Source organism: Klebsiella sp. SYXHC3, from assembly GCF_057196925.1.
Genome location: NZ_JBXUNG010000001.1, coordinates 626,554 through 741,896 on the forward strand (window position 1 = coordinate 626,554; position 115,343 = coordinate 741,896).

108 protein-coding genes and 2 pseudogenes (1 of these 110 running past the window's edge) are annotated in these 115,343 nt (G+C 53.8%); 36 read left to right on the forward strand and 74 right to left on the reverse strand.

The annotated features are described in order from the left end of the window. The 3 genes in view from paaC to paaA are tightly spaced (at most 11 nt apart) and all read right to left on the reverse strand, a layout consistent with a single transcriptional unit that may run on beyond the window. A protein-coding gene (gene paaC / locus AC2CGP_RS03040; RefSeq protein ID WP_015366335.1) for a 1,2-phenylacetyl-CoA epoxidase subunit PaaC crosses the window boundary here: on the reverse strand, positions 1–269 show its beginning. The gene continues 487 nt to the left of window position 1, outside the view; only the first 269 of its 756 coding nucleotides appear in the window; it begins with the start codon at positions 267–269; its stop codon lies beyond the left edge, outside the window. A gap of 7 nt (positions 270–276) precedes the next feature. Beyond that, complete coding sequence (gene paaB / locus AC2CGP_RS03045; RefSeq protein ID WP_015366334.1) at positions 277–564, reverse strand: 1,2-phenylacetyl-CoA epoxidase subunit PaaB; 288 nt, start codon at positions 562–564, stop codon at positions 277–279. Positions 565–575: 11 nt separating this feature from the next. After that, the gene (gene paaA, locus AC2CGP_RS03050; RefSeq protein WP_015366333.1) at positions 576–1,505 is read right to left on the reverse strand and encodes a 1,2-phenylacetyl-CoA epoxidase subunit PaaA; all 930 of its coding nucleotides are present in this window, start codon (positions 1,503–1,505) and stop codon (positions 576–578) included. Between the two features lie 286 nt (positions 1,506–1,791). Here paaA and paaZ point away from each other — a divergent pair, with 286 nt between their 5' ends. Both paaZ and tynA read left to right on the forward strand, forming a co-directional pair. Further along, a complete protein-coding gene (gene paaZ / locus AC2CGP_RS03055; protein WP_015366332.1) occupies positions 1,792–3,837 on the forward strand; it encodes a phenylacetic acid degradation bifunctional protein PaaZ in 2,046 nt (681 codons plus the stop codon). Between the two features lie 180 nt (positions 3,838–4,017). Beyond that, positions 4,018–6,285, forward strand: a complete 2,268-nt coding sequence (gene tynA / locus AC2CGP_RS03060) for a primary-amine oxidase (RefSeq protein ID WP_015366331.1) — start codon at positions 4,018–4,020, stop codon at positions 6,283–6,285. 2 nt (positions 6,286–6,287) lie between these two features. Here tynA and AC2CGP_RS03065 read toward each other — a convergent pair whose 3' ends face one another. Together AC2CGP_RS03065 and AC2CGP_RS03070 are read right to left on the reverse strand one after the other, a co-directional pair. After that, complete coding sequence (locus AC2CGP_RS03065; RefSeq protein ID WP_042894594.1) at positions 6,288–7,238, reverse strand: zinc-dependent alcohol dehydrogenase family protein; 951 nt, start codon at positions 7,236–7,238, stop codon at positions 6,288–6,290. Positions 7,239–7,788: 550 nt separating this feature from the next. Beyond that, positions 7,789–9,288: an aldehyde dehydrogenase family protein gene (locus AC2CGP_RS03070; protein ID WP_015366329.1), complete on the reverse strand. Its 1,500-nt coding sequence runs from the start codon at positions 9,286–9,288 to the stop codon at positions 7,789–7,791. 235 nt (positions 9,289–9,523) lie between these two features. Between AC2CGP_RS03070 and feaR the strand changes: the two genes are divergently transcribed. Next, positions 9,524–10,432 carry a transcriptional regulator FeaR gene (feaR, locus tag AC2CGP_RS03075; RefSeq protein WP_015366328.1) on the forward strand — a complete coding sequence of 303 codons (909 nt, stop codon included), beginning with the start codon at positions 9,524–9,526 and terminating at the stop codon, positions 10,430–10,432. Here the strand turns inward: feaR and AC2CGP_RS03080 are convergent, their stop codons facing one another. From AC2CGP_RS03080 to AC2CGP_RS03090, 3 genes are read right to left on the reverse strand one after another with little or no spacing between them, the layout of a single operon-like run. Then, complete coding sequence (locus AC2CGP_RS03080; RefSeq protein WP_015366327.1) at positions 10,433–10,756, reverse strand: YdbL family probable chaperone protein; 324 nt, start codon at positions 10,754–10,756, stop codon at positions 10,433–10,435. Positions 10,757–10,763: 7 nt separating this feature from the next. Then, entirely contained in the window at positions 10,764–10,949 is a 186-nt protein-coding gene (locus tag AC2CGP_RS03085) for a YnbE family lipoprotein (RefSeq protein WP_032714641.1), read from the reverse strand. Continuing rightward, positions 10,946–13,579, reverse strand: a complete 2,634-nt coding sequence (locus AC2CGP_RS03090) for a YdbH family protein (protein ID WP_213759321.1) — start codon at positions 13,577–13,579, stop codon at positions 10,946–10,948. Before AC2CGP_RS03090 ends, AC2CGP_RS03085 begins: the two co-directional genes overlap by 4 nt. A gap of 186 nt (positions 13,580–13,765) precedes the next feature. Between AC2CGP_RS03090 and AC2CGP_RS03095 the strand changes: the two genes are divergently transcribed. The 3 genes from AC2CGP_RS03095 (at position 13,766) to hslJ (ending at position 15,950) form a co-directional block, all read left to right on the forward strand. After that, a complete protein-coding gene (locus AC2CGP_RS03095) occupies positions 13,766–14,266 on the forward strand; it encodes a DedA family protein (RefSeq protein ID WP_213759322.1) in 501 nt (166 codons plus the stop codon). Positions 14,267–14,412: 146 nt separating this feature from the next. Then, positions 14,413–15,402 carry a 2-hydroxyacid dehydrogenase gene (locus AC2CGP_RS03100; RefSeq protein WP_015705620.1) on the forward strand — a complete coding sequence of 330 codons (990 nt, stop codon included), beginning with the start codon at positions 14,413–14,415 and terminating at the stop codon, positions 15,400–15,402. A 125-nt stretch (positions 15,403–15,527) separates the two neighbouring features. Next, entirely contained in the window at positions 15,528–15,950 is a 423-nt protein-coding gene (gene hslJ, locus AC2CGP_RS03105; RefSeq protein WP_015366322.1) for a heat shock protein HslJ, read from the forward strand. A gap of 16 nt (positions 15,951–15,966) precedes the next feature. Here hslJ and AC2CGP_RS03110 read toward each other — a convergent pair whose 3' ends face one another. Further along, entirely contained in the window at positions 15,967–16,233 is a 267-nt protein-coding gene (locus AC2CGP_RS03110; RefSeq protein ID WP_015705621.1) for a putative hemolysin, read from the reverse strand. A 655-nt stretch (positions 16,234–16,888) separates the two neighbouring features. Between AC2CGP_RS03110 and nifJ the strand changes: the two genes are divergently transcribed. The 7 genes and pseudogenes from nifJ (at position 16,889) to ttcA (ending at position 24,711) form a co-directional block, all read left to right on the forward strand. Then, a complete protein-coding gene (gene nifJ, locus AC2CGP_RS03115) occupies positions 16,889–20,416 on the forward strand; it encodes a pyruvate:ferredoxin (flavodoxin) oxidoreductase (protein ID WP_049051509.1) in 3,528 nt (1,175 codons plus the stop codon). Between the two features lie 361 nt (positions 20,417–20,777). Continuing rightward, positions 20,778–21,920, forward strand: coding sequence for a porin OmpC (ompC, locus tag AC2CGP_RS03120; protein WP_213759323.1), 1,143 nt, complete (start codon positions 20,778–20,780; stop codon positions 21,918–21,920). 144 nt (positions 21,921–22,064) lie between these two features. Further along, positions 22,065–22,499, forward strand: coding sequence for a universal stress protein UspF (uspF, locus tag AC2CGP_RS03125; RefSeq protein WP_015366316.1), 435 nt, complete (start codon positions 22,065–22,067; stop codon positions 22,497–22,499). 236 nt (positions 22,500–22,735) lie between these two features. Continuing rightward, positions 22,736–23,032 carry a type II toxin-antitoxin system RelE/ParE family toxin gene (locus AC2CGP_RS03130; RefSeq protein ID WP_042894575.1) on the forward strand — a complete coding sequence of 99 codons (297 nt, stop codon included), beginning with the start codon at positions 22,736–22,738 and terminating at the stop codon, positions 23,030–23,032. A 56-nt stretch (positions 23,033–23,088) separates the two neighbouring features. Beyond that, on the forward strand, positions 23,089–23,424 hold the full coding sequence (locus AC2CGP_RS03135) for a HigA family addiction module antitoxin (protein WP_032711784.1): 336 nt from the start codon (positions 23,089–23,091) through the stop codon (positions 23,422–23,424). A gap of 34 nt (positions 23,425–23,458) precedes the next feature. Then, positions 23,459–23,728 (forward strand): annotated as a pseudogene (locus AC2CGP_RS03140) (tyrosine-type recombinase/integrase); the annotation flags it as partial. Positions 23,729–23,775: 47 nt separating this feature from the next. Continuing rightward, positions 23,776–24,711 (forward strand): tRNA 2-thiocytidine(32) synthetase TtcA, encoded by a 936-nt coding sequence (gene ttcA, locus AC2CGP_RS03145; RefSeq protein ID WP_032711785.1) that lies wholly within the window; start codon positions 23,776–23,778, stop codon positions 24,709–24,711. A gap of 47 nt (positions 24,712–24,758) precedes the next feature. Here ttcA and dbpA read toward each other — a convergent pair whose 3' ends face one another. The 7 genes from dbpA to AC2CGP_RS03180 all read right to left on the reverse strand — a co-directional run bounded on the left by dbpA (position 24,759) and on the right by AC2CGP_RS03180 (position 32,407). Further along, positions 24,759–26,132, reverse strand: a complete 1,374-nt coding sequence (gene dbpA, locus AC2CGP_RS03150; protein WP_213759324.1) for an ATP-dependent RNA helicase DbpA — start codon at positions 26,130–26,132, stop codon at positions 24,759–24,761. 14 nt (positions 26,133–26,146) lie between these two features. Continuing rightward, on the reverse strand, positions 26,147–26,329 hold the full coding sequence (gene ynaL / locus AC2CGP_RS03155) for a proline-rich small protein YnaL (RefSeq protein ID WP_071596126.1): 183 nt from the start codon (positions 26,327–26,329) through the stop codon (positions 26,147–26,149). A 287-nt stretch (positions 26,330–26,616) separates the two neighbouring features. Further along, positions 26,617–27,600: a zinc transporter ZntB gene (gene zntB / locus AC2CGP_RS03160; RefSeq protein WP_015366313.1), complete on the reverse strand. Its 984-nt coding sequence runs from the start codon at positions 27,598–27,600 to the stop codon at positions 26,617–26,619. 553 nt (positions 27,601–28,153) lie between these two features. Beyond that, on the reverse strand, positions 28,154–29,071 hold the full coding sequence (locus AC2CGP_RS03165; RefSeq protein ID WP_484502249.1) for an ROK family protein: 918 nt from the start codon (positions 29,069–29,071) through the stop codon (positions 28,154–28,156). After that, positions 29,068–29,928 (reverse strand): ABC transporter permease, encoded by an 861-nt coding sequence (locus AC2CGP_RS03170; RefSeq protein ID WP_015366311.1) that lies wholly within the window; start codon positions 29,926–29,928, stop codon positions 29,068–29,070. The genes AC2CGP_RS03165 and AC2CGP_RS03170 overlap by 4 nt, the downstream gene beginning before the upstream one ends. 1 nt (position 29,929) lies before the next feature. Continuing rightward, positions 29,930–30,850, reverse strand: coding sequence for an ABC transporter permease (locus tag AC2CGP_RS03175; protein WP_015366310.1), 921 nt, complete (start codon positions 30,848–30,850; stop codon positions 29,930–29,932). A 24-nt stretch (positions 30,851–30,874) separates the two neighbouring features. Beyond that, positions 30,875–32,407 (reverse strand): ABC transporter substrate-binding protein, encoded by a 1,533-nt coding sequence (locus AC2CGP_RS03180; RefSeq protein WP_020078627.1) that lies wholly within the window; start codon positions 32,405–32,407, stop codon positions 30,875–30,877. 232 nt (positions 32,408–32,639) lie between these two features. Here AC2CGP_RS03180 and AC2CGP_RS03185 point away from each other — a divergent pair, with 232 nt between their 5' ends. The 7 genes from AC2CGP_RS03185 to AC2CGP_RS03215 all read left to right on the forward strand — a co-directional run bounded on the left by AC2CGP_RS03185 (position 32,640) and on the right by AC2CGP_RS03215 (position 40,225). Beyond that, the gene (locus AC2CGP_RS03185) at positions 32,640–33,773 is read left to right on the forward strand and encodes an ROK family transcriptional regulator (protein ID WP_045366288.1); all 1,134 of its coding nucleotides are present in this window, start codon (positions 32,640–32,642) and stop codon (positions 33,771–33,773) included. Positions 33,774–33,786: 13 nt separating this feature from the next. Continuing rightward, the gene (locus tag AC2CGP_RS03190) at positions 33,787–35,238 is read left to right on the forward strand and encodes a M81 family metallopeptidase (protein WP_320886480.1); all 1,452 of its coding nucleotides are present in this window, start codon (positions 33,787–33,789) and stop codon (positions 35,236–35,238) included. A gap of 3 nt (positions 35,239–35,241) precedes the next feature. Continuing rightward, positions 35,242–37,059, forward strand: a complete 1,818-nt coding sequence (locus AC2CGP_RS03195; protein WP_411302995.1) for an ABC transporter ATP-binding protein — start codon at positions 35,242–35,244, stop codon at positions 37,057–37,059. Positions 37,060–37,246: 187 nt separating this feature from the next. Further along, on the forward strand, positions 37,247–37,993 hold the full coding sequence (locus tag AC2CGP_RS03200) for a DeoR/GlpR family DNA-binding transcription regulator (protein ID WP_047076377.1): 747 nt from the start codon (positions 37,247–37,249) through the stop codon (positions 37,991–37,993). A 13-nt stretch (positions 37,994–38,006) separates the two neighbouring features. Next, a complete protein-coding gene (locus AC2CGP_RS03205) occupies positions 38,007–39,089 on the forward strand; it encodes an oxidoreductase (protein WP_411302994.1) in 1,083 nt (360 codons plus the stop codon). A 203-nt stretch (positions 39,090–39,292) separates the two neighbouring features. Next, positions 39,293–39,487: a hypothetical protein gene (locus tag AC2CGP_RS03210; protein WP_015366303.1), complete on the forward strand. Its 195-nt coding sequence runs from the start codon at positions 39,293–39,295 to the stop codon at positions 39,485–39,487. A 171-nt stretch (positions 39,488–39,658) separates the two neighbouring features. Next, positions 39,659–40,225, forward strand: coding sequence for a DJ-1/PfpI family protein (locus AC2CGP_RS03215; RefSeq protein WP_015366302.1), 567 nt, complete (start codon positions 39,659–39,661; stop codon positions 40,223–40,225). A 65-nt stretch (positions 40,226–40,290) separates the two neighbouring features. Here the strand turns inward: AC2CGP_RS03215 and AC2CGP_RS03220 are convergent, their stop codons facing one another. From AC2CGP_RS03220 to AC2CGP_RS03255, 8 genes are all read right to left on the reverse strand, one after another. Then, on the reverse strand, positions 40,291–41,631 hold the full coding sequence (locus tag AC2CGP_RS03220; protein WP_020078624.1) for a VasL domain-containing protein: 1,341 nt from the start codon (positions 41,629–41,631) through the stop codon (positions 40,291–40,293). Between the two features lie 20 nt (positions 41,632–41,651). Further along, positions 41,652–42,095: a type VI secretion system baseplate subunit TssE gene (tssE, locus tag AC2CGP_RS03225; RefSeq protein WP_020078623.1), complete on the reverse strand. Its 444-nt coding sequence runs from the start codon at positions 42,093–42,095 to the stop codon at positions 41,652–41,654. A gap of 14 nt (positions 42,096–42,109) precedes the next feature. Further along, a complete protein-coding gene (tssA, locus tag AC2CGP_RS03230; protein ID WP_020078622.1) occupies positions 42,110–43,696 on the reverse strand; it encodes a type VI secretion system protein TssA in 1,587 nt (528 codons plus the stop codon). Next, entirely contained in the window at positions 43,696–46,365 is a 2,670-nt protein-coding gene (gene tssH / locus AC2CGP_RS03235; protein ID WP_484502250.1) for a type VI secretion system ATPase TssH, read from the reverse strand. Before tssH ends, tssA begins: the two co-directional genes overlap by 1 nt. A 166-nt stretch (positions 46,366–46,531) precedes the next feature. Next, entirely contained in the window at positions 46,532–47,023 is a 492-nt protein-coding gene (hcp, locus tag AC2CGP_RS03240; protein ID WP_015366299.1) for a type VI secretion system effector Hcp, read from the reverse strand. A 119-nt stretch (positions 47,024–47,142) separates the two neighbouring features. Next, a complete protein-coding gene (gene tssC / locus AC2CGP_RS03245) occupies positions 47,143–48,678 on the reverse strand; it encodes a type VI secretion system contractile sheath large subunit (protein ID WP_015705647.1) in 1,536 nt (511 codons plus the stop codon). Between the two features lie 42 nt (positions 48,679–48,720). Continuing rightward, positions 48,721–49,212 (reverse strand): type VI secretion system contractile sheath small subunit, encoded by a 492-nt coding sequence (tssB, locus tag AC2CGP_RS03250; protein WP_015366297.1) that lies wholly within the window; start codon positions 49,210–49,212, stop codon positions 48,721–48,723. A 400-nt stretch (positions 49,213–49,612) separates the two neighbouring features. Then, a complete protein-coding gene (locus AC2CGP_RS03255; RefSeq protein ID WP_126027334.1) occupies positions 49,613–50,995 on the reverse strand; it encodes a carbohydrate porin in 1,383 nt (460 codons plus the stop codon). Between the two features lie 598 nt (positions 50,996–51,593). Here AC2CGP_RS03255 and AC2CGP_RS03260 point away from each other — a divergent pair. Beyond that, on the forward strand, positions 51,594–53,033 hold the full coding sequence (locus AC2CGP_RS03260) for an MFS transporter (protein WP_162184287.1): 1,440 nt from the start codon (positions 51,594–51,596) through the stop codon (positions 53,031–53,033). Positions 53,034–53,076: 43 nt separating this feature from the next. Next, positions 53,077–54,756, forward strand: a complete 1,680-nt coding sequence (locus AC2CGP_RS03265; protein WP_042892635.1) for a glycoside hydrolase family 43 protein — start codon at positions 53,077–53,079, stop codon at positions 54,754–54,756. Positions 54,757–54,881: 125 nt separating this feature from the next. Here AC2CGP_RS03265 and AC2CGP_RS03270 read toward each other — a convergent pair whose 3' ends face one another. The 8 genes from AC2CGP_RS03270 to AC2CGP_RS03305 all read right to left on the reverse strand — a co-directional run bounded on the left by AC2CGP_RS03270 (position 54,882) and on the right by AC2CGP_RS03305 (position 61,127). Next, entirely contained in the window at positions 54,882–55,748 is an 867-nt protein-coding gene (locus AC2CGP_RS03270; protein WP_042892637.1) for an aldo/keto reductase, read from the reverse strand. Between the two features lie 429 nt (positions 55,749–56,177). After that, positions 56,178–57,284, reverse strand: a complete 1,107-nt coding sequence (locus tag AC2CGP_RS03275; protein ID WP_015366291.1) for a PTS fructose transporter subunit IIC — start codon at positions 57,282–57,284, stop codon at positions 56,178–56,180. A 43-nt stretch (positions 57,285–57,327) separates the two neighbouring features. Continuing rightward, entirely contained in the window at positions 57,328–57,639 is a 312-nt protein-coding gene (locus tag AC2CGP_RS03280) for a PTS fructose transporter subunit IIB (protein WP_001028229.1), read from the reverse strand. 45 nt (positions 57,640–57,684) lie between these two features. Continuing rightward, positions 57,685–58,149, reverse strand: coding sequence for a PTS sugar transporter subunit IIA (locus tag AC2CGP_RS03285; RefSeq protein WP_042892642.1), 465 nt, complete (start codon positions 58,147–58,149; stop codon positions 57,685–57,687). Between the two features lie 267 nt (positions 58,150–58,416). Continuing rightward, entirely contained in the window at positions 58,417–59,094 is a 678-nt protein-coding gene (gene alsE / locus AC2CGP_RS03290; protein WP_015366289.1) for a D-allulose 6-phosphate 3-epimerase, read from the reverse strand. Positions 59,095–59,115: 21 nt separating this feature from the next. Next, the gene (gene ulaA / locus AC2CGP_RS03295) at positions 59,116–60,378 is read right to left on the reverse strand and encodes a PTS ascorbate transporter subunit IIC (protein ID WP_042892645.1); all 1,263 of its coding nucleotides are present in this window, start codon (positions 60,376–60,378) and stop codon (positions 59,116–59,118) included. A gap of 31 nt (positions 60,379–60,409) precedes the next feature. Further along, positions 60,410–60,676 carry a PTS sugar transporter subunit IIB gene (locus AC2CGP_RS03300; protein ID WP_015366287.1) on the reverse strand — a complete coding sequence of 89 codons (267 nt, stop codon included), beginning with the start codon at positions 60,674–60,676 and terminating at the stop codon, positions 60,410–60,412. Positions 60,677–60,686: 10 nt separating this feature from the next. Further along, positions 60,687–61,127: a PTS sugar transporter subunit IIA gene (locus AC2CGP_RS03305; RefSeq protein WP_213760169.1), complete on the reverse strand. Its 441-nt coding sequence runs from the start codon at positions 61,125–61,127 to the stop codon at positions 60,687–60,689. 222 nt (positions 61,128–61,349) lie between these two features. On the opposite strand from AC2CGP_RS03305, the gene AC2CGP_RS03310 reads away from it, so the two are divergent. Beyond that, entirely contained in the window at positions 61,350–62,402 is a 1,053-nt protein-coding gene (locus AC2CGP_RS03310) for a LacI family DNA-binding transcriptional regulator (RefSeq protein ID WP_015366285.1), read from the forward strand. 179 nt (positions 62,403–62,581) lie between these two features. On the opposite strand, the gene AC2CGP_RS03315 is transcribed toward AC2CGP_RS03310, so the two are convergent. Further along, positions 62,582–64,198 (reverse strand): peptide ABC transporter substrate-binding protein, encoded by a 1,617-nt coding sequence (locus tag AC2CGP_RS03315; RefSeq protein ID WP_213760172.1) that lies wholly within the window; start codon positions 64,196–64,198, stop codon positions 62,582–62,584. Between the two features lie 187 nt (positions 64,199–64,385). Between AC2CGP_RS03315 and mpaA the strand changes: the two genes are divergently transcribed. Then, positions 64,386–65,099, forward strand: coding sequence for a murein tripeptide amidase MpaA (gene mpaA, locus AC2CGP_RS03320; protein ID WP_015366282.1), 714 nt, complete (start codon positions 64,386–64,388; stop codon positions 65,097–65,099). On the opposite strand, the gene ycjG is transcribed toward mpaA, so the two are convergent. Then, positions 65,090–66,055, reverse strand: a complete 966-nt coding sequence (ycjG, locus tag AC2CGP_RS03325; protein WP_213760175.1) for an L-Ala-D/L-Glu epimerase — start codon at positions 66,053–66,055, stop codon at positions 65,090–65,092. The genes mpaA and ycjG overlap by 10 nt on opposite strands. Before the next feature lie 102 nt (positions 66,056–66,157). On the opposite strand from ycjG, the gene tpx reads away from it, so the two are divergent. Beyond that, positions 66,158–66,664 (forward strand): thiol peroxidase, encoded by a 507-nt coding sequence (gene tpx, locus AC2CGP_RS03330; RefSeq protein ID WP_015366280.1) that lies wholly within the window; start codon positions 66,158–66,160, stop codon positions 66,662–66,664. Between the two features lie 28 nt (positions 66,665–66,692). Here tpx and AC2CGP_RS03335 read toward each other — a convergent pair whose 3' ends face one another. The 8 genes from AC2CGP_RS03335 to pspA form a co-directional block, all read right to left on the reverse strand. Further along, positions 66,693–67,730 (reverse strand): AbrB family transcriptional regulator, encoded by a 1,038-nt coding sequence (locus tag AC2CGP_RS03335; protein ID WP_080638317.1) that lies wholly within the window; start codon positions 67,728–67,730, stop codon positions 66,693–66,695. 133 nt (positions 67,731–67,863) lie between these two features. Then, positions 67,864–69,405 carry a transcriptional regulator TyrR gene (gene tyrR, locus AC2CGP_RS03340; protein ID WP_015366278.1) on the reverse strand — a complete coding sequence of 514 codons (1,542 nt, stop codon included), beginning with the start codon at positions 69,403–69,405 and terminating at the stop codon, positions 67,864–67,866. A 905-nt stretch (positions 69,406–70,310) separates the two neighbouring features. Then, positions 70,311–71,372 (reverse strand): YcjF family protein, encoded by a 1,062-nt coding sequence (locus AC2CGP_RS03345; RefSeq protein ID WP_213760178.1) that lies wholly within the window; start codon positions 71,370–71,372, stop codon positions 70,311–70,313. Next, positions 71,369–72,766, reverse strand: coding sequence for a YcjX family GTP-binding protein (locus AC2CGP_RS03350; protein WP_042892658.1), 1,398 nt, complete (start codon positions 72,764–72,766; stop codon positions 71,369–71,371). Before AC2CGP_RS03350 ends, AC2CGP_RS03345 begins: the two co-directional genes overlap by 4 nt. A gap of 105 nt (positions 72,767–72,871) precedes the next feature. Continuing rightward, on the reverse strand, positions 72,872–73,090 hold the full coding sequence (gene pspD / locus AC2CGP_RS03355; protein ID WP_015366275.1) for a phage shock protein PspD: 219 nt from the start codon (positions 73,088–73,090) through the stop codon (positions 72,872–72,874). Positions 73,091–73,120: 30 nt separating this feature from the next. Next, positions 73,121–73,480: an envelope stress response membrane protein PspC gene (pspC, locus tag AC2CGP_RS03360; protein ID WP_015366274.1), complete on the reverse strand. Its 360-nt coding sequence runs from the start codon at positions 73,478–73,480 to the stop codon at positions 73,121–73,123. Continuing rightward, positions 73,480–73,704, reverse strand: a complete 225-nt coding sequence (pspB, locus tag AC2CGP_RS03365) for an envelope stress response membrane protein PspB (RefSeq protein WP_015366273.1) — start codon at positions 73,702–73,704, stop codon at positions 73,480–73,482. The genes pspC and pspB overlap by 1 nt, the downstream gene beginning before the upstream one ends. Positions 73,705–73,759: 55 nt before the next feature. Further along, on the reverse strand, positions 73,760–74,428 hold the full coding sequence (gene pspA, locus AC2CGP_RS03370) for a phage shock protein PspA (protein WP_015366272.1): 669 nt from the start codon (positions 74,426–74,428) through the stop codon (positions 73,760–73,762). 152 nt (positions 74,429–74,580) lie between these two features. On the opposite strand from pspA, the gene pspF reads away from it, so the two are divergent. Further along, positions 74,581–75,567 carry a phage shock protein operon transcriptional activator gene (gene pspF, locus AC2CGP_RS03375; protein WP_161799847.1) on the forward strand — a complete coding sequence of 329 codons (987 nt, stop codon included), beginning with the start codon at positions 74,581–74,583 and terminating at the stop codon, positions 75,565–75,567. On the opposite strand, the gene AC2CGP_RS03380 is transcribed toward pspF, so the two are convergent. Both AC2CGP_RS03380 and AC2CGP_RS03385 read right to left on the reverse strand, forming a co-directional pair. After that, entirely contained in the window at positions 75,558–76,949 is a 1,392-nt protein-coding gene (locus tag AC2CGP_RS03380; protein ID WP_020078603.1) for an MFS transporter, read from the reverse strand. The two genes, pspF and AC2CGP_RS03380, sit on opposite strands and share 10 nt — an antisense overlap. A 25-nt stretch (positions 76,950–76,974) precedes the next feature. After that, positions 76,975–78,144, reverse strand: a complete 1,170-nt coding sequence (locus tag AC2CGP_RS03385; RefSeq protein WP_015366269.1) for a M20 aminoacylase family protein — start codon at positions 78,142–78,144, stop codon at positions 76,975–76,977. A gap of 171 nt (positions 78,145–78,315) precedes the next feature. Here AC2CGP_RS03385 and AC2CGP_RS03390 point away from each other — a divergent pair, with 171 nt between their 5' ends. The 5 genes from AC2CGP_RS03390 (at position 78,316) to AC2CGP_RS03410 (ending at position 84,747) form a co-directional block, all read left to right on the forward strand. Continuing rightward, positions 78,316–80,613, forward strand: a complete 2,298-nt coding sequence (locus AC2CGP_RS03390; protein WP_213760180.1) for a helix-turn-helix domain-containing protein — start codon at positions 78,316–78,318, stop codon at positions 80,611–80,613. A 124-nt stretch (positions 80,614–80,737) separates the two neighbouring features. Then, complete coding sequence (locus tag AC2CGP_RS03395) at positions 80,738–81,022, forward strand: hypothetical protein (RefSeq protein ID WP_045360392.1); 285 nt, start codon at positions 80,738–80,740, stop codon at positions 81,020–81,022. 237 nt (positions 81,023–81,259) lie between these two features. Further along, positions 81,260–82,906 (forward strand): ABC transporter substrate-binding protein SapA, encoded by a 1,647-nt coding sequence (sapA, locus tag AC2CGP_RS03400; RefSeq protein WP_171824487.1) that lies wholly within the window; start codon positions 81,260–81,262, stop codon positions 82,904–82,906. Beyond that, a complete protein-coding gene (sapB, locus tag AC2CGP_RS03405; RefSeq protein ID WP_020078599.1) occupies positions 82,903–83,868 on the forward strand; it encodes a putrescine export ABC transporter permease SapB in 966 nt (321 codons plus the stop codon). The genes sapA and sapB overlap by 4 nt, the downstream gene beginning before the upstream one ends. Positions 83,869–84,069: 201 nt before the next feature. Further along, positions 84,070–84,747 carry an SOS response-associated peptidase gene (locus AC2CGP_RS03410; RefSeq protein WP_484502251.1) on the forward strand — a complete coding sequence of 226 codons (678 nt, stop codon included), beginning with the start codon at positions 84,070–84,072 and terminating at the stop codon, positions 84,745–84,747. 74 nt (positions 84,748–84,821) lie between these two features. Here AC2CGP_RS03410 and arsH read toward each other — a convergent pair whose 3' ends face one another. Further along, on the reverse strand, positions 84,822–85,520 hold the full coding sequence (arsH, locus tag AC2CGP_RS03415) for an arsenical resistance protein ArsH (RefSeq protein WP_396264623.1): 699 nt from the start codon (positions 85,518–85,520) through the stop codon (positions 84,822–84,824). Positions 85,521–85,605: 85 nt separating this feature from the next. On the opposite strand from arsH, the gene AC2CGP_RS03420 reads away from it, so the two are divergent. The 4 genes from AC2CGP_RS03420 (at position 85,606) to AC2CGP_RS03435 (ending at position 88,670) form a co-directional block, all read left to right on the forward strand. Then, entirely contained in the window at positions 85,606–85,926 is a 321-nt protein-coding gene (locus AC2CGP_RS03420; protein ID WP_213760186.1) for a transcriptional regulator, read from the forward strand. Positions 85,927–85,970: 44 nt separating this feature from the next. Further along, positions 85,971–87,260 carry an arsenic transporter gene (locus tag AC2CGP_RS03425; protein WP_213760188.1) on the forward strand — a complete coding sequence of 430 codons (1,290 nt, stop codon included), beginning with the start codon at positions 85,971–85,973 and terminating at the stop codon, positions 87,258–87,260. Between the two features lie 12 nt (positions 87,261–87,272). Further along, positions 87,273–87,698 (forward strand): glutaredoxin-dependent arsenate reductase, encoded by a 426-nt coding sequence (gene arsC, locus AC2CGP_RS03430; protein WP_048974140.1) that lies wholly within the window; start codon positions 87,273–87,275, stop codon positions 87,696–87,698. A gap of 228 nt (positions 87,699–87,926) precedes the next feature. Further along, entirely contained in the window at positions 87,927–88,670 is a 744-nt protein-coding gene (locus AC2CGP_RS03435) for an LEM-3-like GIY-YIG domain-containing protein (protein WP_165060113.1), read from the forward strand. A gap of 166 nt (positions 88,671–88,836) precedes the next feature. Here the strand turns inward: AC2CGP_RS03435 and AC2CGP_RS03440 are convergent, their stop codons facing one another. The 3 genes and pseudogenes from AC2CGP_RS03440 to AC2CGP_RS03450 form a co-directional block, all read right to left on the reverse strand. After that, entirely contained in the window at positions 88,837–89,547 is a 711-nt protein-coding gene (locus AC2CGP_RS03440) for an alpha/beta fold hydrolase (protein ID WP_396264622.1), read from the reverse strand. Between the two features lie 161 nt (positions 89,548–89,708). After that, a pseudogene (locus tag AC2CGP_RS03445) lies at positions 89,709–90,974 on the reverse strand (Y-family DNA polymerase). After that, positions 90,974–91,264: a hypothetical protein gene (locus AC2CGP_RS03450; RefSeq protein ID WP_109139503.1), complete on the reverse strand. Its 291-nt coding sequence runs from the start codon at positions 91,262–91,264 to the stop codon at positions 90,974–90,976. The pseudogene AC2CGP_RS03445 and the gene AC2CGP_RS03450 overlap by 1 nt, the downstream one beginning before the upstream one ends. Positions 91,265–91,628: 364 nt before the next feature. Between AC2CGP_RS03450 and AC2CGP_RS03455 the strand changes: the two genes are divergently transcribed. After that, positions 91,629–92,561 (forward strand): alginate lyase family protein, encoded by a 933-nt coding sequence (locus AC2CGP_RS03455; protein WP_227537393.1) that lies wholly within the window; start codon positions 91,629–91,631, stop codon positions 92,559–92,561. Between the two features lie 45 nt (positions 92,562–92,606). On the opposite strand, the gene AC2CGP_RS03460 is transcribed toward AC2CGP_RS03455, so the two are convergent. The 26 genes from AC2CGP_RS03460 to AC2CGP_RS03585 form a co-directional block, all read right to left on the reverse strand. Next, positions 92,607–93,365 carry a LamG domain-containing protein gene (locus tag AC2CGP_RS03460; RefSeq protein ID WP_221694580.1) on the reverse strand — a complete coding sequence of 253 codons (759 nt, stop codon included), beginning with the start codon at positions 93,363–93,365 and terminating at the stop codon, positions 92,607–92,609. A gap of 5 nt (positions 93,366–93,370) precedes the next feature. Beyond that, positions 93,371–95,395 carry a hypothetical protein gene (locus AC2CGP_RS03465; RefSeq protein ID WP_484502252.1) on the reverse strand — a complete coding sequence of 675 codons (2,025 nt, stop codon included), beginning with the start codon at positions 95,393–95,395 and terminating at the stop codon, positions 93,371–93,373. Positions 95,396–95,472: 77 nt separating this feature from the next. Continuing rightward, the gene (locus AC2CGP_RS03470; protein ID WP_484502253.1) at positions 95,473–98,508 is read right to left on the reverse strand and encodes a host specificity factor TipJ family phage tail protein; all 3,036 of its coding nucleotides are present in this window, start codon (positions 98,506–98,508) and stop codon (positions 95,473–95,475) included. After that, positions 98,505–98,885 carry a nitrite transporter gene (locus tag AC2CGP_RS03475; RefSeq protein WP_484502254.1) on the reverse strand — a complete coding sequence of 127 codons (381 nt, stop codon included), beginning with the start codon at positions 98,883–98,885 and terminating at the stop codon, positions 98,505–98,507. Before AC2CGP_RS03475 ends, AC2CGP_RS03470 begins: the two co-directional genes overlap by 4 nt. A 9-nt stretch (positions 98,886–98,894) precedes the next feature. Beyond that, positions 98,895–99,377 carry a DUF1833 family protein gene (locus tag AC2CGP_RS03480; RefSeq protein WP_484502255.1) on the reverse strand — a complete coding sequence of 161 codons (483 nt, stop codon included), beginning with the start codon at positions 99,375–99,377 and terminating at the stop codon, positions 98,895–98,897. Continuing rightward, a complete protein-coding gene (locus AC2CGP_RS03485; RefSeq protein WP_484502256.1) occupies positions 99,364–99,837 on the reverse strand; it encodes a hypothetical protein in 474 nt (157 codons plus the stop codon). The genes AC2CGP_RS03480 and AC2CGP_RS03485 overlap by 14 nt, the downstream gene beginning before the upstream one ends. A gap of 1 nt (position 99,838) precedes the next feature. Then, positions 99,839–102,541, reverse strand: coding sequence for a phage tail length tape measure family protein (locus AC2CGP_RS03490; protein WP_484502257.1), 2,703 nt, complete (start codon positions 102,539–102,541; stop codon positions 99,839–99,841). 119 nt (positions 102,542–102,660) lie between these two features. Continuing rightward, positions 102,661–102,993, reverse strand: a complete 333-nt coding sequence (locus AC2CGP_RS03495) for a lipoprotein (protein WP_032712205.1) — start codon at positions 102,991–102,993, stop codon at positions 102,661–102,663. A gap of 66 nt (positions 102,994–103,059) precedes the next feature. Further along, positions 103,060–103,326: a hypothetical protein gene (locus AC2CGP_RS03500; RefSeq protein ID WP_484502258.1), complete on the reverse strand. Its 267-nt coding sequence runs from the start codon at positions 103,324–103,326 to the stop codon at positions 103,060–103,062. A 68-nt stretch (positions 103,327–103,394) separates the two neighbouring features. Further along, positions 103,395–103,877 carry a hypothetical protein gene (locus tag AC2CGP_RS03505; protein ID WP_484502259.1) on the reverse strand — a complete coding sequence of 161 codons (483 nt, stop codon included), beginning with the start codon at positions 103,875–103,877 and terminating at the stop codon, positions 103,395–103,397. Between the two features lie 54 nt (positions 103,878–103,931). Then, entirely contained in the window at positions 103,932–105,104 is a 1,173-nt protein-coding gene (locus AC2CGP_RS03510; RefSeq protein WP_484502260.1) for a phage tail tube protein, read from the reverse strand. 23 nt (positions 105,105–105,127) lie between these two features. Then, positions 105,128–105,520 carry a phage tail terminator-like protein gene (locus AC2CGP_RS03515; protein WP_484502261.1) on the reverse strand — a complete coding sequence of 131 codons (393 nt, stop codon included), beginning with the start codon at positions 105,518–105,520 and terminating at the stop codon, positions 105,128–105,130. Beyond that, entirely contained in the window at positions 105,517–106,068 is a 552-nt protein-coding gene (locus tag AC2CGP_RS03520; protein ID WP_484502262.1) for a hypothetical protein, read from the reverse strand. The genes AC2CGP_RS03515 and AC2CGP_RS03520 overlap by 4 nt, the downstream gene beginning before the upstream one ends. A gap of 1 nt (position 106,069) precedes the next feature. After that, positions 106,070–106,453, reverse strand: a complete 384-nt coding sequence (locus AC2CGP_RS03525) for a hypothetical protein (protein WP_042896406.1) — start codon at positions 106,451–106,453, stop codon at positions 106,070–106,072. Beyond that, positions 106,440–106,673, reverse strand: a complete 234-nt coding sequence (locus AC2CGP_RS03530) for a hypothetical protein (RefSeq protein WP_484502263.1) — start codon at positions 106,671–106,673, stop codon at positions 106,440–106,442. Before AC2CGP_RS03530 ends, AC2CGP_RS03525 begins: the two co-directional genes overlap by 14 nt. A 9-nt stretch (positions 106,674–106,682) precedes the next feature. Continuing rightward, positions 106,683–106,937 (reverse strand): hypothetical protein, encoded by a 255-nt coding sequence (locus tag AC2CGP_RS03535; RefSeq protein ID WP_484502264.1) that lies wholly within the window; start codon positions 106,935–106,937, stop codon positions 106,683–106,685. Between the two features lies 1 nt (position 106,938). Beyond that, positions 106,939–107,334 carry a hypothetical protein gene (locus AC2CGP_RS03540; RefSeq protein WP_047052256.1) on the reverse strand — a complete coding sequence of 132 codons (396 nt, stop codon included), beginning with the start codon at positions 107,332–107,334 and terminating at the stop codon, positions 106,939–106,941. 40 nt (positions 107,335–107,374) lie between these two features. Further along, positions 107,375–107,647 (reverse strand): Ig-like domain-containing protein, encoded by a 273-nt coding sequence (locus AC2CGP_RS03545; RefSeq protein WP_151391665.1) that lies wholly within the window; start codon positions 107,645–107,647, stop codon positions 107,375–107,377. A gap of 8 nt (positions 107,648–107,655) precedes the next feature. Continuing rightward, positions 107,656–108,609: a major capsid protein gene (locus AC2CGP_RS03550; RefSeq protein WP_484502265.1), complete on the reverse strand. Its 954-nt coding sequence runs from the start codon at positions 108,607–108,609 to the stop codon at positions 107,656–107,658. A 10-nt stretch (positions 108,610–108,619) separates the two neighbouring features. Further along, positions 108,620–109,405, reverse strand: a complete 786-nt coding sequence (locus AC2CGP_RS03555; protein ID WP_484502266.1) for a hypothetical protein — start codon at positions 109,403–109,405, stop codon at positions 108,620–108,622. A gap of 84 nt (positions 109,406–109,489) precedes the next feature. After that, positions 109,490–110,602: a phage minor head protein gene (locus AC2CGP_RS03560; RefSeq protein ID WP_484502267.1), complete on the reverse strand. Its 1,113-nt coding sequence runs from the start codon at positions 110,600–110,602 to the stop codon at positions 109,490–109,492. Next, entirely contained in the window at positions 110,586–111,986 is a 1,401-nt protein-coding gene (locus AC2CGP_RS03565) for a DUF4055 domain-containing protein (RefSeq protein ID WP_142689031.1), read from the reverse strand. Before AC2CGP_RS03565 ends, AC2CGP_RS03560 begins: the two co-directional genes overlap by 17 nt. Continuing rightward, the gene (locus AC2CGP_RS03570) at positions 111,986–113,293 is read right to left on the reverse strand and encodes a terminase large subunit domain-containing protein (protein WP_484502268.1); all 1,308 of its coding nucleotides are present in this window, start codon (positions 113,291–113,293) and stop codon (positions 111,986–111,988) included. The genes AC2CGP_RS03565 and AC2CGP_RS03570 overlap by 1 nt, the downstream gene beginning before the upstream one ends. Continuing rightward, positions 113,271–114,263, reverse strand: a complete 993-nt coding sequence (locus AC2CGP_RS03575) for a terminase small subunit (protein ID WP_213759765.1) — start codon at positions 114,261–114,263, stop codon at positions 113,271–113,273. The genes AC2CGP_RS03570 and AC2CGP_RS03575 overlap by 23 nt, the downstream gene beginning before the upstream one ends. A 68-nt stretch (positions 114,264–114,331) precedes the next feature. Next, positions 114,332–114,577, reverse strand: coding sequence for a DUF2560 family protein (locus AC2CGP_RS03580; protein ID WP_213759800.1), 246 nt, complete (start codon positions 114,575–114,577; stop codon positions 114,332–114,334). A 152-nt stretch (positions 114,578–114,729) separates the two neighbouring features. Beyond that, a complete protein-coding gene (locus AC2CGP_RS03585; protein ID WP_126003066.1) occupies positions 114,730–114,912 on the reverse strand; it encodes a hypothetical protein in 183 nt (60 codons plus the stop codon). Positions 114,913–115,343: the final 431 nt, after the last annotated feature.

Genomic DNA, 115,343 nt, shown 5'->3' on the forward strand with positions numbered 1-115,343 from the left:
TTTGGCTGCTCCACCAGCAGCAGGTTGCTGAACTGGCGCTCATCGCGGCCAAAGGCCAGCGTATCTTCGTCGCCGCAGCCGTTAAGCTCGGCGGCATAGCTTAAAAAATTGCGCGCCTGGCCGAGCAGGTCGAGGCCGATGTTGGCCAGCGCAAGATCGATCTCGAGCTCGGGAGCATGGCCGCACCAGGCGCCTAAACGCTGGGCCAGAACCAGACCATTGTCGCCAAGACGCAGGGCGTAGGTGGCTACGGGGTTAGGATTATTCATCACCGCCTCACATATGTTCCATGCCGTCCGGCACGGTATAGAAAGTCGGATGACGGTAGACTTTGCTTTCCGCCGGGTCGAAGAATTCGCCGCGATCATCCGGCTGCGAAGCAACGATTTCGCTGGCCTTCACCACCCAAATTGAGCAGCCTTCGCTGCGGCGGGTGTAGGCATCGCGGGCATTCTCCAACGCCATTTGATCATCGGCAGCGTGCAGACTGCCGACGTGACGATGGGATAACCCCTGTTTGCTGCGAACGAACACTTCATATAACGGCCAGTAAACTTTGCTCATGTTGTCTCTCCTCATGCCGCGCTGCGGGCCTGCTGTTTTTGCGCATGGGCCAGCGCGGCTTCGCGCACCCATTCGCCCTCTTCCCAGGCCTTACGCTTGGCGGCCAGCCGCTCGTGATTGCAAATGCCACGGCCGCTAATCACCTCGTTAAATTCCTGCCAGTCGATTTCGCCGAAGCGGTAGTGGCCGCTGGCTTCATCAAACTGCAAATCCGGGTCCGGTACGGTCATACCGAGGATCTCTACCTGCGGCACGGTGTTATCGACGAAGCGCTGACGTAGCTCGTCGTTGGAGTGCAGTTTGATTTTCCACGCCATGCTGCGGGCGCTGTTCGGCGAGTTGTCATCGTTGGGGCCAAACATCATCAGCGCCGGCCACCAGAAGCGGTTAATAGCGTCCTGCAGCATCTGCCGCTGCGCGTCATTGCCCTGCGCCAGCGCCATGCAGGCTTCAAATCCCTGGCGCTGGTGAAAACTCTCTTCTTTGCAAATTTTGACCATCGCCCGGGCATAGGGGCCGTAAGAGGTCCGGCACAGCGCCACCTGGTTGACGATGGCCGCGCCATCGACCAGCCAGCCGATCACGCCGATATCGGCCCAGCTCAGGGTCGGGTAGTTAAAAATGGAGGAGTACTTCATCTGCCCGTCGAGCATTTTCTGATACAGGTCTTCCCGGGCGCAGCCCAGCGTTTCCGCGGCGCTATAGAGATACAGCCCGTGTCCGGCCTCATCCTGTACCTTAGCCAACAGAATCGCTTTACGGCGCAGCGTCGGCGCGCGGGTGATCCAGTTGCCTTCCGGCAGCATGCCGACAATTTCCGAGTGCGCGTGCTGACCTATCTGACGAATCAAGGTCTTACGGTAGGCATCCGGCATCCAGTCCCGCGGTTCGATGGCCGTTTCCTGCGCGATGCGCTGGTCAAAGCGTTGTTCTTCTGTCACGTCATCACCTTTATGATTCCGATATTCACAACAAAAACATTTATGTGAATCACTTTGTTTATTGAAGGTTACATATTAGTTAAATAAAACCACAAATTTTGTTTGTTCTTTTTGTGATGATAACCGCAAAACCTTTTGTAAATAGCATTCATAACAGTAACATAAGTAAAAACCCCAATTAACCACCGATCACAATGTTAATAAAATATTAAATATAGACTTGCATTTTATGATTCATAAAAGAACTATTTATAGTAATCATGCGTAACACATTTGGAGATTTGCGATGCAGCAGTTAGCCAGTTACTTATCCGGCGCCTGGCAGACCGGCCGGGGCCGCGCCCGTACTATCCATCACGCCATCACCGGCGCGGCGCTTTGGGAGGTGACCAGTGAAGGCCTGGATATGGCGCAGGCGCGTCGTTTCGCGATTGAACGCGGTGGCAAAGCCCTGCAGGCGATGACCTTTATTGAACGCAGCGCGATGCTGAAAGCGGTAGCAAAACGGTTGCTGGAGCAGAAAGACGAGTTCTACGCCATCTCCGCGCAAACCGGCGCCACTCGCGCCGACAGTTGGGTGGATATTGAAGGCGGTATCGGTACTTTGTTCACTTATGCCGGGCTCGGTAGCCGCGAACTGCCGGACGATATTCTGTGGCCGGAAGACGAGCTGATCCCGCTCTCCAAACAGGGCGGTTTTGCCGCGCGTCATGTGCTGACATCAAAATCAGGCGTCGCCGTCCATATCAACGCCTTCAACTTCCCCTGCTGGGGAATGCTGGAAAAACTGGCGCCGACCTGGCTTGCCGGCATGCCGGCGATCATTAAACCGGCAACCGCTACCGCCCAGCTCACCCAGGCAATGGTGAAAGCGATTGTCGACAGCGGCCTGGTGCCGGAAGGCGCCATCAGCCTGATTTGCGGCGGCGCGAGCGATCTTCTCGACCATCTCGATAGCCAGGATGTGGTGACCTTTACCGGCTCAGCCGCCACCGGCCAGCAGCTACGGACGCACCCTAACCTGGTGGCCAAATCTATTCCCTTTACCATGGAAGCAGATTCGCTCAACTGCTGCGTATTAGGTGAAGACGTCACGCCGGAGCAACCGGAATTCGCGCTGTTTATTCGGGAAGTGGTCCGCGAGATGACGGCGAAAGCCGGGCAAAAATGTACCGCTATCCGCAGAATCATCGTGCCACTGGCTCAGATTAATGCGGTTAGCGATGCACTGATCTCCCGCCTGCATAAAGTAACCGTCGGTGACCCTGCGCAGGAGGGCATTAAGATGGGGGCCCTGGTTAATCGCGAACAGCGTCAGGATGTGCAGGATAACGTCAATAAACTGATTGCCGCCGGCTGTGAAGCGCTGCTCGGCGGACAGGCAGATCTTAATGCTGATGGCGCGTTCTTCCCGCCGACCCTGCTGTACTGCCCGCAGCCGGATGAAACGCCAGAGGTTCACGCCATTGAAGCCTTTGGCCCGGTAGCGACGCTGATGCCGTATCGCGACGGCCAGCATGCGCTCACGCTGGCACGCGCCGGCGGCGGTAGCCTGGCTGGTACGCTGGTCACCGCCAGCGGCGAGCTGGCGCGCGAGTTTATCCTTGGCGCCGCGCGCGCGCATGGCCGTATTCAGATACTGAATGAAGCATCCTCCGTAGAATCAACCGGCCACGGTTCGCCGCTGCCCCAGCTGGTACACGGCGGCCCCGGCCGTGCTGGCGGCGGAGAAGAGCTCGGCGGACTGCGTTCGGTGAAACACTATATGCAGCGTACCGCGATTCAGGGCAGCCCAACGATGCTGGCGACCATAAGCCAGCAGTGGGTGCGCGGCGCTCAGGTGCATGAAGACCGCATTCACCCGTTCCGTAAATACTTCGAAGAGATCCAGCCTGGCGATAGCTTATTAACCCCGCGCCGAACCCTGACCGAAGCGGATATCGTTAATTTCGCCTGCCTGAGCGGCGATCATTTCTACGCGCACATGGACAAAATCGCCGCCGCTGAGTCGATTTTCGGCGAGCGGGTGGTCCACGGTTATTTCCTGATCTCCGCTGCGGCCGGGCTGTTCGTCGATGCCGGCGTCGGGCCGGTTATCGCCAACTACGGCATGGAAAACCTGCGCTTTATTGAGCCGGTCAAACCGGGAGACACCATTCAGGTTCGCCTGACCTGTAAGCGGAAAACGGTCAAACGTCAGCGCAGCGCCGATGAGAAAGCCACCGGCGTGGTGGAATGGGCTGTCGAGATTTTCAACCAGCACCAGCAGGCGGTGGCGCTGTATTCCATTCTAACCCTGGTGGCGCGCCAGCAGGGAGACTTCCCGGCGTAGTCAACACGCACCACCCACGCGCTTAATGCCTCTACGGAGGCATTTTTTACGTCCGTCTGGCAAAACTGACAAACAAGCTGGCAAAAGCAGACAAACGTTCCCGGGCGGCAGACTGCTAGGGTAAGCGTAACAAAGCCGACATTCGCAGCGGCAACAACACAACAATAAGATGAGGTCACAATGGCAAACGGCTTGATGTTTTCCCCTCGTAAAACCGCGCTGGCGCTGGCTGTCGCGGTGGTTTGCGCCTGGCAATCACCGGTCTTCGCTCACGGTAGCGAAGCGCACATGGTGCCGTTGGATAAAACGCTGCAGGCGTTCGGCGCCGATGTGCAGTGGGATGACTACGCGCAAATGTTCACCCTGATAAAAGACGGCGCTTACGTCAAAGTAAAACCCGGCGCCAAAACGGCGATCGTCAACGGTAAACCCCTTGATCTACAGGTGCCGGTGGTAATGAAGGAAGGTAAAGCCTGGGTCTCCGATACCTTTATCAACGATGTATTCCAGTCCGGTCTCGATCAGACCTTCCAGGTAGAAAAACGCCCTCACCCGTTAAATTCGCTCTCGGCGGCGGAAATCGGTGAAGCAGTGACCATTGTCAAAGCCGCGCCGGAGTTCCAGCCGAATACCCGCTTTACTGAGATTTCCTTACACGAGCCGGATAAAGCGGCGGTATGGGCCTTTGCCCTGCAGGGAACGCCCGTTGATTCCCCCCGCACCGCCGATGTGGTGATGCTTGATGGCAAACATGTCATTGAAGCCGTCGTCGATCTGCAAAACAAAAAAATCCTCTCATGGACGCCGATTAAAGGCGCCCATGGGATGGTACTGCTTGATGACTTCGTCAGCGTGCAGAACATTATCAATGCCAGCAGCGAGTTCGCTGAGGTGCTGAAAAAGCACGGTATTACCGATCCCAGTAAGGTGGTCACCACCCCGCTCACCGTCGGCTACTTTGATGGCAAAGATGGCCTGCAGCAGGATGCGCGTCTGCTGAAAGTCGTCAGTTATCTGGATACCGGCGACGGCAACTACTGGGCGCACCCGATTGAAAACCTGGTGGCGGTGGTCGACCTTGAAGCGAAGACAATCATCAAAATCGAAGAAGGCCCGGTGATCCCGGTACCGATGGAGCCACGTCCGTATGATGGTCGCGACCGCAACGCCCCGGCGGTGAAACCGCTGGAGATAACCGAACCGGAAGGCAAAAACTACACGATCACCGGCGATACCATTCACTGGCGGAACTGGGATTTTCATCTGCGCCTGAACTCGCGCGTCGGGCCCATTCTCTCGACGGTGACTTACAACGACAACGGCACAAAACGCCAGGTAATGTATGAAGGTTCACTCGGCGGGATGATCGTCCCCTACGGCGACCCTGACGTCGGCTGGTATTTCAAAGCCTATCTGGACTCCGGCGATTACGGCATGGGCACCCTAACATCGCCGATTGTTCGCGGTAAAGATGCGCCGTCAAATGCGGTACTGCTGGACGAAACTATCGCCGATTACACCGGCAAACCGACCACTATTCCAGGTGCGGTCGCCATATTCGAACGCTATGCCGGGCCTGAGTATAAGCACCTGGAAATGGGCAAACCCAACGTCAGCACCGAACGCCGGGAACTGGTGATACGCTGGATCAGTACCGTCGGGAACTATGATTATATCTTTGACTGGGTGTTCCACGACAATGGCACCATCGGTATCGATGCCGGCGCCACCGGCATTGAAGCGGTGAAAGGCGTGCTGGCGAAGACCATGCATGATCCCAGCGCCAAAGAGGATACCCGCTACGGAACGCTGATCGACCATAATATTGTCGGCACCACTCACCAGCACATCTATAACTTCCGCCTCGACCTCGATGTGGACGGCGAGAACAACACCCTGGTGGCGATGGATCCTGAAGTGAAGCCAAACACCGCCGGCGGCCCGCGCACCAGCACCATGCAGGTGAATCAGTACACAATCGATAGCGAGCAGAAAGCAGCGCAGAAATTCGACCCTGGCACTATCCGTCTACTGAGCAACACCAGCAAAGAGAACCGCATGGGTAACCCGGTCTCTTATCAGATTATCCCTTATGCCGGCGGCACGCATCCGGCGGCGACCGGCGCCAAGTTCGCCCCGGACGAGTGGATATATCATCGTCTGAGCTTTATGGATAAACAGCTGTGGGTGACGCGTTACCACCCGACAGAGCGTTATCCGGAAGGGAAATACCCTAACCGTTCCGCCCAGGATACCGGCTTAGGGCAGTACGCGAAGGATGATGAGTCGCTGACTAACCACGACGACGTCGTGTGGATCACCACCGGCACCACCCACGTCGCGCGCGCCGAAGAGTGGCCAATTATGCCGACCGAGTGGGCGCATGCGCTGCTCAAACCGTGGAACTTCTTTGACGAAACCCCAACGCTTGGCGAGAAGAAAAAGTAATCTTAGCCCGCGGTGAAATCGAGCAGGATTTTACCGCCTCTTCCCGGCTGGCCTGCGGCGGCAATCGCCTCACGCCAGTCGCACAGCTTTATCACCTGCGCGGCGGGCTGCGCCGTGGTCGGCAGCTGTCGCCAGATCCCGGCAAACGCCGCCTGCCACGCATCAACGCTGAGTGTCGGTAAGGCCTCCCGCAGATGAAATTTGCGTACCGCTGCGCAGCCTCGCGTCTGGGTGAGCGGTTTACCGGATAATAACCCGTAAGAGACCAGCGTTGACGTCTGCGGCAGTACCGCCAGCAGAAAATTCGCCAGCTCACCGCCCACCGCATCAAACACCAGATCGCTGTACTGGCTTACTTGTTCAACCAGCGCTCTATCGCCTTCAAGTAGCGGGTAGACGCCATATTGCTGTAAGCGCGCGATGTGCTGCGGCGAACGAATAATACCGCTGACCGAACGCGCGCCCATGGCTAGCGCCCACTGTCCCAGCAGGCTGGCGCAGGACGATGAAGCGGCGGTCAAAAGCACCTGTTTCCCCGCTACCGGCCAGCGCGTGAGCATCAGCATCGCGGTCAGCGGATTGATATAGCCGCGCGCGGCCAGGATGTCATCAATATCTTCAGCGACCGGCACCAGCCAGCGCGGGTCAATATCGAGATAACGCTGCCAGGTTCCGGCGCCGCGTAGCGGCAGAACCCGTTGTCCCAGAAGTGGGCGACCGTTTGTCGAGTCTTCAACTACCACCCCAACACCTTCATAGCCCGCCACCGATGGCAGCGTCGTACGATGGCGGTAAGCGCCGGTAATGGGAATCAGATCGGAAGGGTTGACCGGCGCATAGCGCATTTGTACCCGAACAAGTCCGGGCGCCAGCGGCGGCAACGGCAGGTGATACAGCGCGAGCACCGTTTCCGGCGCGCCGTACTGCTGATAGCAAAGCGCATCATTCCACATAGCGGGGCAACATCAGAAAAAAGAGCGCCGATCATAGCAAATCAGCGCTCAGGGGGAAGAGGTATGTCGAACCACCGCGAGTTTCCCGGAGGCGGCGCGTTGCGCCTTCTCCGGGCTACCAAATCCCACAGCGCTGTAGATACTGTTATCGATTTGCAACTGTTTTGGTCCGGGAAAAACAGTTATTTTTTATTATTTCAGAGCACATTGCGCTCCCGAAATGTCTTCTGCGTTATGTCTATCATGGCGCAGGGAGCGCACAGAGGGCGGCCAGTCGCCGCCGCCCTCTGTACTCCCGGGCTCTGGCCGCCAAAATCGCCACTTCGTGGTTCCTTCGACTTATCCCTGAAGGCTTCGGGTCGGGCCGAGGCAGCGTCCTTGCAAAACACGGCCCTCAGCCCGCATCCATGCGGGCTGCCCCGGCCTTCCGGGAACGTCTCAGCGATTTTGAGGCCACCAACACCGGCAGTTTCAGTCCGCATGGTGAATAAATTAAAGGCAGGCCGCACGAACCGTAGGTCGGATAAGCGTAGCGCCATCCGACAAAAAATCAGTAGCGCACGCACACCGATTTGGTTTCGCACCAGTCGTCCAGCCAGTCCGGACCAAAATCGCGCCCGGTACCGGACTGCTTCATTCCGCCGAACGGCAGGTTGGCATCAATCAGCGTATGGCTGTTAACCCATACCGTACCGGCCTGCAGGCGATCGGTATAGTTCAGCGCCTGGGTCAGGTCACGGGTCCAGACGCTGGCGGTAAGACCGAAATCACTGTCGTTGGCTAAACGTAGCGCCTCTTCGCCATCGGCGACGCGCACCAGGTTTACCACCGGGCCGAACACCTCTTCGCGATTCAGGCGCAGTCCGGCATCCGGATTAATCACCAGCGTCGGCGCAATATAAAAACCGTTGCCATTTGGCCCAACGTTACCGCTAATCAGCTCGGCGTTTTGTTGACGCGCTTCATCCAGATAAGCGGCCACTTTGGCGCAGTGCGCCTGCGACACCACCGGGTTAATCTGCGTCGTTTCAACCATTCCCGGCCCCACCTGCAGCGATTTCACCGCCTGCTCAAAGCCAGCGACCAGGTTATCAAACAGCGGCGCTTCTATATAGATCCGCGAACTGGCGGCGCATACCTGCCCCTGATTGAGGAAACTTCCGGTCATCAACCCTTCAATCACCCACTGCGGATCGGCATCTTTCAGCACGATGGCCGGGTTTTTGCCGCCGAGTTCAAGGGTTACGCGGGTCAGACGGTCAGCTGCCGCGCGGGCAATATGCTTGCCGGTGGCGGTCGAACCGGTAAAACTCACTTTCGCCACCTGCGGATGGGTGGTTAAGGCGGCGCCGCACTCGCCGCCGCTGCCGGTGACGACGTTAAAGACGCCATCCGGGATCCCGGCTTCCGTTGCCAGCTCCGCTACCCGTAGCAACGTTAACGGCGTCGTCTCGGAGGGTTTAATCACAATTGAACAGCCGGAAGCCAGCGCCGGCATCACTTTCCACATGCCGATCATCAGCGGGAAGTTCCACGGAACAATCCCCGCCACTACCCCAACCGGCTCTTTACGGGTCCACGCCTGATAGCGCGCTCCTTCCGGGAACGGAATGGAAACGTCCAGCGTACGGCCGCTGATTTTGGTGGTCAGCCCGGCGGTGTAGCGCATCCAGTTGAGGGTGCAACCGACTTCAAACGCGCGCGAAATATTGATCGACTTCCCCTGTTCAAGGGTTTCGAGCTGCGCCAGCTCTTCACCATGCTGTTCCACCAGATCGGCGAAACGCAGCAGAATCCGCTCGCGGTCGGCCGGCGTGCGCCCGGCCCAGCTACGGGCGACAAAAGCGCGCCAGGCGGACATCACCGCGCGGTCAACGTCGGCGGCATTAGCATCTGCCGTAGTGGCAATCGCCTGGCCGGTGGCCGGGTCCCAGACGGTTAAGCGTTTTTCACTCTGCGCCGCCTGCTGGTTGCCATCAATATATAAGCCATGCTGTCTGTCGAGAAACTGCTGTACGCTGGCGAGCAGCGCGACCTGTGATGTGGACATGCGACTTCCTTATTGTTCGCGGATAGTGAACACAGTCTAGGACGGGTCAGCCATTTGCGCTTTTTTCTCTGTGACAATCGTTGTTGCCGCTGTGACAGGTCCCGCAATTAAGCGCCCAGAAAGGCGGTGAAATGTGCCGCAGGTAATAGTTCTTTCATATACTCTACGCTGCGCTCTTGCCACTCACGGCATAAATGCAACAATGCAGAAACATTATTATTACAAGGTGCAGACGATGGCGACGGTAGAAAGCGGGCAGGACTATCAGCGTTGGTTAGCGAAGATTAATCAGGTATGCGGCCATTTTGCTGCCCGTCCGCTGGGCGACGAATTCCATGGCGAGATTGATGCAAGCTATACCGGTAGTCTCAAAGTCAGTACCGTCACCGCCCGCGGCGTCAATCTTTACCGCACCCGTAACGAAATCAAACGCGACAACGACGCCTGGTTCTATACCGTTTTTCAGCTCGAAGGCCAGGCGGCTATCGAGCAGGACGAGCGCCAGGTGGCGCTCGAAGCCGGCGATATCACGCTCATTGATGCCTCGCGTCCCTGTTCTATCTTCTGGCAACACACGTCAAAACAGGCTTCGCTGCTGCTGCCCCGCCAGCTCGTGGAAAGCCAGTTGCACGGCGGCGACATCAGCATCGCCACCCGGCTGAATAAAACGCTGCCGATGGTCCAGCTCAGCCAGCGGTTGCTGCAAGAAAGTTTACGCAGCCCGGCGCTCTCAGAAAGCGAAGGCGAAGCGGCGCTGGAGGCTATCATCTGCCTGTTACGCCCAATGCTGCTGCAACAGGACGCGCCGCCGACGCGCCGCGACAAGCAATTTCAAAAGATCATGGCGTTGATAGATGAGTCGATACAGTCGGAACAGCTGCGTCCGGAGTGGCTGGCCGGGGAAACCGGCATGTCGGTACGCAGCCTGTACCGCCTGTTTGCCGATAAGGGTCTGGTGGTCGCGCAGTATATTAAAAACCGGCGTCTTGACCTGTGCGCCCGGGCGTTACAAAACGCGCACGACGAAGAGAAACTGGCGGGAATTGGCTACAGTTGGGGCTTTAGCGACCATAGCCATTTTTCAACGGCGTTTAAGCAGCGCTTCGGCGTGTCGCCTGGCGAATACCGCAAGCGCTATCGTTAACTATTTGCGCAACCATTTACCGTTAATCCCCTGCACATATTCTCCCGGCTGCGCGCGGGCGACCAGTTTCTGTCCGGCCATTTTCGCCACCTCATCCACCGGCAGATTATTGTCGTCCGCCAGTTGCTGGTAGCTTTCGCTGCGCGCGGCATTAATCTGTTTAACTAACGCCAACGTCTGCGCATCCTGTTTCAGCGGCGCCAGATAGCCGTTCAGCGTCTCCCCCACTCGACCCTGCGCCCGCGCCTCATTCAAGGTCAGCGCCAGCGCCGGGCTACTCAACAGCATTAACGCCAGGGTGGCAGTCAGCAGTCGTTTTCTCATTATCGCCTCAGAACAGATCGCTACGTGACTTCAGCAAATTTTCGACATCCTTATCCACCTTAATATGAATCTCATGCTCAATTTTGACATTCATATTGATGGTGATCGGCTCCTTGGACGCGGCGATTTCAATACGCGGCGTACAGCCTGCCATCAGCAGGGTCGCCAGCGCCGCGGCGAACAGTTTTATCATTTTGGTTCCTTACATGTATCCGTACAGCGCGGGGCGGGCAGTTTTGCATTCTGCTCAAGCCATGCCTGCAAATTATCGCCGAAGCGCAAGCTGCGCCACAGATCGAAAATATTCTCTTCATGGGTATAGTTTAAATGCACGGTGCTGCTTTTTCCGTCCACCCGGCTGGTGCCGCTAATCGCCGCGCTCATCGTCAGCTTGCCGAGATTATCAAGGTTGATGCGCGTCCATGATTTCGAGACTTCCATGTAGCGTAGCCAGTTAATTGCCGCGCCGGCGGAGACGTTATCGGCCACCAACGCATCGGCGGTGTCTTTATCCAGCCGCAGGGTCATCGGGCCGGGGTTGCTAAACCAGCCGTCTTTAATGATCCATTTATCGTTGTTCAGCCATAACGGTAACGCGCCGTTAAACGCGCCAGAGACCGCAAATTGTTTTACTTTGATGGCGCTTATCAACTCACTGCTGGAGATATTCTGCAGACGCAGCAGCGCCGGTTGATGCTGCGGCATCCTTAGCTGCTGCATGGACAGCTTGCCGCCAAGGATATCAACATTAACGTTGCTCAATTCCAGCGGTTCCTGTTCGCTCCAGGGCCATGTTCCCTGGAGATCGGCACTCAGGTTTTTGGCGGTGAACTGGTTGACGATTTCGCCAATACGCAGTGAAACCGGACGGCGGGTACCGAGCTGCCAGCTCCCGCCGCTGAAGCGGAATGGCAGAACAAAGTCGACGCCGTTGATCTGGTTGTCCGGCATCCAGGCGCTACCGCCTTTTAAGACGCCGTGGCCCCCGGCCTCAAAGCCCTGCCCGGCTGCCGCGGAGAACGCCACCTGCGCATACATATCACCTTCACGCAGGGTCATTTTCCAGTCCGGCGGGATGAGCGGCTGGAATACGCTTAGCGCCTGTTTCGGCCACCATGCCTGGCCACGCAAGCGTTCGCCGTCCCAACGGCCGGTCAGACGAATCGGGCCGATTTTCTCCGCGTGCAATGAGCCGTTAAACAGGAACCAGGTCGGATCGCGGCCATCAATATTGAATTTGAGCGTTGACGGCGGCAGAACGCTGCCGCCGCTGAAGGTGGTTTTACCGGCATCCAGCGACAACGTGCCGCTGAATTTTGGATGCTGTTCATTGCGCAGCCAGTGAATGGGTTTATCGAGGGTCAGGCGCGGCGTGCTGACCAGCATGGTGCCGTACTGTAGCTTATCGAACCCGGTCGACAGGCTGTTAAGAATAATGGCGCTATCCCGCCACTCACCGGCGCCTTTCACATCCCAGCGCGCCTGCATCGGCGAAAAGTGACCATCGCCCCAATAACGCCACGACCAGCGACCGCGGTCGGGCATAAAATTGTCGGCCTGCCCATCCAGATGCAGGGTAAAATCGCCCATTTCCTGTTCATGGGCGCGCAGTATCGCCTGCAGGCGGCCATCCACCCCCTGCTGGGTCACTTTCACCCCCGCCAACGGCAGACGGATCTCATCGATGTTCAGCGAGTCAATCACCCGCCCGCGTGAACGCAGCAGCGCGCCGGGATGGAAAGCCAGCTCTGGCGTCATCAGCGGGCCGCTGAGTTTTGCGGGCAGCACGGCATAAAAAATCATATCGTCGAGCTTGGCTTCGCCGGTCAAGCTGAGCGGCATGTCGCTGTGGTCCATGCTTAGCTTACCTGGGCCAATATTCAGCACGGCGTTGCCTTTACCCGCTTCGCCGTGCGTTAACACGTTGAGCCGGCCGCTGATTTCCATCTCCTCGGTGCCTTTCTGCCAGTCACCAAACGAAAGCGCCACCCGCCCGCTAAGCGGATAGCCGGCATACACCGTGTTCCAGCGCCCGTCGCTGATGGTGATACGTTCAGGGGTGATCTCCCACGGCAGGTCGAGCATCGGCTCGACCTCACCGCGCGGCGTGACCAGCAGCTGGCCGCGGTTTTTCTGCCATTCCAGTTCCGCATCCACCAGACCCGGCGTTTGCGGGAATTCGAAGGTGCTGACCAGATGGCCATCGACCGGTAGACCATCCGGCACCAGCGGCATTTCGAATTCACCGACCAGCTTAACCGGCGCCTGATCTTCCACCAGCCGCGCGCTGAAATTGCTGACCGTTAAGGTCTGGCCGCGCAGTTTCGCCTGTAACGTGACCTCTTTGCCTGAATAACCGATATCCTGCTGCCCAGGCGTCAACGACATCACCAGTTTCCCCTGCCATTTTTCCCACGGCGACAGGCGCAGATTGTCGATAGTTAACCAACTATAAGGCAGCATCGATTGCCACTCGGCGAGAGTTCGCGGCGCGCCGGAGAGCGGCTCGCTGGCGGGGAGCTTAGCCAGGCAGGCGCTATTGATATCCAGTTCACTCAGGTGTAGCCGCCAGCGGCTGGGACGGGTAAGGCGCGCGTTGCTGACACGAGCAATTTCACAATCGCCCACCAGGTAGCGTAAATCGGGGATAATCAACGAGGAGCGCGTCAGGCGCGGACTTTCGCCAAGCGAGATACGCGTGCCGACCGGCAGCCAGATACCCGCCAGCGTCGGAACCCAATGCGTTAATGTGGCCAGCAGGGCCAACGGCAGCAAAATTAGAGCTAATAACAGCGCAAGAGCGGCTTTATATTTACCCTTCATGGGCAGTCAAATCCTGATTCTAAGTAAAAGCCGATAGGCGCCTATTGTGGCACGTTCGACCCGCGAGTGAAAGTTAACGTCCTGATTAAGGATAGTCGCACTCATTTCTGCTGAATAACTATTTAGACTTCGTTTAAATTGTGCCTGCGACACTTGGAAAAACAGGTAATAAGGAGCCGTTATTCCGTGGAGCTCATTATCTCGCTGATCGAACGCGCCCAGAGCCATTATTCATTGGTATTACTGATTGTTTTTCTGCTGACCTTCAGTAAATCCTGCGCCCTCATCTCTTTTGTGATCCCCGGTACCTCGGGTTTGCTGGTGCTCGGAGCCCTTGCCTCAACCAGCATCGGTCATTTCCTGTTAATGTGGCTAAGCGCCAGCCTGGGCGCAATCGGCGGATTCTGGCTCTCATGGCAAATTGGCCGGCGCTATCAGCATCATCTGCAACGCCTACGCTGGCTCAGCGCCGAACGCGTGCTGCGTAGCCAGCTATTCCTGCGCCGTCACGGCGGTTGGGCGGTGTTCTTCGGCCGTTTTCTGTCGCCGCTGCGCGCAACGTTACCGCTGGTCACCGGCGCCAGCGGTACACCGCTATGGCGTTTCCAGGTTGCCAACATTGCTTCGGGTTTACTCTGGCCATTGATCCTGCTGGCGCCGGGGGCATTCAGCCTCAGTTTTTGGTGAAACGTATTGTCTTTTAAAGAGATTTCTTAAGACTGAGATATGCTCTAGAATTAATATCATAACCTGATAATTAAACTAATTTTTAATATTTGTAAGATTATTTTAATTATGCTACCGTGACGGTATTATCACTAGAGGAAAGCCTTATGAAAATCGCTGTTTATAGTACCAAGCAGTACGATAAAAAGTATCTGCAGCATGTTAACGACGCATACGGCTTTGAACTGGAATTTTTCGACTTCCTGCTGACCGAAAAGACCGCGAAAACGGCCAACGGCTGTGAAGCGGTATGTATCTTCGTTAACGACGACGGCAGCCGCCCGGTGCTGGAAGAGCTAAAAGCCCACGGCGTGAAATACATCGCACTGCGCTGCGCCGGCTTTAACAACGTCGATCTTGAGGCGGCTAAAGAGCTGGGCCTGCGCGTCGTGCGCGTCCCGGCCTACTCGCCGGAAGCCGTTGCTGAACACGCCATCGGTATGATGATGTCGTTGAACCGTCGCATTCACCGCGCCTATCAGCGTACCCGCGATGCCAACTTCTCGCTGGAAGGGCTGACCGGCTTCACCATGTACGGCAAAACCGCAGGGGTGATCGGCACCGGTAAAATCGGCGTCGCGACGCTGCGGATCCTCAAAGGTTTCGGTATGCGCCTGCTGGCGTTTGATCCCTACCCGAGCGCGGCGGCGCTGGATCTCGGCGTTGAATATGTCGACCTGCCGACGCTGTACGCGCAGTCCGACGTCATCTCCCTGCACTGCCCGCTTACCAACGAAAACTATCACCTGCTCAACCAGGCGGCATTCGATCAGATGAAAGACGGCGTGATGGTCATTAATACCAGCCGCGGCGCGCTAATAGATTCACAAGCGGCTATCGACGCGCTGAAGCATCAGAAAATCGGCGCACTGGGAATGGACGTGTATGAAAATGAACGCGATCTGTTCTTTGAAGATAAATCGAATGATGTCATCCAGGATGACGTGTTCCGCCGGCTCTCCGCCTGCCACAACGTCCTGTTTACCGGGCACCAGGCATTCCTGACGGCTGAGGCGCTGATCGGTATTTCCGAGACAACGCTTGGCAATCTGCAGCAGGTAGCTAAGGGCGAAACCTGCCCGAACGCGCTGGTCTAAGCTTCTTTCCCCTTTTGTGCTCCCCGCTAACGGGGGGCACATTCAGACAATCCCCACAGATCCTGCCTGCATTACAGTTACACTGTTTTTCGTTTTATTGATATGACAAATGTTTTGGAGTACGAATGAATAAGTTTGCTGCACTGCTGGCGGCGGGCATGCTGCTATCAGGCTGCGTATACAACAGCAAAGTTTCTACCAACGCCGAACAACTACAACATCACCGTTTTGTGCTGACCAGCGTTAACGGCCAGGCGCTACCGGCAAGCCAGACGCCGCCGCCGGAAATTAGCTTCGGCGAAAAAATGTATGTGTCAGGCACGATGTGCAATGGCTTCAGCGGCGAGGGCAAGCTGTCAGACGGCGAGCTAAAAGTTGAACAGCTGGCGATGACGCGTAAGCTGTGCGCGGATCCACAACGGAACGCGCTGGATAATACCCTCAGCAAAATGCTGCGCGATGGCGCGCAGGTCGATCTGACGGAGAATCAGCTCACGCTGGCGACCGCCGACCAATCGCTGGTATATAAACTCGCCGATTTAATGTAACCACACGCCTTGCGTATTAGTAGTTTCCGCAGCTTCCGCCCGCTAAGGCCTGCTCACTGCAGCGTTTACCGTTCGGTAGCGCGCACATGCCAATAGCGGTGCCATCAAGCTGGCGGGCAACCGATAATGAACCGCCAACCATCGCGCAATTCGCCTGGCCGCTGTCGCTCATCGCCGCGCGCATGCCGGGCGGTACGTGTGCCGCAGTGGCTTGTTGCACCGGCTCGTTACTACAAGCCGACAGTAATAACGCCGCACACCCCACTAAAAACGCAGCTCGCATCCTCTCCCCCTTCAGAAACATCTTAGAATAAACAAACTCAAGAATAATAGGCAGCCCAGCGCCTGCCGTCGAGAGGCGAAATACGTATTTATGCGCCTCATTAACATTTTCTAGCAAATTTTCCGCTTAAAGCTTGATCTCGTCAGGCAAAGCGCCGCAGCAGCGCGGCTTTCATTCCACCGCTAAATATTTTCCCGACGAAAAAATCACGCTTGCAGCGATCGGGTTTCATAGTTTGCGAATGGTGATTGCGGTGCCGGGTGCCTCCCGGTGAATTAGCCAGTTCGAACTAATTCGCGTGCTAATTTTCGCCAACAGGAGACTGAACTGAACGCTCCGCCGCAGAGGGGAATTCACCGCAGCAAATAAATAGCACGCGATTGCCGGTTGGCTAAAAGCTATTAAATTTAAAAATAGATTTTGCTTTGTTTAAGCGGTGCAGCGTAGGTATCCGTCAACACCTTCTTCGACCCTTTACCAGCCACATTTTTGTTTTTCCGCCAAAAAATTGATCCAAACATAGATTAAGGACATTCCCAAGGACACAAATGCGAAAATGGCCGCGGCGGGCGTTTGCTAAAATGAAAGCATAATTACAGGACTCGTCGCCGTTTCACGGGTCCCTTCTTTTTGCGCAATGTAAGGGTGTCTTCTTATGATTACGATTGACGGTAATGGCGCGGTCGCTTCAGTCGCGTTTCGCACGAGTGAAGTTATCGCCATCTACCCGATTACGCCCAGTTCAACGATGGCGGAGCAGGCTGACGCCTGGTCTGGCGATGGGCTGAAAAACGTCTGGGGCGACGTCCCCCGCGTGGTCGAAATGCAGTCGGAAGCTGGGGCTATCGGCGCCGTGCACGGCGCGCTGCAGACCGGCGCCCTTTCCACTTCCTTTACATCATCGCAGGGCCTGCTGCTGATGATCCCAACGCTATACAAGCTGGCCGGCCAGTTGATGCCCTTTGTCCTGCACGTCGCCGCCCGTACCGTCGCCACTCACGCACTATCAATTTTCGGCGATCATTCCGACGTGATGGCCGTGCGCCAGACCGGCTGCGCGATGCTGTGCGCCAGCAGCGTCCAGGAAGCGCAAGACTTCGCGCTGATCTCCCATATCGCCACGCTGCAAAGCCGGGTGCCGTTTATCCATTTCTTTGATGGTTTCCGCACCTCGCACGAAATCAACAAAATCGCGCCGCTGGCGGATGACACCATTCGTTCCCTGCTGCCGCAGGATAAAATCGCCGAGCATCGCCAACGCGCCCTTAACCCGGAGCATCCGGTCATTCGCGGCACCTCCGCCAACCCGGACACTTATTTCCAGTCCCGTGAAGCGACCAACCCGTGGTACGACGCCGTATACGAGCACGTTGAGACGGCGATGAATGATTTCGCCGCCGCAACCGGTCGCCAGTACAAACCGTTCGAATTTTACGGTCACCCGCAGGCGGAACGGGTTATTGTCATCATGGGGTCCGCTATCGGCACCTGTGAAGAGGTCGTTGATGAACTGCTGAGCCGTGGGGAAAAAGTCGGCGTGCTGAAAGTTCGCCTCTATCGCCCGTTCTCCGCCACGCATCTGCTGCAGGCATTACCGGAGAGCGCCCGCGCGGTTGCCGTACTGGATCGCACCAAAGAACCCGGCGCGCTTGCCGAACCGTTGTATCTCGACGTGATGACCGCGCTGGCGGAAGCCTTCAACCGCGGCGAGCGCGAAACGCTACCGCGTACTATCGGCGGCCGTTATGGTCTCTCGTCCAAAGAGTTTGGCCCGGAATGCGTGCTGGCTATCTTTAATGAGTTACAGGCCGCACAGCCAAAACCCCGCTTTACCGTTGGCATTTATGATGATGTGACGAACCTTTCGCTGCCGCTGGCGGAAAATACGCTACCGGCGGAAGCGAAGCTGGAAGCGCTGTTTTACGGCCTCGGTAGCGACGGTAGCGTCTCGGCGACCAAGAACAATATCAAGATTATTGGCAACTCCACGCCGTGGTTCTCACAGGGCTATTTTGTCTATGATTCGAAGAAGGCCGGCGGTCTGACCGTCTCGCACCTGCGCGTCAGCGAAAAACCGATTCGCTCGTCGTATCTGATCTCGCAGGCCGATTTCGTCGGCTGCCACCAACTGCAGTTTATCGATAAATATCAGATGGTAGAGCGGTTGAAGCCCGGCGGCATTTTCCTGCTCAATACCCCCTATAGTGCTGATGAGGTATGGTCCCGTCTGCCCCAGGAAGTACAGGCCGCGCTGAATCAAAAGCAGGCGCGCTTTTATGTCGTTAACGCGGCGAAAATCGCCCGTGAGTGCAGCCTTGGCGCGCGCATCAACACCGTTATGCAGATGGCCTTTTTCCATTTAACCCAAATCCTGCCGGGCGACAGCGCGCTGGCCGAACTACAGGGTGCGATTGCCAAAAGCTACAGCAGCAAAGGCCAGGAGCTGGTGGAACGCAACTGGCAGGCGCTGGCGCTGGCCCGTGAATCGCTGGCGGAAGTGCCGCTGCAGCCGGTTAACGCCAGCAGCCCCAACCGTCCGCCAGTGGTCTCCGATGCCGCGCCGGACTTTGTCAAAACCGTCACCGCGGCGATGCTTGCCGGCCTTGGCGATGCGCTGCCGGTCTCCGCGCTGCCGCCAGATGGCACCTGGCCCATGGGCACCACCCGTTGGGAGAAACGCAACATTGCCGAAGAGATCCCGATCTGGAAGGAAGAGCTGTGTACCCAGTGCAACCACTGCGTCGCAGCCTGTCCGCATTCGGCGATCCGCGCCAAAGTGGTCGCTCCACAAGAGATGGAAAACGCACCAGCCAGCCTGCACTCGCTGGATGTGAAATCCCGCGATATGCGCGGGCAGAAATACGTTCTGCAGGTCGCGCCGGAAGATTGCACCGGCTGCAACCTTTGCGTCGAAGTGTGCCCGGCGAAAGATCGCCAGAATCCGGACATCAAGGCCATCAATATGATGTCGCGCCTTGAGCACGTTGAAGAAGAGAAAGTCAATTACGACTACTTCCTCAACCTGCCGGAAATCGATCGCACCAAACTTGAGCGCATTGATATTCGCACCTCGCAGCTAATTAGCCCGCTGTTTGAATACTCTGGCGCCTGCTCGGGCTGTGGCGAAACGCCGTATATCAAACTGTTGACCCAGCTGTATGGCGATCGGATGTTGATTGCCAACGCCACCGGTTGTTCGTCCATTTACGGCGGCAACCTCCCCTCAACGCCTTATACCACTGACGCTAACGGACGTGGTCCGGCGTGGGCCAACTCGTTGTTTGAAGATAACGCCGAATTCGGCCTGGGCTTCCGCTTAACCGTCGACCAACACCGCCAGCGCGTGATGCGGTTGTTGAGCGAATTTGCCGATAAACTTCCAGCCGAATTGAACGCCGCGCTGCATACGGAAGCGTCGCCGGAAGCTCGCCGCCAACAGGTCGCCGAGCTGCGTCAGGCGCTGACGGGGGTCGAAGGGGCCGAAGAGCTGCTCACCGATGCGGATGCGTTAGTCGAGAAATCAGTCTGGCTTATCGGCGGTGATGGCTGGGCCTATGATATTGGCTTTGGCGGTCTTGACCATGTGCTGAGCCTGACCGAAAACGTCAATATCCTGGTGCTCGATACGCAATGTTACTCCAATACCGGTGGTCAGGCATCAAAGGCGACGCCACTCGGCGCAGTCACCAAGTTTGGCGAACATGGCAAACGTAAGGCGCGCAAAGATCTCGGTGTGAGCATGATGATGTACGGTCATGTCTATGTGGCGCAGATTTCGCTCGGCGCACAGCTTAACCAGACGGTGAAGGCGATTCAGGAGGCGGAAGCCTATCCGGGCCCATCGTTGATTATTGCCTATAGCCCATGCGAGGAGCACGGCTATGACCTGGCGTTGAGCCACGACCAGATGCGCCAGTTGACGGCAACCGGCTTCTGGCCACTGTACCGCTTCGACCCGCGTCGCGCCGATGAAGGCAAGCTGCCGCTGGCGCTGGACTCGCGCCCGCCGTCGGATGCGCTGGCGGAAACGCTGCTCAACGAGCAACGCTTCCGTCGTCTGAACGCCCAGCAGCCTGAAGTCGCCGAGCAGTTGTGGAAGGACGCGGCCGCCGACCTGCAAAAACGCTATGATTTCCTGGCGCAGCTGGCAGGTAAAGCGGAGAAACCGGCAACCGAAAGTTAACCCGGCTGACGGATATCTGGCGCAATAAAAAAAGCCCGAATAGTAAAACTATTCGGGCTTGTCATTTTCCGACGAATTAATCATTCGATATGAATGAGACGGCAACAATATAAATTTTAAATGACAATAAAGGCATATAACCCAGGCAGAATACGATATTCAAACGATGATGTATAATTTTTATTTTATATGCATCCTCACAATATATTCATGCGGAAAATTATCATTACTGTATATTTATTTGCTTTAGAATTTACTTATATTGTAACAATTGATACTTATCATATCAGAATGCGCTCCTTTAGCATGGCCGTACTTCCACCCAGGAAGTTAAAACAAAAATAGTTAAAGGAATATCCAAATGAAAAGAAAAGCACTGGCATTGGTTATCCCGGCATTATTGGCTGCCGGCGCTGCTCACGCGGCAGAAATTTATAATAAAGATGGCAACAAATTAGATCTCTACGGCAAGGTAGACGGTTTACATTATTTCTCCAGCGACTCCAGTAAAGACGGCGATCAGACCTACCTGCGCTTCGGCTTTAAAGGTGAAACGCAAATTAACGATATGCTCACCGGCTACGGTCAGTGGGAATACAACGTTCAGGCTAACAATACTGAAAGCTCTGGCGATCAGGCATGGACCCGTCTGGCGTTCGCCGGGATCAAAGCAGGCGACTACGGTTCATTCGACTATGGCCGTAACTACGGCGTCCTGTACGACGTCGAAGCCTGGACCGATATGCTGCCGGAGTTCGGCGGCGACTCTTACACCTACGCTGACAACTTTATGACCGGCCGCGCCAACGGCGTTGCAACCTATCGTAACAGCGATTTCTTCGGCCTGGTTAACGGCCTGAACTTCGCCCTGCAGTATCAGGGTAAAAACGAAAACCAAGCCAGCCATGAATATAACCCTTCCGCCAGCCAGGAAGGAACCGCCAATGGCGACGGCCGCGATGTTAAAAACTCCAACGGTGATGGCTTCGGTATCTCCTCTACCTATGATTTAGGTATGGGCGTCAGCGTAGGCGCGGCCTACAGCTCTTCTGACCGTACCAACGAGCAGACCCATCAGTCTACCGCGGGCGGTGATAAAGCCGATGCCTGGACCGCAGGTGTTAAATACGATGCGAACAACATCTACCTGGCGACCATGTATTCTGAAACCCGTAACATGACGCCGTACGGCAATCAGAATGGCACCATCGCCAACAAAACCCAGAACTTTGAAGTTACTGCACAGTATCAGTTCGATTTCGGTCTGCGTCCGGCAATTTCCTACCTGCAGTCCAAAGGTAAAGATCTGGTCTACGGCGGCCAGTACTCCGATAAAGATCTGGTTAAATATATGGATGTCGGCGCGACCTATTACTTCAACCGTAATATGTCCACCTACGTTGATTACAAAATCAACCTGCTCGACGGCAATGACGACTTCTATAAAGACAACGGTATTTCTACCGACAATATCGTAGCGCTGGGTCTGGTATATCAGTTCTAATGCTTGCGCCCGCCGCTCGCGGCGGGCATTTCACTTCAACCGCCAATAAAATGCCGGTTCCCGTAGCAATTTGTGATTCACGCTGTAGTAGAACCTCAATCCTGATGGCATACTGTTTTGGTGGTTATTAAAACAGGAGGTTTTATGAGTAGAATGATTCTGGTACCCATCGATATTTCTGATAAAGAATTTACGCAACGTGTGATCCGCCACGTTGAATCCGAAGCTCGCGTCGATGACGCGCAGGTGCATTTCCTGACCGTTATCCCTTCGCTACCCTACTACGCCTCCCTGGGCATGGCCTATACCGCTGAACTGCCGGCTATGGATGAACTACGCGCTGAATCGGAAGCGCAACTGCGCGAATTAGCCAAAGGCTTCGCCATTCCGGAAGACAGAATGCATTTCCACGTTGCCGAGGGCTCGCCAAAAGATAAGATTCTGGCGCTGGCTAAATCGTTGCCCGCCGACCTGGTCATTATCGCCTCGCATCGCCCGGACATTACTACCTATCTGCTCGGCTCTAACGCCGCGGCGGTGGTGCGCCATGCCGAGTGCTCGGTGCTGGTCGTCAGGTAATCCCAAGCCCGCCGCCCGGCGGGCTTTACGCACTCGACCTTCTCAAGGGACATATTCCGTATGTCGGAGGTGCATGGTTTTTTTGCAAGAATACCTACAACCCCACCAGCAAACGCTCCCTCACAATAAGAGATCTACTTTTCAACCTGTAATCTGAACAAGATTTTAATGCACTTGCGCACTGTGCATGAGTGCAGTAAAATGACCACATAAAGGATCAGGGAGGTTTAAATGGAATGCAGAATCACATAGGTAGCTTTCGTGATGTATGGTTGGAAGAGTTTTTTTTGCACTCGGCACCACATAAAAAAATTCCTCCAGACATACATACCACGCTAGCTCGCAAACTCGATATCATCAATGCCGCCGTTACCTATCTGGATTTACGCTCGCCACCTGGTAATAGATATGAAGAGCTAAACGGCAAATTGGAAGGTTATTCGTCAATTAGAATTAACCAGCAGTACCGCTTAATATTTAAGTGGGTGGATGGAAAAGCGGAAGACCTTTACCTGGATCCTCACAAGTACTAAATAAGGGTGCCAGTTGCAGCTGGCGCCTTTTGAAACTCAAAACCTCAAGGAATACTATGAAACAGGCAACCAGAAAACCAACTACCGTAGGTGACATCCTGCAGTTTGAATACCTGGAGCCGCTAGATTTAAAAATCAACGAACTTGCGGAAATGATACATGTGCATCGTAATAGTGTAAGTGCATTAGTTAACAACAACCGCAAACTAACTACTGACATGGCATTTCGCCTGTCTAAAGCCTTCAATACCACCGTTGATTTCTGGCTTAACCTTCAGGCTGCTGTAGATTTGTGGGAGGTGGAGAATGACACCCGCGCGCAGGAAGAGTTTAGCCGCATTGTTCCTGCCTCGAAATTTATCGCCAGCAAAGCTGATAAGAAAGTCGCCTGATTCCCCGCGAGCCCGCTTAACTGCGGGCTTTTCAAATGGCGAGCAAAAACCGTACTACTCACACAGCCGCAGAGGAAGCCGTTGGGAGGCAGCAGTAAAACGCGCTGGCATTCGGCGCAAGAATCCGTACCATACGCGGCATACTTTCGCTTGCTGGCTGCTGTCGGCTGGCGTAAACCCGTCTTTTATAGCCATTCAGATGGGGCATGAAAACGCACAGATGGTGTACGAAGTTTACAGTACATGGATTGAAGAGATGAACGGCGACCAGCTTTCAATGCTGAATTCCCGGCTTGGGCTTTAAATCATATTGTCCCCTATATGCCCCTTTAGTTTCAGAGAACGTTAATAATGCAAGATAATCAGCAAGTTACAAAGAAAGAAAAATACAACATCGACAAACTGCAGAAACGACTGCGTCGCAATGTCGGTGAGGCGATCGCCGACTTCAACATGATTGAAGATGGCGACCGTATTATGGTCTGTCTTTCCGGCGGTAAAGACAGCTATACCATGCTGGAAATTCTGCGCAGCCTGCAAAAAAGCGCACCTATTTCTTTCTCGCTGGTGGCCGTTAACCTCGATCAGAAACAGCCGGGCTTCCCGGAGCACATTCTGCCAGCGTATCTGGAACAGCTGGGCGTTGAGTATAAGATTGTCGAAGAGAACACTTACGGCATCGTTAAAGAGAAAATCCCGGAAGGCAAAACCACTTGCTCACTGTGTTCTCGTCTGCGTCGCGGCATTCTCTACCGTACGGCGACCGAACTGGGCGCGACCAAAATCGCGCTCGGTCATCACCGCGACGATATCCTGCAGACGCTGTTCCTCAACATGTTCTACGGCGGCAAAATGAAAGGTATGCCGCCGAAGCTGATGAGCGATGACGGCAAACATATCGTTATCCGCCCGCTAGCCTACTGCCGCGAAAAAGATATCGAACGCTTCTCGCAGGCCAAAGGCTTCCCGATTATTCCTTGTAACCTGTGCGGCTCCCAGCCTAACCTGCAGCGTCAGGTGATCGCCGATATGCTGCGCGATTGGGATAAACGCTATCCTGGCCGTATCGAAACCATGTTTAGCGCAATGCAGAACGTGGTGCCGTCGCACCTGAGCGACGTCAATCTGTTTGATTTTAAATCCATCACACACGGTTCTGCGGTGGTTGACGGCGGCGATCTGGCCTTTGACCGCGAAGAGATCCCGCTGCAGCCTGCGGGCTGGCAGCCGGAAGAAGAAGACGCTCAGTTAGATGAACTGCGTCTGAATGTGGTTGAAGTAAAATAACAGGCAACACGTCTCCGGCAAGCGCCGGAGACCGTCACTTGCCACCCTTACTTCAGCAAACGTACGCGGCAGGACTTGCCTTTGATCTTGCCGTTTAGCAGCTGCTTATACGCCTTCTGCGCCACGCCCTGACGGATAGCGACATAAACATGCGCGGGATGAACATTGATCTTACCGATATCCGCGCCATCAAACCCCATATCGCCAGTTAACGCCCCCAGCACATCGCCCGGACGCATTTTCGCCTTTTTGCCGCCATCAATACACAGGGTCGCCATTTCCGCCTGCAGCGGCGCAATATGATTACCCGCCGGCGCGTTAACCCAGTTGAGTTTGATCTGCAGCATTTCGGCAAGAATGTTAGCGCGCTGCGCCTCTTCCGGCGCGCAGAAACTAATCGCCAGGCCGCTTTCGCCTGCACGCGCGGTACGCCCGATACGGTGAACGTGAACTTCAGGATCCCACGCCAGTTCAAAGTTAACCACCAGCTCCAGCGATTTGATATCCAGGCCGCGCGCCGCGACATCGGTCGCCACCAGTACGCGCGCACTACCGTTGGCAAAACGCACCAACGTCTGATCGCGGTCACGCTGCTCCAGGTCGCCATGCAGCGACAGCGCGCTCTGACCGGCAGCGTTCAATGCATCGCATACCGCCTGACAATCGCGTTTAGTATTACAAAATACCACGCAGGAAGCCGGCTGATGCTGGCTGAGCAATTTTTGCAGCAGCTTGATTTTACCGCTTTGCGAAACGTCGAAGAACTGCTGTTCAATAGACGGCAGCGCATCAACGCTATCGATTTCAATCGTCTGCGGATCCCGCTGCACCCGGCCGCTAATTGCGGCGATAGCTTCCGGCCAGGTCGCGGAGAACAGTAAGGTCTGGCGCGAAGCTGGCGCATAACGAATCACTTCATCGATAGCATCGCTGAAGCCCATATCGAGCATACGATCGGCTTCATCCATAACCAGCGTCTGCAACGCGTCCAGCGATACGGTCCCCTTCTGCAGGTGGTCAAGCAGGCGGCCAGGCGTCGCGACGATAATATGCGGCGCATGCTGCAAAGAATCGCGCTGCGCGCCGAACGGTTGCCCGCCGCAGAGCGTTAAAATTTTAATGTTAGGCAGAAAACGCGCCAGACGACGCAGCTCGCCGGCAACCTGATCCGCCAGTTCGCGGGTCGGGCACAGCACCAGTGATTGGGTCTGGAACAGACCGGCGTCAACGTGCTGTAGCAATCCCAGACCAAAGGCCGCCGTTTTACCGCTGCCGGTTTTCGCCTGTACGCGCACATCCTTTCCGCCCAGGATCGCAGGCAATGCGGCAGCCTGCACCGGCGTCATTGCGTGATATCCCAGTTCGTTAAGGTTGTTCAGTTGAGCTTCGGGCAAAAGGTTCAGTGTTGAAAAAGCGGTCACAATGTTTTCTCGCATTAAAGGGCGGACAATCTGCAGGCGCGTATCCTCGCAGATCTCCGCTCTTGATGCGACAATTTAATCGGGTCATCGTCCGGCGGTGGGTCGGGAAGCGGGTGCGGGCGAGGCCGCGGATCGGGCACCGGCACCGGGTCATTGGGCTCAGGGCCGATGGGTATCGACTGTAAGGACAGCGCCATGTTACGCATATTTTATCCCCTCTCTTTACAGGACTATTCTTTAAGCGTAGAAGTTAGCTGGCAGAGGGCAAAAAAAAAGCCGACTCAATGAAGTCGGCGTCGTACGAATCAATTGTGCTATGCAGTAATTCAAAAAAGGAAGTAAGACAATATGGAGCGCAACGCCCATCGCTTGACGTTGCATTCACCTGCGAGAGAGATATTGCCCTGAATGGGTAGATGGTTTATTGATTTCGCTCAAATATTGCCGGAGTTTCAGCGGCAAAATCACCTGAAAAGACAATTTCTTACAACCATTTACTACGATGTAACCACCAGGTAACACCACCGATTAGAACAACTAACATTACGCAAAATATCGAAAAGCCAAGATGCCAGCTGTTGCCAGGAATACCGCCAAGGTTGACGCCAAACAGACCGGTCAGGAAAGTGCTGGGCAAAAAAACCATCGCCATCAATGACATCGTGTAAGTCCGCCGCGACAGCGACTCCTGCATGATCTGCGCGATTTCATCGCTCATGATTGCCGTGCGGGCAATGCAGCTGTCAATCTCGTCAAGACCGCGGCCAAGACGGTCGGCAATATCCTGCATCCGCCGACGGTGATCGTCACTCATCCACGGCAGACGCTCACTGGCAAGACGGGCGTAGACATCGCGCTGCGGAGCCATATAGCGGCGCATGACGATAAGCTGCTTTCGCAGTAGCGCCAGAAAACCGCGCGGCGGCACCTGCTGATCAAGGAGGTCATCTTCAAGGTCGATAATCCGGTCGTGCAGCTGTTCAATAAACTCGCTGGCGTGATCGGTCAACGCATCACAAATTTCCACCAGCCAGCTGCCGCAATCCGTCGGCCCGTTGCCTTCCTGCAGATCCCCCAGCACATCATCCAGCGCCAGCACCTTACGCTGACGGGTGGAAACGATTAGCCGCTCGTCCATATACAGTCGCATCGCCACCAGTTGATCGGGGCGTTCATCGGTGCTGCCGTTGATACAACGCAAGGTAATCAGCGCGCCATCGCCGATACGCGTCACCCGCGGGCGCGTGCTTTCACCGGCCAGCGCGTCGCGAACATTATTCGGTAACAACGGCGTGGCGGCTAACCAGTCGGCGCTGTCGGTATGGGTATAATTGAGATGTAGCCAGCAGGGACTGCTCTTATCGATAATATCGTCATCAGCCAGCGGCTTTACGCCGCCCTGCCCGTCGAGCACCCATGCAAAGATGGCGTCCGGCACTTTCAGCTCCGAGCCCTTAATCGCGTCCACTGAACCTCCATTAATGCATGTCTGTAAAAAGCGTGAATAATCCATAAGGTACGCTATTCGGCTGCATTTCGCCTCCCGCAATCGTCGCAATCGCCTAACAAGTAGACAGCGCACCGTTTTTAATGACGCTAATGGCACTACAGCACAAAAGTTGTTCAGGCCGCCAGAAAGGGAGAACCCGCCATTGGCGGGTTCTTATTCGTTCGTATCAGTCGTCGGCTAATCCACTGTATTAACCTTTGCCGTCGTCTGGGCGGGCACAGGACAGGATTAGTAGCAAGCGTTCATTTTTTCTCTTCCGCATAGCGGCGGGCGTTATCGTGTAAATTAGTGCACATGGTTATTACTCCATTTTTATAAGCAGACTAAGAGCCTATCCCATTAGGGCTATTTTACTTGCCATTTTGAACCAGGGCAGTGCTCGAAATCCTCACGTACTACGTGTACGCTCCGGTTTCTGCGCGCTGTCCGTGTTCAAACTGGCTGTGCCAATTACGCCTACTGGGATAGGCTCTAATCCTAGAAGCTTCCGTCAAATTCGCCACATTTCTGGCTAAAATTTTTCCCAGCCCAGCACCGATGCTCCCAATAATCCCCCTTCGCGACTAAATTGCCCGGCGACCAGTAGTGGCTCAGCGCTCTTCAGCAGAATCTTTGCCCGCAATGCTGTATCAAGGCGCGCCAGCAGCGTCGTTTCGCCCGCCAGCCCGCCGCCAGCGACGATTTTATGCGGCCCGAGGATATTTACCGCATGAGCCAACGGTTCGCTCACCAGCTCAAGCCATACTTCAAGGGTCAACGCCGCTGTCTCTTCTCCGGCCATACCCTGCTTCACGATCTCGACACTGCTTAACGCCTGACCGCTGAGCAGTTGATGCAGCCGCTGCATCCCTTTTGCACCGCCGAGCGTATCGAGGCAGCCCTGCTGTCCGCAGCCGCAGGCCAGCCGCGGCAACTCAATTCCCCGCAGCTGAGTGCGCGTAATGGGTCCGTGCCCCCACTCGGCGCCGATCCCCTGATTGCCGTAGAGAATGTTGCCGTTGATGGCAATCCCCCCGCCGATCCCGCTGCCGAGGATCACGCCCAACACCACCGGCAGATCTTTTGCCGCGCCGAAACGCGCCTCAGCTAAGGTAAAACAGTCAGCATCATTAGCCATCGCCACCGGGCGCCCGAGCTCAGCCTGCAGCGAACGGGTAATATCAATACCGGCGAACGGCGGAATGTTGCTCGACAGAATACGATCGTTGGCAACATCCACCACTCCGGCGCAGGAGAGCGCCAGTGGACTCTGTTCGCTAATCGCATCGCCATATTGCGCGATAATCTCCTGCACAGCGTAGACGAAGGCGGGCCAGGAGCTTAGCGGCATCGCCCGCTGGCGCGGCATAACAAGTTGCCCAGGCGCCGGAGAAACCGCGCTTTTAATAAAGGAGCCGCCAATATCCAGACACAGCACGCTGTTACTCATAGGCGCGAATCCATTAAATCACGCAGGCCATCGCCCAGAAGGTTGAAGCCTAATACCGAAAAGACAATAGCCAGCCCCGGCCACAGCGAAATCCCCAGGCTGATACCCAGAAAGTTACGCCCATCGCTCATCATTGTCCCCCACTCCGGCATCGGCGGTTGCACGCCCATGCCGAGGAAGGAGAGCGAAGCCGCGGCGAGGATCACCGAGCCGCCGGTCAATGTCGCCTGCACGGTAATCGGCCCCAGGGTATTTCGCAGGATGTAGTGGATTATCTGTCGGCGATAGCCAATTCCCAGTGCCCGTGCCGCTTCCATGTACTCCATATTCTTGATGCCCAACGTCAGGTTACGGCTGAGGCGCGCGTAAACCGGCACCGAGAAGATAGCGATCGCCAGCAGCATATTCATCAACCCTGCGCCGAGGACGCTGACCAGCAGGATAGCCAGCACGATACCGGGAAAAGCGAAAATGACATCCATCACCCACATAATCAGGTGGTCGACACTTTTACCGCACAGGGCGGCGATAATGCCCAGAGGCAGCCCCATCAGTAGCGACAGCGCCACGCTGACCACCACTTCAATCAGCGAGATCCTGGCGCCGTAAATGGTGCGGGAAAAGATATCGCGGCCATAGTCATCGGTGCCCAGCCAGTGGTCGGCCGACGGCGCGGAGAGAATATTCAGCAGGTCCTGCGCATAGGGATCGTAGTGGCTTAACCACGGCGCGAAGAGGGCACATACCACGATTAAGGCGACGATGATGCCGCCGAGGGTCAGAGAGGGATGCTCCATCCCCCAGCGCAGGCCGCTGAGCACACCGCTGCGCGATTTGGCGAGTGAAATTTCCGACATATCAGTCAAACCTTATTTTCGGGTTGATTCTGGCGATAATCATCTCGCCAACCAGGTTCATCACCACCACGCTTGCCACCGTAATCATCGTCACTCCCTGAATAACGGGATAATCGCGATAGCGTACCGAATCCACCAGATAGCGGCCTATCCCAGGCCAGTTAAACACCGACTCGGTCACCACCGCGCCGCCGATCAGGCTGCCGAAGTTCAGTGCGATAATCGTCACGATGGGGATCAGCGCATTGCGCAGCGCATGCTTGAAATAGACCTGAAACGGCGCCAGCCCTTTGGCCCTCGCGGTGCGGATGTAATCCTCGCCTAACACATCAACCATACTGGAGCGGGTCATCCGCGACATCACCGCCATCGGGAAAATCCCCAGGCAAACCGACGGCAGGATATAGCTTTTCCAGCCTTCGGCGCCCAGTAGCGGTAGCCAGCCCAGCTTCACCGAAAAGGTATCCATGGCGATCAGCGCCAGCCAGAAATTGGCTATCGACGCGCCGGCAATCGCCACCAGCATCAGCACATGGTCGGCAACATGATTGCGGTAAATCGCCGCACACATCCCCATGGGAATACCGAGGATCACCGCCATCATCCACGCCAGCAGCGCCAGGCCTAAAGTATAAGGAACCCGTTCGCTCATTTCGGCGGAGACCGGCTGACCGGACTTCAGCGAAGTGCCAAAATCCCCCTTCAGCATTCCGCTAACGAAATGGCCATACTGCACCGCCAGCGGATCGTCCAGACCGAGGCGCGTATGCATACGGCTGACATCATCCTGGGTGGCCTGCGGCCCGGCCATCAGGCGGGCCGGGTCACCGGGGAGCATTCTGATCGCCAGAAAGACAATCAGCGATGCCCCCAGTAGGATCAGCGGCAAAGAAAGCAGTTTTTTAATCACATAAGCTTTCATAACAACTCCACCCTGACCTCGACGTTATGGCTTTTGCGCTTCGGTAACGATAATTTCGCCGCCCGGCTCCATCCGCACGCCTTTAATGGTGGCGCGGGTGGCGTACAGATCGTCCTGGAAGTAGAGCATCACATGCGGTGCGTCGTGCATAATGGCCTTTTGCGCCGCCACATATTCAGCGATACGCGCGTTGTCATCCATGGTAGTCGCCGCTTTGTCTAACAGCTCATCCACCTGAGGGTTGCGGTAGAAGCCAAGGTTAGCCCCGGCCGGCGCGGCGCTCTGTGAGTAGTACAGCGGGCGCAGCTGCAAATCAGACCCATTAAGGCCGGACGACCAGGAGGCCAGCACCGCATCGGTACGGTTGGCCAACTTTTCCGCCGCCGGCGCAAACGCCGCTTTGCTCCAGACGCCGCTCTCCATCTGCTGGATATTGAGCTTCACGCCGACTTTGCCCCACATCGCCTGCAGGATTTGCGCGGTACGCGCATCCGGTCCCTGCACGGCGATGTTCATCTCAAAGCCCTGCGGGTAACCGGCCTCTTTTAATAACGCTTTCGCTTTATCGAGATCCCACGGATAGTCGTTGAGGGTTTTATCATATCCTTCGTTCACCGGCGCCAGCGGCGAGTTGGCGGCAGAAGCAAAGCCAAACATCACCGCCTTCAGCAGCGCTTCTTTGTCGGTCGCCAGGTTCAGGGCCTGACGCACGCGGACATCGTTCAGCGGTTTTTGCTCAACGTTGAGCGCCACCCAGAATACCGACGCCCCCTGCCCCTGCTCCAGCTTCACCTGCGGGTTGCTTTTCAACTGCCGACCAAACTGTGGCGGTACCGGGTTAATCACATCGACCTGGCCGGAAAGCAGCGCCATGTTCATCACCGACGGCTCCGCGCTCCAGGTCCACTTAATCTCATCCGGGCCGTGATTCTCGCCCCAGTATTTCGGGTTTTTCTTCTCCAGCACATATTCACCGGTTTTATACTCCTGCAGCATGTACGGGCCGGTACCGTCCGCTTTACGGCCAATGGTGCCGGCTTTCGCCGCCGCCGGGCTCACCATCTTCGCCGAGCCGCCGGTCAACAGATTGAGGAAAGAGGGATAGACCTTTTTCAGCGTAATCTCGACGTTGTTATCATCGATCTTCTTCACGGAAGCGATAACGTTGCGCATCCGCGAACTGGCTGCCAGGCCGCCTTTTGGGTCGATATGTCGTTCGATATTGGCGACCACCGCATCGGCATTAAACGGCGAGCCATCATGAAAAGTGACGTTCTTACGCAGGGTAAACGTCCAGACTTTACCGTCATCGCTCACCTTCCAGGCGGTGGCCAACGCGGGCGCTATCTTGAAATCCGGCGATAAGTCTACCAGTCCTTCATACATTGGTTTTAATACAGTATCGGTAAAGGTCGCGGTTTGATCGCCCGGGTCCATGCTACGCGGAGGTTCGTTTTGCATCACGTTCAGCGTCGCCGCCTGCAGCGCCGTCGCCCCACCAGCCGCCAGTAAGCCTGCCAGAATGGCAAGTCGATATTTATTCATAATTGCCTTCATCCGTTAACCCCTACCTGTCTGTTATGTCGCCAGTTGTGACTTTTATGTTGCGATTAGGTTTTCTTTTTACCTAAAACAGAGTCCCATAAATGTGATATTAGCCATGAATAACGCTTAATTAGGTAATAAATTTAACTTATATGTGATGGTTTAGTTATTTTTGAAAATAAAGTGGTTGCTAAAGCGCCAGCCCGCGATTATGTTCAGAAAAAAGCGTTATGGCTGAGTAACTATGCTGAACAAACTCCACCAACAATTGATTCATTTGGTCAGTAGCGAGGAAGGCGCCAGCCGCGCTGACCTCGCCCGCCTGACGGGTATGAGTAAAGCGGCCATTGGCGCGCTGGTGAAAGAGATGCTGGCTGATGGTCTGCTACAGGAGAGCGATATGGCCGCTTCCGGCGGCCAGGGACGCCCTTCGGTCACCCTCTCGCTGGCGCCGGACGCCGCTTACGCCATCGGCATCTCGCTGATCGATAACCAGCTTGTGTTGGTGCTGATGAATGCCAGCGGCGAGAAAATCGCCGAGAGCCTGCTCACGCCACAGCTTGAAATCCCCGAAGTAATCCAGCAACTGGCGGGTGAAATCCGCAGTTTATTAAACGATACGCTCATCGAGCGCCAACGGCTGGTCGGCATCGGTTTTGCCCTGTCTGCCTTTGTGGACGCCGCGCAAGCGGTCTGCGTACAGTCGGCGCTGCTGGGCTGGCATCAGGTGCCGCTAGCTGAATTGTTAAGCCACGCGACCGGCGGGATCCCGGTATTTATTGAAAACGACACCCGGGCACTGGCGAACTGGGAGAAAACGTTTGGTCATCTGCGCAAGCTGGAGAGCGCAGTGGTGATTTCCCACGGCAGCGGCATCGGCAGCGCGGCGGTCATCTATGACCGAATCTGGCGCGGCGCCCACGGCGGCGCAGGCGAAATAGCCCATTGCACCATTGTGCCTGCAGGCACGCCTTGTCGCTGCGGGAAACGTGGCTGTCTCGACACCATTGCGTCTCTCACCGCTATCTTTGAACAGGCGCGCATGGCCGGTATCAACACCGACCAACTGGATGAACTGGAGGCCATGGCGCGCAAGGGCCACACAGCCGCCATCCAGATCTTGCATCGGGCCGGTGACGCCTTAGGGTTGGCTATTTCACATCAGATCCAGACCCACGATCCGGCGGCGATCATGCTTGCCCATCAGCCGGAAAGCTTTAACGGTTTACTGAATACCGTGATGCAACAAGCTATAGAAACCAACCTGCTGCCGGGGATGGCGGGAAACACACCGCTTATCTATCGCCCGCTGACGCAGGACAGTTGGGCGCTCGCCGCGGCGAGCGTCGCGCTGACTCACGTTCTTTTCCCAGCCTAATTTCGAGGTCCCTATGCGCATTGCCGTTGGCGGAATACATATTGAATGCAGCACGTTTAACCCAGTACTGACTCATGAAGCGGAGTTTCGCACCGTCAAGGGCGATGCCCTGCTGGAGGCGCCCCACTTTCAGTTTTTACGTGATTATCCGGCGACGTTTCTGCCGACGCTGCACACCAGGGCGATTCCCGGCGGCCCGGTGGCGCGAGAGACCTATGAACAGTTCAAAGCCGAATTCTTAAGCCGTCTACAGGCGCAACTGCCGATCGACGGCCTGTACCTGGCGATGCACGGCGCAATGTTCGTTGAAGGTATGGAAGATGCCGAAGGAGACTGGATCGCCGCCGCCCGCGCCTGCGTTGGCGATGACTGCCCGATTGCCGTCAGCTACGATCTACACGGTAACGTGACCCAGCGCATCATCGACGCCATCGACATCTACTCAACCTATCGCACCGCGCCGCATATCGATATCGAAGAGACCATGCGCCGTTCGGTCAGTATGCTGGTGAATAGTCTGCAAAGCGGCGTGCGCCCGGGCATAGTGTGGGCCCCCATCCCGGTATTACTCCCTGGCGAGCGAACCAGTACAGAAGATGAACCGGCGAAAAGCCTCTACGCCATGCTGCCGCACAGCGACCAGATAGACGGCGTACTCGATAGCTCATTAATGGTCGGCTACGTGTGGGCCGATGAACCGCGCGCCACCGCCGCGGCCATTTTTACCGGCACCGATCGCGCGGTACTGGAGCAACAGGCCGCAAAACTGGCTCAGGCCTATTGGGACGCGCGGGAAGATTTTGTTTTCGGCTGCCGGACGGGCAGCGTCGCCGAATGCGTCGCTCAGGCTATCGCCAGCGCCACGGGCCCGGTGATCCTGGCGGATTCTGGCGATAATCCAACCGGCGGCGGCGTCGGCGATCGCAGCGATGTGCTCGCCGAGCTGCTACGCCAACAGGCGCAAAATACTCTGGTTGCCGGCATTACCGACGCGCCGGCGACGCGTGCGGCCTTTGAAGCCGGTATTGGCGCTGAACTACAGCTAACACTCGGCGCTAACCTCGATCCGGCGGGCGTCAGCGCGAGCGCGCGTTTTACCGTGACAGGTTTGCTGGCGGCAGGCCCGCAGCGCCCGGCCAATCAGGCGATTTTGCAGACCGGCGGTATTACCGTGGTGGTGGCTGACCGTCGTCGTCCGTATCACGACATTGCTGACTTTAGCGCGCTGGGGTTAGACCCGCGGCTGGTGAAAATTCTGGTGGTCAAATCCGGCTATTTATCGCCGGAACTGGCGCCGCTGGCCAATCCGAACCTGATGGCGCTCTCGGAAGGGGTGGTCGATCAGGATATTGAACGGGTGGCCCGCCGGCGAATGCTGACCCCGACCTGGCCGTTTACGCGTGACCTCGAATTCACCCCACAGGTGCGGGTTTCCGCCCGCGCGCCCTTTGCCAGGGAGTCCTGAGTCATGAACCGGGAAACGCCTGCGCCAGTGCTGGCCGTCAACAATCTGAGCATCTCATTCCGCCACGGCGATAGCTGGCAGAAAGTGGTGCGTAATATCAGTTTTAGCCTTTATCCAGGTAAGACGCTGGCGATTGTCGGCGAATCGGGCTCAGGCAAAAGCGTGACGGCGATGGCCATCATGCGCCTGCTTTCTGCCCGCCATAGCCGTACCGAGGGACAGGTGTTGCTCGGCGGCCAATCCCTGCTCGAGCTTCCTGAAGAGGAGATGCGTCGTGTACGCGGCGCCGAGGTAGCGATGATTTTTCAGGAGCCGATGACCAGTCTTAATCCGGCATTTACCATCGGCAATCAGATAGCGGAAGTTTTTATCCGCCATCAGAGGTTATCGGCGCGCCAGGCGAAGCAGGAGGCCATCGCCCTGCTGGAAAAAGTCCGCATTCCGCATGCCGCACAGCGTTTCGATGAATATCCGCATCAGTTTTCCGGCGGTATGCGCCAGCGCGCGATGATCGCGATGGCGCTGGCCCTGAAGCCTAAACTGCTGATCGCCGATGAACCTACTACCGCGCTGGACGTCACTATCCAGGGGCAAATCCTCGATCTGATTAAAACTCTGCAGGCAGAAAACAATACCGCAGTGCTGTTTATTACTCATGATATGGGCGTGGTCGCAGAAACCGCCGACGATACGCTGGTGATGTTCCGCGGCGACGCCATCGAATGCGAGCGCACGCCGACGCTATTCGCCGCACCTCAACAGCCCTATACCCGCGCGCTGCTGGCCTCGGTACCTGCGGCAGGTGAAATGGATGTAAGCTCGACCCCCTGTAAATTTCCATCGGTGAACCTGCAAACCGGAGAAATTCATCGTTATCCGCCAGAAGCGGATCTCAGTCTGACCAGCAACGAACCTGTGCTGTCGGTCAAAAACCTGGTCACCCGTTTTCCCGTCAAAAAAGGCTTTTTTAATCAGTTAGCCGGGCATATACACGCCGTAGAAAACGTCAGCTTTGATTTATGGCCCGGCGAAACGCTATCGCTGGTGGGCGAATCAGGCTGCGGTAAATCGACCACCGGTCGCAGTCTTATCCGCCTGGTCCAGGCACAATCCGGTCATGTTCGTCTCCATGGTTATGACGTCCTGCAAGCCGGGCGCCAGCAGCAAAAGCGGATGCGTCAGGATATCCAGATGATATTTCAGGATCCGTTCGCCAGTCTGAATCCGCGGCTGAAAATCCAGGAAACGCTGATTGAACCGCTGCTGGAAAATGGCCTTGCCACCCGCCAGCAGGCGCTGGCGCGCGCCCATGAATTAATTGAAAAAGTGGGGCTCAACGTCGCGGTACTTAACCGCTATCCGCATGAATTTTCCGGTGGTCAGCGCCAGCGCATCTGCATTGCCCGCGCGCTGGCGATGAACCCCAAGGTGATTATCGCCGACGAGTCGGTGTCGGCGCTGGATGTGTCGGTCAAGGCGCAGGTGGTCAACCTGATTATCGAACTGCAACGAACGATGAAAATCGCCTTTCTGTTCATCTCGCATGATATGGCGGTGATTGAACGCATCAGCCACCGGGTGGCGGTGATGTATCTCGGTGAAATCGTCGAAATTGGCCCGCGGCAGGCCATTTTCGCCAATCCGCAGCACCCGTATACGCAAAAGCTGATTGCGGCGATCCCAAAGACCGATCCGTCTCGTCGCCATCTGTTGCGTGAAGCCAATAACGATGAACTGCCGTCGCCGTTTCGCGATAAAGACTGGCAGCCGCCGACCCGTTGCTACGAACAAGTCGGTAATCAGCACTGGGTAATGCGCTGAGCGGATTACCTTGAATAGACCGGTTTAACGCTCTACAGGCTGCGCTGAGCCGGTCCCCCTTCCCAAAAAGCGATGCTCCATCTCCCCTTTTAACTGGTAACGCATTTTTTGCTGTTTTTTGCGATTCACATTCTCACATCATGCTGTATTATGCAGGTTGTTGCAGTATTTTGCAGGAACAGCAATTATGCATAAAACCGCCCGACAACAGTTTTTGCTCGAACTACTGAGCGAAAACGGTCAAATTAGCATCAGCGAACTGGTTGAACGATTGCAGGTCTCGCCCGATACCGTTCGCCGCGATCTAAGTGACCTGGAAAAACGCGGACTGGTGCAGAAAAACCATGGCGGCGCTATCGCCCTCGATCTTCCGGCCATGAATCGCCAGGGGCGCAATGCGTTGCTGCCCGAGACTAAGCAACGCCTTGGCGCGCTGGTCGCGCGTGAAGTCCCACCGGGTGCAACGCTATTTTTAGACGCCGGCAGCACGGTACTCGCCGTCGCCGCGCATCTAAAAGGACCGCTGACGGTCATCACCCCTTCGCTGGATATTGCCCAACTATTTAGCGAACGGCCCGATATCGAGTTGGTTTTACTTGGCGGGAAATGGGATATGCGGCAGCGGCTGTTTGCCGGTAGCGCCACGCTGGCGCTGCTCTCTCGTTACCGCGCGGATATCGTCATTCTCGGCGCCTGCGCGATCCATGCGCGGCAAGGGCTTAGCGCCAGCCAGGAAGCGGATGCGGAAGTGAAACGCGCCATGCTGGCAGCCAGCGTCGAGCACTGGCTGGTGGCTGATCATCTGAAACTTAATCGCTGCGAGCCTTACCTGGTCGCCGAGCTGAAGCACATCGATCGTCTATTCCTCGACAAGCCGTGGCACGCGCTTGGCGAAGACAATTCAATGCAGGTCAGCATTGCTGACGCTGAATAACGTGGAGAAAGTCATGCATAAAGTTATCAACGGCGCAGGTAAGCACATTAATATTGCGCTGATCGGCTACGGATTTGTCGGCAAAACGTTTCACGCGCCGCTCATTAATTCGGTCGAAGGGTTAAAGCTTGCCATCGTCGCCTCCCGCGACGAAGCTAAAGTGAAGCAGGATCTGCCGGATGTCGCGGTCATCGCTTCGCCGGAAGAGGCCATTCAGCATCCGGACGTCGATCTGGTGGTACTCGCTTCGCCAAACGCCACCCACGCCCCGCTGGCTCGCCTGGCGCTCAATGCCGGTAAGCACGTAGTGGTAGATAAACCTTTTACTCTCGATATGCAGGAAGCGCGCGAGCTGATCGCGCTGGCGGAAGAAAAGCAACGGTTGCTTTCTGTCTTCCATAACCGCCGTTGGGATAGCGATTATCTCGGCATTAAGCAGGCCATCGAGCAGAGGCTGATCGGCAAGGTTAAGCATTTCGAGTCGCATATCGACCGCTTCCGCCCGCAGGTTCGCGTCCGCTGGCGCGAACAGAACGTACCGGGTAGTGGCCTGTGGTTTGATATTGGCCCGCACCTGATCGACCAGACGCTGCAACTTTTCGGCCTGCCGCAAACTGTACAGGGTAATATTGCCACCCTGCGCCAGGGCGCAGAGATTAACGACTGGGCACATGTGGTACTGAACTATCCACAGCACAAAGTGATTTTGCACTGTAGCATGCTGGTGGCCGGCGGCGTCTCGCGTTTCACGGTCCACGGAGATAGCGGCAGCGTCGTGAAACTGAAAGCAGACCAGCAGGAGAGCCAGCTGCTGGCAGGCGTCATCCCAGGGAGTGAAAGCTGGGGCCAGGATGACGACAGCATGACGTTGTTCGACGCCAGCCTGCAGGCGCACACGCTCGCCACGCCGAAAGGCGATCAGCGCCAGTACTATATTCAGGTTCGCGATGCCCTGCTGGGCAAAATCGCCAACCCGGTGCCTCCGCTACAGGCGCTGGCAGTGATGGCGGTGCTGGAAGCTGCCGTTGCCTCGTCAGAAAGCGGCAGCGTGCAGAAGCTGGCGTTAACCGCCAACGAACTGGCCGGGCTTCAGTAAGCTCTCCCTGGCGGCTGTCGTATTCTTCAGCCGCTACATATTCTCTTCTGCTGAAAACCCTCCCAAGGAAAATCTCTCTCGATCGCCAATTGGCTGCTGGAAATTTGCCACATTTGGGAGCAGGATATAATCAAATACCTGATTATTGTGGTACGCCCTTAGCTTCTGCGGACGCAGCCCGACACACTGGACAGGAGAATGTCATGTATTACACGTTAGGAGAAAAGACCCTCCACTTTTATCGCTATCAGTGCCGTTACTACGTCGCCCACTGGGACGGCGGCCACGTGATGACCGAGCAGTTCAAGCCGTTTATCGCCGGGATCAGCGAAAAGACCGGCCTGGAAGCGAAGCGTGTAGAAGCGGTTGCTCGCGACTACTTCACTAACGTGGATTAACTCTGACCGCTTTTTGTTGCCGTGGCCGTTAGCTGCGGCAACGCATTCCCCTCGGGTTAAATCCCGGCAGCCAAATGTCATCAATAACCATTTTTGAGCGCCCTCACGGTTCGCTTTCTCTCTTGTGGCAGTCTATATCTTATTCATCTTTATCGTGGGAGGAACAAGAATATGGGCAAGAAAATTTTAATGCTGGTGGGTGATTACGCTGAAGATTACGAGACCATGGTACCGTTTCAGGCATTACAGATGATCGGCCATCAGGTTGATGCCGTCTGTCCGGATAAGAGCAAAGGCGACTATATTATGACGGCGATTCATGATTTTGACGGTGCTCAGACCTACAGCGAAAAACCCGGTCACCGCTTCGTACTGAACGCCGATTTTGCCAGTGCCAGAGAACAGGACTACGACGCCCTGCTGATCCCCGGCGGCCGCGCGCCAGAATATCTGCGCCTGAATGAGCAGGTGATTAAACTGGTCCAGGCTTTCGACGCCGCGCATAAACCGATTGCTGCCGTTTGCCATGGCCCGCAGCTTCTGGCCGCCGCGGGTATTCTTAAAGGCCGTACCTGTAGCGCTTACCCGGCTTGCGCTCCCGAAGTGCGACTCAGCGGCGGGCATTATGCGGATATTGGCATCGACCAGGCGCACGTTGACGGCAATCTGGTCACCGCCCCCGCCTGGCCCGCCCATCCGCAATGGCTTGCTAAATTTGCCGAGGTGCTGCAGCGGTAAACGCCTTTTCCGGGGCTGGAGTCGCTACGCTACGATATGCCCCAGCCCTTACGCCTTGCGCGAAGCTATTCCGCCATTTTACTTTTCAGTAGCGCATAAGAGACTATCAGCTGCTGCAGGTGTTGTTCCGCCTGTTGTTGCTGCGCGGCGCGGCTGATTTGTCCTTCTGTCATCGCTGACAGTTGGCGTAACTGTTCTTCAGCCGGGACGGTTCGATTAAAAGACTGAGTAATGGCGAACACCGCGGATTTCAGTTCACTAACCGTCATGTATTTGCCCTTCTGTTCATCAAGGGCATCCAGACGCTGAGTTAATTGCTGCAGTTGCTGCATTCCCTGATACCACCCGGTGAGATTTTCCGCCGGCAGCGCGGCGGCTATGATCTGCTGCCGCCACTGCGAGGACAATGTTTTCGCCTGCTCCGGCCATAGCACTTGTGCCTGTTGTACCAGTTGCTCGCTATAGTCGATGGCCCAATTCGGCTTGAGTTGGGCCAGATCTGACAGCTGCTGCCGGGTCTGCTTTATCCCACCGTCTGCCGGCGGTGCGTGCTGAGAAAAGGAGCGTAACTGATCTGGCGAAAGTACCGTCGGCAATGGCGCCAGACTGAGAGCGAATTGCCGCTGTTCCGGCTCTGGTTTAGCCATCGCCTGCCACCCCCATCCCGCCGCAGCGGCCAGCGCCAGCATCGTCAGCATACCGGCCACAAAAGGTCGCCATCGTTTTTCAGAATTCTGACGCTCATTGCCGGCTTGCTCGTGTGGTAGCGTTTCCGGCGGCGCAATATAAACCCACTTCGTTCGCTCAACCCGCTCATCCAAATGGGTGGAAGCATTCTCCATCGCGACTACGTGCGGTAGGGTATCAACGCTAGTTACACCATCGCTATTCTCCAGCCGTACCGCCGCGTTATGCATTAAATTGAGCAACGCATCAAACTGACTGGCATGCTTTAATTCCAGACGCTGTAGCGCAGCATCCAGCGCTTTCAGATGCGCTTCCACCTCATAAATCAAACTAAGATCGGCATAGGTCAGCGTTAGCGTACGTAGCGCTTGCTGTAGCCGTTTACCCAAACCGCAGAGGATTTCCATGCGCGCGTGTACCGGCTGTGGCCAAAGGCTCCCCCACTGACGGGTAATCAGCATTTCCAGGATAGCCAGGCCTTCATTCAGCCCGGATAAACCGGTTAACTGCGTACGGGCAAGCGTATACCAGGCCGCAGTCTGCAGCTCTACGCCGTTACGGTCAAACAGCGACAGACAAAGCCGTTCTGCGTACAGCCAGTCAACGTCGGGGCGCGCCGGGTGGCTGAGTTTATGCATTTCTTCACGCAGCTTTGCGTAGTCTGCCAGCGTGCGCGGATCGCCGCCGGTAGTCAGGTGACGCTTAGGATAAGTTGTCATAGGAGTAACCAGAGTGAGGGCTAAATAGCGGTGCGGGCATTCAGATACTGTTGCTGTTTCAGATGGCGAAGGAGAACCCTGCCTTCAGGCATAAATTCCGTGCCATAGCGTACCAGACCAATTTCCTTCAGTTCCGCGTCGATGGCATAACGCAGTTCGCCCGGCTGTGTCTGTTCGAGCATCTCCACACGGAGGCTCTTCAGCCGCGGTTCGTATTTGAGCAGTACCGCGGACAGCGTGGTCATTAACTGGTGCGCGCTACCCGGCATCCCCTGGAGAATTTTTGTCATATCCGGCAGACCGTAATCCGGAAGATGCGCCAGCGTGCCAGCCCGGCAGTTGAGGATACGCTGCATATTATCAAGCACCGATAAAATGACCTGATTTTCTTCACCGATCTGATGCAGATCGAGACCGCCGGAGAAATTACCAAACAGGGTGTCGTAAAGTGAGGGGCGCGGCATTGTTTTTCTCCTGACTAATCGCACAGCACCACCGCCCGCGCAGGCTCAATGGCAATAAGCCCCGCGAGCAGTTGTTCCATTTCCGCTTGCAGGCGTTTTTTTTCTGCTTCGCTACGTCCGGCCTTCATGCGTAATAGTTTTAATCGCCGCGCTTTAACCTCGAACAGCAAATCCGGCTCCCATTGCGAGAGCGTAACGCAGGCGGCGTTCCTGTCCAGCTCCCCCAGCAGGTGCAGCGCAAGCTCATTTTTACCGTTTTGTTCTGCAATACGCGCCATCAGCAAGCGCAGCAGCCAACAATGGCGGGGAGTGTTAGCATCAGGACGATTTTGCAGCCACGTAAGCGCTGCTTCGGTCCCCTCACGGTCGGCCAGGGCGAGCGCCTCTGGCTCCAGTTGCAGGATATCGTTCTCACCGGACGCCGTGGTGGCAGGCTCGTCCTGCCAGTTGCCAGGTTCATCCATGACCTGTAGTTGTATCCAGTTAAGCGTCACTTCATCAGCGAATGGCGTACCATCGTTAAAGGCCAGTGTTTCCAACCCTCTTAGCCGTGAAAGCAGCCCTTTCAGATCGTCCTGAATAATGGCCGCCTCGGCTTCCTGCCCGGATTTCATCAACGCCTGATGCAGATACCATTGCACGTCCAGCCACAGATGATTTGACCCGCGCGCCAACAGGCTGTCCGCCTCCTCCAGCAGCTCCCGCCAGCTCTGCTGCAGATAGAGCCGCTTGAGCTGCGCCCGCTGTTCTGGTTTAGGTGGTTCAATGCGGGTCTTACCCTCGACCGTCAACAACGGTAGCTGGTGCAGGGTGTCGTGACGAAGATTTTTTATCAGTCGGTGAGCGGCGAGCCAACCATCTGATTGGTTTCTCAGGTACTGCGCCAGGGTGCGTGCCTGAGCGAGAAGCTCCTGGCCCGAGGCAATACCTTTCAGTGTGGGTACATCCCCCGATACCGACGTTTGGCCTGAGGATTCACCGATGCTCTGTGGCACCAGGGCATCCATACCGCCAGATTTCAAAACCCGCGACTCCAGTGCGGCATAGAGACTATTAAGCTGGGGTCGTTCTTTACTTTCACTGTCTGCCAGGCGCTTTTCTATCTCCCATAACGCCGCGGCAATACGGCCAGTCCCCTCTTTTGTCACTTCCGGATAGAGTGACAGGCTGTCCAGCATACGACCGCTGCACAGCCACTCCAGCGCCGCGATTCTACTGCGCTCCCGCTGGGGATGAAGTTTCATGCCGAAACGCTGTAGTAATCCAGCCAGTAACGCCAGCCCCTCCGCAAGCCCTGCTTCGCCATCGCGATGTAGTCTCGCCCAAACGTAGTAGGTGGCGACACGAATATCCTTAGCGGTGGCGGTCAGCAGTTTTTCCGCCAGCAGCAGAATGCGTTCGGTATCCGCGCCAGAAAGTTTATTCACTTCCTCGCGTATTTGCTGGAAATCATCATCGTAACCCGGCTCCTCTCCGACGGGCTCACCATCTGCAATCGGCTGCAACCAGCGTTCCCACAGGATAATATGTGTCTGTGCCAGCCTCTCCAGCTCAGTAACCTGCAGCTGGCAGGCAGAAATCAGGGTTTCAATGGACGCCATTACTCGCATCCTTCCCGAATAGCTAAACCAGGTGGGTTTTCTCCCGTTTTAAAGATCAGTGAAATCCCCTCTTCTTCATCCCAATCCAGAGCCAGATGTAGTGGTTTCAACCCTGCCGCCAGATGGCTCAACAGTTGCTGACTCAGCACCGGTAGAATTTGTTGATTAAGCAGGCTGTCAATGTTACGCGCGCCGGTATCCGGCAGCAGGCAAGCGTCCGTCAACGCATCGTACAGGCCTTCTGCAATATCGGTTGTCATACCGTAATGACGATACAAACGCTGGCTGACCTGGTTGAGTTTCATGTTGACAATTTTGCGCATTGCCGGATGGCTGAGCGGCCGGTAAATAATGGTCTGGAAACGCGCGAGCAGCGCTGGTTGAAAATGTTCTCGCAGCACCGGGCGCAACAGTTCATGTAAATCGGATTCTGTCGCTTCCGGATGTTCCTTCAGCATCTGCATCAGCCGATCGCTGCCGAGGTTTGAGGTCATCAGGATCACCGTATTACGGAAGTCGATTTCGCGTCCTTCGCCATCGCGCATAAAGCCACGGTCGAACACCTGGTAGAACAAATTCATCACATCGCGGTGCGCTTTTTCCACTTCATCAAGCAGGACCACGCTGTACGGACGTTTGCGTACCGCTTCGGTGAGAATCCCCCCCTGACCGTAGCCGACATAACCGGGAGGCGCCCCTTTCAGTTGGGACACCGTATGCGGCTCCTGATATTCGGAAAGATTGATGGTAATCAGCGATCTCTCGCCAGCGAACAGCTCATCAGCCAGCGCCAGCGCGGTTTCCGTTTTTCCAGAGCCGCTCGGACCGACAAGCAGAAATACGCCCTGCGGGCCATTATCCGGCGCAAGCCCGGTTTTGGTCACCCGCAGTCTCTGGGCAATGGCGTTTAGCGCCATATCCTGCCCCACCACTCGTTTATCCAAATGAAATTCGAGACCCAGCAGTTCCGTCTGCTCGTCCTTCAGCAATGAAGAGAGCGGTACCCCGGTCCAGTCGGCAATCACCGTTGCTACGGTACGTAAATCGACATCCAGCCCCAGCAGCGGATGGTTATTCTGGACGCTGGCAAGTTGGCTCTGTAATGCGCCGATCTCCTTGCGGCGGGAAGGATCGGCTCGGCAGCTCAGCAGTTGCTCGGTCAGCTTCAGTTCCAGGCCGTACTGCGTTTCCAGATCGTCAAGCTGTAAAATAATACGCGATTCTTCCAGCTCAATTTCCGCCAGCCGCGCTTCGTCGCTACCGCTACCGACCATGGCATCTTCCAGCAGCGCCTGTTTTTCCATTTCCAGCGCCGTGATTTGCGCTTTCATACGCGTCAACGATTCCGGCACCGTATCGATTCCCATGCGAATGCGGGCCGATGCGGTATCCAGGAGGTCCACCGCTTTATCTGGCAACTGACGGCCGGTGAGATAGCGTCGGGAAAGTGTCACGGCGGCGCGAATGGCTTCATCGGTGATATGTACCCCGTGATGCTGAGCATAGCGAGATTTTAGCCCGCGTAGCATCAGACAGGCGGTGTCATCGTCCGGTTCGTCGACTTTGACCATCTGGAAGCGGCGCTCCAGCGCGGCATCACGCTCAAAGTACTGCTTATACTCACTCCAGGTCGTGGCGGCGATAGTTCGCAGTTCGCCGCGCGCCAGGGCCGGTTTGAGCAAATTAGCGGCATCCGCGCCACCGGCCTGGTTGCCTGCGCCGATGATAGTATGAGCTTCATCGATAAACAGCAGCACCGGGGCAGACGACTGCTGTACCGCTTCGATAATGTTCTTAAGCCGCTGTTCGAATTCCCCTTTGACGCCTGCGCCGGCCTGCAGTAAGCCGAGATCCAACGTACGCAATGAAACCGGCTTCAGACTGTCCGGCACATTGCCCTCCGCAATACGCAACGCCAGCCCTTCGACCAGCGCGGTTTTGCCTACACCGGGTTCGCCAACCAGGATTGGGTTGTTTTTTCTCCTGCGTGACAGGATATCCACCATTTGACGAATTTCGTTATCGCGACCAAAAACCGGGTCGATTTTGCCTTCACGGGCACGAGCAGTGATATCAAGAGTAAATTTATCCAGCGCGTTCTGTAATGCAGGGTTCATCTCAGCGGACTTCACGGCCGATTCCACGGGGCGACCGACAAAATCCACATCGCCAGCGTGGCCAGGCTCATCTGGCTGTAATTCCGGGCGCTCATCAGACTGCATATCTAATAATGGTCGCAGGTGTTCAAGCTGCGCTTGTCCCAACGTTAACAGCGGCCACAGACTGTCACAGCGCACCCGCGTTGGGTTGCTGACTAACGCCATCAGTAGATGAACACTGCGTAGAGAGGTCTCCCCCGCCAGTGAAGCCCGCAGCCACGCCTCCTGCATCAGGCTCTGGATGCTGCCAGACAGCTGCGGCCGGCTGTGTACCGAACGTGGAAGCGTTTCCAGAAAAGAGAGCAGATCCTGCCAGATAGCGTCCATATCCCACTCATAACGCCGCGCTAAAACGGTCAGGTCTCCCTCGCCCTGCTCCAGTAGTTTTAGCAGCCAGTGTTCTGGAAGGATTTGCGCATGCGCGCGGGCCTGACACAGCGAAGCGGCGCCTTCCAGGGCGCGGGCGCAGTAAGGGTTTAAACGGCGTAACAGGATGGCTGGGTTTTCCATGAGGCTCTCTCTTTGTCGATTCCGGACACGCTACCGCCCATCGCCGTTTCCCGTGATGCAGGAGACCAAAGCGCGCAAGGTCGGGCAGGCTGATTGTTTTTTGCTAAAAGCCAGCGGTCACAGGCGCTTAGCAAAAAAGCAGACGGCGAACCGCCTGCTTCGGGCGTCAGGCTGTCGTTCGTTCATTCCATGAATCGGAATGAATGATGTTGCCGTCTTTATAGGTCCAGGTGATTTTTTCGTAGCGCAGTTCAATCTGCTCAAGATGGCTGTGCTTCTCGTAGGCTGGGTTCTTGATGTCGTGCATCAGCGGATTGACCTTCACCACTTTCACGTTTTCCAGTTTGGTGTTGAAGTATTCCACTTCCTGACCAGCATCATTGATTTTGTACCACTTGAATTCGGCAGACTTCAGCGTCTGGCCGGTGGTCACCGCCTTGTAGAGATAGGGGCTTGAGGAGTCGATTTCCTTGGTAAACAGAAACGGCGTGTGGATACGTGTGCCGGTTAGCTTTCCGGTGTTGTTGTCGGTCGGGATGTACAGGTTATGCTCCTGCGCCACCACTTCGATGCTGCCTTCACGATCCTTCACATCCACGGAACCTTTAATGTCCGCCCCGCCGTCGTCTTTCAACCACAAATAGACTGGTATTGCCATGTTAATTACTCCATTTCATTTTTTGACACGCCATCATCCTGAGATGGCGCGGGTGTGTTGTCTGTCGCCAGACAGGCTGTAGCCTGTCGAGCCAGACGACCTGGATAGTGACAGGCGTGTTACCCTTTCGCCTTCGGCATCTGGCTAACCAGAGACAAATTGACGTCCATGCCTTCCACCTGGAAGTGCGGCACCGCGTACAGCTTGACGCGGAAGAAGCCTGGATTATCCTCGATATCTTCCACTACCACTTTCGCATCACGCAGCGGATGTGAGGCCTGCAGCTCGTCACCCGGATCGGTCATTTCCGTAACCAGGCCACGAACCCAGGTATTGAGCTCCAGCTCAAGCAGGCGACGATCTTTGGTGGTGCCGATGTTCTCGCGTTGGATCAGTTTCAGGTAGTGGGCGATGCGCGACAGCAGGAAGATGTACGGCAGGCGGGCGTTGATACGGCTATTGGCTGTCGCATCCGCGGTGTCGTACAGCGCGGGTTTCTGAGTTGAGTTAGCCGAGAAGAAGCAGGCGTAGTCACGGTTCTTATAATAAGACAGCGGAATAAAGCCCAGATTGGCGAATTCGAACTCACGGGTTTCCGGGATCATCACCTCGGAAGGGATTTTCACCTGATTTCCGGTGCCGAGATCATAGAGGTGGATGGGAAGATCTTTCACCGCGCCGCCCGCCTGCGGGCCGCGGATTTGTACGCACCAGCCATTTTGAATAAAGCTGCGTACCATGTTCGAGGCGAAGGCGAATGACGCGCTGGTCCACAGATACTTTTCGTGATCCGGCCCCTTTACCTGCTCAATGTAGTTAAAGCTGCGCACCGGAACCGTGTCCGGCCCATACGGCAGACGGCCCAATACCCGCGGCATGACCAGGCCGATATAGCGCGAGTCATCGGTATCGCGGAACGATTTCCATTTAATGTACTCAGCGCGATCGAAATAGTTGCCGATATCTTTAATCGCCGCGACTTCCTCCATTGAATCCTTGAGGAAAAATTTCGGCCCTACGGCGCCGATAAATGGCATATGCGCCGCAGCGGAGACTTTCGAAATATTACGCAACAGCGCCATGTCCTGCGGGCTGGCGTCAAACTCGTACGCCGAAATTACCGAGCCTATCGGCTCGCCGCCGGGGGTGTCGTATTCGGCGGTGTAAGTATGCCAGTACAGGCCGCTCTGTATCAGCTCTGGCGCATCTTCAAAATCCTGACGTAAATCGTCTTTGGACACATCGAGGATTTCGGTTTTCACGTTCTGGCGATAGTCGGTGTTATCTACCAATTGCTTCAGGCCGCGCCACAGAGATTCCACCTTCTGGAACTCCGGGTGATGCATAACAGCATCGAGTTGACGACTTATACGGAAATCCAGCTCCGCGATGTGGTGGTCAATAAGCGTTTTATCGAGTTTCTCCACCTGCTGACCGGATTGACGAATGCAGTCCATAAAAACCTGCATCGCCGCGGTCAGGCGTTCCCCCGCCGTGGCCTCTGATAGCGCCGCATCGTCCAGAAAGACATTAATATCGCCAAGGCTTGATGCCGGGCTCAGATTGATTTTTTCAAACAGAGAAGCGTAAACGCTTTCTTTGTTCATTACGGCGGTTTGCCCCTGCGCGGGGTTCGTTTCAGTATTTACAGACATCAGCATATTCCCGGTTAATCCATTAAAAGAGATGACCGCCGTTTACTTCCCGGCAAGGGCACTCATTTCGGCGCGTAATTCGCTGGACAGAGCTGGATCTTTAAGGATTCTCTCAAGCTCTTTTCTGAAAGTAGCGTTATCTAGCAGGTTCGATTTGAGATCGCGTAATAAATTACGCATCGCCAGCATGGCGCGGAGTTGAGGGATTTGCCGGGCAACCTGTTCGGGCTCAAAGTCTTTTATATCGGAAAAACGCAGTTTAACATTGTCTTCTGAGTTGTCACCGGCCAGCGTATTCTCAACGGTGAGATTGATCTCTGGGTTAAATTCAGAAAGCACACTATTAAAATTATTCTTATTGATATCTATTTTCTGGCGCTCGGCCAATGGTCGATGCTCTTTTCCATTACTGAAATCACCAACGGTGAGCAATTTAAGCGGTAGTTCAACCTTCTTCTGCGCCCCCCCGGTATGTAAGGATAATTTTAAATTAATACGTGCCTTCGGCACCTCATTCTGGAATGAATCAGCCATAGCGGTCCCTTTTCCTTAAGGAATGATTGTGGAGTAAATTTCGTTTTATTCACAACGTTATGTTTAAAGAAACCAGGGTAATATATCAACCAGCAGATACGAAGATCCAGAGATAACGAGTCATTTAATTGGCATAGATCAATATCGCTGGCAAGCAATAATTTCAACCAATAACTCATGCAATCTCAACACGACAACCAATATGTAATTTACTCAATCACAGATGGAAACTATTTAAATATTATAAATTCAACTTTCAGCGTCGACATAAACTCATTCCTTTTAATAAATGAATTATTAAAAGGAAGTATTAATAGAGACGTTAATAAAATAGCGTTCTGGGCGCCAAAAACTACCAGACTGGCGTAGGCCAGTCTGGTATTCCCGTAAACACATTCTCTCAGAACCACGCCTCAAACATACCGCCGATGTTCAGCGAATCCAGCCGCTCGTCGCTGGTGCCGTCTACTTTCGCGGTGTGTTCGTTATCCACCTGGCCGCCGGTCACATAGAAGCGCAGCATCGGGCGGAACTCCGGCCCCATGCCGATGGCGATGTTCTGCGACAGCGTCAGCTTCCAGCCGTGGTTATCCCCGCCCTGGTCGTAGTCAACGCGCTGGTAGCCCGCTTCCAGCCAGGTCGAGTGCACGTCGTTCCAGAAGTACATTGGCCGGACGATCGCGCCGTAGTTTTTACGGTTGTCGGTATTATCCTTGCCGTTGTCGTAGTCGTGGAAGGCTAGCAGATACTCGATCTGCGCCTGCTGGGTGAACTTATGGCTGCCCTCGAAGCTGGCGTAGACCGTGGTCAGGTCGTCGGTTTTGTTATAGACGCTGTTATCCGAGTTATCGGAATAGCGCAGGATCACTTTGTTCACTCCGCTGTCGTTGCTATGGCTCAGCACCAGCCCGCCCTGCCAGGCATCGAGGCGCGCGTCGCTGTCCACCGCTTTTGAGTCAAAGCCGTAGTTGGCGTATACCTCGACGTCGATCGGCCCGGCCTTGATGTTGTGGGTTTTGGTGGTCAATGCGTAGTGGCCGTTATCGCCGGTATCGGAGCTGCCGGTACAGGTGATGCGCGACGGGTTGGTCTCATCGGCCATCACTTCCGGGCTACAGGATTTCACCTGCGACACCGTCGCCACGTCGAACTGCACGCCGCCGATATCGAAGTTCTTCACCCCCGCGCCCTGACCGTCGTGGTTCATCCAGAAGTAGTCGTTGATCCCCTGTTGCGGGCGCTGGTGGAAATCGCGGCCGGCCCAGATATAGGCGTTGGGGTTGGATTCGAAGACGTTGGTGACGCCGACGTAGGCTTTTTTCAGGTTAACCTCGTCGCTCCAGTGGTCAAACATGACGTTGAGATCCCAGATGGCCCCCTGCGCGCTTTTGAACGCTTTGCTGATCTGAAATTCGCCGCCGTTGCTTTCGTTACCGAGACGGCCAATCGCCGAGGCGCCGTTATAGGAGCCGTCTACGCCAACATATTTCTGGTCGCCGGTCTGGAAGTGGGCGCCATAGCGGGCGTAACCGCTAAATTTCAGGCCGAATGGAATCGCCATATCCGGCGAAGCGGCGGTGGTCTGCGGGTTGGTAATAACATCGACCTTTTTATCGGCCGCGGCATCAATTTTAGCCTGGCGGTCGGCCAGCGCTTTATCGACGGCTTTCGCGACGATGGCGTCGATCTGTTCCTGGGTAAATTCTTGGGCTATTACAGAGGTAAACGGAGAAAACGCGGCGATAACCGCCATAGTTAATGGAAGCTTTCTAATCATTGTCATCATTATCTCAATAGAGGTTAATTTTATTCAGACAATAACAACCTTACTCTGGCTACGCAGAATATGTCGCTACTGTGAGAACAATTTATTTTTATTTTGTACCGTTACAGAGGTTTTAAACTAGTATCGTAATTCTTTCTCCACAATCGAAATTAATGATTAGCGCTGATAGAAAATCATCGCCGCAGAGATTCTACCGCGTGGGCATCATTATATGGTGAGTAAAATCCTTGATAGTTATCCGCTTAACCTAAGATGGCATAATGCCTCCGACATTGGTGAATGTAAGAAATGTAACAACTATGACACATCCTGTATTCTATAAACCGGTTGCTCAATTACGTTATTTCACTCAGCGATTGAGAAAACACTCAAATGTGAGCCACCTCGCAAATATTACTTTCAAATATTTAATGCGAGAAAATCCATATAGAGTACATAGATTGTGTCAAGTAGCTGTTGCTCTGAGGATCACAGAAGTAAAAAAACATAATTAATTAATTTAAAAACGTAATAGATTCTTCGAGATCATTTGTGTCAGAAAGTGTTTCACACTCACACAACAAACCGGAGTCTGCTCAGAATGGGTAAAAAAATAATGCAAAGTCGCAATGATGAATATCATAAGTTAACTCGTGGGGAACGTATTGGCTACGGGATGGGCGATTTTGCGCAAAACCTGGTTTTCGGCACAATAGGCGGCTTTCTTGCTCTACATATGTTGACGGTGAATACGATCAGTACGGCCACTGCGGGGTTCATTTTTCTTTTCGTACGAATAATCAATGTGTTTTGGGATCCGATGGTTGGAACCTATGTAGACAAAAGAACGTCAGTCGCGGGTAAATACCGTCCCTGGCTGTTAAGAGCCGGCGTGCCGCTGGTGATCCTTTCCGCTTTGCTTTTTGCTCCCATTCCTGGCGTGAGAGGTTCCGTACCGTTCGCCTTTATCATTTATTTAGCGCTGGATTTAGTCTACTCCCTGGTGAATATCCCTTATGGTTCTCTTAATGCCTCACTGACAAGAGATCCGGAATCTATTGATAAATTAACCAGTACTCGAATGATGCTGGCTAATAGCGCCAATCTTCTGGTGTATACCCTTTTTCCGATGTTCGTGCAAATGGCCTCACCAAAAGACCGTAGCCTGAAGGATACCGGTTTTTTTGGCATAGAACTCAATCTGGGAAACTATACCGATCCATCAGCAAATTACGCCTGGTTCGGCGTCTACTCCGTGTATATGTTATTAGGTGCGGTGGCACTTTTCATTTGCTATAAATTCACTAAAGAACGCGTTGTTGCGACCGCGGAACAGACCGCCAACGTTAAAACAACCGATCTGTTCCTTGAACTTAAAAATAATCGTCCACTCGTCATTCTTGGATTGTTTTTCATGCTGGCCTTTACCTTCATGTTCTTTATGAACACGGTTAACGGCTTTTTCAATCAGTATGTTGTTGGTCACTCCGAATGGATGGGCGCCGTTGGGCTGGTCGCCTCTATACCCGGCATTGCGTTCCCAATATTTTGGCCAAAACTAAAAAAGATTTTTGGTAAAAAAGGCTTCTTCCACATTTTCCTGGGAATGTTTATTGCCGGTGAATTATTAACTTACGTCTGGTCGCGTGAAGGCATGCACGATGCGCTGTGGCTTGCTTACATCGCCACATTCATTAAACAGTGGGGCTTAACCTCAGCCACCGGATTTATGTGGGCGCTGGTTCCTGAAGTTATTGCTTATGGTGAATTAAAATCTGGTAAGCGAAATGCAGCAATTATTAATGCCATTATGGGCCTGTTTTTCAAGATTGGCTTTACCATTGGCGGCGCCATTCCTCTGTGGCTGCTGGCCGTCTATGGATTTAATGAAACCGGCGCGCAGCAAAGCGCGAGCGCTATCGATGGGATTATGATGACAGCGGTCTGGATCCCCATCGCCTTAGCGATTGTAGCAATGATCGTCATGCAAATTTATCCCATCTCAGACAAACACGTCAGCGACATTAACCGCCAGCTTGATGAGATTCGGGTGTAAATCCAATACAGAGTAAACTTTAAATTTATAAAGGTGTAATAATATGTCCCTTATCCAAAACCCTATATTACGTGGTTTTAATGCCGACCCTAGTATTATCCGTGTTGAGGACACCTACTATATCGCCAACTCGACATTTGAGTGGTTTCCTGGCGTTCGTTTACATGAATCAAAAGATCTGAAGCACTGGAATCTTCTGCCGTCGCCATTGTCAACCACTACCCTCTTAGATATGAAGGGGAATCCGTCTTCAGGCGGTATTTGGGCTCCGGCGCTCTCTTATGCGGATGGTAAATTCTGGTTAGTGTATACCGATGTGAAAGTCACCGAAGGTGCCTTTAAAGACATGACAAACTACCTGACCACCGCAACAGATATTCGCGGCCCGTGGAGTGCGCCGATAAAACTGAATGGCGTGGGTTTCGATGCTTCACTTTTCCATGACGATGATGGCCGTAAATATATTGTGCAACAGACGTGGGATCATCGGGAGTACCACCATCCTTTTGATGGGATTACCTTAACAGAGCTTGATACAACAACTTTAAAATTAATGCCGGAAACCGCACGGACCATCTATCGCGGTACCGCAGTAGCGCTCGTTGAGGGGCCGCATCTCTATAAACTGAACGGTTATTACTATCTCTTTGCCGCTCAAGGGGGGACGGTATTTACTCATCAGGAGGTGGTGGCCCGTTCCACCACTTTAAATGCCGACAGCTTTGAAACCGAGCCTGGAGAAGTATTCTTAACTAACGTTGATACCCCTGACAGCTATATCCAGAAGCAAGGACACGGCGCTTTGGTTTCGACGCCCGAAGGCGAATGGTATTATGCTTCGCTGTGCGCTCGTCCGTGGAATCGTCCCGGAGAATCAATCTATGATCCTCGCGGCTGGTCCACGCTTGGCCGGGAAACGGCTATCCAAAAAGTGTACTGGGATGACGACGGTTGGCCGCGCATTGTGGGCGGTCACGGCGGTAAAACGTTTGTTGAGGGTCCAAAAGACGCCATTTATACCGAAAGCGCGAAAGATAATAGCCAGCACGATGAATTTACTACGCCAACGCTTAATCTCAACTGGAATACACTGCGGGTACCGTTTACCGAAAAGATGGGTACCACAGGCGACGGAAAGCTTACCTTAATCGGCCAGGGATCATTAGCGAATACGCATGATTTGTCGCTTATTGCTCGCCGCTGGCAAGCCTTTTACTTTAATGCTGAAGTTAAAGTCGCTTTTAATCCTTTCAGCTACCAACAAATGGCCGGATTAACCAATTACTACAACGACCGTCACTGGAGTTTTGCTTTTGTAACCTGGAATGAAATTAACGGCAGAGTCATCGAGGTTGCCGAAAACAATCGTGGAAAATATACTTCGTACCTAAAAGATAACGCGATTAATATTCCTGACGACGTCGAATACGTGTGGTTACGGACAAAAGTCAGGAAGCAGACCTATAGCTATGAGTATAGTTTTGACGGCGCCGAGTTTATTGAAATCCCGGTAGTTTTCGATGCCGCCGTCCTTTCCGATGACTATGTCCTGCAGAGCTATGGCGGTTTCTTTACCGGAGCATTTGTCGGTCTTGCGGCAGTGGACTACTCCGGCTACGGCGCCTGTGCTGATTTTTATGATTTCGATTATCAAGAGCTTGGCGACTCGTTAATTGGCACGGATGTTTATAGTTGGGAGGCTGGCGAGCTACGTGCTGATTAGTTTGATGAACGTCTTTTATAGTCAACCTGGCGCATATTAACCCGGTAAGAAGAAAGCGAAGATCTGTGGATTGGCAATGTTTATATCAGGACGGTGGGTTCCCCCACCGTCTCGTTATGACTTTTTTACTGCTTTTTAACGCCCAGACAACCACGTACAAATTCCGGATTAAAATGTTTCACCGCTTCACCCACATAGCCTAAATCCAGTGCACTAATTAGCGCCATTTCGCTATCGGTTAGGGAGAAATCCCAGAGATCAAAGTTTTCTGCAATACGTTCCTGCCGGGTGGATTTAGGAATTACCGTGACGCCGCGCTGCACGTTCCAGCGCAAAATAACCTGGGCAATGGTTTTTTGATGGGCAGCGGCAATCCCCTGCAGCATTTCATCTTCATACGGTTTATGTCTCCCACCGCCTAACGGCGCCCAGGCTTCTGGCTGAACGTTATAGCGCTTCATGGTTTCCAGCGCGGCGGGTTGCGCAAAGTAAGGATGTAATTCGACCTGGTTCACCATGGGCTTAATTCTGACGGTTTCACAGAAATTAACTAACACGTGAGCGTAGAAGTTGGACACGCCGATGGCTTTCAGTTTACCGGCTTCATAAGCCTCTTCCAGCGCGCGCCAGGCGCTGAAATAATCGCCCATGGCCTGATGCAATAAATAGAGATCAAAATACTCCAGGCCCGATTTTTTCAGCGACGTCTCAATACCGGCTTTAGCCACAGCGCCGTTGGCCATGTCCTGAACCCACAGCTTCGACGTGATAAATAACTCCTCGCGGGTACACAGCCCTTCGGCGATAGCCTCGCGAACCGCATCACCCACGGCATCTTCATTGGCGTAGATGGCAGCGGTATCAATCAGGCGATAACCGGTACGAATAGCGCTTAACACCGACTGCTTACACTCTTCTTTATCGGTGACCTTAAACACGCCAAAGCCGACCATCGGCATTCTGAGGTTGTTACTTAATACTGAATATTTCACGGCAAGGCCCCTGTCATGTTAAAACACCATTTTAGGCCGGAAACACCACCATGATTAGTCTGTCATTTCTGATTTGACCTATGCATTGAATTCATAAATACAGGCAGGTTGATTGGCGCAACGCTACAGAGCGGCGAACGTATCGAATTAATGCCGGATATGGAAACGACGAGTAAGAGTGAACCACAAAATATTGCTGCTTTTTACCCTCATGCTCTTCACCCAACGTTAATCGTCAGGGCCGTAATTGATTATTAGATAGTCTTTTTAAGTAATTCTGATAACATGCCTGTAACAAATAGGCCACCATGGCGACCCATTTGTTACTCGTGGCGATTAGAACAGAATGCAGAAATAATATATGTCGCGATAATAATAACAATCATTGTGAACGCGACATCATGTTACGGCATGCCATTATGCATATATCTAACTAATCTTAATATCATCGAAGTTGATATCTTCCTCTTCTTGATCGTTATTGATAACAACATCGCGAGGAACATCTTTTTTGATGACAGCATAAATGGTTGCTGTTACTAATATATTAACTATCAATGCCATAATACCTGCCATGGGATTTGACATTGTTGGGAGCATCAATACCCCGCCAAAAGGTACAGTTGCATCCGCACCATACACCATGGTGATTGCACCACCACAAGCACCGCCGATTGCCGCTGCTGCAATACCGCGAACGATATCATTCATCACTATAGGGATAGACCCTTCAACAATATTCACTACCCCCATAGGAACCGCCGACTTTAACATTTCGATTTCTTCGTTATTATAGATATTTTTGCGAAGCAGTTTGGCGATAAAAAATGCAAGCCCAAAACCGATAGGTGTTGCCGTGTTGACTAACTGAAGGGCCGTAACTGGCTCATTTATACCCTGTGCCTGGAGAGTTAAGACGAATGCAAAGCACGTTTTATTGATCGGCCCACCAAAGTCAACGATACACAACGCCCCAATAACAGCACCTAATACTAAATTAGATGAAGTTCCCATACTTCTCAGGAACGATGTGAGTGCATCGGTAAAAATACCAATAGGCGTGCCGATGATATAGACCATGAGCAGAGCACTGAAAATGGATGCAAAAAATGGCACAATCAATGTCGGCATTAAACCCCGGGCCCAGCCAGGAACCTTCACATTTTTAATGATAGCAAGAGCAATATACCCGGAAATGTAGCCACCGATCATGCCCCCGATAAAACCCGCACCAATAGCATTAGCGGCCAGACCGACAACAAAACCAGGGGCAATACCGGGCTTACCTGCGATCGAACCGGAAATTCCGATAGCAATAACAACGGGCAATAGTCCGAGCGCCTTAGCTCCCATGGTAGCGAAAGCCTGCCACAGATCAAATTGACCCGATACTAAAGTGTCCTGAACCGTCCCGCCAAAACCCATACCGATGGCAATAATAAACCCAGCACCACAGACAATCGGAATCAAGAATGAGATGGCAGTCAGCAGATGACCTTTAGGGTTTGCTGCTTTCCATATTTCTTTTATATTCATAAATTACGCCCTTTATTTTATATAGGATACGCATAGGTAGGTGTTATGAATTGACTAATTCACCAAGCTTTTCAATAAGCTTATTTGGTGATTTAACTGCCATTTCCGTTGGTACTTTGACGACTTTCTTCCCGGCAAATCTTTCTTCACCTGAAACTTTAACATCGGCGGCTAACAGAACAATGTCGGCTTGTGCAATTTCTTCAGCGGTCAAGGCATTCTCGATACCTATAGTGCCTTGCGTTTCGATTTTGACATTGTGACCGGCCTTTTTTGCTGCTATTTCAATTTTCTTTTGCGCAATATAGGTGTGTGCAATACCTACAGTGCAGGCTGTAATTCCAACAATATTCATAACTATTCTCCGGGGTTAATTGTTTTCGATGCTATGATAATTAAATTAAGCGCTGACACCTTCAGCATTTAAAAGATCAATGATTTTCTGCGGGGAATCTTCCATCAGTAATTTTCCTACTATCTCTTCATCGGCAAGTGAACCTGAAACCTGGGATAATAATCGGATGTGGGTGGTATTTTGATCCACCAGGCATACAGCAAATAAAATAATACAACGAACGTCACTACCATCCATAGTTTCCCAGGGGATATGATGTTGGGTTCGGCCAATGGCCAATGCCGTACGGGCTACGCCTGAGGATTTACCATGAGGGATCGCTATATGATTTTCGAATCCAGTAGAGCCCTGTTCTTCGCGTAACCAAACATCTTTCAGAAAAATATCTTTATTAATAACAGCTCCATCACGTACTAATAAGTCGGCTAATTCTTCAATTGCTTCTTCCTTACTCTTAGCCATCATGTTTAATTTAATATTTTTTACGTTCAGTACACTCGAAATGTCCATAAGTTACCTTCGTTAACATAAATAATCATCAGTAATCAGCGATACCAGCTTCTGCCACCACGTAGTCTGCCAAACCCGTCGGGGCCGGACAGCATAATAGATAGCATCCGCAAGCGTACGACGAGGCGTCGCAAGCGAACTCCAGATATAAAAAGGGTTACAGCGCTCTCAACCATATAAATCTAACGCGAAGGCAAAGAGACAGACCGGTTAAATAGACTCTTTGCACTGCGCAATGGCTCAATACGGCTGAGCGCGCTGCAATTTTCAGGCAGCGATTTCGCGTTGATAGATATCGACCATTTTATCCCATGCATCGCTGACATTATCCGCCAGGGAGAACAGGCCCGAGGTTCCCACAATAAAGACGTCAACGCCCGATTGGGAGATAACATTAAAAGTTTTCTCGTTACAGGAGCCATCAATTTCGGTCAGATAGTGGTAACCATGCACTTCGCGCATCGCGATCAGCTGTTTAATTTTATTGAGCGATTCTGGGATAAATTTCTGACCTGCGTAGCCCGGGTCAACCGACATGACGGTCACTTTATCCAGCAGGTGCGCGTACTCTTTAATAGCATCCGCCGGAGTAGCTGGGTTCAACACTACGCCGCAGCGACGACCCGCGTCTTTAATCTGGTTCAACAGCCGGAATATTTTGTTATTCGCCGTCTCAGGGTGGAAGCTGATAATATCGGCCCCGGCATCAATACACATTGGAATTATATCTTCCGGGTGATTCACCATCAGATGTACGTCGATCGGCACATCGGTAATTTTTTTCAGGTTTTCGATAAAAAACGGTGATAGCGTAATATTCTTCACATAGTTACCGTCCATAATATCGACGTGATAAAAATCAGCCCGACCGTTCATTGCCGTAATTTGCTCTCTGAACTGCGTTAAATCCATACACATTAACGAGGGCGAAAATTTAGCTGCCATACCTCACCTCTATAAAATTAGTTAGTTAAACAGTGACACGACATGCCCAAGAATGATGCCAACAACGCCAAAGTCCGCATCGCCAAAGGTGGTGGATGCAAAGCCAAGGTCGCCCATCAGGGGCAGCAAAATCGCGGGCAAAAAAGAAATCAACAGACCGTGAGCGAATGCCCCCACCACCGCGCCGCGACGACCGCCGCAGATGTTGCCGTAAACGCCCGCCGTCGCGCCGCAGAAGAAGTGCGGCACCAGGCCGGGAACAATGACGCTCAGGCCAAGCAGCGGACACAGGAACATACTCACCAGACCAGCGGCAAAACTTGACAGGAAGCCGACGATCACCGCGTTCGGGGCGAACGGAAAGACGGTTGGACAGTCGAGCGCTGGTTTCGCGTCTTTCACCAGCTTGTCGGCGATGCCTTTAAAGGCCGGAACAATTTCGGCAATAATCATGCGAACACCCGCAAGGATGATCCACACGCCTGCCGCGAAGGTCAGCGACTGGATAATGGCGAAGATGATAAAGTTCTGACCACCACTGATGCTGGTCTCAACAAACTCTTTACCTGCGACCAGTACCAGAATCAGGAACAGAATCATCATCGTCAGCGAGATAGCCACCGAGGAGTCACGCAGGAAGTTCAGCGTTTTCGGCACCTTCAGCTCTTCAATCGACGGGCTGCCTTTACCGATCGCTTTTCCCACCAGCGCCGACAGCAGATACCCTGTTGAACCAAAGTGGCCCAGCGCCAGGTCATCAGTGCCGGTAATTTTGCGGGTAAATGGCTGCAGAATAGCCGGAGAGACCACCATCATGATGCCGAGGATTAACGCCCCCACCAGTACCACCCAGAACGGCGACAGACCGCCGACAGAGAGAATGACAGCCAGCATCGCCGACATATACAGCGTGTGGTGGCCTGTCAGGAAGATGTATTTCAGCGGCGTAATACGGGCAAGAACAATATTAAACAACATCCCCAGCACCATGATCATGGCTGTCGCAGTACCGTAGTTTTTCTGCGCCAGCGCCGCCATGGCGTCAGTATTGGGGACAACACCCTGAATATGGAAGGAGTGCTCAAACAGCTGGCTAAACGTCGTTAACGTCGTGGCGACAATCGCCGCCCCGGATGTTAATATCACAAACCCCATAATGGTTTTGAGGGTTCCGGAAATAACGTCGGAAACTGCTTTTTTCTGCAATAATAAGCCGATCAGGGAAAACAAACCGACCAGTATTGCTGGTGTGCCCAACACATCATGAATAATAAACTGCAGCATAGAATGACTCCGTAAGGCCGCAAATAATTAATCAGAGATTCTCGGAAAGAATTTCTTTGATTTTATTGTTATCCAGCAGGTTAGATAAACCAAAAACCTGTGCAGAATGGCTGGACAGATGTTCAGCTATATCCCTGGCGCTAAGAATAATATCGGCAGTCTCGCTTTTTGCTGAAGTCAGATCGGTATGGGAAACCTCTGCTTCTTTATTTAACTCTGTAATGATTTTTTTCACGTTCATTTCAACGATAAAGCTACTACCTAAACCGTTACCGCAAACAATCAGAACCTTTTTCATCTCTACCTCACTATCCATTGATAACGGCTTGAATTTTCGTCATTGATGAGGCTTTCAGCAGTGCTGAGAGTCGTTCATCATCGCTAAAAATGTCTGCCAGGGCTGTAATCATATTGATGTGTTCATCTCCCGAAAGCGCACACAGCATAATCACGACGTAAATAGGGTCATTCTCTTCCGAGCCAAAAGAAACGCCTTTTTTAATATGCAAAAACGATAAACCATTTTTAATTGCACCTTGCTCCGGGCGAGCATGAGGCATCGCCAGACCAGGCGCCAAAACATAATAAGGACCAAGTTTTTCATGGCTGTTAAAAATGGCCTGAATATAATTTTCAGTAATCGCCTCTTTCGCCAATAAGGGTTGAGCCGATAACGTAATTGCCTGTTTCCAGTCACTGACTGAATCCACAATCTGGATATTTTCCGTTGGTAACCAGGTCGTGATCATAAATTCCCCGATAGCATTGAAAGTGAGCCTACTATAGTGGAATCTCTTCGCGGCTTACCGTGATCTTCATCTCAAAGTTAGCGCTAACATGGCAACAATGTTAAAATTCTTGTTACCGCTAACTTTGTTATCCATACTTATCATTACTTTGCAGTTGGGCAATGCGTAAAATGCCAAACATCATTTACAATGGCTGCCCAGTCAGGCGAAAGGAGGACACCAGTGCAGACGTTAGAAGCGGACGATAGCGCGAGAGAAAAACGCAGGAAAAACACCGGTAAAATTACGCTTGCTGAAGTGGCAAAACTGGTCGGCGTGAGCACGATGACCGTGTCACGCGCGTTACGCATGCCTGAAAAAGTGAATCCTGAACTGCGTACACGCATTGAAGCCGCAGTAAGCGAGCTGGGCTATGTGCCAAATCTGCAGGCCCGCAACCTTGCCTCTGCTGACTCCAGTCTGGTGATGGGCGTGGTTCCCTCTTTTTCCTCCCCGGGCTTTCTTGCCGTCTCCGAAACACTACAGACCGTGCTCACGACCCAGGGCTATAGCATGATGTTTATCGAGTCCGGTCAGGGTGGACAGAGTGAAGAAAAAGCTTTTGCGCAAATGCTCGCTTACAACCCGGCTGCGATTGTTCAATTCAATATTGATAACATCAGCAGTTGTTCGCAAATGATAAGTAACACCGGCGTGCCGGTGGTTGAGATTGGCGCCATCAATCGCGATGCGAGCTGGGTCAGCATTGGCGTTGACTATGCCGCAGCCATCAAAAAGTTGGTCACATCGCTTGTACAGACCGGATATAAAAATATCGGCCTGCTTTGCACGGCTTCCAATAACATTATGTTTCGCCAGGTACTAAGCGGTTGGAACAGCGCGATGCTCTCCGTTAACCACTCTCCGCATCGCGTGGTGACCTCTCACCTGCCGGCAGGCATTACGACCGGCCTGAACCTGCTCGGCGATATTCGTATCACCTGGCCTGAGCTTGATGCGCTGATTTGCACATCCGATGAAATCGCCTGCGGTTGCATTATGGCCTGCCATGGCGCGGGGCAAAAAGTGCCCGACTCTCTGGCACTGGCAAGCCTGAGCGGGGGGACTCTTGCCGCCGTTTGCTCACCGGCGCTGACTGCCGTCGAATTCCCCTGGAGTGAAACGGGAACCCTCGCAGGACAAACATTGCTTGAGCTACTGGCGGGTAATTCGACGGATAAATTCATTGAATTACCCTCAGCGTTACAAGTTCGCGCCAGCACCAGGAAGCAGTAGCGTTGGCGACATATTTATTGATTTGTTATCCCACCGAATACGGCAGGATAACTATGCGTTAGAAAAGTGATGCTTTCTGCTGTGGCGGGTAATGGTCAGAAGGAGAAACTGGCGCTGTAAGCCGCGCCAGTTCTGAGGTTAGCGATGGTTGCCTGACGCCATCAGGCAACCGCTACTGATTAGTGCTTCACAATATACATCGTGCGGCTGTAGGCCACGTCTTCCGGATTGGTGATCGGGTATCCTTTTAACCACGGCTTGATCAGGCGGCCGTTGGTATACTGATATATCGGCGCAATAGGCGCTTTGGCCATGATGATTTTCTCTGCCGCATTGTAATCATCGTTACGCGCTTTTTCCGAGGTTTCCTGCGCCGCCTGGGTGAGGATCTTATCGTATGCCGGATCGTTAAAGCGCGAAATATTACCGCTATGGGTCGATGTGAGCAGTGACAGGAAAGTCGACGGCTCGTTGTAATCCCCTACCCACGATGCGCGGATAACGTCAAAATTACCGGTATTACGGCTATCGATATAGGTCTTCCACTCCTGGTTTTGTAGCTTCACATCCACACCGAGGTTTTTCTTCCACATCGACGCCACGGCGATGGCGATCTTCTGGTGATTTTCCGACGTGTTGTACAGCAGCGTCAGCTTCAGCGGACGGTCCGGGCCATATCCTGCCGCCGATAGCAGCGCTTTAGCCTGGGCATTAAGCTCGGCCTGGCTCATGCTTTCAAACTGCGAAGGCTGCGGGGTAAAGCCTGCGGTAACGTCAGGGGTGAACCGCCAGGCCGGTTTCTCACCGGTGCCGAGGATTTTCTCCGCCATAATCCGCCGGTCGATGGTCATGCTTAACGCCAGACGCACACGCTCATCGGCGGTTGGCCCTTTCTGGGTATTGAAAGCGTAATAATAGATACCTAACTGCGGAGGCGTGTAAACCTGTCCGGGAATATCCTTCAGTAGCTTCTGATACATATTTTTCGGGAAGGATTCGGTGATATCAATATCACCCGCCAGATAACGTTTGGTCGCCGAAGATTCCTGGTTAATCGGCACGAAAGTCACCTGCTTAATCACCGTTTTGGCGTTATCCCAGTATTGTGTATTCGGCACGACAACCAGCTTCTCATTCACCACCCGGTCTTTCAGCACATAGGCACCGTTGCCGATAAGGCTGCCCGGGCGCGTCCAGTTAGCGCCGCTTTCGACGTTAGCTTTCTGCACCGGATAGAACGCAAAGCTGGCGGTCAGGTTGCTGAACCACGGCAGCGGTTTATCCAGCTGCACGCGCAGCGTGTGGGCATCGACCGCCGTCACCCCAAGGGTGTCCGGCGCTGCTTTACCATCAATAATATTTTGCGCATTACTGATACCCGCCAAGGCGGCGAACCAGGCAAATGGCGAGGTGGTTTTCGGATCCACCAGCCGCTGCCAGCTATAGACGAAATCCTGCGCCGTCACCGGGGTGCCGTCGGACCAGCGCGCGTTATCACGCAGGGTAAAGGTCCAGACGCGGTTATCGTTGCTCTGCCAGCGGGTCGCCACGCCAGGGATGATATTGCCCTTCGCGTCCTGGTTCACCAGCCCTTCGAACAGATCGCGGATAACCTGAATTTCCGGCAGGCCGACGGCTTTAGCGGGATCTAATGAAGCGGGCTCGTCTTTTATATGGCGTACCAGCTGCTGTTTTTCAGCTAATACGGTTCCCGGAGGCACGTCCGCCGCCCAGGCAAGAGAAGAAACGCTGGCTAACCACAGCGCGCCGCATGTCAATGTGACAGGATACTTCATGAGATCCCCTTTTAAATGAACAAACCAGTGCTGGCAGAGCGATAATTATTTGTTTCCCCACCTGAAATTGCAAACGGCTTATGATAGAAAATTGACATGACGAGTTTTTTCGCCAGAGAGGAAAGCGTTTGATTCCGGGACGCTTTTCTACAACACTGCTAACAATAACCTGATGACAGGATACCCTATGCCCGTTTCACGCCCTCGCCCCCTGCGCGGCGCTTTCCCGCCAGGCACGCAACGTTACGGCCAGTCGCATCTCGGCGCGCCGCTGCTGTGGTTCCCCGCTCCGCTGGCCGATAGCCGCAGCGGTCTGATTATCGCCGGCACGCACGGCGACGAAAACTCGTCGATCGTCACCCTCTCCTGCGCGTTGCGCACGCTTAAACCGGAGCTGCGTCGCCATCACGTCGTTCTCACAGTCAACCCTGATGGCTGTCAGTTAGGGCTACGCGCCAACGCCCGCGGTATCGATCTCAATCGAAACTTCCCGGCCGCTAACTGGAAGGCGGGAGAAACGGTGTATCGCTGGAATAGCGCAGCAGAAGAGCGTGACGTGGTACTGCTGACCGGTGAAAAACCCGGTTCGGAGCCCGAAACCCAGGCGCTGTGCCAGCTGATCCACCAGATCCATCCGGCGTGGGTAGTCTCCTTCCACGATCCGCTGGCCTGCATTGAGGACCCCGGCCACAGCGAGCTGGGACAATGGCTCGCCGGGGCTTTTAATTTACCGCTGGTGGGCAGCGTCGGTTACGAAACGCCGGGCTCTTTTGGCAGTTGGTGCGCCGATATCGGCCTGCCGTGCATTACCGCCGAATTTCCGCCGGTCTCCGCCGACGAAGCGACAGAAAAGTACCTCGCGGCGATGACCGATTTACTGCACTGGCACACTCACAGATGAAGCATGCCGGTGCTGAACTTCAGCGCCGGTTCCACATCTACCGCCAGCCAGGTCGGGCCATCGAGATCCGCAAAACGGGCCAGCGGCGCCAGCGGCAGCGCGGCGGAAATGGCCCGTGAAGTACAAAGCATACAGCCCAGCATCCTCTTATACCCCAGCCGTTCAGCCTCCTGCGCCAACAGCAATGCCTCGGTCAGACCACCGGTTTTATCCAACTTAATGTTGACCATTTCGTAGCGACCCTGCAGCGCCGGTAGGCTTTCCCGCGTATGACAGCTCTCATCGGCGCAGATCGGCAGCGGATGAATGAAGTTTTCCAACGCCTCATCCGCGCCGGCCGGTAACGGCTGCTCCAGCATCGCCACGCCGAGATCGGCCAAAAGCTGACAGCGCGCCGCCAGACCTTCGCCACGCCACGCTTCGTTAGCATCAACGATCAACGTCGCCTGCGGCACCGCGTCGCGAATAGCAACCAGCCGCTCGCTAATCAAATGATCGTCGAGCTTGACCTTCAGCAGCCGCGCGCCTTTCTCCCACAGCGCGGCGGCGCTGGCCGCCATCTGTTCCGGCATGCCGATTACCACGGTTTGCGCCGTCACGACTTCGCGCGGCAGATTGACGCCAAGCAGCTGCGGCAACGTTTTCCCCGCGCGGCGCGCCTCCAGATCCCACAACGCGCAGTCGACGGCGTTGCGCGCGGCCCCAGCCGGCAGTAGCTGTTGCACTTGCTCGCGGGTAGCGCCGCGCTCAAGCTGCTCGCCGATCGCCATAATCTGCGCCATCACCGAGGCGATGCTTTCCCCGTATCGCGGATAAGGCGTACATTCTCCGGCCCCTTTTACCCCATCCTCTTCTATTTCCACCACCACGACTTTGGCCTCGCTGCGGCTGCCGCGAGAGATAACAAACGGCGTGTGAAGCGGCCATGATTCTTCAAAAACTTGCAGGTTGCGCATTCCCTGGGCCTCTTAGGTAAATGTTAAATAGAGTTTGCCGTGTTGCTGGCTGATGTCATACACTAACTACGACGTTAACTATATGTAAACAGGAAGATAACCATGTCGCAAACCGTACATTTCCAGGGTAACCCAGTGTCCGTTCAGGGCTCCATTCCGCAGGCTGGCGCGAAGGCGCAGCCGTTTACGCTGGTCGCCAAAGATCTCTCTGACGTCACGCTGAGCCAATACGCTGGTAAACGTAAAGTACTGAATATTTTCCCAAGCATCGATACCGGCGTCTGCGCGGCATCGGTTCGCAAATTCAACCAACTGGCTTCTGAGCTGAACAACACCGTGGTGCTGTGCATCTCCGCTGACCTGCCGTTCGCGCAGTCCCGTTTCTGCGGCGCAGAGGGCCTGAGCAATGTGGTCACCCTGTCCACCCTGCGCGCGCCGCAGTTCCTGGCAGATTATGGCGTTGCTATCTCCGCCGGCCCGCTGGCTGGTCTGGCTGCACGCGCAGTCGTTGTTATCGATGAAAACGACCAGGTGGTATACAGCCAGCTGGTTAACGAAATCACCGAAGAGCCGGATTACGATGCGGCGCTGGCTGCGCTGAAAGCGTAATCGCTTCCCTTCTGTTATCAAGCCTCCTTCAACGGGGGCTTTTTTCTTTGCGCGGCGCATAGCGCGAAATTAACCGCGCGGTGGCCGGGCCGGTGAGCAATATGGTAAACAGGCGCAGCGTTTGCATCGCCATGATAAAAGACATATCCGCCCGGGTACCGACGGCGATTATCGCCACCGTATCCAGACCCCCGGGGCTGGTCGCCAGATAGGCAGTGAGAAAATCCAGCGGCAGCAGGTGCGTTAACGCTAAAGCCATCAGCGCGCACAGCGCGATCAGGCCGACGATGGCGGCGATGATTTGCGGTAGCGTCTTCAGCGCCAGCATAAAAATCTCGCGATTAAACTGCAGGCCAACCGTCCAGCCAAGCACGGTATACGCCAGCACCAGTAACCATTCCGGTAGCTCCAGCAATAGCATGCCTTCACCCTGCGCCAGCGCACCGGCCAGCATCGGTAACAACATTGCCCCGGAAGGGATGCGTAAACGTAACCCTAACCAACCGGCGACCGCGGTCAATAGCAGCGTTAAGGGTAGATTAAAAGTCAGCGGCGGGAACCAGACGATATGCTGAGTCATCTCCTGCGCCTCGCCGCCGAGCGCGAAACGCACCACCATTACCGCCGCGCCAACCACGAACAGTACCCGCAGATACTGCATCAGGGCCACCAGACGAACGTCGGCGCCATACTCTTGCGCCATCACCACCATCGCCGAAGCGCCGCCCGGCGAGCTTCCCCACGCGCCGGTTGCCCCGGGTAGCGAACTGTAACGCACCAGCAGCCAGCCGGTCAGCGCGCTGATAGCCAACGTGGAAAGGAGGATAATCAACACCAGCGCCCAGTTGGCGGCCAGAACGCCGAAAATAGACGGGGTTAGCGCGCGGGCGATCATACAGCCGATGATAGCCTGAGCGGAGATGAAGAATGGACGAGGGAGACGAATCGTGGCGCCGCGCAGACTAAGGGTAATTCCGGCGATAAGCGGGCCAAGCAGCGGCGCAGCGGGAAGATGGAGCCGGAACAGCACAAAGGAGAGCACGGCGGAGAGTGCCAGTAATATCATCCACTGAGGCCAATCCCGTTGCTTCGCCAACCGTCACCTTCCCGGAAAAAGAAAAATAAAATAAGTATATACAGAGATATCGCTGAAAAAACGCTGAAAATCGCGGCCGCGCCGAGCCGGCCGCACCGGTGATTTATTCTTCGCCTTTCTTCTGGCTCAGACCATACTCGCGCAGCTTGTTAGCAATCGCGGTATGCGAAACGCCGAGACGTTTGGCTAATTTACGCGTGCTGGGGAAGCTGCGATACAACTGGGTCAATACCGAACGCTCAAAGCGGCGGGTAATATCGTCGAGCGATCCTTCCATCGCCTCTTCACCTACCGGCAGCGACGACACATCGTGATCTGGCAGCAGAATATCCTGCGGGCGCAGTTCGAAGCCCTCGAGCTGGGTTAACGCGCGGTACACTGCGTTTTTCAACTGACGCACGTTGCCCGGCCAGCTATAGCGGGTCAACACGGTATTAAGGTCAGCGGAGAGTTTTGGCCGCGGGATGCCCTGCTCATCGGCAAAGCGCGCGACGAACAGTTCGGTCAACGGCATGATGTCCTGCGGACAATCGCGCAGCGGCGGCAGGTTCAACGTCAGCACATTCAGACGATAATAAAGATCTTCGCGGAAGAGTCCTTTTTGCACCAGCTCGACGAGATTTTTTTGCGTCGCGCAGATAACCCGGACATCGACATGCACTTCGTGATCTTCACCGACACGACGGAAAGTACCATCGTTGAGAAAGCGCAACAGCTTCGTTTGCATGCCAGGCGACATTTCGCCGATCTCATCCAGCAGCACAGAGCCGCCGTTGGCCTGCTCAAAGAAACCTTTTTTCCCCTGCGACGCATCGCCGAATAGCTCGCTCTCTACCGCGTTTTCCGGAATCGAACCGCAGTTCAGCGCCAGATAAGGTTTGCTCGCGCGCGGGCTGGCCAGATGGCAGGCATGGGCCAGCAGATCTTTACCGGTACCCGTATCGCCGACAATCAGCAACGGGGCGCTGAGCATCGCCAGCTTGCGGGCCTGTTCAACAACGTGGCGCATTTTCGGCCCAACGGCGAGGATCTGGCTAAAGGCGCTGGTATCCTGGGTCGTCAGCGTTTGCAGTTGACGCCCCATACGTACGGTGGAGCGTAACATCACCACGGCGCCGGTCAGCACACGCTCGGCGTGTTCGCCTTCCAGATACACCGGTGTCACTTCCAGCATAAAGTTTTGGCCATTGACGACCACATGCTCGGTATGCGACTCCAGCGGGTTGCCTTCCAGCCAGCGCTGCAGGTTGAAATCAGTAATGAGTTGCGCCACCGGATGGCTGCGTAATCGAGCCTGGGTTTGACCAAACAGTTGGCAACTGGCCGGGTTGGCAAGCTCTACTTTGCCTTTGGCATCCAGCGACAAAACCGGTTCCGGCATTGCCACCAGCAGCGCGCTCAGCGCCAGATGTTCCCGCTCTGACGGCATCCACGCCACGGTACGAACATCGGTTACGCCGGAGATACGGCGGATTTCCGCCATTAAACTGCTGAAACTGGCGAACTCCAGCTCGGCGAAATTAAGGTAGATTCGGCCAATCGGGTCGATATCGATACCGCGCAGGTCAATACCGCGCAGCACCAGCAAATCGAGTAATTCACGGGTCAGACCAAGACGGTCCTGACAAAAGACTTCCAGACGCATAGGAGTTTTCACCCTAAAAAGGCCAATGACGGATGAATGATAGGACAGATATGGGCTTACGGGAAGATAGCTGTCAACAATTATTGACAGTATGGCGGAAAAATGGGCTTTATGCCGTAAAGTTATGCGGGCATTTCTTTTGCGTTATGGCTCGCATGGCACAGAGGGCGCTGGGCGCCAGGGGTTTTCCCGGAGGCGGCGCGTTGCGCCTTCTCCGGGCTACCAAATCGCAAAGCGCTGTAGCCCCGGTAAGCGGCAGCGCCACCGGGGGGTCCAGCGTGGTGAATAAATTAACAGCAGGCCGCACGAACCGTAGATACTGTTATCGGTTTGCAATCTTTTAGCTTGAGAAAAGCGTTTATCTCGTTTCGCTCCAGAGTATCTTGCGCTCCCGGTTAATTTTTCTGCAACATGTTTTCCGTGGCGCAGGGAGCGCACAGAGGGCGGCCAATCGCCGCCGCCCTCTGTACTCCCGGGCTCTGGCCGCCAAAATCGCCACTTCGTGGTTCCTTCGACATATCCCGGCAGGCTTCGGGTCGGGCCGAGGCAGCGTCCTTGCAAATCACGGCCCTCAGCCCGCATCCATGCGGGCTGCCCCGGCCTTCCGGGAACGTCTCTGCGATTTTGAGGCCACCAACACCGGCAGTTTCAGTCAGCATGGTGAATAAATTAAAGGCAGGCCGCACGAACCGTAGATACTGTTATCGGTTTGCAACTTTTTTAAGGGGTTTTCCCGGAGGCGGCGCGTTGCGCCTTCTCCGGGCTACCAAATCGCAAAGCGCTGTAGCCCCGGTAAGCGGCAGCGCTGCCGGGGGAGCCAGCGTGGTGAAGACATTAAAGGCAGGTCGCACGAACCGTAGGCCGGGTAAGGCGCAGCCGCCACCCGGCATTTACGCTTGCCGGCGTTATTTCTCCGCGCCGGTTTTGCTTTTCTGCAGCGTCTCTTTTAACTGGCCGATCAGTTCGCGGCGGAAATCGCCGAGCCGCGGTTTATCATCGGCGATCCACGGCAGCGGACGGCACAGCTCCATCGCTTTAATCCCCAGACGGGCGGTCAACAATCCGGCGCCGATACCCTGTGCGGCGCGCGCCGATAAGCGGGCCGCCAGATCCTGCGACATCCAGTCCATGCCGACTTCGCGCACCAGCTCGCTGGCGCCGGCAAAGGCGATATTCAGCAACACCAGGCGGAATAAACGCAGGCGGCTATAATAGCCAAGTTCAATACCATAGAGGGTGGCGATACGGTTAATCAATCTCAGGTTACGCCAGGCGATAAACGCCATATCGACCAGCGCCAGCGGGCTGACAGCGATCATCAGCGTCGATTCCGCCGCCGAGCGGCTGATTTCCCGCCGCGCCTGCGCATCCAACACCGGCTGCACCAGTTGCGCGTACAGGCTCACCACTTCGCGATCGTTTTGCGTTTCATGGATCGCTGCATACCAGCGCTGCAGCGCCGGATGCGATTGATCCAGCCCGGCCTGCTGCGCCAGTTTCTCACAGAACGCGCGCCCTTTGCCCACCGCGTGGCTATGCATCAGATCCCTCGCTTCATCGCGTTCGTGCGCGCGCTGTCGCAGACGCCACAGGCGACGCCATTCAGTCGTTACCGACCCCACGCCCGCGCCGACAATCAGCGCCCCGGCCGCGCAGCCGCCGAACGCAATCCAGTCCTGAGTCTGCCAGGCCGTCACCGTCCACTGCACGCCCTGCGCCACCACGCTAATACCAAAAATTGCCAGCCCGGCACTAACCATCCGCCGCCACAGGCTGCGTTTCGGGCGCAGTACCGATTCCACCACCGCTTCGGCGGCCCCCTCCTCTTCAGCAACCATTTCAGGCAGCATCGGAGAGAAGGTTTGCGCATCGGCCGCGTCAAAGGCGCGGGCCGATTTTAAAGTCTGGCTCTTTTCCGTTTCCAGTGGGCCATCGAAATCGATCCGCGGTTTTATCGGCTCGCTCATCGCAATTTATCTCCAATCAAAAATTCCAGCGCCGCGTCGAGGCGAATATGCGGCAGCGGTTTATCGACATCCATCGCTCTCGGGCGGAAGTTCTCAAACTGGAAGCCCTGCTGTTCCCAGAAGGCCTGGCCCGGCAGCCGCGCCGGCACCTCCCCTGGGAAAATGGTAAGCGGTTGCCCATCGCTCAGACGATCGCCGCGCAGCGCTGGGATCTTCTCGCCGTTAACCTCGATAAGCCCTCCCTGGGTGGCCTGAATGGATGCCAGCCCCAGACAATCCATGCTGATGCCTTCAAAGGCGGCATTCTGCCAGGCGTCCTGAATCAGTTGCTGAAGTAGCGACACCATGTTGCCGTGCTGATCGACGGTCACGTGATCGGCTTTAGTGGCGGCAAACAGTAGCTTGTCAATAACCGGTGAAAACAGGCGGCGAAACAGCGTTCGCTGGCCGTAATGGAAGCTTTGCATCAACTGGGTCAGCGCCAGACGCATATCATTAAACGCCTGCGGCCCGCTGTTTAACGGCTGCAGACAGTCCACCAGTACGATCTGGCGGTCAAAGCGCAGAAAGTGGTCTTTATAAAAGCCTTTCACCACTTTCTCGCAGTAGTATTTGAAGCGCTCGCGCAGCATTCCGGCATTGGTGTGTTTGTCCGCCTGCGCCAGCCTGGCTTCGCCAACCGCATCGACATCCGGCCAGGGGAAGAACTGCAGCGCCGGAGCCCCCGCCATGTCACCGGGAAGCACAAAACGCCCTGGCTGAATAAAGTGCAATCCCTCGCGCTTGCAGGCGTGCAGATAATCGGTCCAGGCGGCGGCGATCTCCGCCAGCCGGGTTTCGTCGGCGGGCGCCAGCGGATCGAGCCCATCACACAGCTGCCGCCAGCGGGCAGACCACTCCCCACGTGGCCCCTGCAACAGCCCGGTCATTTGCCGTGACCAGCTTAAATAATCCTGCGCCAGCATCGGCAGGTCGAGCAACCATTCTCCCGGATAATCCACGATTTCCAGATACAGAGTAGAAGTGTCTTTGAAATGACGCAGCAGAGAATCGTTAGAGCGATAGCGCAGCGCAAGGCGAATTTCGCTCACCCCACGGGTCGGCGTCGGCCAGGCCGGCGGCTGGCCATAAAGCTGCGCCAGGCCTTCATCATAGGTAAAACGCGGAATGCCGAAATCACGCTGCGGAACCCGCTTCACACCCAACAGGCGTTCTTCGCGCGCCGCGCTCAGCAGCGGCAGTCGCGCTCCGGCGTGGATATTCAGCAGTTGATTAACCATCGCGGTGATAAAAGCCGTTTTGCCGCTGCGGCTGAGTCCGGTTACGGCAAGACGTAAATGCCGGTCAACCCCGCGGTTGACCAGCGCATTGAATTCAGTTTTGAGTCGCTTCATCGCCAGTCCGTTATGCCCAGAAGGAATGTCGTTTAATGATAAGCTATTTAGATGGGGATAATCAGGGCCAATATAAAGCGCGCCGGTATTCCTCCCCCTGAGGAATTATTTCATGCCGCGGGCAAAACGATTGGCCAGCCGACTGAGCAGCGGCTCAAGCGCTACCGCCAGCAACATTTTCAGCGGCCGACGCGCCACCGATTTCACCGCCCAACCGGCAACGCCCGCCGGGCCGTATCGCAGCGCGGTCAGTAGCACCAGCTTACCGGCGATCTTAAGACCCGGTTTCACTTTTTGCCCTGCCTGTTGCCATTTCATATTCATGCGTTGCCTCGTTGGTTACATGGAAAAATTTTACAGCTGACGAAAACGGCTGCGCAGCGTGAAGGTATCGGAGGTGATATAACGCTCCATATCACGCAGGCGCTGTTCGCCGGAAGCCAGTTCGGCATCCACGGCGGCCAGTAAATCGCCATTGCTCGGCCCTTTTTCGCCGTACAGTTCGCTATCCGGTATCGGATCCAGCGCGAAAGTCAGAATGATGTAGGCCACCAGCACGAAAAAGAAGAGGCCAAAAATCATCGCCAGTACGGTTATCAGACGCACCAGCTTCACCGGCACATCCAGGTGCTGCGCGATACCGGCGCAGACCCCCTTCACCATTCCGCGCTGCGGGATACGCCACAGTTTTTTATTAAAGTCCAATCCGGCCATTATTTGTCTCTCCAGTTCGGATGTTCCGCGTCAAGGATCGCTTCCAGCGCCTGAATGCGTTCGCGCATCCGTTTCGCGTCATCGGTCAGCTGCAGCAGGCGCTGCTGTTCGTTCTGGGTTAACGCCCCGTCCGCCGAGCGATTGTTGTAGTGCAGCCATAACCAGACCGGCAACACGAACAGCACAAACAGCGTGAGCGGGATGGCAAGAAAAAGCATGCTCATGTGTACTCCTTACAGGTGGTGAGCCGCGGCGCAACACCGCGCCGCGTAATATGCATTACTGGTTATTCTGATTCATTTTGGCTTTCAGCGCCGCCAGTTGCTCGCTGATTTCATCATCCGCTTTCAATTCGGCAAACTGCTGATCCAGCGATTGTTGTTTGCCAAAACGATGGCTCTCCGCCTCGGCTTCCATTTGGTCAATACGGCGTTCGAAAGACTCAAAACGCGCCATCGCTTCATCCATTTTACCGCTATCCAGCTGGCGGCGAACATCACGCGAAGAGCTGGCCGCCTGATGACGCAGCATCAGCGCCTGCTGACGAGCGCGGGTTTCGCTGAGCTTATTCTCCAGCTCGCCAATCTCTTTTTTCATCCGCGCCAGGGTTTCATCCACCAGTTGCGCTTCGTGTTCCAGGCTGCCGATAAGGTCAGTCAGCTTCTGTTTTTCGATCAGCGCCGCACGCGCCAGATCTTCTTTCTCTTTACGCAGGGCCAGCTCGGCCTTTTCTTGCCATTCCACCTGCTGCGCCTGCGCCTGTTCGATACGGCGGGTCAGCTGTTTCTTTTCCGCCAGCGCGCGGGCGGAGGTAGAACGCACTTCAACCAGCGTGTCTTCCATCTCCTGAATCATCAGACGGACCAGCTTCTGCGGATCCTCCGCTTTCTCCAGCAGGGAGTTGATGTTGGCGTTCACGATGTCGGCAAAGCGAGAAAAAATACCCATAATTTCAATCCTCATAGTTCTGATAGCAGGCAGCGGCCTGTGCAGTAGTTAATACAAATGGCGTGCCAACTTTTTATCTTATTGATTTTAAACAAGGTGGTTGAGATATGGCCGCCTGCTTGCTACAGTGAGTTGGCGAATCACACTACTTAATGGCGAAATTCATCATGGCGGAATACAAGGATAACCTGCTGGGCGAGGCTAACAGCTTTCTGGAGGTGCTCGAACAGGTCTCGCAGCTGGCACCGCTGGATAAACCGGTGCTGGTGATCGGCGAGCGCGGGACCGGCAAAGAGCTCATTGCCAACCGACTGCACTTTCTCTCTTCGCGCTGGCAGGGACCGTTTATTTCACTGAATTGCGCGGCGCTGAATGAAAACCTTCTCGATTCCGAATTGTTCGGTCATGAAGCCGGCGCCTTTACCGGCGCCAGCAAACGACATCCGGGGCGCTTTGAACGTGCCGACGGCGGCACGCTGTTTCTCGATGAGCTGGCCACCGCTCCGATGCTGGTGCAGGAAAAATTGCTGCGGGTAATTGAATACGGCGAACTGGAACGCGTCGGCGGCAGCCAGCCGCTGCAGGTTAACGTACGGCTGGTGTGCGCCACCAACGCCGATCTGCCCAAAATGGTCGAGGAAGGTCATTTCCGCGCCGACCTGCTCGACCGGCTGGCGTTTGATGTCGTGCAACTACCGCCATTGCGCGAGCGCCAGAGCGACATCATGCTGCTTGCCAACCAGTTTGCCATTCAGATGTGCCGCGAACTGGGGCTTCCTCTGTTTCCCGGCTTTAGCGAGCGAGCCGTCGACACGCTGCTCGCATACCGCTGGCCGGGCAATATTCGTGAGCTGAAAAATGTGGTTGAACGTTCGGTTTACCGCCACGGCAGCAGTGATAGCGAGCTGGATAATATCATTATCAACCCATTTAATAGCGCGACGCCTGCGCCTGCACCGGTCGTTGAACATGCGCTTCCCGCGTTGCCACTGGACCTGCGGGCCTTTCAACTGGAGCAAGAAAAAAGCCTGCTGCAGTTGAGCCTGCAGCAGGCGAAGTACAATCAAAAGCAGTCAGCGGAGCTGCTGGGGCTAACCTACCACCAGCTACGCGCCTTGTTGAAGAAGCATCAGCTATGAGCGGCGCGCGGCAGCATCGTCGCGCTCACCACCATTGAGCCTAAACACAGCGCGGCGTTAAACCACAACGCGTATTGCGCGGCGCTGGCCATTCCCAACGGCAGGAACAGCGCGAAAAGTGACGCCGTCACGGCAATACCCATCGCGCCGCCAAGCGAGCTACCCATCTTATAAACCCCTGATGCGACTCCGATTTTGTTCTCCGGCGCATTGGCGACGGCGGTATCGGTCGAAGGCGTGGCGTAACAGCCGAGCCCGAGGCCAAACAGAATATTGCTGAAGAAGACGGTCCCGATATACAGTGACTTATCGAGGAAGGTACAGGAGATCAGCAAAATGCCGATGGCGGTAAAGACCGGCCCGGTCATCATCGGCAACCGCGCGCCGTAGCGCTGGAGCAACTTTTCCCCAACGCGAATCATCGCCAGTACCGTCACCAGATACCCCAGCGTCATCATGCCGGTTTCCAGCGGGGTAAGATGATGCCCCTGCTGCAGCCAGATGCTGGTGATCATCATGGTGCCGATAGCGCCATTAAGCATGAAGTTCGACAGCACCGCCGCGCCGTAGGCCCGGTTGCGAAATAAAGCGAAGTCGATTAGCGCCGCTTCACCTTTACGCAAACCGCTACGGATAAACAAACCACCCGTAATTACCGCGCCGCCCAGCATCGACAGCGATAAGCCACTGCTCCAGCCCCATTGATGGCCCTTGCTGATAAACAGATTAAGCAGCACCAGCGACGCGATCAGGCTTAATAATCCGCCCACATCAAGCTTATGCCGATCGGCGCTGGCGCTTCGACTCTCCGGCGTGCCACGCAGCAGCAGCAACGCCAGCAGCGCCACCGCAATCGAGAACACGAAGATCCACCGCCAGCCAAGACCGGTGGCAATCGCGCCGCCGACAAACGAGCAAAGCCCGCTGCCGCCCCAGGAACCAATGACCCAGAAACTCACCGCCCGCTGCCGCGCTCTACCTTCATACCAGGTTTTAATCAGCGCCAGCGTCGCCGGCATAATGCAGGCCGCAGAGAGCCCTTGCAGGATGCGACCGGTGATAAACAGACCCGGCCCCTGCGACGCCGCCAGAAACGCGCTGCCGATAATACTTAACGCCAGGCCGAGATAGGTCATCCGCACCCTGCCGAATTTATCCGCCAGCCCGCCGCTGGCCACCACGAAGCAGCCGCTAAATAAGGCGCTGAGACTCACCGCCAGGGTTAGCGTCTCCAGTGAAATATCGAGGCTGCTTTTCATCGCCGGAACAACATTGATAACCGATTGCGCAAACAGCCAGAACGTCAGCACGCTGAGCACAATACCCGCCAGCAGGCGATCGCTACCGACGAAACGAGATTCGCTTAACGATACAGAACTCATAATCGGGTCCCCCCGTCGCGATAGGTTAACGCAGATAGCGTTCCGTCAGGCCGCACCACAGCGCTGCGCCGGTAAGCAGGATTTGATCGTTAAAATCGTATCCCGGGTTATGCACCATGCAGCGGTCAGCTTCATCACCCGCGCCGATAGTGAAGTAGCAGCCGTTGGGATTGCTCTCCAGCATGAAGGCGAAATCTTCGCTACCCATGAATGGATTCACGGTACCAACCTGTTCTTTGCCAAACAGCGAGGTCGCCACTTCACGGACCAGCTCATTAGCCGCCGGATCGTTACGTAAAACCGGGCTGCCGTTGACGTGGGTTAAGGTAGCGCTGGCGTTAAAACTTTCTGCCTGAGCGACCGCAATATCGTGAATGCGCTGCAGCACCGTCTCGCGCACCTGCTGGTTAAGGGTACGGACCGTTAGCTTCATCAACACTTTATCGTTGATGATGTTCGGCGCGTGACCAGCCTGAATGCTGCCGACGGTGACTACCGCAGGTTCAAATGGCGTGATGTTGCGTGAAACGATCGATTGCAGCGCGAGGGTAATGTGGCAGGCAACCAGCGTCGCATCCACGGTATGTTCCGGTACCGCGCCATGGCCGCCAACGCCCTTCACTTCGATATGCAGCGTATCGGAAGAAGCCATCATCGCGCCGTCGCGCAGGCCGATTTTGCCCAGTTTCTGGCCCGGCATGTTATGCAGGCCAAAGATGGCGTCGCAGGGGAATTTTGTGAACAAGCCATCTTCGACCATCACCCGTCCGCCGTACAGCAGCTCTTCTGCCGGTTGGAAAATTAACTGCAGCGTACCGTTAAACTGACGCGTGCGCGCCAGATATTCCGCCGCATACAGCAGCGTGGTGGTGTGACCGTCATGGCCGCAGCCGTGAAAACGCCCGTCGACCTGGCTTGCCCATGCTTTACCGCTCATTTCCTGCATCGGCAGCGCATCCATATCCGCGCGTAGACCCAGACGTTTTTCGCCGCTGCCGACTTTCAGCGTCCCGACCACGCCGGTACCGGCGAGGCCGCGATGCACTTCATATCCCCACTCAGCAAGCAGCCTGGCGACTTCATCGCTGGTTTTATGTTCTTCAAAGCCAATCTCGGGCTGTTGGTGGAAGCGGCGACGTAACGCCACAAACTGCGCTTCATTAACTTGCAAAGATTCAATCAATGGATGTGTCATTTTTATTATTCCTGTGTTGTGTTTGCACGACACTTTCGAGTTTATGCGCCCCACCCGGCTTTAAAATGCGCTTTTTTGTTTTATATTGACGAATTATCAATGACTGTTTTCTATACAATTCTGTTATGACAAAAAACACCCTGTTATTTTTTGTCTTTTAAGGAGCGGCGCATGGAACACCATCTCGGCGATTTCAGCCTCACGGTGCGCGATATTCGCCACCTCAGCCCGCCGGAAAGCGACGGATTAACGCTGCTGTGGCTACTGGAAGGCAGCGCGCGGTTGCAACTCGGCGAAGCGCCGCAACCGATGCGGGTTGATGAACTGGCGATCGTTAACCGCCGCCAGCGCTGGCAGATTACCGGCGAAGAGGCCAATGCGGTCATGATCCTCAACCTTGCCGCCGGTTGGCTCACCCGCCTTGATAGCGATTTTTTTGCCTGTGATTATCGGGTTAACGGCGAAAACATGGATGCGGCAGATAACCTGCGCCAGCTGATGCGCCAGTTGCTGGTAGCCGGGCTGGTTAATCATCAGTCGCGTTACCGCTTAGAGGCCAACCGCTGGCTCAGCGAAATCGCCCTGCTGCTGGCGACCCGCTTTACGCAGCCCATCGTACCCAGCCTGCGCCGAGGCGCCGAAAACTGGAGCCGACGAATTATCAACGTAGTAGCGCGCATTGAAGCCAACTATCAGCGGCGGATCTCGCTGCAGGAAGTGGCCGCCGCTGAGTTTGTCTCGGAGGCCTGGCTTTCCCGCCTGTTTCATAAAGAGGTCGGCGTCAGCTTCGTGCAGTACATTACCGCCCTGCGTCTCGGCAAGGCCGCCGAGCAACTGCTGGCCACCCGGCGTTCGGTGCAGCAGGTGGCGCAGGACAACGGTTTCGCCAGTGCCCGCATCATGAGCGATCTGTTTAAGCGCCAGCATGGCGTCACACCGCGGCAATTTCGCCAACAGCAGCCGCAGCCCGCCGCTCGTCCGCGAGTCAAAGCCAGTGAGGTCTGGTATCCGGTCGCGGTTGAGCGGCTTTACGCCCGCCTTAACGAGGCGGAAAAAAACAGCGATAATACGCCGCCGCTGCTGCTCAACCCGCGTCAGACCAGGCTGGTGGATATCCGCCAGCTGCCAGCGCGCGCGCCGGTATTGCGCCATACCCGTACCATCGTTACCGTCCGAGAACTCGATGATTTACTTCGCGAAGATGTCCGCCGCGAGCTGGAGCAACTGCAGCAGACGCTACCCGTCTACGGCATTGATATTCACGATCCGTTTCTCAGTAGCCGCCTGTTTGGCGAAGGCTGGGACGACCCGACGCTCGCGGGTTATGCCTGTTGGTACAATCTTCAGCAGCTGTTTAGCTGGCTGGCGCAGAAAGGCTGGACGGTGCTACTCCACACCGGTTTAACCACCCGCTGCGATTTACTACAGCGTTTTCTGCAACTTGCCGCCAATCACTTTTCACCCACGACGCTTGCGAGCTGGCGTTTTGTCTGGCACTGGTCGCCGCAGGCCAGTGAAGCGGCGCGACAGCAGGCCTGGCGACAACAGCGCGAAGTGCTCGCGTCCACCTTGCAACAACCGCAAATGGGGATCTGGCATCGTTTCCCGCAAAGCGATATTGCCGACGATCCGCTACTGCATTCCCCGCTGCTCAGCAAAGCCGATTTTCTCGCCTGCCAGGCGGATGCTAATGAACTGCTTGACCTGGCGCAGGCCGATAGCAGCAAGCTGGCCGCCAGTGAAAGCTATCCGCGACAGAAATTACGCCAAATACATAATGCCCTACGGCAACGGCAGCTCTCGTTGCCGCTGTGGCTGCTATCGTGGAATACGTTGACCGGCGATACCCGCGATACCAACGGACGTTTTTTCCGCGGCGCGCTATTGATGGATAACCTGCTGGGCATTGCCGAACAGGTGTGGCTGGCAGGCTTCTGGCTTAATTCCGGGCTGCAGGGGGAGGCGCGGGACAACGGTAAACTTGACACCTCCAGCCTGGCGCTGCATTACCTGCATGGTCTGCCGCGCCCGGTTTACTGGGTATTATGGCTGTGGCGGCGTCTGCGCGGCGAAGTCTTAATCAATGACAAAAACCTGTTGTTATTGCGCCATAACGGACACTACCAGTTGCTGCTGCGCAATACGGTGATTTTCAACCCCTGGCTATCGAGCGAAGAGGCCTTTACTCAGCGGTTTCGCCAGCCCTATACCCTGCGGCTTGAAGGGCTGGAGGGACGCTGGCGCATCAAACAGCATCTGTTCGATCAACATCACGGCGCGCTATTTCCGCTGTTTGAGGCATTCCGCAGCCGCAGCGGCCCGGACGAAGAAGATTATCGCTGGCTCCGGCACCACGCCCGCCCGGCGCTGAGCGTGCATGAGGAACAGATGGATGATGGCTGGCTGCGGGTGGATTCACTGCAGAGCAATGCGCTGGCATTATATGAATTCACACCGCTACAGGATTAAAACGTGACAACGTCACTATCAATTCACATATGAAAACGCGAGGAGTTAATAATATGTAACTGGTAAGATGTCTTAATGTGAATTATCATCGGCGGCAATTATATTCAATGGACTGAAAATTCACGTGATTCCGGTTAATTCTCATACGCTAACCCGCTATGCCGCCCATGCCAGTTTGATCCACACCATGAAAAATCATCATGCCCCAGCCCTCTCTTTAATGATGATTTTCTCGGATCTCTGCGTGCGCTCCACGCGCGATGCCTACAGCGAACAAGGATGGCAAATATCAGAACGTAAAAGCGGACTGGTGCTGCGTACCTTTGTCGCTATCCATCGCGACGGCGGAGAACTGGAGATCACGCCAAAGGATTATATCGCCCGCTATAATCAACTCCTTCCGCTCTGATCCCGCAATTCACACCACCCCTCTACAGAACGCATACAGATGGCTAACTGGAGAAATCGGCAATAAAAAGATACCATGTTTCTTAATACTGGTTTATTTCCGACACTATTTTGACCAACTGGCTGGACAACATGCGCTGCCGGTGACCGCATTATCCCCCTCGATGTCGTAAAGGTGGTGGTAAATGTCATTTAATATTAATAATATAGAGCTCTGCTCTATGATCAAAAAGAAAATATGCGCCTGAAATTGTCCTCTCTTTTAGCGGCAGCCTCGATGCTGTGCGGGCAGGCTTTTGCCGCACCGGCCCCGGCGCTGCCGGCTAATGCCGATATCCGCGATAGCGGGTTTGTCTATTGCGTCAGCGGGCAGGTAAATACCTTTAACCCGCAAAAAGTCAGCAGCGGCCTGATTGTCGACACCCTCGCCGCCCAGATCTACGATCGCCTGCTCGACGTCGACCCTTATACCTATCGTCTGGTGCCTGAACTGGCGGAAAGCTGGGAAGTGCTTGATAACGGCGCCACCTACCGCTTCCACCTGCGCGATAAGGTCCAGTTCCAGACTACCGACTGGTTTAAACCGACCCGCGCTTTTAACGCTGATGATGTCATCTTCACCTTCGGGCGCATCTTTAATCGCGACGACCCGTGGCACAGCGTCAACGGCAGTAGCTTCCCCTATTTCGATAGCCTGCAGTTCGCCGACACCGTAGAAAGCGTTCGTAAGCTGGATAACCATACCGTCGAGTTTCGCTTGAAACGCCCGGATGCCTCATTCCTGTGGCACCTGGCAACACACTATGCTTCAGTCATGTCGGCGGAGTATGCCGCGCAGCTGACCAAAAGCGACCGCGAAGAACAACTCGACCGCCAGCCCGTCGGTACCGGCCCGTTTAAACTGGAAGAGTATCGCACCGGGCAGTACATCCGCCTGCAGCGCCACGCGGCCTACTGGCGCGGCAAGCCATTGATGCCGCAGGTGGTGGTGGATCTCGGTTCCGGCGGCACCGGCCGTCTGTCAAAACTGCTGACCGGCGAATGCGACGTGCTGGCCTGGCCCGCCGCCAGCCAGCTCACCATCCTGCGCGACGATCCGCGCCTGCGTCTGACGCTGCGCCCGGGTATGAATATCGCCTGGCTGGCTTTTAACACTGCTAAACCGCCGCTGGATAATCCGGAAGTTCGCCACGCGCTGGCGCTGGCGATCAACAACCAGCGTCTGATGCAATCGATCTACTACGGCACCGCGGAAACCGCGGCCTCAATGCTACCACGCGCCTCGTGGGCTTATGATAACGACGCTAAAATTACCGAATACAACCCCGCGGAGGCGCGCCGTCGCCTGCAGGCGCTGGGGCTCAGTAATCTCACGTTAAAATTGTGGGTGCCGACCAGTTCCCAGGCGTGGAACCCCAGCCCATTGAAAACCGCCGAGCTGATACAGGCGGATATGGCGCAGGTGGGTGTCAAAGTGATTATTATTCCGGTTGAAGGCCGCTTCCAGGAGGCGCGTTTAATGGATATGAGCCACGATTTAACGCTTTCCGGCTGGGCCACCGACAGTAATGACCCGGATAGCTTCTTCCGCCCGCTGTTAAGCTGCGCGGCGATTGGTTCGCAGACCAACCTCGCCCACTGGTGCAACCGCGAGTTTGACGAGATATTACAAAAAGCGCTGATTTCACAACAGCTGGCGTCGCGTATCGAAGCCTACAAAGAGGCGCAGCATATTCTCGCCCGTGAATTACCGGTGCTGCCTCTGGCCTCTTCGCTGCGTCTGCAGGCTTATCGCTATGATATGAAAGGACTGGTGCTGAGTCCGTTTGGCAACGCCTCCTTCGCAGGCGTGTCGCGCGAAAAAGAAGAGGTGAAAAAACCATGATTATTTTTACTCTGCGCCGCCTGCTGTTGTTGCTTGTGACGCTGTTTTTTCTCACCTTTATCGGCTTTAGCCTCAGCTACTTTACGCCGCACGCGCCGCTGCAGGGCGCATCGCTATGGAATGCCTGGCTGTTCTGGTTCAAAGGGGTTCTGCACTGGGACTTTGGCGTCTCCAGCATCAACGGCCAGTTGATTTCCGAACAGCTGAAGGTGGTCTTCCCTGCCACGATGGAACTGTGCATTCTGGCGTTTGGTTTTGCGCTGCTGGTCGGCATTCCCGTGGGGATGATTGCCGGAATTATGCGTAATAAATGGCCGGACACGCTCATTAGCGCCCTGGCGCTGGTGGGGTTCTCCATTCCGGTGTTCTGGCTGGCGTTGCTGTTCACTCTGTTCTTCTCGCTAACGCTGGGATGGTTCCCGGTCTCCGGCCGCTTTGATCTGTTGTACGAAGTGAAGACGGTGACCGGCTTCGCGCTCATTGATGCCTGGCTCTCTGATTCGCCGTGGCGCCATGAGATGATCGTCAGCGCCGCGCGGCATATGGTGCTGCCGGTGTTGACCCTGGCCGTCGCGCCGACCACCGAAGTGATTCGCCTGATGCGTATCAGCACCAGTGAAGTCTACGACACTAACTATGTTAAAGCCGCGGCCACCCGTGGCGTCACCCGCAGGACGATTCTCCATCGTCACGTGTTGCACAATGCCTTACCGCCGGTGATCCCGCGCCTGGGTCTGCAGTTCTCCACCATGCTAACGCTGGCAATGATTACCGAAATGGTCTTCAGCTGGCCGGGGCTGGGGCGCTGGCTGATCAACGCTATTCGCCAGCAGGATTACGCGGCGATTTCCGCCGGAGTGATGGTGATCGGCGCGCTGGTCATTATCGTCAATGTGATCTCAGATATTTTAGGAGCCATGGCTAACCCACTGAAACATAAGGAATGGTATGCCCTACGATAGCACCTACAATGAAAACGACTTTATCATTTAAAAACAATGAGTTAAATTTTAAAATTATTCGGTTTTCCTGAATTTAATACACAATTTTGTACACATTGTTTTTAACGTCAGCTCCGACAGTCATCAGTTTGATTGCTGTCGGAGTTCCCTTCCTACCCCTCCACACATTCTATACTTTCAGTCTGCAAACTGGAGGTAACCATGTGCGGACGCTTTGCTCAATCACAAACCCGTGAAGAATACCTGGCTTATTTGGCTGAAGAGGCTGAGCGGGATATAGATTATGACCCCGAACCAATCGGCCGGTACAACGTGGCGCCAGGGACAAAGGTTTTGCTCCTGAGCGAACGCGACGAGCAGTTGCATCTCGATCCGGTACACTGGGGTTACGCCCCGGGATGGTGGAATAAACCACCGCTGATTAATGCTCGAGTAGAAACCGCGGCCACCAGCAGGATGTTTAAGCCGCTATGGCAACACGGCCGGGCGATCTGCTTTGCTGATGGTTGGTTCGAATGGAAGAAGGAAGGCGACAAGAAGCAGCCCTACTTCATCCATCGTGCCGATGGCCATCCTATATTCATGGCGGCAATAGGAAGCACGCCGTTTGAACGCGGAGACGAAGCAGAAGGCTTTCTGATTGTCACCGCGGCTGCAGATAAAGGGCTGGTAGACATTCACGACCGCCGGCCACTGATACTATCACCAGAAGCAGCCAGGGAATGGATGAGACAGGATATAGAAGGGAAAGAAGCCGAAGAAATAGCTTCGGACGGTACGGTTCCCGCAGACAAGTTTATCTGGCACGCAGTGACGCGCGCCGTAGGAAATGTGAAGAATCAGGGCGCCGAACTAATCGAGGCTATTCAGCGCCTATAAATTGATAACGTCCGAAATGTGCCAATAGCGGACGTTGTTAAGCTCATTCAGTATGGATTCACGAAAAACATACGTTATATTTTGTCCTGATTGACACGGGATGAAAGCTCCTGATGGCTTTCCTTTCGCTCGCTGTAACGATCTGCAAGATAACCGGTTTGTCCCTTAAGCAGCAGCGTGACTTTAAACAGCTCCTCGGCAACATCGACGATGCGGTCATACCATGAAGAAGGTTTCATTCGTCCGTTTTCGTCGAACTCTTGCCATGCCTTGGCTACAGAGGATTGGTTGGGGATCGTAAACATCCGCATCCAGCGACCCAGAATACGCATCTGGTTCACGGCATTGAAGGACTGTGAACCGCCACAGACCTGCATTACCGCAAGTGTTTTGCCCTGCGAAGGACGAATCGCTCCTTCACTTAAGGGTATCCAGTCAATCTGCGCCTTCATTACTGCGCTCATAGCACCGTGTCGTTCCGGAGAACTCCATACCATCCCATCACACCATCTGACCAGACCGCGCAGCTCGGTGACTTTGGGATGCGTGTCCGGCGCATCATCCGGAAGGGGTAAACCTGAGGGGTTAAACAGTTTCACCTCCGCGCCCATCGCCGTCAGCAGGCGACCGGCTTCCTCCGCGGCAAAGCGGCTGTAGGAGCGCTCTCTCACTGAACCATACAGGATCAGAATCCGTGGTGGCTCCTGCACGTTCAGGCGTTCAGCGATGTGTTGATCAAAGCATTTAGTATTCAGGGCAGGAAATTGTTCCATTTTTCTCCTCCAGAGAGAGCAGATGATTTCAAAGTTAATACATATGATTTACCATATGTGTATTCTAAAGGGAACGGAGAGAAAAATGCTACAACCTGTTCAGCTTTTCAAAATCCTGTCAGATGAAACACGGCTCGCCATTGTCATGCTTCTGCGGGAGTCCGGAGAACTGTGCGTGTGCGATGTCTGTGCAGCTACCGCCGAATCACAGCCCAAAATATCACGCCATATGGCCGTCCTGCGCGAGGCAAAGCTTGTTCTTGATCGTCGGGAAGGGAAATGGATCCACTATCGTCTGTCACCTCATATTCCGGCGTGGGCCGCTGAGACAATCACGGCGTCCTGGCTGTGCCTTCGGGAGGATGTGCGGGAATGGTTGGCAAAGTCGGCCTGTACCTCCTGCTGAGGCAGGAAAACATATATACATAATCATATATAATGGAGTCTGAAATGTTTTTGGCAGGGAGTATATTTTTACTGACGCTGGTACTGGTGATCTGGCAACCCAGAGGTCTGAGTATTGGCTGGAGCGCGAGTATCGGGGCTGCGCTGGCGCTGGGAACCGGAGTCATCCATATTGCTGATATTCCCGTTGTCTGGAATATCGTCTGGAACGCGACAGCGGCATTTATTGCGGTCATCATCATCAGCCTGTTGCTCGATGAGTCCGGCTTCTTTGAATGGGCCGCACTGCACGTCTCCAGTTGGGGTAACGGACGTGGCCGCCTTTTGTTTACCTGGATAGTCTTGCTTGGTGCCGCTGTTGCTGCGTTGTTTGCCAATGACGGCGCTGCGCTGATCCTGACGCCGATTGTAATTGCGATGCTGCTCGCACTGGGATTCAGCCAGGGCACGACATTGGCGTTTGTCATGGCCGCAGGATTTATTGCAGATACGGCCAGCCTGCCGCTAATTGTTTCTAACCTGGTGAATATCGTCTCGGCGGACTTTTTCGGTCTGGGCTTTACACAGTATGCCTCCGTTATGATCCCCGTAGATGTGGCAGCGATTGCGGCCACTCTGGTCATGCTGCATCTCTTCTTCCGCAGGGACATTCCGGCGACGTATGACGTTTCGCTGCTGAAGAGGCCTGCCAGTGTGATAAAGGATCCGGCAACGTTCAGGGCGGGCTGGATTGTCCTGTTATTGCTGCTTGTCGGTTTCTTTGTTCTGGAGCCTCTGGGGATCCCGGTCAGTGCGATAGCGGCTAGTGGCGCAGCAATACTGTTTATAGTGGCGAAAAGAGGTCATGCCATCAACACCGGAAAAGTCCTCCGCGGTGCGCCATGGCAGATCGTTATTTTTTCGTTGGGTATGTACCTGGTGGTCTATGGCCTGCGCAATGCAGGGCTTACGGAGTATCTGTCTGACGTGCTGAACCTGCTGGCAGAAAAGGGGTTATGGGCAGCAACGTTCGGCACCGGTTTCCTGACCGCGTTCCTGTCGTCGGTGATGAACAATATGCCGACGGTGCTGATTGGCGCACTGTCTATTGACGGAAGTACGGCGTCTGGCGTAGTCAAAGAGGCAATGATTTATGCCAACGTGATCGGCTGCGATTTAGGCCCGAAAATCACCCCGATTGGCAGTCTGGCAACCCTGCTTTGGCTGCATGTGCTTTCCCAGAAAAATATAACGATTACCTGGGGATATTACTTCCGTACCGGCATTGTCATGACTGTGCCCGTGCTATTTGTCACTCTGGCCGCGCTGGCGTGGCGGCTCTCTGTCACTTTGTAATGAGATACTGATATGAGCAACATAACTATCTATCACAACCCGGCCTGTGGCACCTCACGCAACACACTGGAGATGATCCGCAACAGCGGCAACGAACCGACAATAATTTATTATCTTGATACTCCTCCGACCCGTGATGAGCTTATTAAACTTATTTCAGATATGGGAATTACGGTGCGTGCATTACTGCGTAAGAATGTTGAGCCTTATGAATACCTGGGTCTTGATGAAGAGAAATTTAGTGATGAGCAGTTGATTGATTTCATGCTTCAACATCCGATCCTGATTAATCGGCCTGTAGTAGTTACGCCGCTTGGCACTCGTCTTTGCCGCCCTTCAGAAATAGTGCTGGATATTCTACCGGAAGGTCAGAAAGGAGCGTTTACCAAAGAGGATGGCGAGAAGGTTATTGACGAAACGGGGAAGCAGATTAAGTAATCTGCACACTTCAAAATATCGGACGCCTGTTCACGCTATGCGGGCGTCCGGTTTTCGCTCGCTGCCTCATGTAACTTGTCCGCTTCGCGCCAATAGCAGTCGTTGCTAACTTTGTCCCATATTCATCAATGGGCGCACGTCAATCTATACGCTAATTGTTTTGCGCTTAAGTTCTGAAGAATAGTGCCGATAGTAAAATTAAGTACTTTTGCCTTAAGGAAGCAAGGTTTGAAAGATTATTCAAAATACTCAAAAGCGTTAGGGATGGCTAAGTTCTATGTTTATGCATTTTATGACATTGAAGATGCAGCTAAAAAGCCATTTTATATAGGCAAAGGCAAGTCAGAACGCTGCCTTGATCATATAAAGTATAATGATGGCTCTCCGAAATCAGAACGAATTAATCATCTGTTAAAAACAGGAAATCTGGGTATCGACATACTACGCCATGGCATGGATGAGGCAACCGCGAAGCTTGTTGAAGCAACATGTATTGATCTCTTAGGTGTTGGAGAACTGACCAACAAAGTACGAGGGAGCAGTTCCCTTATGGGGCGAATCACGCTGGATGAGCTCAACCATCTCCTTCTTAAGCAAGAGACTGAGATCGCACCTGAACATGCCGGGCTTGCCTTTTTGCTAAACAGCACCTACAAGTCAGGCATGAGTGCACTTGCATTATATGAAGCTACACGTGGCGTCTGGGCAAAAGTACCAAAAGATGAAAACCTACAATTTGCATACGCTACCTACGGCGGTTTGGTGATGGAAGTTTACGAGATACAGTGCTGGTTAAAGGCAGGCTCTCAGCAGTACTTTACCCGGGAACTGGTTATCCCCCCTGAAACCAACCGTTCAGAGTTTGTTGGACGAATCGCATCACCAGAAATCAGAGAATTATACGTAGGCAAGCTAATCAAAAAATCGCGTAGTCATGGTAGCCCTTTCGTAAAGGTCGGGCTGGCGCAATAAACTGACCAGCTTCCCGTTGATTGATACACCTCAATGCGAGTCATGTTGTCGAGGCTACCAACGTCCGCTCCTCGCTCACAGCAGACATTCAGTTGCATTCGTTCGTTCGCTCCGTGCCAGGAGCGGACATTTAAAAAAAACGCGACCAGGTGCTTAGTTCGCAGTTTCAAAGGTCTTTTTTATTGAGCCATACGTACATGAGTTGGGCCAATTCATACGGTTTCTCCAGAGGAATAAGATGCCCACAGCCGTCAATATAAACAGCACAGGTGCCGGTTAGCTTGGCCAGTTCTTCTGCCTCCTCTTTTGAACGCAGCCGGTCATGTTCAGCTGCAATGACATAGGTCGGGCATGAAACTGGTTTTAACGTTATTCGCTCACGGTTTAGCCCTGACTGGACACTGAATGCATGTGCTCCCAGCCTTTTTCCCATGTCACGGATTCTATCAATAAGGGGCGTATTATCGGCAAGATCAGCGTGAAGCGACTTTCTAATTGCCATGGTGCTCAGTCCACTGAATGCTCTGGAGGAATGAGTAACCGCAGTCGCTATGCGTGTTTTTTTCTGCTCTGGTGAATCTTCTCTGAGAGAGGTAGCAATGAGAATCATAGCCGCTGTCCGTTCCGGAAAAGCTTCATAAATAGCTCTGGCTACGTAGCCACCCAACGAAAAACCTGCCAGAACAAAACGCTCAGGTAGTTTCTGGGCTATGTTGGCGGCAATATCCTGGATTGTTGTTCCCCCATTCAGGCTCACAGGAATAAAGCGTCTACTATCGGGAAATGCAGCGATAAAATCGTCCCATAATGTTTCATCAAGCATAAATCCTGGAATGAGTACAACAGGGAGGTTCTCTAGGTTATCCGGCAAGCTCATTTCTTGACTGCGGCTCCATTGCTATGGTTTCAGAATTGATAAACATAGCCTATTGCGGAGCATGAATACATTGCCACCTCGTTGAAGTCCGCTTCTCGCTCAAAGCTGACTCCTCGAGCTACAGAACCAGCACTAACACATGTAAAAATTAATGGATTGAATCAACTGACTTCGAGTAAGTCACTGTATCTCGTAGTATACCTCGGCGAAAGCATTTCCCGTTTCATCTGCCAGGCTGTCTGGATCCCCTGTCCAGCAAAATACAGAGTCCCTCTCCCGTCCTTTGCGTTAAGGTGGTCGAGAACTTCCATCAGTTTATCGCTGTTCTGCCGTGGCGCATTGTCATCGAACAGGTTCAGCTGCGCGACCCCCTGGCTATAGAAATCACCGAGCATGATCCCCGCTTTCTGATACCTGTGCCCGTCGACCCATATCGCATCCAGACACTTTACCGCAGCATTGATGATATCCCGGCTATCCTGCGTGGGCGTCAGTAACTTGATGGACCCGCTGTTGCCGTAGTATTTTTCGTTCAGCGCAAACGGCGACGTCTTCACGAACGCCGATATGTGTCGGCAGTATTGATGCTCCCCACGAAGTTTCTCTGCGCCTCTGGCCGCATATTAGCAGATTGCCTGGCGCATTTGTTCATAGGTGGTAATGCGCTCCCCGAACGACCGGCTGCAGACTATTTCCTGTTTCACTGGCGCAAACTCTTCCAGCTCAAGGCATGGCTCGCCGCGCAGCTCTCTTACGGTTCTCTCAAGCACCACGTTAAAGTGTTTACGGATAAAGCGGATATCCGTATCAGCCAACTGCAGGACGGTTTTTATCCCCATGGCCTCAAGCTTTTTACTGATGCGGCGGCCTACACCCCATACCTCATCCACCGGAAGCAAAGACATCAGTTTGCGCTGCCGTTCAACGTTTGACAGGTCGACAACCCCGCCAGTGGCTTTCCACGTTTTTGCCGCATGATTGGCGAGTTTTGCCAGCGTCTTTGTTTGTGCGATCCCCACTCCTACAGGAAGCCTTGTATTGCGGTAGACCGTATCTTTCAGCTCATGCCCGAACTCTTCCAGCACACGGCAATTACGTACACCAGTGAGATCACAAAAGGCCTCGTCGATGCTGTAGATTTCAACTCTGGGACACATTTCCTCCAGTGTCGTCATGACCCGGTTGCTCATATCCGCGTAGAGTTCATAGTTCGAACTGAAGCAAACCACGCCATGCCGGCGGAACTGGTCTTTGCATTTGAAGTACGGATCCCCCATCTTGATGCCAAGTTTCTTGGCTTCGGCAGAACGCGCTATCACGCACCCATCGTTATTGGACAACACGACAACCGGCTTCCCTCGCAGATCCGGTCTGAAAATGGTTTCGCAGCTCGCATAGAAGCTGTTCACATCAACCAGAGCAAACATTACATCACCGGGCTGTCATCAAAACCGGCTTTACTGATAATGTGAGTTACCACTCCTATCAGCTCAACATCTGCAAGCACATCACCTTCTATGGATTCCCCGTCTTCCGTAATGAGTGTGCCGCCAAGAAATCTGGCGAATTGCTGAACGCCGCAATATGAGATAAGTAAAACCGCTGATGCTAATGGTGATGATGAGCGCTCCACTACGGCGACGCCACGCTGTGTATCAACGAATGTTGCATGCTGGCTTATGCCGGTTACTTCATAAAACTGTGGTTGTTGAAGCATGATCTTCCACTCCATTTATACTGTTTTTATATACAGTAGTTTTTATGAGGATGGAGATCAAGGGAGATAGTTGATATCAATTTATAGAGTCAACATAACCATATGAATATTATAAACAATATTGATATCCACCTCATCAAGGCGGCTTATAGCATGAGTGAAACTAGTTATTAACCATGAATTACAATGTAACAACATTCAACTATTCATAAAGCATAAAACACCTACACTTTCGTACAGTGCTCTTCCTTATTCGGTGATTCTTATGCGTATTTCATACATAACATTTATAACTACGTTGATGCTGAGCTCATACAGCATCACGTCAAACGCCTCAGCAAATACCTGCTCCACAACGTATGATATGAAATTTGTACGTTCGCAAATTCAGAAAATTAAGGGTACTGCTGGCGAACTTTCACCTTCAGCCATGCAGCATGTTCGTACCGAAGGTTTGCTGCCAGGTCAGGGCATTCACGATCAAAGCATTCAGGCAGAGAAAGACCTGAAATTAATGCAAGTGAGCGCCGTGGCGTGGAAGAACGGAATGGGGGATGAATGGCTGGATGCCGCAAAAAAATACTTATTCGCATGGGTTGGCACTTATCAGCCGAACTTCAACCCTATCGATGAAACCGCATTTGATCAAATGATTCAGACTTATTCGATTGTGAAGCCTAAATTATCTGAAGAAGAAAGAAGAAATATCAACAAGTATTTCTATGACTGGGCAAGTGAATATATTTCACAGATGAACAATGCGCCAAATAAAAGTACATGGACTAACAACTGGCAAAGCCACAGAGTGAAATTGATAACCTTGATGGCAGTTGCCACAAGGAATGATCATCTCTTTGCTGAATCAAGACGTTTATTCCAGGAGCAGATTAACGTAAATATTGATAGTGATGGAGAAACTCTGGACTTCAAGCAGCGCGATGCAATCCATTATGTTGTTTATGATCTACAGCCATTAGTGCAGGCGGCACTGGCAGCCCAAAAAATGGGCGAGGACTGGTATCACTGGACTGCCCCTGACGGGGCTTCTCTTGCGAAAGCAGTGAGCTGGCTAACGCCTTATGTTAACGGGGAACAGACTCATAATGAATTTGTTAACTCCCGGGTTAAATTCGACGCTGTAAGAAAGCAGGACGGCATCAAGGGATTTAATGGCTTATTCCGTCCAGAAATGGCTAAGGAGCTATATTGGGGCGCTTCTGCTTTTGAATCTACCCTGATGCCATTAGCACAAAAACTCTCACCAACTCCCCCGCTGTTCATGGATTGGTGTAATTAAATTGTGGCCAGGCCGAGAGCTCATTTCTCAGCCTGGTAATTTTAATTACAGCGTCAGGCCATACACGTCTTTATAAAATGCCGTCAGCTTTGTGAGCAATGATGCTCCAGCACTGGTGTTCATTGCGACGGTACACAGAAAGAGATCGGACACGTCACCATCCCAGAACTGAGAACCACCAGGTAGAGCTCCCAATGCAAAAGCTGAAGAGGACGGGCTGCCTGCTGCCGGAACAGATGATATGTTGCCGTTAACCCGCAGGAAAATATTCGTCCCATCATAACCACAAACGAACGCAAACGGCGTATTCAGATCCAGTGTCGGGCCAACACATGTCGCCGTACCAACCTGAAACGTTAATTTCCCTGCATTACCACCGGATACCGATACGTTGAGAATGGCGCGAACCGATGACGAGGTGAATGTGCCGCAGAGGTTGCTCGATGCAGAGAGAGACCGTAATGTCGCGACTCCCGACCAACTAAATGGCTGAGTCAGGTCAAGAGCGTCACCATTGAATAGCGATCTGTCAGATTCAACAGCATTAAACCGGGCGCCAGAGTATGGCCCGAATGCGTTACTCACCAGGGTTGCACCATTAGCTGCATCAGCGCGGGTCAACTTGCTGGCGGTACCTTTCCGATCGTTGAATGAGGCAATATCATTGCCGCTCAGCGTTACAGAATTCGCATCGGCCTGAAACCAGTTTTTTACGCCTGAGTCGGCAATCAGCGCAGATGCCAGACTTTCCCCCGCTGGCAACGCATTATTTTTAAAATTTTGTGCAACAACAATTCCTGGCATGTTGGTTACTCCGTAACAGTGATTTCAAAACGAATAGCGTAGTGGCGAACGTTGCGCGGGATATTCACTCCCTGCGAGTTCCACCAGGATTTTCGGTCAGTTTCGACCATGAGGTTGCCGCGGCGTGTCGGCGAGTAGGTCACATCGTCGAATGCGTCAATGGCGTAGCGTAGGGTTCTGTTGCTTGCTCCCGGAGCTGCCGAAAGCGTCAGGCGAACGGTTTTAGAGCCGGTTATTTCAACGGCTGTGATGGTCGCGCCGGGGAACGTAAATCCGAGGTTTGGCGTATCGGGTACCCAGTCGCTATCGATTGACAGTTTTGCGCCAAATGCCTCGAAAGGCGTACCTTCAAAAGTGATATCGACAATATTTCCGGATAGAACCGCAGACACCGGCTGTACCGGTTTCCACGCCCCTTTATCAACGATGCTGGAGTAAACGTCCGCATAGGTCTCACCCAGCATCAACCTGCCCTCTGGCCCTGTGTGAACAGTGCTGGGACCAGTACCCGGTTCGTCACCGAGCTTAAACTGGTACATCGGCCCAGCCAGGAAACTATCTGCGCGGCTGTTCGCTACGTCCCACTGACCTTGCGATGCGTAGTTCTCGCCGCTTGCGGCTTTCGACATGTTCGTTTGCCAGATAGCCACCAGTACATCATTAGCCTGCCCCGTCGCGGCTTTGTACCCGGGTAGAATAGTGTTGAAAAGGTCATTCAGCTGAGTGGCGTAGTTATCGCGACCTGTTGGCCCCGCTTCGCCTTGAATCCACTGCATAACGTCAAGCACCGCAGATCGGCCATACTCCGCAGCAATCTCTACGGCACGTTGCAGGAACGTCACTGCGTTTTCATAGTTCCAGTAGCCTGACTGTGCATTTGGGTAAAATGAGCTGATTGGCTGACTACCGTGCCACGCTGTTGCGGCAATATAGCCGGGGTCATCGCGCCCAAGTTCTGCGTTACGCTGCGTGATTCCGTATGCAGAGCAGATCGCCGGTGACTGTGCAGCAGAGTAGTCCAGCGCCGGTACAAAGTCGGTGAGCGATGCTGCAGACATATGAACAGTGCCCTGCTGACTCGAACCATTCACGCCAGCGAAGCCCCAGGTGGAAAACGCCCACGGCGGCAGATTCACAAGCCGCCCAGTGCTCCCCCCAAGTCCTGCGTTTGACTGCCCGTAAACTAATGCAATACGGATTGCCGAAGCCAGTGGCGCGGCCATAACAAGCGTATCCTGCGCGCCTTCAGATAACTGGCGAGCGTCGAAAGTGCGAGAACCTTTGTCCAGGACAGAAGCTGTGTTGTATTCGTCGCCGATATAGTGTCGGGGATTAAATACACGCGCCCCCCATTGCCCGCGGATATCAGGGATGGTTCCACCGCCGCCGATCCGGCCAGCGATATATCCCACAGAATCATCATCAAGCAGAGCGAATGTTAAGCCGTTTTTTGGATTGAATCCGATACCTACACGCCCGTCATTTTTCGATTTAACAACGGAAATATATTGCGGCCCGTCGCGCGGAGGTATTTTATCTGTGCCGGGAATTTCAACGTCTGCCACATATACGCCGCCGTCGTTTTTAAATCCGATAACACGTTTATCAGCTGAGATGACCGGAAATGAAAACCCCGCCACACCGTCTCGATAGAGTGACTGATTCTGCATTTGCTGAATAATGCTCAGGAGTGAGTCGATATAAACCTGTGATGGCATTCGGCGCCCGGTCGCCTCCAGCATCCCGCCGTTATTGATGACTTCAATAGCCAGCGCGCTATCATCAGGGCTGCGGTAATACGTGGTCGATCCTTCAGGAATATTGGCAATATCCGCCTGCGCGTCAGCCAGCGTCATATACTGGCGGCTCAGAGGAATAAGGCTCTGATGAATGCCCCGCCACGAAAAAAGCGGGTCACCTGCACGATCGGGAACGTCGGCGGCGGGGCCGTTCACCAGTTCATCCAGACGTTGAACGTTGCCCATAAAAACATCGGCGTTGGTCGATCCCAGCGGCGGATTAAAGGCCATATTTTTTGCTCCAAAAATAGGCGTTCGCCCAAACGAGGGTTTGAGCGAAAGAAAGTTAATCGGGGAAATTTTTGGTTTTAAGAGACGCTGCCTGGGTAGATGGCGTCGTCGTACTGGTAGAAAATGTCGCTGTACTGTCTGGTCGTCACCTGGCAGGTTCCGTCTGCCTGCGGGGCTATCTCCTCAAAAATGGCGTCATAAACACTGCGCGTTGAGCTGCAGAACACCAGCCGTGGTGGCTCAATGCTCGGATCGTCCAGCAGAATTTCATCAAAAGCAGCCTGCCACGGAACGGACAACTGATAATCCCCGACAAAGGTGGCCACCAGCAGCCCGGAGGCAGAACCATCCTGGTAACGCAGAATTGCGCGCGGGTTTTCAAAGGACCAGTCCAGCGGCTCGGAGACGGTAAATACCGTTTGACCGCCAGATGTGGCCATATCCATAACCAGACTACTTACCGTTTTATTACCCGGAATGTCATCCGTCAGCAGAATGCGATCGCCATACTGATAGACCAGCGCATCCAGTTCTGTTGTCGTGTTATGCCCCAGCCGCTGATATAGGTATTTCATCAGGCGGCGCATGCCGATTTGATAGGCGCGGTTCGGGTCAAGCACCCCATCGAGGGTATAACTCTCAATTTTCCTCGGTGTGGGGTTGTCCGGCGTGCGGCACTGTACGGTCTCTTCTGACCACGTCGTGCCATTGATATAAGTGACATCCACACCATCGTAATCATCGGAGGACGGCGCTGAGAAGGTGGTCTGTAACTCTTCAGTCATTTCATGCGGGCTGATAATACCGGACCAGTTCTTAATCCCTTCCCTGCCTACAGATGCGAGCCCGTCACTCAGCAGGAAGTACGATTTCCCCGCCGTGGTGATCTTCTGCAGCATTTCCAGCGCGGAGACACTGTCGCCTGTCGCGAAGTCGAAATACTCATTTTTCGGGGTCCAGTAGGTTGCCTCGAGGGTGTTAATGGCCTCAGTGTCCATCGCCAGCCCGAGAGAATTACCGACATGAAACAGCGCGCTCGATATCTTACGTGGGGCGCCGGTATCATAAATACGCGTGGCCACAACGTTAACGCGCCGATCAGACTGCGCCGCCAGTTTCCCACCTGTCTCGACCGTGGCGCCCATTAGCGTAACGCCAGCGTAAGAGGCAGGACGGTTAAGCAAACGGCCACGCAACGACTGCCAGTACATCGAGTCACGCGCATTATTGCTGCCCTGCTCATTCTGGCGGCGCATCCTGACTTCAACCAACGCAGGAGTGCTTAGCGTGATTCTGTGCGTATAACCCAGGGCATTAACGTTTTTGTTTTCATACTGGAATGATGCAGTCTGCCAGCCGCCGCCACTTCCATAGGTCCGGTACTGAATATCCACCCCGGTATGACGGACACGTTTTTTCCCTTTGTTATCAAATCCACATAACCCACTTGGGAAAAAAACGTTGACCTCAAACGCATCAACCACCTCATTATCAGGACAAGCCAGAAATGGCCCCATCCACGTATTGCTGTCGTTAATCCCTGTCGCCTGGTAATCGATCATTGTCCTGGGTGAAAAGCCAGGCCAGGTTGCATCAATGGCACCATTCACCATACGCTGAACCGTTGCGGTCGTACCGTCTGCTGAGGCGATACGATATTCATTACCACGGTGCGCCAGCGACAGCCGCTGTGTCCCTTCAGGAACGCCGGAAAATGCTGCACCGCCAGCACTGCCATAAGCAAGGGTGACATTGGCGGTTATTGCCGGACTGCCGCCGCTGGATGCGGTCCCATCGGTGAATACCGGGCTGTCCCCAAATACGGAAACAGGAAGTGATGAGGCGGTAATACTGCCGCCCAGCCACGGACTGGACTTCTCAACGATGCGAACTACCCCGCCATCATCCTGAGCGACCAGGTTCGACCCGGCGATCGCTTCATTGATTGCCGCCAGCAGGCCAGACATATTGCCGTAGTTGGCAATAAGCGAGACGGTGTAAGTAGTCGCCTGCCAGGTCAGGGTAAACGTCTGGCTGCTGGTCGAAAAATCATAGGTTGTTGGGGATGCACTGCCGCGCAATGAAGCTGCCGCTCCCCCCACTCCCGGAACAGCATCCTGCTTTGGCGTGAACGTAGCGATGAAGAGCTCATATTCTGCCCCGTTAATTTCCAGCGTAACGGGCATGCCGGCATAGGGATTAATCTCAGTCAGCGTGTCACTGAACAGGACGCTGTAACCCGATGAAGAAGAGATCAGGTAGTTGGTCGGTGCGATGATAGTCACCAGCGTACCTTCCACCCAGGACTCTGGTAGTGAATTATCATCATCACCATCACTCAGCCCGGTGAACGAAACCGACGATCCTGAAACGGTCATGCTGTCGGCGGTAACATCAGAGGAATCCGGCGCCGTCTGCGCCATATCAAGGCCACTGCCGCTGGACGTTCCGCCCACCTCGGTGGAGTTAAACCAGTTTTCGCTGCGACGATCGCCAGCAACATTAGCTCCTGGCGGATAAAGCGTATAAGAAAATGAACCGCCAAGAGCCGAAACAGGCGTTGAGCCAATCCTGATATCACCTTTTGTAAAAGCAACATTCCCGCGGCTCACACAAATCATCATTTCAACCGTCATTCTGGTTGGATCATCAGGGTTAAAACGACTGACCGGCTGAACAACATAATCCGGATAAACCCGCGCACGGCCAAACAACTCCCGGATAGGATCACCCAATTTAGCCGTGTTAGATTTTGCCGGGTTTAAGTCCAGAGACTTCCCTGTTGATGAACCATATCCCCCTGAGTCGAGGTTATTCATCATGTAGATAGAATATGCCGCAGCGGCTACCGTTACGACCAGAGCCGCTATAGCAAAGCCTGCTGCGTAAGGAACGGGGTAAATCTTCACGTCAGTATCTGGTACCAGTTCGCACCGAGACCATTCATCTGATGCTACGGGCACGCCATCAATCTCAACGCTGATTGGCTGTGGCATTCCGGGATCATAATTTTCAACGTTCCTTTGCATCCACTCATGCAGGGTTATGCGCGCATGATGATGGGTTTCCAGTGGTTCGCCGGGTAGCCTGGAGGGATAAATACGTATCGTCATCGCCAGAATTCCACCTTGATAAATCGCCGTTTAAATTTCCAGACCGGCATAAAAGAAACGTTCGAGCCGGGGTTACATTCAGCCACCTGCAGCAACCCGTTCAGCTCGACAACAACCCCCACATGGGTAACCATTGTTCCCGAATAACACGCCACGCCAGCGCCGACGCAGGGCTCACAACGCTCAAGCTGCAACATCATTTTTCTGGCTTCTTTATCAAGGCCGCCGCCGTCTTTGGTCACACCTGCAAAGTCAGGCCATTCAGATAGCCCAAGATCTCGGCGTATCTCATTTACGATGCCAAAACAGTCGAGTTTGGGAAAAGAGCGACCGCCCTTCAGCCAGGTGACCGAAAGGTATTTATCAGGTTCAAACATGGAGAAACCTCAACTCATGTAACGGAGGCCAGGATACTCATTAAGGGTGTAACGGAATCTCGGCCAGGCTGTATCGAGAACGTTCATATAGCCGGCTGTGATTTGTGCCTGCAGCGCTGTCCAGGATCCCGATTTGATAGCGAGCGCATACGGCACGGTAGCCGGAGCGTTAAGGTCCGTTGAAACATATTGCCTGTAAGTCATAGAGCCATCTTGCCTCGCTGCCAGGGCATCACGAATCGCTGTACTCGCCTCCCCTTTTATGTTGCTGACAGCGAACTTTAAATCCTGTGTACCGTCGCTGTTTCTGGCTGGGATGGCGATATCGATAGCTGCGGCTGAAAAGGTTATAACAGCGCCATTTTCGGTCGTCGCTGTTATATCGTCGTAGCCCTTGCAGAAATAATGCACCGTCGAACCGATATTGATTTGCAGCGTTTCAATGATGACTTCCGATCCGCTACTGGCATAAAGCCGGTTAAGCACCGTCATGCTTTGGCCACTCCCTGTTTAATGCGATATCAAGCAGTGAACTACCTGCGATCCACTCGGGGTAGTTACCCCACGGCGGAGGCAATAGTGGACGCTCCCATAACTCCAGCGTCGCCGAATACCGCCAGTAGACGGGAGCCACCAGCACTGGACCCTGATAGATATCCGTAAAACGACATTTGTAGAATTTTATGCCTGCGGGGGTTTGCAACTTCATCATGAACCAGGCCGCACCATCAGAGAGCGCATCGCGGTACCACGATTCAAACGTTAGCCCCTGAACATCGCTCTCCATAAACCAGGACACAGTCGCTTCCGTGGGAGTCGAGGTATACGCCCTGCGTTGTCTCGCCCGGCCTGTGGTGAGTTGAGTTCGTTTCAAAGGACTGACTGGCTGGAACCCATAGCCTTCCTGCAGTGGCATTGGGAGATAGTCGTGTGGGTAGAGGATATCTGCCATGTTATTCCTTATACCCCCTCACGTAGCGACTCTTTAAAGCGCGGCCAAAATCGCCCTGCGGCATCATGACCTCCTTCGTAAGCTCCCTTTTCAACTGCCTGGAAAGCTGTCTGTTATTCTGGTTGAGCGTAGAATTAAGTTGCTCAGGGGTGACTCCTTGAAGGTTAAACTCTTGGGTAATCGGCGCATGAACAGTGGTTCGCCGGCTGTTATCGCTGCTAACGTTCTGAACGCCAGTCCCAAACCCCGAACGCCCCAATGTCGCATCAAGCGGATTGCCGTTCCGTAACGCCTCAAGCTGCGACACGCCGATTCGATTTGTAGACTCCTGATCGAAGACATATTCCCCTTTATGGACAATACCTGCCGGCTGATACTTTCCGCCTGATCCAGTATATCCACCAGAAGCAAAGCCGACGGCGGCAGCGCTGGAGATGCTGGACGTTATGGTAGCCATGAGGCCTGCAACAGTAGCCATCGCTGCCAGATTGTATGGAAATGGCTGGCTTGAAAGCGCCTGGGCCATTGCCATTGGCAATTGAACAGCTGCCTGAGCAAGTGCAAAAGCTTTCTGCGTAACAAATGCCGCTTTATACATCACGGATTGCTCTCCGAACATCGCCCCCATAGCATCAGTGATACCGGAGAAAGAGTTTTGCGCTGATTGCATCTGTGCGGCATTAACTGCGGTGCTTAGTGCCAGTTGGTTCTGTTGCCCTTGCTGTTGGAGGGCCAGCAGTTGCTGCTGCTTCTGCTGCTCATTCAGTAAAGTATTTTGTGTGATCGCCTGTTGTTGCTGGTTCAGCCAGGTAGCATAATCAGTCTGGGCTTGCTTCAGCTTTTCGATAACCTCCAGTTGCGGATCAATTTGCAGCCCTATCATTTTCAATCCCTGACCTGATAGGTCGCTATTGGTTGCTCCAGACGTCAGCGTACCGCCGGCCTTGTTCACGCCTGATATAACGGAATCAGGCAGCACTGATTTACCAATCAGGTCGATCGCCTGCTTCCCTGCAGCCTCCGGCGTCAGTTTCTTCAGCTCAACCATCTTTTGAAGAATTTCTAGACGTTTTTGCAGCGTCTCATTTTGGCGCAATTCCTTTGGTGCAATTTGCTCCTGCATTTTCCTGTAGTCATCCAGCGTCTTAACTGAACTCTGCAAAGCCTCCTGCTGCTTATAAGCCTGCAATATTTCGTCAGAACGGGAAAGAATCGACTTCTGGTCGGCGGTTAGCTGAGTTTTAGACTTGAGGTCTGCGATCTGCTGCTCGAACTTAACCCGTGCCTGCGTAGAGCTATTAAGTTTATCGCTGGCATCCAATTGTGACTGCATCGCGGCAGTCTGCTGATGTATCTGGTCAAGAAGCCGAGTCGCTGCGTCCTCTGTAAATGTTTTACCTTTTATCTCTTTCTTAGGTTTTTCATTTCCCTGATTTTTGGCCTGATTCAATTCCTTTTCACGAACGGCAATGAGCGCATTAGCTTGTTCAATCGCCTCTTTGTTCCCTGAGAAAGCTATTTTTCTTGATTGCGCCCTCGCTTCCTTTAGCCTTGCTTCTGCGCCAGCGACTCTGTCAGCCGCCAAATACTCCTTATTAATCCAATCAACAGACTCTGCAACAGCTTTATTACCCTCAATAGTCAGAACATTCATCGTTGATTGCAGGTCGATGGCCTGTCCGATAAATCTCATTGTTGGGTCTATTGCACCACCAAGGGCAACATTCTGCTTACCCTTGTCGGCAGCTGTGTAATAGTTTTTGACCTTTATTGCCGCTGCCGTCCAGGAGTCGCCAATTTTCAGTATCTCTCGACGATGCATGTCAATATCAGCATTCAGAGCCGTAAAATTAGCTGAATCCTTATATTGAGAAACTTTTTGTCGTGCTTCATCGTAACTATATCCGACATCAATTAATTTATTGACTGCCTCGCTGGCACCGTCATTTGTCGTAATAAACATATTGCCAACTTCATTAATCGCCAACCCCGTCTTATCGGATATCGCAACCATGTTAAGCGCGAGACGTTCGGCTGCATCACCATTAGCGCCAAGCGATGTTGTAGCAATTTTCGTTGCTGCTTCAATCTCCAGCCGATTTTGATAAACAGCATAAGTAAGGAGGCCTACTGCCCCCGCAGCTACTGTATATGGATTTACCAACCCCATTACGTAGGTGGATACACCTTTAATCGCAGGAATAATTCCACCGAACATATCTTTTAACTGCCCTCCCTGCTGCATAAGCACCATAAAAGGGGACTGGCCTGTAGAGAGCCCGACTACAATATCCGTCATCTGAGCGGGGATCATGCGCATTGCAAAAGCTGTCTGGGCGGCAGACTGCCCAGTTTTTTTCAAGTCGTCACGAAAACCGGTTAATTTGTTGCGAGTCTCTTCAATTCGCTTTGAATAAAGCTCAAATGTATCTGTATCTACCATCCCTTTCGATTTGAATTTCGCCAAATCCTGTTGTTGTTTGTCCAGCTTATTCAGGGCAGCATTCACCGGGTCAATACGATCGAGAAGTTCAGATAGAGCCTGCTTTTCTTCGTCCGTAGCCTTTGTCACCTTGCCAGCGCTCGAAGCAGCACGGTCTCCAGCCTGAGTCATTTTTACCAGTGCAGTTGCGAGATTATCGGCCTGTTTCTCTGCTCCGGAGCTATCAATAACAATGGCAAGGCGGGAGGTTTGTTCTGTCATTTAGCGATCTCCGGGCAATAAAAAACCCCGCCGGGGCGAGGTTAGATTTTTAATAAACAATTACTGTCGATATATGATAATTGTGGCGATTATTGAAACAGAGACAATGGCAGCCAGAATTAACCTGAGACTTTGCTATCTGAACACTTAACTGTTTTAAGAGATTCAAGCTGCTGAAGACGTGCCTGCGCCTTTTTACGCGCTTCACTTTTGGCCATACCATTACCGATACCGAAATCTCCCAAAGCTCCCAATACGGTACGCCCATCAAACTGACCTGTAGTTTCGATTTCGTTCTGAATACTGTGAGTTTTAGCTATCTCCTGCTTAATTGCCGCGCAATCTAACGCAGCAGACTCTTCGCTCGTAACGGATGGAGCTTGCGGATACTGCTTAGTAGCGCATCCAGAAATAACAAACATCCCAGCTATTACCATCATTAGTTTCTTCATTTTATGCTTCCTATGATTACAATCGGAAACATCCTAACACATGGATATGAGCAGACAATGATATGACTACTTCACTTTTTCTTGTCTTTTCTGCTCTTCGGCCCACACATCACGCCACGCATCGTCGAGCGCCAGGATAGCGGCGTCAAACTCGGAGCGGTCAATCAGGATGGTGCGCGATGCCAGATATAGCTCAATATCATTCAGGGATAAAGGGAGCGGTACTCCGGCCATGCCAGCATATTTTCTGCTGCGCGATATCATGGCATAGGCATTGAGGATCTCCCCTGTTACTGCATCAATTTCTGGCTCAGGAATCGGCGGAAGGTTCAATTGCTCCCGGCGCCATTTAGCCTTATCTCCCCTTTCGCCCCCGAACTCCTTTAGCCACGCCTGCGCCTCTAGGGCTTTTTTACGGTTTCCTGAGTCTGCTGCTCCTTACCCTGAGCTATGTTCGCAGCCTCTGCCAGAATCAGCCAATACAACGCAGGGTTCTGCTTCAGTAACGCGACGCCAAGTTCTGGCGTATACGCTACAGCCTTCTCAATACCATCCACCAGCTCACCGACTCCCTCCCAGTCTTTCAAAAGGAAGCGCGCACAGTTATCGATGAGCAGGTCATCAATTGAGTCAATGTCACCCACGCTGGCGAGATCGAAAGCGTCGGTACCGACCTGATAGCTCGCGTCCATTTTGTCGATATGGCGCCGCACCAGCGCATTACGTGAGCGGTACTGTGGATTCTCGCTGCTGGCCACCAACAGGCGGAGTTTAAACAGTGCGCCTTCTTCAGGTGTGAATTTCTTTTTACGGCCATCAGGCTTTTTAAAAGGGAAAAACCAACGCTCGCCACTCAGATCAAGTTGAGAAGAAATAATCAGCATACAGACTCCATAAAAAGCCCGAACCGCGATGTTCTGCGGAACGGGTCAGGGAAATTAAGGTGCGGTGACAGTGATTTCAGACGTTGCTGTAAAGGTGCGAGCCTTCCCGGTGATCGTGGCGTTCCCGGCAGCATTACGGGTCACTTTCGCCGTTTTTTGCCCGGTAGAAACTACGCTGGCAATCGCAGGCTCAGATGACGTCCACTGGACGATATCTGTTGAATCAGCAGGCGTAAGCGTGGCAGTTAATGTCACCGTAGAACCGACTGCGCCATTTGAAGTGGCTGGCGCAACACTGATTGCCGTCGCCGGTACTTTTGGCGCGCGGGTAATAGTTGGCGGCGTATTGGCGGCCGTGATATCTAGCTGAACCTGTACGATGTCAGTATTCCCGGCGTCCGGCCAGTCGCCAGAAATCTGCACTTCAGGGAAGCTGAAGGTATAAGCGCCTTCGGCGTTCTCCAGCGTGAAGGTAAACGGCACCGTTTCGCCGGTGAAGGTTTTTTTATAAATCTCCCAGGCCGCCTTGGACCATGACAGCGTGATCTGGCCTGACGGTGTAAAGGTCGTCGGAATGTTTGCGCCAGCAAATGCTGAGCCGGTACCGATACAACGCTGAGTCTGCATGTTGTTATCAAACTGGATATTAAACGTATCCACACAGAAGCCGGCGCCACCCGCCACCCCGTTCAGACTCAGGCCTGTCACTTCCTTAAACGAATAGCGCAGCGCGCCAGCACCATCCACCGGGTTAGTAAAATAGCTGGTATCGTCGGCTTTGGTTTCCCAGTCAAGCCCGGCGAAGGTAATGGTCGCAGTGATGTCGCCATCATTCGGGATTTCAATCTGGAAAGTGGCAACCTGGCAACCGCGGGCAATCTGTGCGATCCCTACGTCATCAGCGTATGAAGAAACTGAAAAAGTAATGCGGTTGTTGCCCATCGTCAGCACATTATCGAGCCAATCCGCTCCGAAACAGCTCGCCAGAAAATCATCATGCTGATTCCAGCGAAATTTGGTGCCGACATCACCGCCGACATCAATCGTGCCACGGGAAACGCCCTGCGCCATACGGTCACCGCCGATTTCATCGTTATCATTGGTGTTCTGCGTGGGCATCAGCCCGAACGACGAACGGCGTAACAGGTTCCAGACACCAGCAGAGGGTGTCTCTCCCGGTGTGGTTTCGCGAATAAACGCGGTTACTACTTTTGCGCCTGAACTCACAGGAGCCTCCTGTTGATTGTGCGCTACAGAGCGCGATAAGGGATTTGAAGATTGAGTTGTGACCAGCCATCGGTTTCACCTGCCGGGATGGCGGATACGGCGAAATAACTCAGCGCTCCGTCGTCCTGAAACTCGAAGAGCTGCGTTAATTTGTCGGCGGCCTGAGTCAGCTGCAGAGTGCCTGAACCAACAGGGACGAAAAGCTGGATGATGAGAACCCCTGTTCGGTGGACAGTCGGCCCCGCTCCAATTTCGTTAGCACCTGCTTGTCCGGGGATGTCAGTAAGACGCGCCCAGATTTTTCGACCGCTGGGATCGAATACAGGACCGTTTGGGTAGTCCACCGCATCCTGGGCAATAGCGGTCTGCGTCGTCATTCGTCTGATGACAACGTTTCTTATTTCTATGAGGGTCATTTGTAGGCCTGAATCACACCATTAAATGAGACGGCATAGACGCCTGTCGGCGCTTGTGTAGAGTGGCCATTCTCCAGCGGTACGGAGTAAGGGAGATTTGACTGAATGTAAATCACCGAGTAGGCCGGCGCCTGATTGATGATATTTTTCCCGTTGAGGAATGTCATTGTTCCGCGCGGGTCAGGCTCGGATGGTATTGAATGATCCGGTTTGCCGATGCTGACAAAATGTGACGCCCGGAAAGTTCCAGCGCGATACTCAGCCGGACGCCGGATATCCATGCCATCGTTAACACGTGCTTTCTTTCTGAGACGGCCTGTCTTTGTCAGGTTGGCAGGATCGGCATAAAGAGATTCGTTCCATTCACCTACCGCTTTGTTGTACTGAACCGCAGTGGCGTTGATGGCCCACAGTTCCGGGTTACCTACAGGCGATCGCTGAACGATTTCATTCAGCAGCTGAATGGCGATAGTTCTCTGCCGTAACCTCACATCGTCCTCCACCAGCCCGGCGAATGCTGCCGGGTCAATGTTCCAGCCCTTAGCCATATCACGCCCTCCGCAGTTGAATGGAGTACGCAGCACCAGCAGAGTCGGCTGAAGCGGTGATGACCTCGTAGCGCTGGAGTACGCCAGTAATCGGGTCAGGAGCCGTGATAATGTGCTCAACCGCTGGCTTGTCGGTGACCTCATTAACCAGGGCGGTGAGTTTCACATCACCATGAAGGATGTTAACGCCATCGATGCGGCGGAGTTTATAGCGCGCCAGCACTCCGCGCCCCGAGTAAGTCACCTGCGTTTCAGTGCCGGTTTCCGTAACCGGGTCCCAGTCACCTCGAACGGTGTATGTTCCAGTGAAATCCTTAACAGCATCCTGCAGGTCAGTATCGAATGCCGCGGCGACTTCGGTTTGTAGTTCGTCACGAATTCCCATTGCACCCACCACTACGCTGCTGAGGTTTAACGATCACCGTACCGTGAAGTTTTCGGGTATAAATTTCGTCGTTGCGCTTAACCCGCAGCGGGAGCGGAACAAACTCAACAACGCCCCTTTCCGGGTTTGCGTAAACAACATGTCTGATCGGGTTTCCATTCACAAACACATCGCGAGGACCGAGCCCGTCGCCGGCATAATGTACATCTGGCTTTTGCATGTTTCCCCCTTACCGCCGCTCAATATGAGCATGGATAAAGTCGGTTTTAAGCGACTCCATAGCGCCAACCATCACATAAGGACGTCCGCCGTTATGCCAGCAATCAATCGCGTTACCCTCATCATCAAGCAGTATCACTGCGACGCTGTGGCAACCGCCATTTTCAGCACGCTTCAGAGCCTGTTTCAGTAAGCGAATTACCTGATCATTATCGATGTCGTGATGGCTGGACTTTTGAAATGGGACCACTTTCAAATCGGACATATCACGCCCTCACAAAGAACGTCTGGAACGGGTTAAGCATCCACGGTTTGAGCATATCCAGCGCCAGTTGCAAATCAGGATCGAGTAATTCCGTGCTGGTGGTTGAGAGCTCAGCAAAAGTGCGGGAAACCTTCACATCATCGGCTTCGACGCTTCTGCTCGTCACAACCCCGGAATCTGTTTTTTGCTGATAAAGATTGCCTGCAGCGGCTACGGAAGCGATAAACGCTCCGGCTTGCTTAACTTCTTCAGGAATATGCTCCAGGTCGATATCCTGAAGGTTAAGCGCCGTCATCCAGGTGTTTGCCTGGAGCACGGCTTTAGCCTTTTTGTCGGCGGCAGCCCAGGTATCCCCCAGCAACTCGTCAACGTCCTGGATTGTTATATAAACGGTCATCGGAGCCTCACCAAAAGAAACGGGGCTTTCGCCCCGTCAGTTAACCACCCGCTGGAGCAGTGAACGCGATCGCTTCAGTTGTTTTCACCACGCCGTCAACGGTAGCCGTCACCGTGAAGGAACCGGCCGTAGCAGAGGTGAGTTTCACCGTCGAGCCACCAGCAGACCCTGTCTGTGACGTCGAAGCACTGAGTGTGCCGCCTGTAGACGTCCACGCTACAGATGCCCCGGAGACTCCTGCACCATTTCTGGTGTACTTGAGCGAAACGGTCACCGCGTCGGTACTGTCAGCAGTTGCGGAAGTTTTATCCACTGACAGGGTTACTCCCCCGCCGGAGCTTCCAGCTTGATCAGTACGCCTGCAGTGGATTTGTTACTGGTGAAATGTTTTTTCCAGTTCGCACCAGTGCCGATTTTGGTCAGATCAGGGTTAGCGCCCTTCGTTTCATCCCAGCTGTAACCCAGCAGCTCAACGTTAACCGTACCCTCAGCGCGATAGCCGATGGCAAGGTTTTCCTGATTGTTGATGTCGTAAGAACGGAAACCCGGAGCCTGTGATTCCGTTACGGAAACCGCGCCGGCCACCAGCCCCAAAATCGCATCAACTGGCATGGTGTCGGTAACCAGTACAGGCTTACCGAGCGTACCTGGCTGTCCGCCATAAACCACCACGCCCGCTTCTTCGTAGATCTTGTTGTCAATAGACTGATCAACGATGTCGAAATAGGTCGTGGAATGCATAACGAACAGCGCAACACGGTTAAACTTATCGCCGTATTTACGCAGGCCGCGGGTCAGGGTTTTCTTACCATCAGTGGCAATATCCGCTGAAACAGTCATATCAGCATTTGCGCCAATGGCTGCCACAAGTCCCTGAAGTGCATACTTGATATAACCTTCAAGCGTTGCATCAGCAACGTCGACGCCGATCACCTCGGAGAATTCGCTTACATCGCGACCACGACGTTTAAACGCTTCTTCAGTGGTTTCGTACGGGCCGTATTTCCACGGCGCCTTAACGCTGACTGACTCACCGGCACCGATTTTTTTCCCGTCTACAGTGCTGGTGGAGTTAACGTCGCGCGACTCAATCGAGCCGCCAACTTTATAGAAGGTACGTATACGGAAATCACCCTCGATCAGTTCGTTATCAAGAATGATTGCGCCATTTGAGGCGGCGTTGAAGACTTCCAGATTATCCTGGCGACGCTCAAGAAACGCAGTCTGCGCGAGGTCGTCATAGATAATCAGGTCACTGTTTACGGTCGTAGGCATTGATTAGTCCTTACTTAGGCAATTTGAGATAGGCCTGCTGGCCATGTTTGCGGATGTAGTCCGCTTTATCGCTTGAGCTCATTTCTGAACGTTTGAGGCTTCCGCCGCCGCCACCTGGCTTGTGACCACCAGCCCCGGAGCCTTCAGCGCGTGGGTACAGGTGCGGGGCCGTCTCTTTCAGAGATTCAGCCCACTCAACAGGGGTGAGCGGAGTTTTGCCGTCTTTACCGAACAGAACATCGCCATTTGCATCAACTGCTACGGCCTCGCCTTCGTCGTTGAGCTGGAAAGTGCCTTTAGCACGTAGAATCAGATCGTCGGATGCTTCTGGCAGCGCGCCAGCCTTAAGCGCTGCGCTGCGGATAGCATCACCCAGGACACGATCACGGAATTTGTTGGAGAACGCTTCCGCCTTTTCAGCGCGTTCATTAGCGGCTTTGATTTGCTTATCAACATCAGCACGTAGCCGCTCAGTGCGTTTATCCAGTACCTCGTCAATTTTCCCGGCGGCGATCAGTTGCGCCTCTTCATCATCAGAGAAACGCTGGAGAATGGTTTTCACCGCATCAGGATCGATACCATCAAAACGCTTTAGCGACTCAGTGGACTCTTTGAGCTTACCGAGTAACTCACTATTTTTATTTTTCAGGCCTGAAACCTGAGCACTGACCTGCTCATCGATCAGCTTTTGGATTTCCGGCGTAATCTCGGGCGCACCACTACCGGATCCACCGCCATCACCACCTTCACCACCAGCTGCCGAATAATATTTAATGAGCATGTTACGAATAAGCATGTTGTCCCCTTGGGATAGTTACTGTGGGCCTGGCCCAATAAAAAAGGCCGCCCGAAGGCAGCCTGATTGAATAAGAAATGTTGGTTAAAGCCTGGCGTTTCTGAATGCCTTATCATCCTTTGAGCGCAACTGGTCCAGCGTCAGCCACTCGCCTCTGTCGTTGTAGAACTCATCGGGAGACATGCCGCCATCACGAATCAGCCTGGCGCGCGTTTCTCCGACAATCTCAGCTTGTCGCGTGAACGACTGCCGGGAGAACCAGTCCTGGTAATTCGTGTCAGCCGGAAACTGTCCATCCATGCTGGCGCGCGAGCTATCCTTGATTTCGCCGACTTTAATACCTAATTCCTCGGACGATTTCAGGATGTAAGTTTCGGTGCTCCGACAGCAAAAGTGGATTTTCCCCGGTCCCTGCAAATAAGGCACCTTGTGCCCTATCGGTTTGTTATCCAGCGTGTACTTGAGTCGGTCGCGGATCCGACAATCCTTTGATGTCCGGTTATCCAAAGTAGATAACCACTGCTTACCTTTCAGAATGTCGTCGTTCGCCGACGCAAAGCTTTGTCTGGCTGTCGATGCAAGATGCCCTACTGACGTTTTTGCAATGCTGGCTGCATTGGCCCGGCTCATCTGCAGCGCACCATCCTGGTAACCACGATTAGCATGGCCACGGACCTTTTTTGCGATTTGCTCCTGCGTATCGCCCAGCAGGAATCCCTGCCGCACCGTATTGGATATCCGCGCCATCCGATCAGCTTCGAGGTTGCTGGCCCATTCACTCAGCAAACGTCCCTGGAATGGACGCGCCATCGCCGCGGCATAAACTGCATCCGGGGAGATGCCAACCAGCGGATGAAGAGCAAGAACATCGTCGGGAATAGCAAACTGGAAGAGGCTCATCTGAAAAGTGGCTTCGTGCTTCGCCAGTTCCTGCAGCTCGGCAGTAAGAGCTGCATACATCGACTGAATCGCATCCTTGTTTATCGCCCTGACGCTTACCAGTAACGCTTCCAGACGCGAAACGGTAAAGCTCTCAGCGTCCAGCGTATCAATAGCCACCAGCAACCTTGCGGTAAGTTCGGCGTCGCTGTCATTCAGGACTTTTATCATCCTGTTGGCAACGCCGGTACTGTAGCGACTCACCCATATAGCGTGGGCTACGGATTCATCCTGCAGCTTGTCATTCGCCGTTGCCATTATTGCCACCAATCAGGTTAGGTGCGCCGTTACGAATAGCGTCAATGACAGTTTCAGGGTCATCAGCGGGATCTATCAGGTCAAGCCTCTGCAACGCTCTGACCATATCCGTGTCGCGGATCGCACCGGACTGCCAGGCATTGACGATTGCCGTTACCATGCCGGATTCAGCGACTTTGGCAATAAACTCCTGATTAATGCTGTAACGGTATTCCTCGCCTTTAATGCCGAGATACCTGGCGCACCAGCCGAGCGCCAGCGTGTAGGCCTCCGAGACGTTGGAAACGCAAATGCCCAGCACCGATGTGGATGCGGTTTGTTCTCCGCTCGATTGCGTGGCGGTTTTAACCGCGCTGTTTTGCTCGATAAGCCGGGCGCCAAGCTGAACAGAATAATCACGCTTACTGTCCATCGCCTCTTTAGCCAGGGTATTTGGTTGCGCCTGAGCATACGTAAAACTCCCCTCCTTCGGCAGCAGGAAAGGAGACCGAGAACCGACACGAATTCCCTTATCCTGCAGCCAGTCACGCCAAGCTGTATCAAGACCTGAAATCACCGGCTGCACCTGACCGCAGAAAAATACGCTGTCTTCGTAATCTGCCGAATTACGATAATGACCAAGGTTGATTTCAACAAGGGCAGCTAAAGGCGACTCATCGATGGTGGGATCGTTATTCTGCGCACCAACAAAGGTAAAGGGAATTTCATCCCAGAATTCCTCACCTTTTGGCTTCGGCTGATACTCGGAAGTGACGGAAAAAGAGCCTGCGTCAGCTGACTTTCGCCATACCCGGCAGACAAACTTTCCGTTCTCCAGAGCCAGTTCGCGATACTGGATTTCATCCTCGTACGCAAAACCATCTTCCTTTTCCATGCATTCGCGTAAAACCACCAGCACCAGTTGATCACGTCCATTGATGCGTTTGGTGCGCCAGTTAATGATGCTTTCCGCCTGATAGCGAAGAATGATCGCCTCTTTGGTCTCTGCTGCATAATCCGTATAAAGCCCCTCGCGCGCGGCCTCCAGAATATTTTCTGTAACCTGCTGGGACTGCTGATAAATGCTTGCACCAGCACCATCGGCGTTATCACGAAGATAATTCAGCTTATCCGGCGCGGTCATGGTCGGGTCTTTTCGGAATGCCAGCCCCAGTAACCCCACCTTTGTATTGCCAGTTATCGCGTAGAAAACGGCGCGCTGAATGTAATCGGCATTGCGCTTTTTGTTGCGTGCAGACTTATCGGACGGATCCAGAAAAGGGAGATATTCATTCCCGGCGGCCTTTACAGCATCAGCCCCTTTGCACACGTCACGAATTTTTTTCCACACGGGCATCGCCGCCCTGACCTCAGGGCGAACGTAAGTAATATCGTTATTGGCCATCAGAATGTCGTGTCCAGTGAAATAGAGAATGCAGGTCGAACGATTGGGAATTGCTTCACAATGAAGTAACCAGCGCCATCGTTGGGGTGATCGTTATCGCTCTTTTTATCCGGCTCGCCGTTTTTATCCCACACCTGTTGTTCCAGGCAGTCGGCATAGACCGGGCAGCGAGCCACATTCACCTTGTATCGGCGATCGCCATTGCCATTGCAGAACATGGCGTTCATGGAGTTGATGCGGTCCTTTACTGGCGGGTTTGCGTCATCAACGATGACGTTAAATCCGGCCTGTCTGAGTTGCTCAATATCTGTTTTGCTGGCGTTGTTTGACTTCCTGGAATCACCAGAGGCATCCGGATAAATATAAATCTCGCGGACCTTGCGGTAGTCTCCGTCGGCATACAGCCAGAAACGCTCCTTGATGATGCGTATCATGTCTGGCGTATCGTAAGCGTTGATAATCTCGGTTACCGCGTGCGGTAAGCCGAGCCGCAATACATGTACGATACCGGCCATCTTCCCGACGTTGAAGTCCATCCCAATATAGAGCGCTTCACCCGGCTGCTCTTCTTCGCTGGAGTTGTTCAGCAATCTGTCGAACTGGTGATAAATGGTGCCACTGGTCAGGTTAGTAAACTGGCCGTTCAGATATGCCTTTATCAATTCCGGCGGGTAACTTGCCAGGAGCGAAGGAATATAGTCATCCGGCAGGTTCTTTTCGTTGTCGAATGTCGAAGCCTGTACCAGACCATACATCGGCCTCAGTTCAGGTTTTTCCCTCACAGCCTTAACAAACTGGTTATAGACGAACTTAAATCCTTCAGGTGTGGTGGTCACGTCAATGCCGTTACGCAGACCATCAACCTTATAACGCATACGCGCGATTATTTTTCGCCACGCCTGACGCGCCTTATCCGCTTTCAGAACGTCGAGCTCATCCACCAGCGCATTGCCGATTTTAAAGCCGACTATCGTGTCCGGCTTTTCCATCGAACGACAAATTGTCGTGCCGCGGTACTGGCGGCCACTGTAGAAATGGACCTCTTTGTTGCTCTCAACGATTTTGACTTTCAGTCCCCAGTCATGAGCAACTTCTTCCACCGTGGGATAGAAAATATCGCGGATCTGAGGATAGGTAGGGGCAAAGTAGCCCTGGTTTATTTTGGGGAACTCCCAGAACCATTTGCATATTCCACCGCAGCCAACCCACGTCTTACCGGATCCAAAGCCAGCCACATAGGCTTTAAACTTCTGCTGCATAGCCAGAAAACGAGCCTGGGGAACGTTAAGCGTCGGAGCTATCGCCATCCTCTACCCTCACTCGCGCATCGACTACGTTGATATTGATTGCAACTGGCGTTGGTTCGTCATCCTCCGGGTCAGTGGCGAGTTCTTTGCGAAGTTTGTCTATCTCCAGCTGCCGGCGCTCAATTTCTATCTGCTGCAGGCGCTGGGCAAACTCACTGTCAGCCAGGCCGAGACGTTTCATCACCGCCTCGTACATGCGCTCACGGCTGATGGCGGTTATCTCAACGCCATTCTTACCAAGCTTCACACCGGAATAGGCAAGCGCAGCATCCGGCGCCAGCTTGCGCGTATCGGCGAAGAAAGGCTGACCTATGCCATCGCCATTGCAGCGGGGGCATTCCGGGTTAGGTGCGCTGGTGTGGTCGTAACCGTAGCCGCCATCATCCAAAGGCTCGCGACGTTTTCGCTCAAGCGCTTCGAGTCGCTTCTCTTCGTACTCCACGGCATCACGCCATTGATACTGATGACCGAAGCCCCAGCAGTAGCGGCAGCTCCCGCGGCGATACTGTGATAGCTGGTTGGCGTCGAACGTTGCCAGCCGCCACATCTGCTCAAGCACTTCATCTGCGCTGCCAAGCGTGCGCACGATGGATGCTTTCTGCTGCTGCGCAATGGCCTGCGTAACGTTAGGATTCGTTAGAAGCTGACGGCCATAGTTTGGGTCGCTATAACCCGCTCGCTCTGCGGCGGCAGTGGCGTTATTGTCCTTGAGGTATTCGGCAATGAAGCGCTTTACCTTTGGACTCAGTTTGCTATCCACCAGCTCTTCTGCGCACTTTTCCTTTTGCGCAGTGCGCAATTTCTTCTGCGCAGGTTTTTGCGCAGTTTGCGCAGTGGGTTTCTTGATATATCGGCGGGCAGTAGCGTAATTCAGTCCCTGCGCTTCACACCAATCCTTCGGTGATACGCCGGTTGCGGCATGATCGGACAGGAACCGTTGCTGAAGCTCGCCCCAGTCCGGTTTTGCCATGGTCTTTTCCTGTGGTTGAAGCCATTAAAAAAGCCACCAGATAGCTGGCGGCCTTTGTAATGAGTTCCTTAACTGGACAGTTCAGTCGCGGTATCAAACAGCGCCAGCACTTCGGTTGCTTCCTGAATCGCCTTGTGGGTTTTCGAAACAATCTCACTTTCCGTGTAAACGCGATCGAAAGAGTCTGCGAACAGCTCAGCTTTGAGATAGCTATCGCCAACCCAGTCAATGGCCAGTTTCGCCGCGGCGGTGTCGTAATTAACTTTCCTGATGATAGTCAGGCGGATTTGTTCTGCAGGTGTAATTTCTGATATGCCTTACCTCTATAATTAATATGGATAAAGGTTACTATCATATGTTATTAGTACAAATAAAATCCTGCAGCGTAGGCAAAATGAAAAATTAAACTCCGGATATATGGAAGGAAGTATTTATTGCATCGACTTGGGAGAAAGTTGTGATACTTTTACCAGTCAGAATAATAGTTGGATTTATTCATAATTGACATTTCATCGCGCCCTGTTCCCCCATATGTAGCAGGGCTTTTTTTTGCCTGAATAGCAATATTACTGACACGTTTCTGTAAAATAACAGCAGCAATTACCATTAAAATGGCCGCAATACGGCCATAACACATGGGCTTACCCATGCGCTACCAATGGATTTGAAGTGTGAAATTTATACTATCAGGCATAAAGCCAGCCCAATAAACCAATACTGATTGCTAGTATCATGAACAGTATTGCTGTTTTACGCATAAGGACGCCATTAAACGCCAACGCCATCCCAACACAAACGACTATCAATACCGGCCACATGCTGAGAAGAAGGAATAGGTAAGCTTCCAAATCACTATGAATAGTCACGTTTGCCCCTAACTTTACAGACCAGGCCTTCCCTAGTTCAAAACTTCGTCACATGCATCATGTGATTGCTCCTTATATCATCTGACCTTATCACAAATGTTAGAGTAAAGCGTAATATTATGTAGACACTTTAAACAAGTGATTTAACCATTTTAGGATAAGCGACCTACTTCTCTGTACGTTGCATTATACTGATCATCGGGTAGCGGATATT

Bases quoted from the DNA above. Each gene is read 5' to 3' on its own strand.
- AC2CGP_RS03350 (WP_042892658.1), bottom strand. From the start codon at position 72,766: ATGAAGCGACTCAAAACTGAATTCAATGCGCTGGTCAACCGCGGGGTT.
- AC2CGP_RS03260 (WP_162184287.1), top strand. From the start codon at position 51,594: ATGCAAAGTCGCAATGATGAATATCATAAGTTAACTCGTGGGGAACGT.
- arsC (WP_048974140.1), top strand. From the start codon at position 87,273: ATGAGCAACATAACTATCTATCACAACCCGGCCTGTGGCACCTCACGC.
- AC2CGP_RS03100 (WP_015705620.1), top strand. From the start codon at position 14,413: ATGAAAATCGCTGTTTATAGTACCAAGCAGTACGATAAAAAGTATCTG.
- AC2CGP_RS03265 (WP_042892635.1), top strand. From the start codon at position 53,077: ATGTCCCTTATCCAAAACCCTATATTACGTGGTTTTAATGCCGACCCT.
- AC2CGP_RS03420 (WP_213760186.1), top strand. From the start codon at position 85,606: ATGCTACAACCTGTTCAGCTTTTCAAAATCCTGTCAGATGAAACACGG.
- AC2CGP_RS03205 (WP_411302994.1), top strand. From the start codon at position 38,007: ATGCATAAAGTTATCAACGGCGCAGGTAAGCACATTAATATTGCGCTG.
- tssA (WP_020078622.1), bottom strand. From the start codon at position 43,696: ATGGCGTCCATTGAAACCCTGATTTCTGCCTGCCAGCTGCAGGTTACT.
- AC2CGP_RS03480 (WP_484502255.1), bottom strand. From the start codon at position 99,377: ATGACGGTGCTTAACCGGCTTTATGCCAGTAGCGGATCGGAAGTCATC.
- ttcA (WP_032711785.1), top strand. From the start codon at position 23,776: ATGCAAGATAATCAGCAAGTTACAAAGAAAGAAAAATACAACATCGAC.
- mpaA (WP_015366282.1), top strand. From the start codon at position 64,386: ATGCCCGTTTCACGCCCTCGCCCCCTGCGCGGCGCTTTCCCGCCAGGC.
- AC2CGP_RS03220 (WP_020078624.1), bottom strand. From the start codon at position 41,631: ATGACAACTTATCCTAAGCGTCACCTGACTACCGGCGGCGATCCGCGC.
- AC2CGP_RS03495 (WP_032712205.1), bottom strand. From the start codon at position 102,993: ATGAAGAAACTAATGATGGTAATAGCTGGGATGTTTGTTATTTCTGGA.
- AC2CGP_RS03525 (WP_042896406.1), bottom strand. From the start codon at position 106,453: ATGGGAATTCGTGACGAACTACAAACCGAAGTCGCCGCGGCATTCGAT.
- AC2CGP_RS03305 (WP_213760169.1), bottom strand. From the start codon at position 61,127: ATGATCACGACCTGGTTACCAACGGAAAATATCCAGATTGTGGATTCA.
- paaZ (WP_015366332.1), top strand. From the start codon at position 1,792: ATGCAGCAGTTAGCCAGTTACTTATCCGGCGCCTGGCAGACCGGCCGG.
- AC2CGP_RS03390 (WP_213760180.1), top strand. From the start codon at position 78,316: ATGGAACACCATCTCGGCGATTTCAGCCTCACGGTGCGCGATATTCGC.
- AC2CGP_RS03380 (WP_020078603.1), bottom strand. From the start codon at position 76,949: ATGAGTTCTGTATCGTTAAGCGAATCTCGTTTCGTCGGTAGCGATCGC.
- nifJ (WP_049051509.1), top strand. From the start codon at position 16,889: ATGATTACGATTGACGGTAATGGCGCGGTCGCTTCAGTCGCGTTTCGC.
- AC2CGP_RS03465 (WP_484502252.1), bottom strand. From the start codon at position 95,395: ATGGCCTTTAATCCGCCGCTGGGATCGACCAACGCCGATGTTTTTATG.
- tssE (WP_020078623.1), bottom strand. From the start codon at position 42,095: ATGCCGCGCCCCTCACTTTACGACACCCTGTTTGGTAATTTCTCCGGC.
- uspF (WP_015366316.1), top strand. From the start codon at position 22,065: ATGAGTAGAATGATTCTGGTACCCATCGATATTTCTGATAAAGAATTT.
- AC2CGP_RS03255 (WP_126027334.1), bottom strand. From the start codon at position 50,995: ATGACAATGATTAGAAAGCTTCCATTAACTATGGCGGTTATCGCCGCG.
- AC2CGP_RS03575 (WP_213759765.1), bottom strand. From the start codon at position 114,263: ATGGCAAAACCGGACTGGGGCGAGCTTCAGCAACGGTTCCTGTCCGAT.
- AC2CGP_RS03460 (WP_221694580.1), bottom strand. From the start codon at position 93,365: ATGCCAGGAATTGTTGTTGCACAAAATTTTAAAAATAATGCGTTGCCA.
- AC2CGP_RS03455 (WP_227537393.1), top strand. From the start codon at position 91,629: ATGAAATTTGTACGTTCGCAAATTCAGAAAATTAAGGGTACTGCTGGC.
- AC2CGP_RS03185 (WP_045366288.1), top strand. From the start codon at position 32,640: ATGCTGAACAAACTCCACCAACAATTGATTCATTTGGTCAGTAGCGAG.
- AC2CGP_RS03085 (WP_032714641.1), bottom strand. From the start codon at position 10,949: ATGATAAAACTGTTCGCCGCGGCGCTGGCGACCCTGCTGATGGCAGGC.
- AC2CGP_RS03275 (WP_015366291.1), bottom strand. From the start codon at position 57,284: ATGAATATAAAAGAAATATGGAAAGCAGCAAACCCTAAAGGTCATCTG.
- ulaA (WP_042892645.1), bottom strand. From the start codon at position 60,378: ATGCTGCAGTTTATTATTCATGATGTGTTGGGCACACCAGCAATACTG.
- AC2CGP_RS03285 (WP_042892642.1), bottom strand. From the start codon at position 58,149: ATGGACATTTCGAGTGTACTGAACGTAAAAAATATTAAATTAAACATG.
- ynaL (WP_071596126.1), bottom strand. From the start codon at position 26,329: ATGGCGCTGTCCTTACAGTCGATACCCATCGGCCCTGAGCCCAATGAC.
- sapB (WP_020078599.1), top strand. From the start codon at position 82,903: ATGATTATTTTTACTCTGCGCCGCCTGCTGTTGTTGCTTGTGACGCTG.
- paaB (WP_015366334.1), bottom strand. From the start codon at position 564: ATGAGCAAAGTTTACTGGCCGTTATATGAAGTGTTCGTTCGCAGCAAA.
- AC2CGP_RS03080 (WP_015366327.1), bottom strand. From the start codon at position 10,756: ATGAGAAAACGACTGCTGACTGCCACCCTGGCGTTAATGCTGTTGAGT.
- AC2CGP_RS03470 (WP_484502253.1), bottom strand. From the start codon at position 98,508: ATGACGATACGTATTTATCCCTCCAGGCTACCCGGCGAACCACTGGAA.
- pspB (WP_015366273.1), bottom strand. From the start codon at position 73,704: ATGAGCATGCTTTTTCTTGCCATCCCGCTCACGCTGTTTGTGCTGTTC.
- AC2CGP_RS03195 (WP_411302995.1), top strand. From the start codon at position 35,242: ATGAACCGGGAAACGCCTGCGCCAGTGCTGGCCGTCAACAATCTGAGC.
- tyrR (WP_015366278.1), bottom strand. From the start codon at position 69,405: ATGCGTCTGGAAGTCTTTTGTCAGGACCGTCTTGGTCTGACCCGTGAA.
- hcp (WP_015366299.1), bottom strand. From the start codon at position 47,023: ATGGCAATACCAGTCTATTTGTGGTTGAAAGACGACGGCGGGGCGGAC.
- AC2CGP_RS03335 (WP_080638317.1), bottom strand. From the start codon at position 67,730: ATGATATTACTGGCACTCTCCGCCGTGCTCTCCTTTGTGCTGTTCCGG.
- AC2CGP_RS03585 (WP_126003066.1), bottom strand. From the start codon at position 114,912: ATGGGTAAGCCCATGTGTTATGGCCGTATTGCGGCCATTTTAATGGTA.
- AC2CGP_RS03570 (WP_484502268.1), bottom strand. From the start codon at position 113,293: ATGGCGATAGCTCCGACGCTTAACGTTCCCCAGGCTCGTTTTCTGGCT.
- tynA (WP_015366331.1), top strand. From the start codon at position 4,018: ATGGCAAACGGCTTGATGTTTTCCCCTCGTAAAACCGCGCTGGCGCTG.
- AC2CGP_RS03190 (WP_320886480.1), top strand. From the start codon at position 33,787: ATGCGCATTGCCGTTGGCGGAATACATATTGAATGCAGCACGTTTAAC.
- pspA (WP_015366272.1), bottom strand. From the start codon at position 74,428: ATGGGTATTTTTTCTCGCTTTGCCGACATCGTGAACGCCAACATCAAC.
- AC2CGP_RS03175 (WP_015366310.1), bottom strand. From the start codon at position 30,850: ATGAAAGCTTATGTGATTAAAAAACTGCTTTCTTTGCCGCTGATCCTA.
- AC2CGP_RS03550 (WP_484502265.1), bottom strand. From the start codon at position 108,609: ATGCCTACGACCGTAAACAGTGACCTGATTATCTATGACGACCTCGCG.
- AC2CGP_RS03505 (WP_484502259.1), bottom strand. From the start codon at position 103,877: ATGCTGATTATTTCTTCTCAACTTGATCTGAGTGGCGAGCGTTGGTTT.
- AC2CGP_RS03520 (WP_484502262.1), bottom strand. From the start codon at position 106,068: ATGGCTAAGGGCTGGAACATTGACCCGGCAGCATTCGCCGGGCTGGTG.
- AC2CGP_RS03450 (WP_109139503.1), bottom strand. From the start codon at position 91,264: ATGCTTCAACAACCACAGTTTTATGAAGTAACCGGCATAAGCCAGCAT.
- feaR (WP_015366328.1), top strand. From the start codon at position 9,524: ATGGCGACGGTAGAAAGCGGGCAGGACTATCAGCGTTGGTTAGCGAAG.
- tssH (WP_484502250.1), bottom strand. From the start codon at position 46,365: ATGGAAAACCCAGCCATCCTGTTACGCCGTTTAAACCCTTACTGCGCC.
- alsE (WP_015366289.1), bottom strand. From the start codon at position 59,094: ATGGCAGCTAAATTTTCGCCCTCGTTAATGTGTATGGATTTAACGCAG.
- tssC (WP_015705647.1), bottom strand. From the start codon at position 48,678: ATGTCTGTAAATACTGAAACGAACCCCGCGCAGGGGCAAACCGCCGTA.
- hslJ (WP_015366322.1), top strand. From the start codon at position 15,528: ATGAATAAGTTTGCTGCACTGCTGGCGGCGGGCATGCTGCTATCAGGC.
- AC2CGP_RS03110 (WP_015705621.1), bottom strand. From the start codon at position 16,233: ATGCGAGCTGCGTTTTTAGTGGGGTGTGCGGCGTTATTACTGTCGGCT.
- AC2CGP_RS03475 (WP_484502254.1), bottom strand. From the start codon at position 98,885: ATGTTTGAACCTGATAAATACCTTTCGGTCACCTGGCTGAAGGGCGGT.
- tpx (WP_015366280.1), top strand. From the start codon at position 66,158: ATGTCGCAAACCGTACATTTCCAGGGTAACCCAGTGTCCGTTCAGGGC.
- AC2CGP_RS03565 (WP_142689031.1), bottom strand. From the start codon at position 111,986: ATGGCCAATAACGATATTACTTACGTTCGCCCTGAGGTCAGGGCGGCG.
- AC2CGP_RS03535 (WP_484502264.1), bottom strand. From the start codon at position 106,937: ATGTCCGATTTGAAAGTGGTCCCATTTCAAAAGTCCAGCCATCACGAC.
- AC2CGP_RS03130 (WP_042894575.1), top strand. From the start codon at position 22,736: ATGCAGAATCACATAGGTAGCTTTCGTGATGTATGGTTGGAAGAGTTT.
- AC2CGP_RS03490 (WP_484502257.1), bottom strand. From the start codon at position 102,541: ATGACAGAACAAACCTCCCGCCTTGCCATTGTTATTGATAGCTCCGGA.
- AC2CGP_RS03485 (WP_484502256.1), bottom strand. From the start codon at position 99,837: ATGGCAGATATCCTCTACCCACACGACTATCTCCCAATGCCACTGCAG.
- pspC (WP_015366274.1), bottom strand. From the start codon at position 73,480: ATGGCCGGATTGGACTTTAATAAAAAACTGTGGCGTATCCCGCAGCGC.
- sapA (WP_171824487.1), top strand. From the start codon at position 81,260: ATGCGCCTGAAATTGTCCTCTCTTTTAGCGGCAGCCTCGATGCTGTGC.
- AC2CGP_RS03210 (WP_015366303.1), top strand. From the start codon at position 39,293: ATGTATTACACGTTAGGAGAAAAGACCCTCCACTTTTATCGCTATCAG.
- AC2CGP_RS03280 (WP_001028229.1), bottom strand. From the start codon at position 57,639: ATGAATATTGTTGGAATTACAGCCTGCACTGTAGGTATTGCACACACC.
- AC2CGP_RS03170 (WP_015366311.1), bottom strand. From the start codon at position 29,928: ATGTCGGAAATTTCACTCGCCAAATCGCGCAGCGGTGTGCTCAGCGGC.
- AC2CGP_RS03180 (WP_020078627.1), bottom strand. From the start codon at position 32,407: ATGAAGGCAATTATGAATAAATATCGACTTGCCATTCTGGCAGGCTTA.
- AC2CGP_RS03315 (WP_213760172.1), bottom strand. From the start codon at position 64,198: ATGAAGTATCCTGTCACATTGACATGCGGCGCGCTGTGGTTAGCCAGC.
- AC2CGP_RS03440 (WP_396264622.1), bottom strand. From the start codon at position 89,547: ATGAGCTTGCCGGATAACCTAGAGAACCTCCCTGTTGTACTCATTCCA.
- AC2CGP_RS03090 (WP_213759321.1), bottom strand. From the start codon at position 13,579: ATGAAGGGTAAATATAAAGCCGCTCTTGCGCTGTTATTAGCTCTAATT.
- pspD (WP_015366275.1), bottom strand. From the start codon at position 73,090: ATGAATATGAAATGGCAACAGGCAGGGCAAAAAGTGAAACCGGGTCTT.
- AC2CGP_RS03135 (WP_032711784.1), top strand. From the start codon at position 23,089: ATGAAACAGGCAACCAGAAAACCAACTACCGTAGGTGACATCCTGCAG.
- AC2CGP_RS03515 (WP_484502261.1), bottom strand. From the start codon at position 105,520: ATGACCCTCATAGAAATAAGAAACGTTGTCATCAGACGAATGACGACG.
- ompC (WP_213759323.1), top strand. From the start codon at position 20,778: ATGAAAAGAAAAGCACTGGCATTGGTTATCCCGGCATTATTGGCTGCC.
- AC2CGP_RS03425 (WP_213760188.1), top strand. From the start codon at position 85,971: ATGTTTTTGGCAGGGAGTATATTTTTACTGACGCTGGTACTGGTGATC.
- AC2CGP_RS03065 (WP_042894594.1), bottom strand. From the start codon at position 7,238: ATGTGGAATGATGCGCTTTGCTATCAGCAGTACGGCGCGCCGGAAACG.
- AC2CGP_RS03530 (WP_484502263.1), bottom strand. From the start codon at position 106,673: ATGCAAAAGCCAGATGTACATTATGCCGGCGACGGGCTCGGTCCTCGC.
- AC2CGP_RS03300 (WP_015366287.1), bottom strand. From the start codon at position 60,676: ATGAAAAAGGTTCTGATTGTTTGCGGTAACGGTTTAGGTAGTAGCTTT.
- pspF (WP_161799847.1), top strand. From the start codon at position 74,581: ATGGCGAAATTCATCATGGCGGAATACAAGGATAACCTGCTGGGCGAG.
- AC2CGP_RS03215 (WP_015366302.1), top strand. From the start codon at position 39,659: ATGGGCAAGAAAATTTTAATGCTGGTGGGTGATTACGCTGAAGATTAC.
- AC2CGP_RS03555 (WP_484502266.1), bottom strand. From the start codon at position 109,405: ATGCTTATTCGTAACATGCTCATTAAATATTATTCGGCAGCTGGTGGT.
- tssB (WP_015366297.1), bottom strand. From the start codon at position 49,212: ATGGCTGATTCATTCCAGAATGAGGTGCCGAAGGCACGTATTAATTTA.
- ycjG (WP_213760175.1), bottom strand. From the start codon at position 66,055: ATGCGCAACCTGCAAGTTTTTGAAGAATCATGGCCGCTTCACACGCCG.
- AC2CGP_RS03385 (WP_015366269.1), bottom strand. From the start codon at position 78,144: ATGACACATCCATTGATTGAATCTTTGCAAGTTAATGAAGCGCAGTTT.
- arsH (WP_396264623.1), bottom strand. From the start codon at position 85,520: ATGGAACAATTTCCTGCCCTGAATACTAAATGCTTTGATCAACACATC.
- AC2CGP_RS03200 (WP_047076377.1), top strand. From the start codon at position 37,247: ATGCATAAAACCGCCCGACAACAGTTTTTGCTCGAACTACTGAGCGAA.
- AC2CGP_RS03165 (WP_484502249.1), bottom strand. From the start codon at position 29,071: ATGAGTAACAGCGTGCTGTGTCTGGATATTGGCGGCTCCTTTATTAAA.
- AC2CGP_RS03540 (WP_047052256.1), bottom strand. From the start codon at position 107,334: ATGACCGTTTATATAACAATCCAGGACGTTGACGAGTTGCTGGGGGAT.
- AC2CGP_RS03560 (WP_484502267.1), bottom strand. From the start codon at position 110,602: ATGGCAACGGCGAATGACAAGCTGCAGGATGAATCCGTAGCCCACGCT.
- AC2CGP_RS03410 (WP_484502251.1), top strand. From the start codon at position 84,070: ATGTGCGGACGCTTTGCTCAATCACAAACCCGTGAAGAATACCTGGCT.
- AC2CGP_RS03345 (WP_213760178.1), bottom strand. From the start codon at position 71,372: ATGAGCGAGCCGATAAAACCGCGGATCGATTTCGATGGCCCACTGGAA.
- AC2CGP_RS03070 (WP_015366329.1), bottom strand. From the start codon at position 9,288: ATGTCCACATCACAGGTCGCGCTGCTCGCCAGCGTACAGCAGTTTCTC.